This is a genomic window from Micromonospora sp. NPDC047557, from assembly GCF_043205095.1.
Taxonomy (GTDB): domain Bacteria; phylum Actinomycetota; class Actinomycetes; order Mycobacteriales; family Micromonosporaceae; genus Micromonospora.
The window spans coordinates 55551-166234 of the sequence record NZ_JBIDDK010000007.1; the positions used below are offsets into that span (position 1 = coordinate 55551).

At 72.5% G+C, this 110684-nt stretch carries 114 protein-coding genes, 1 pseudogene and 1 riboswitch (2 of these 116 cut by a window edge); of the genes and pseudogenes, 60 read left to right on the plus strand and 55 right to left on the minus strand.

The annotated features are described in order from the left end of the window. Positions 1-1483, plus strand: the 3' portion of a protein-coding gene (gene groL, locus ACGGAQ_RS18170) for a chaperonin GroEL (RefSeq protein WP_393050559.1). Its footprint begins 140 nt before the window's first position; only the last 1483 of its 1623 coding nucleotides appear in the window; its start codon lies beyond the left edge, outside the window; it ends in the stop codon at positions 1481-1483. Between the two features lie 58 nt (positions 1484-1541). Here the strand turns inward: groL and ACGGAQ_RS18175 are convergent, their stop codons facing one another. The 3 genes from ACGGAQ_RS18175 to ACGGAQ_RS18185 all read right to left on the minus strand — a co-directional run bounded on the left by ACGGAQ_RS18175 (position 1542) and on the right by ACGGAQ_RS18185 (position 5479). Continuing rightward, positions 1542-1787, minus strand: a complete 246-nt coding sequence (locus tag ACGGAQ_RS18175; RefSeq protein ID WP_393050561.1) for a hypothetical protein — start codon at positions 1785-1787, stop codon at positions 1542-1544. 77 nt (positions 1788-1864) lie between these two features. Next, complete coding sequence (locus ACGGAQ_RS18180; protein WP_393050563.1) at positions 1865-2800, minus strand: GNAT family N-acetyltransferase; 936 nt, start codon at positions 2798-2800, stop codon at positions 1865-1867. Between the two features lie 39 nt (positions 2801-2839). Beyond that, on the minus strand, positions 2840-5479 hold the full coding sequence (locus ACGGAQ_RS18185; RefSeq protein WP_393050566.1) for a S8 family serine peptidase: 2640 nt from the start codon (positions 5477-5479) through the stop codon (positions 2840-2842). A gap of 189 nt (positions 5480-5668) precedes the next feature. Between ACGGAQ_RS18185 and ACGGAQ_RS18190 the strand changes: the two genes are divergently transcribed. After that, complete coding sequence (locus ACGGAQ_RS18190; RefSeq protein WP_393051110.1) at positions 5669-7483, plus strand: glycerol-3-phosphate dehydrogenase/oxidase; 1815 nt, start codon at positions 5669-5671, stop codon at positions 7481-7483. 89 nt (positions 7484-7572) lie between these two features. Further along, complete coding sequence (locus ACGGAQ_RS18195) at positions 7573-8109, plus strand: hypothetical protein (protein WP_393050569.1); 537 nt, start codon at positions 7573-7575, stop codon at positions 8107-8109. A 9-nt stretch (positions 8110-8118) separates the two neighbouring features. Here the strand turns inward: ACGGAQ_RS18195 and ACGGAQ_RS18200 are convergent, their stop codons facing one another. Beyond that, positions 8119-9519, minus strand: a complete 1401-nt coding sequence (locus ACGGAQ_RS18200; RefSeq protein ID WP_393050572.1) for an FAD-binding oxidoreductase — start codon at positions 9517-9519, stop codon at positions 8119-8121. Between the two features lie 56 nt (positions 9520-9575). Between ACGGAQ_RS18200 and ACGGAQ_RS18205 the strand changes: the two genes are divergently transcribed. Beyond that, positions 9576-9860, plus strand: a complete 285-nt coding sequence (locus ACGGAQ_RS18205; protein ID WP_393050575.1) for a DUF4031 domain-containing protein — start codon at positions 9576-9578, stop codon at positions 9858-9860. On the opposite strand, the gene ACGGAQ_RS18210 is transcribed toward ACGGAQ_RS18205, so the two are convergent. Next, entirely contained in the window at positions 9832-10488 is a 657-nt protein-coding gene (locus ACGGAQ_RS18210; protein ID WP_393050578.1) for a metal-dependent phosphohydrolase, read from the minus strand. The two genes, ACGGAQ_RS18205 and ACGGAQ_RS18210, sit on opposite strands and share 29 nt — an antisense overlap. A 105-nt stretch (positions 10489-10593) precedes the next feature. Here ACGGAQ_RS18210 and ACGGAQ_RS18215 point away from each other — a divergent pair, with 105 nt between their 5' ends. Further along, entirely contained in the window at positions 10594-11829 is a 1236-nt protein-coding gene (locus ACGGAQ_RS18215; protein WP_393050581.1) for an aromatic acid exporter family protein, read from the plus strand. Between the two features lie 9 nt (positions 11830-11838). Here ACGGAQ_RS18215 and ACGGAQ_RS18220 read toward each other — a convergent pair whose 3' ends face one another. Continuing rightward, on the minus strand, positions 11839-13107 hold the full coding sequence (locus ACGGAQ_RS18220; RefSeq protein WP_393050584.1) for an aminotransferase class V-fold PLP-dependent enzyme: 1269 nt from the start codon (positions 13105-13107) through the stop codon (positions 11839-11841). A 46-nt stretch (positions 13108-13153) separates the two neighbouring features. Continuing rightward, positions 13154-13274: riboswitch (SAM riboswitch) on the minus strand. A gap of 23 nt (positions 13275-13297) precedes the next feature. On the opposite strand from ACGGAQ_RS18220, the gene ACGGAQ_RS18225 reads away from it, so the two are divergent. After that, complete coding sequence (locus ACGGAQ_RS18225; protein ID WP_393050586.1) at positions 13298-14779, plus strand: PrsW family intramembrane metalloprotease; 1482 nt, start codon at positions 13298-13300, stop codon at positions 14777-14779. A 16-nt stretch (positions 14780-14795) separates the two neighbouring features. On the opposite strand, the gene ACGGAQ_RS18230 is transcribed toward ACGGAQ_RS18225, so the two are convergent. Together ACGGAQ_RS18230 and ACGGAQ_RS18235 are read right to left on the minus strand one after the other, a co-directional pair. Then, positions 14796-14963 (minus strand): hypothetical protein, encoded by a 168-nt coding sequence (locus ACGGAQ_RS18230; RefSeq protein ID WP_354861473.1) that lies wholly within the window; start codon positions 14961-14963, stop codon positions 14796-14798. Positions 14964-15055: 92 nt separating this feature from the next. Then, positions 15056-15394, minus strand: coding sequence for a co-chaperone GroES (locus tag ACGGAQ_RS18235; RefSeq protein ID WP_354861475.1), 339 nt, complete (start codon positions 15392-15394; stop codon positions 15056-15058). A gap of 15 nt (positions 15395-15409) precedes the next feature. On the opposite strand from ACGGAQ_RS18235, the gene ACGGAQ_RS18240 reads away from it, so the two are divergent. Continuing rightward, positions 15410-16852, plus strand: a complete 1443-nt coding sequence (locus ACGGAQ_RS18240) for an AI-2E family transporter (RefSeq protein ID WP_393050590.1) — start codon at positions 15410-15412, stop codon at positions 16850-16852. Between the two features lie 4 nt (positions 16853-16856). Here ACGGAQ_RS18240 and ACGGAQ_RS18245 read toward each other — a convergent pair whose 3' ends face one another. Then, positions 16857-19061, minus strand: coding sequence for an ATP-dependent DNA helicase (locus tag ACGGAQ_RS18245; protein WP_393050592.1), 2205 nt, complete (start codon positions 19059-19061; stop codon positions 16857-16859). 100 nt (positions 19062-19161) lie between these two features. Here ACGGAQ_RS18245 and ACGGAQ_RS18250 point away from each other — a divergent pair, with 100 nt between their 5' ends. Then, entirely contained in the window at positions 19162-19668 is a 507-nt protein-coding gene (locus ACGGAQ_RS18250) for a DUF402 domain-containing protein (protein WP_393050595.1), read from the plus strand. 12 nt (positions 19669-19680) lie between these two features. On the opposite strand, the gene sigJ is transcribed toward ACGGAQ_RS18250, so the two are convergent. Beyond that, positions 19681-20646, minus strand: a complete 966-nt coding sequence (gene sigJ / locus ACGGAQ_RS18255; RefSeq protein WP_393050598.1) for an RNA polymerase sigma factor SigJ — start codon at positions 20644-20646, stop codon at positions 19681-19683. A 198-nt stretch (positions 20647-20844) separates the two neighbouring features. Here sigJ and ACGGAQ_RS18260 point away from each other — a divergent pair, with 198 nt between their 5' ends. The 3 genes from ACGGAQ_RS18260 to ACGGAQ_RS18270 all read left to right on the plus strand — a co-directional run bounded on the left by ACGGAQ_RS18260 (position 20845) and on the right by ACGGAQ_RS18270 (position 23561). Further along, on the plus strand, positions 20845-21795 hold the full coding sequence (locus tag ACGGAQ_RS18260) for a PPK2 family polyphosphate kinase (RefSeq protein WP_393050601.1): 951 nt from the start codon (positions 20845-20847) through the stop codon (positions 21793-21795). 127 nt (positions 21796-21922) lie between these two features. After that, positions 21923-22549 carry a DUF47 domain-containing protein gene (locus ACGGAQ_RS18265; RefSeq protein WP_007465788.1) on the plus strand — a complete coding sequence of 209 codons (627 nt, stop codon included), beginning with the start codon at positions 21923-21925 and terminating at the stop codon, positions 22547-22549. 4 nt (positions 22550-22553) lie between these two features. Further along, positions 22554-23561 carry an anion permease gene (locus tag ACGGAQ_RS18270; protein WP_393050605.1) on the plus strand — a complete coding sequence of 336 codons (1008 nt, stop codon included), beginning with the start codon at positions 22554-22556 and terminating at the stop codon, positions 23559-23561. Between the two features lie 51 nt (positions 23562-23612). On the opposite strand, the gene ACGGAQ_RS18275 is transcribed toward ACGGAQ_RS18270, so the two are convergent. Next, positions 23613-24581: a Gfo/Idh/MocA family protein gene (locus tag ACGGAQ_RS18275; protein ID WP_393050608.1), complete on the minus strand. Its 969-nt coding sequence runs from the start codon at positions 24579-24581 to the stop codon at positions 23613-23615. 173 nt (positions 24582-24754) lie between these two features. Here ACGGAQ_RS18275 and ACGGAQ_RS18280 point away from each other — a divergent pair, with 173 nt between their 5' ends. Then, entirely contained in the window at positions 24755-25588 is an 834-nt protein-coding gene (locus ACGGAQ_RS18280; RefSeq protein WP_393050611.1) for an NUDIX hydrolase, read from the plus strand. Between the two features lie 52 nt (positions 25589-25640). Here the strand turns inward: ACGGAQ_RS18280 and ACGGAQ_RS18285 are convergent, their stop codons facing one another. The 10 genes from ACGGAQ_RS18285 to ACGGAQ_RS18330 form a co-directional block, all read right to left on the minus strand. Then, positions 25641-27170, minus strand: a complete 1530-nt coding sequence (locus ACGGAQ_RS18285) for a tannase/feruloyl esterase family alpha/beta hydrolase (RefSeq protein ID WP_393050614.1) — start codon at positions 27168-27170, stop codon at positions 25641-25643. A gap of 74 nt (positions 27171-27244) precedes the next feature. Further along, positions 27245-27922 (minus strand): response regulator, encoded by a 678-nt coding sequence (locus ACGGAQ_RS18290; protein ID WP_393050617.1) that lies wholly within the window; start codon positions 27920-27922, stop codon positions 27245-27247. Continuing rightward, entirely contained in the window at positions 27919-29022 is a 1104-nt protein-coding gene (locus ACGGAQ_RS18295) for a sensor histidine kinase (RefSeq protein WP_393050620.1), read from the minus strand. Before ACGGAQ_RS18295 ends, ACGGAQ_RS18290 begins: the two co-directional genes overlap by 4 nt. A gap of 105 nt (positions 29023-29127) precedes the next feature. After that, positions 29128-29904 carry a phosphate ABC transporter ATP-binding protein PstB gene (gene pstB, locus ACGGAQ_RS18300; protein ID WP_088987405.1) on the minus strand — a complete coding sequence of 259 codons (777 nt, stop codon included), beginning with the start codon at positions 29902-29904 and terminating at the stop codon, positions 29128-29130. 17 nt (positions 29905-29921) lie between these two features. Next, positions 29922-31010 carry a phosphate ABC transporter permease PstA gene (pstA, locus tag ACGGAQ_RS18305; protein ID WP_393050622.1) on the minus strand — a complete coding sequence of 363 codons (1089 nt, stop codon included), beginning with the start codon at positions 31008-31010 and terminating at the stop codon, positions 29922-29924. After that, a complete protein-coding gene (gene pstC / locus ACGGAQ_RS18310) occupies positions 31007-32101 on the minus strand; it encodes a phosphate ABC transporter permease subunit PstC (RefSeq protein WP_393050624.1) in 1095 nt (364 codons plus the stop codon). The genes pstA and pstC overlap by 4 nt, the downstream gene beginning before the upstream one ends. Before the next feature lie 39 nt (positions 32102-32140). Continuing rightward, positions 32141-33247 carry a phosphate ABC transporter substrate-binding protein PstS gene (gene pstS / locus ACGGAQ_RS18315; protein ID WP_393050627.1) on the minus strand — a complete coding sequence of 369 codons (1107 nt, stop codon included), beginning with the start codon at positions 33245-33247 and terminating at the stop codon, positions 32141-32143. Positions 33248-33538: 291 nt separating this feature from the next. Further along, positions 33539-34465, minus strand: a complete 927-nt coding sequence (mshD, locus tag ACGGAQ_RS18320; protein WP_393050630.1) for a mycothiol synthase — start codon at positions 34463-34465, stop codon at positions 33539-33541. A gap of 63 nt (positions 34466-34528) precedes the next feature. After that, on the minus strand, positions 34529-35410 hold the full coding sequence (locus tag ACGGAQ_RS18325; RefSeq protein ID WP_393050633.1) for a polysaccharide deacetylase family protein: 882 nt from the start codon (positions 35408-35410) through the stop codon (positions 34529-34531). A gap of 150 nt (positions 35411-35560) precedes the next feature. After that, positions 35561-36280 (minus strand): response regulator transcription factor, encoded by a 720-nt coding sequence (locus ACGGAQ_RS18330; RefSeq protein ID WP_179781168.1) that lies wholly within the window; start codon positions 36278-36280, stop codon positions 35561-35563. A gap of 241 nt (positions 36281-36521) precedes the next feature. Here ACGGAQ_RS18330 and ACGGAQ_RS18335 point away from each other — a divergent pair, with 241 nt between their 5' ends. The 5 genes from ACGGAQ_RS18335 to ACGGAQ_RS18355 all read left to right on the plus strand — a co-directional run bounded on the left by ACGGAQ_RS18335 (position 36522) and on the right by ACGGAQ_RS18355 (position 40050). Then, entirely contained in the window at positions 36522-37577 is a 1056-nt protein-coding gene (locus ACGGAQ_RS18335; RefSeq protein ID WP_393050635.1) for a hypothetical protein, read from the plus strand. Between the two features lie 105 nt (positions 37578-37682). Continuing rightward, complete coding sequence (locus tag ACGGAQ_RS18340) at positions 37683-38471, plus strand: DUF2993 domain-containing protein (RefSeq protein WP_393050637.1); 789 nt, start codon at positions 37683-37685, stop codon at positions 38469-38471. Positions 38472-38587: 116 nt separating this feature from the next. Further along, a complete protein-coding gene (locus ACGGAQ_RS18345) occupies positions 38588-38665 on the plus strand; it encodes an Ms5788A family Cys-rich leader peptide (protein ID WP_310503780.1) in 78 nt (25 codons plus the stop codon). A gap of 209 nt (positions 38666-38874) precedes the next feature. Then, positions 38875-39723 carry a sulfurtransferase gene (locus ACGGAQ_RS18350; RefSeq protein WP_355135609.1) on the plus strand — a complete coding sequence of 283 codons (849 nt, stop codon included), beginning with the start codon at positions 38875-38877 and terminating at the stop codon, positions 39721-39723. Positions 39724-39729: 6 nt separating this feature from the next. Next, positions 39730-40050: a DUF1416 domain-containing protein gene (locus ACGGAQ_RS18355; protein ID WP_393050640.1), complete on the plus strand. Its 321-nt coding sequence runs from the start codon at positions 39730-39732 to the stop codon at positions 40048-40050. 112 nt (positions 40051-40162) lie between these two features. On the opposite strand, the gene ACGGAQ_RS18360 is transcribed toward ACGGAQ_RS18355, so the two are convergent. Further along, a complete protein-coding gene (locus ACGGAQ_RS18360) occupies positions 40163-44548 on the minus strand; it encodes a S8 family serine peptidase (protein WP_393050642.1) in 4386 nt (1461 codons plus the stop codon). A gap of 232 nt (positions 44549-44780) precedes the next feature. Here ACGGAQ_RS18360 and ACGGAQ_RS18365 point away from each other — a divergent pair, with 232 nt between their 5' ends. Together ACGGAQ_RS18365 and ACGGAQ_RS18370 are read left to right on the plus strand one after the other, a co-directional pair. Continuing rightward, entirely contained in the window at positions 44781-45311 is a 531-nt protein-coding gene (locus tag ACGGAQ_RS18365) for a winged helix-turn-helix domain-containing protein (RefSeq protein ID WP_393050644.1), read from the plus strand. 70 nt (positions 45312-45381) lie between these two features. Next, on the plus strand, positions 45382-46242 hold the full coding sequence (locus tag ACGGAQ_RS18370) for a hypothetical protein (RefSeq protein WP_393050646.1): 861 nt from the start codon (positions 45382-45384) through the stop codon (positions 46240-46242). A gap of 19 nt (positions 46243-46261) precedes the next feature. Here ACGGAQ_RS18370 and ACGGAQ_RS18375 read toward each other — a convergent pair whose 3' ends face one another. From ACGGAQ_RS18375 to ACGGAQ_RS18385, 3 genes are all read right to left on the minus strand, one after another. Then, positions 46262-48316, minus strand: a complete 2055-nt coding sequence (locus ACGGAQ_RS18375; protein ID WP_393050649.1) for a glycogen debranching N-terminal domain-containing protein — start codon at positions 48314-48316, stop codon at positions 46262-46264. Beyond that, a complete protein-coding gene (locus ACGGAQ_RS18380; protein ID WP_393050652.1) occupies positions 48313-48693 on the minus strand; it encodes an SCP2 sterol-binding domain-containing protein in 381 nt (126 codons plus the stop codon). The genes ACGGAQ_RS18375 and ACGGAQ_RS18380 overlap by 4 nt, the downstream gene beginning before the upstream one ends. 82 nt (positions 48694-48775) lie before the next feature. Next, positions 48776-49150 carry a DsrE family protein gene (locus ACGGAQ_RS18385; protein WP_354859829.1) on the minus strand — a complete coding sequence of 125 codons (375 nt, stop codon included), beginning with the start codon at positions 49148-49150 and terminating at the stop codon, positions 48776-48778. A 12-nt stretch (positions 49151-49162) separates the two neighbouring features. Between ACGGAQ_RS18385 and mtfM the strand changes: the two genes are divergently transcribed. Further along, positions 49163-49267: a small membrane protein MtfM gene (gene mtfM, locus ACGGAQ_RS18390; protein ID WP_305076120.1), complete on the plus strand. Its 105-nt coding sequence runs from the start codon at positions 49163-49165 to the stop codon at positions 49265-49267. Positions 49268-49322: 55 nt separating this feature from the next. Next, positions 49323-49913 (plus strand): FABP family protein, encoded by a 591-nt coding sequence (locus ACGGAQ_RS18395; protein ID WP_393050656.1) that lies wholly within the window; start codon positions 49323-49325, stop codon positions 49911-49913. 4 nt (positions 49914-49917) lie between these two features. Here ACGGAQ_RS18395 and ACGGAQ_RS18400 read toward each other — a convergent pair whose 3' ends face one another. After that, a complete protein-coding gene (locus ACGGAQ_RS18400) occupies positions 49918-50796 on the minus strand; it encodes an aminotransferase class IV (protein ID WP_393050659.1) in 879 nt (292 codons plus the stop codon). 68 nt (positions 50797-50864) lie between these two features. On the opposite strand from ACGGAQ_RS18400, the gene ACGGAQ_RS18405 reads away from it, so the two are divergent. The 4 genes from ACGGAQ_RS18405 to ACGGAQ_RS18420 all read left to right on the plus strand — a co-directional run bounded on the left by ACGGAQ_RS18405 (position 50865) and on the right by ACGGAQ_RS18420 (position 54307). Then, positions 50865-51293, plus strand: coding sequence for a Fur family transcriptional regulator (locus ACGGAQ_RS18405; RefSeq protein WP_393050662.1), 429 nt, complete (start codon positions 50865-50867; stop codon positions 51291-51293). Continuing rightward, positions 51290-52402 carry a YgfZ/GcvT domain-containing protein gene (locus tag ACGGAQ_RS18410; RefSeq protein WP_393050664.1) on the plus strand — a complete coding sequence of 371 codons (1113 nt, stop codon included), beginning with the start codon at positions 51290-51292 and terminating at the stop codon, positions 52400-52402. The genes ACGGAQ_RS18405 and ACGGAQ_RS18410 overlap by 4 nt, the downstream gene beginning before the upstream one ends. A gap of 23 nt (positions 52403-52425) precedes the next feature. Continuing rightward, positions 52426-53253, plus strand: a complete 828-nt coding sequence (locus ACGGAQ_RS18415) for a 3-keto-5-aminohexanoate cleavage protein (RefSeq protein ID WP_393050667.1) — start codon at positions 52426-52428, stop codon at positions 53251-53253. Between the two features lie 94 nt (positions 53254-53347). Continuing rightward, positions 53348-54307 (plus strand): asparaginase, encoded by a 960-nt coding sequence (locus tag ACGGAQ_RS18420; protein WP_393050669.1) that lies wholly within the window; start codon positions 53348-53350, stop codon positions 54305-54307. Between the two features lie 110 nt (positions 54308-54417). Here the strand turns inward: ACGGAQ_RS18420 and ACGGAQ_RS18425 are convergent, their stop codons facing one another. Further along, positions 54418-55215: an alpha/beta fold hydrolase gene (locus ACGGAQ_RS18425; RefSeq protein ID WP_393050672.1), complete on the minus strand. Its 798-nt coding sequence runs from the start codon at positions 55213-55215 to the stop codon at positions 54418-54420. 112 nt (positions 55216-55327) lie between these two features. On the opposite strand from ACGGAQ_RS18425, the gene ACGGAQ_RS18430 reads away from it, so the two are divergent. From ACGGAQ_RS18430 to ACGGAQ_RS18455, 6 genes are all read left to right on the plus strand, one after another. Next, positions 55328-56017, plus strand: a complete 690-nt coding sequence (locus tag ACGGAQ_RS18430; protein ID WP_393050675.1) for a helix-turn-helix domain-containing protein — start codon at positions 55328-55330, stop codon at positions 56015-56017. Then, positions 56014-56721: a hypothetical protein gene (locus ACGGAQ_RS18435; RefSeq protein WP_393050678.1), complete on the plus strand. Its 708-nt coding sequence runs from the start codon at positions 56014-56016 to the stop codon at positions 56719-56721. The genes ACGGAQ_RS18430 and ACGGAQ_RS18435 overlap by 4 nt, the downstream gene beginning before the upstream one ends. Before the next feature lie 71 nt (positions 56722-56792). After that, positions 56793-57107 carry a DUF2516 family protein gene (locus ACGGAQ_RS18440; RefSeq protein WP_234582317.1) on the plus strand — a complete coding sequence of 105 codons (315 nt, stop codon included), beginning with the start codon at positions 56793-56795 and terminating at the stop codon, positions 57105-57107. Then, positions 57104-57991, plus strand: coding sequence for an alpha/beta fold hydrolase (locus tag ACGGAQ_RS18445; RefSeq protein ID WP_393050680.1), 888 nt, complete (start codon positions 57104-57106; stop codon positions 57989-57991). The genes ACGGAQ_RS18440 and ACGGAQ_RS18445 overlap by 4 nt, the downstream gene beginning before the upstream one ends. A gap of 11 nt (positions 57992-58002) precedes the next feature. Beyond that, positions 58003-58740 carry an alanyl-tRNA editing protein gene (locus ACGGAQ_RS18450; RefSeq protein ID WP_355135601.1) on the plus strand — a complete coding sequence of 246 codons (738 nt, stop codon included), beginning with the start codon at positions 58003-58005 and terminating at the stop codon, positions 58738-58740. Positions 58741-58786: 46 nt separating this feature from the next. After that, entirely contained in the window at positions 58787-59701 is a 915-nt protein-coding gene (locus ACGGAQ_RS18455) for an SDR family oxidoreductase (protein ID WP_393050683.1), read from the plus strand. Between the two features lie 52 nt (positions 59702-59753). Here the strand turns inward: ACGGAQ_RS18455 and ACGGAQ_RS18460 are convergent, their stop codons facing one another. After that, positions 59754-60737 carry a helix-turn-helix transcriptional regulator gene (locus ACGGAQ_RS18460; protein ID WP_393050685.1) on the minus strand — a complete coding sequence of 328 codons (984 nt, stop codon included), beginning with the start codon at positions 60735-60737 and terminating at the stop codon, positions 59754-59756. Positions 60738-60805: 68 nt separating this feature from the next. Between ACGGAQ_RS18460 and ACGGAQ_RS18465 the strand changes: the two genes are divergently transcribed. Together ACGGAQ_RS18465 and ACGGAQ_RS18470 are read left to right on the plus strand one after the other, a co-directional pair. Further along, the gene (locus ACGGAQ_RS18465) at positions 60806-61597 is read left to right on the plus strand and encodes an EI24 domain-containing protein (RefSeq protein WP_393050687.1); all 792 of its coding nucleotides are present in this window, start codon (positions 60806-60808) and stop codon (positions 61595-61597) included. 1 nt (position 61598) lies between these two features. Further along, positions 61599-62114: an O-acetyl-ADP-ribose deacetylase gene (locus ACGGAQ_RS18470; RefSeq protein ID WP_393050689.1), complete on the plus strand. Its 516-nt coding sequence runs from the start codon at positions 61599-61601 to the stop codon at positions 62112-62114. A 194-nt stretch (positions 62115-62308) separates the two neighbouring features. Here ACGGAQ_RS18470 and ACGGAQ_RS18475 read toward each other — a convergent pair whose 3' ends face one another. From ACGGAQ_RS18475 to ACGGAQ_RS18490, 4 genes and pseudogenes are all read right to left on the minus strand, one after another. Beyond that, positions 62309-62455, minus strand: a complete 147-nt coding sequence (locus ACGGAQ_RS18475; protein WP_393050691.1) for a hypothetical protein — start codon at positions 62453-62455, stop codon at positions 62309-62311. Positions 62456-62713: 258 nt separating this feature from the next. Further along, positions 62714-62852: pseudogene (locus tag ACGGAQ_RS18480) on the minus strand (XRE family transcriptional regulator); the annotation flags it as partial. Between the two features lie 119 nt (positions 62853-62971). Next, complete coding sequence (locus ACGGAQ_RS18485; RefSeq protein WP_393051113.1) at positions 62972-63160, minus strand: DUF397 domain-containing protein; 189 nt, start codon at positions 63158-63160, stop codon at positions 62972-62974. Continuing rightward, on the minus strand, positions 63157-63903 hold the full coding sequence (locus tag ACGGAQ_RS18490; RefSeq protein WP_393050693.1) for a DUF5753 domain-containing protein: 747 nt from the start codon (positions 63901-63903) through the stop codon (positions 63157-63159). Before ACGGAQ_RS18490 ends, ACGGAQ_RS18485 begins: the two co-directional genes overlap by 4 nt. A 196-nt stretch (positions 63904-64099) precedes the next feature. On the opposite strand from ACGGAQ_RS18490, the gene ACGGAQ_RS18495 reads away from it, so the two are divergent. Together ACGGAQ_RS18495 and ACGGAQ_RS18500 are read left to right on the plus strand one after the other, a co-directional pair. Next, positions 64100-64354, plus strand: a complete 255-nt coding sequence (locus ACGGAQ_RS18495) for a hypothetical protein (protein ID WP_393050696.1) — start codon at positions 64100-64102, stop codon at positions 64352-64354. Positions 64355-64488: 134 nt separating this feature from the next. Then, positions 64489-64617, plus strand: coding sequence for a hypothetical protein (locus tag ACGGAQ_RS18500; RefSeq protein WP_393050699.1), 129 nt, complete (start codon positions 64489-64491; stop codon positions 64615-64617). Here the strand turns inward: ACGGAQ_RS18500 and ACGGAQ_RS18505 are convergent, their stop codons facing one another. The 8 genes from ACGGAQ_RS18505 to ACGGAQ_RS18540 all read right to left on the minus strand — a co-directional run bounded on the left by ACGGAQ_RS18505 (position 64618) and on the right by ACGGAQ_RS18540 (position 72632). Further along, positions 64618-65514: a GNAT family N-acetyltransferase gene (locus tag ACGGAQ_RS18505; RefSeq protein ID WP_393050702.1), complete on the minus strand. Its 897-nt coding sequence runs from the start codon at positions 65512-65514 to the stop codon at positions 64618-64620. A 1-nt stretch (position 65515) separates the two neighbouring features. Beyond that, on the minus strand, positions 65516-65929 hold the full coding sequence (locus tag ACGGAQ_RS18510; RefSeq protein WP_393050705.1) for a RidA family protein: 414 nt from the start codon (positions 65927-65929) through the stop codon (positions 65516-65518). Between the two features lie 152 nt (positions 65930-66081). Next, a complete protein-coding gene (locus ACGGAQ_RS18515; protein WP_393050707.1) occupies positions 66082-67089 on the minus strand; it encodes a LacI family DNA-binding transcriptional regulator in 1008 nt (335 codons plus the stop codon). 19 nt (positions 67090-67108) lie between these two features. After that, positions 67109-68488 carry a GH1 family beta-glucosidase gene (locus ACGGAQ_RS18520; RefSeq protein WP_393050709.1) on the minus strand — a complete coding sequence of 460 codons (1380 nt, stop codon included), beginning with the start codon at positions 68486-68488 and terminating at the stop codon, positions 67109-67111. Continuing rightward, positions 68485-69318 carry a carbohydrate ABC transporter permease gene (locus tag ACGGAQ_RS18525; RefSeq protein WP_393050712.1) on the minus strand — a complete coding sequence of 278 codons (834 nt, stop codon included), beginning with the start codon at positions 69316-69318 and terminating at the stop codon, positions 68485-68487. Before ACGGAQ_RS18525 ends, ACGGAQ_RS18520 begins: the two co-directional genes overlap by 4 nt. Continuing rightward, entirely contained in the window at positions 69315-70313 is a 999-nt protein-coding gene (locus tag ACGGAQ_RS18530) for a carbohydrate ABC transporter permease (RefSeq protein ID WP_393050715.1), read from the minus strand. The genes ACGGAQ_RS18525 and ACGGAQ_RS18530 overlap by 4 nt, the downstream gene beginning before the upstream one ends. Positions 70314-70382: 69 nt before the next feature. After that, entirely contained in the window at positions 70383-71690 is a 1308-nt protein-coding gene (locus ACGGAQ_RS18535; protein WP_393050718.1) for an ABC transporter substrate-binding protein, read from the minus strand. Positions 71691-71873: 183 nt separating this feature from the next. Beyond that, complete coding sequence (locus ACGGAQ_RS18540) at positions 71874-72632, minus strand: maleylpyruvate isomerase family mycothiol-dependent enzyme (protein ID WP_393050720.1); 759 nt, start codon at positions 72630-72632, stop codon at positions 71874-71876. A 69-nt stretch (positions 72633-72701) separates the two neighbouring features. Here ACGGAQ_RS18540 and ACGGAQ_RS18545 point away from each other — a divergent pair, with 69 nt between their 5' ends. Beyond that, positions 72702-73784, plus strand: a complete 1083-nt coding sequence (locus ACGGAQ_RS18545) for a UDP-N-acetylmuramate dehydrogenase (protein ID WP_393050722.1) — start codon at positions 72702-72704, stop codon at positions 73782-73784. A gap of 11 nt (positions 73785-73795) precedes the next feature. Here ACGGAQ_RS18545 and ACGGAQ_RS18550 read toward each other — a convergent pair whose 3' ends face one another. Next, positions 73796-74584 carry a class I SAM-dependent methyltransferase gene (locus tag ACGGAQ_RS18550; RefSeq protein WP_393050725.1) on the minus strand — a complete coding sequence of 263 codons (789 nt, stop codon included), beginning with the start codon at positions 74582-74584 and terminating at the stop codon, positions 73796-73798. 16 nt (positions 74585-74600) lie between these two features. Next, complete coding sequence (locus ACGGAQ_RS18555; protein WP_393050728.1) at positions 74601-75365, minus strand: SDR family oxidoreductase; 765 nt, start codon at positions 75363-75365, stop codon at positions 74601-74603. Positions 75366-75572: 207 nt separating this feature from the next. On the opposite strand from ACGGAQ_RS18555, the gene mshA reads away from it, so the two are divergent. The 3 genes from mshA to ACGGAQ_RS18570 all read left to right on the plus strand — a co-directional run bounded on the left by mshA (position 75573) and on the right by ACGGAQ_RS18570 (position 78998). Beyond that, positions 75573-76937, plus strand: coding sequence for a D-inositol-3-phosphate glycosyltransferase (mshA, locus tag ACGGAQ_RS18560; RefSeq protein WP_393050731.1), 1365 nt, complete (start codon positions 75573-75575; stop codon positions 76935-76937). A 133-nt stretch (positions 76938-77070) separates the two neighbouring features. Then, complete coding sequence (locus ACGGAQ_RS18565) at positions 77071-77580, plus strand: YbjN domain-containing protein (RefSeq protein WP_354854549.1); 510 nt, start codon at positions 77071-77073, stop codon at positions 77578-77580. A 467-nt stretch (positions 77581-78047) separates the two neighbouring features. Next, a complete protein-coding gene (locus tag ACGGAQ_RS18570) occupies positions 78048-78998 on the plus strand; it encodes a hypothetical protein (RefSeq protein WP_393050735.1) in 951 nt (316 codons plus the stop codon). Between the two features lie 370 nt (positions 78999-79368). Here ACGGAQ_RS18570 and ACGGAQ_RS18575 read toward each other — a convergent pair whose 3' ends face one another. Then, a complete protein-coding gene (locus ACGGAQ_RS18575) occupies positions 79369-80658 on the minus strand; it encodes an MFS transporter (RefSeq protein ID WP_393050738.1) in 1290 nt (429 codons plus the stop codon). Positions 80659-80775: 117 nt separating this feature from the next. Beyond that, a complete protein-coding gene (locus ACGGAQ_RS18580) occupies positions 80776-82059 on the minus strand; it encodes an MDR family MFS transporter (RefSeq protein ID WP_393050741.1) in 1284 nt (427 codons plus the stop codon). A gap of 153 nt (positions 82060-82212) precedes the next feature. On the opposite strand from ACGGAQ_RS18580, the gene ACGGAQ_RS18585 reads away from it, so the two are divergent. Beyond that, positions 82213-82980, plus strand: a complete 768-nt coding sequence (locus tag ACGGAQ_RS18585; RefSeq protein ID WP_393050744.1) for a phosphoglyceromutase — start codon at positions 82213-82215, stop codon at positions 82978-82980. Between the two features lie 49 nt (positions 82981-83029). On the opposite strand, the gene phoU is transcribed toward ACGGAQ_RS18585, so the two are convergent. Next, entirely contained in the window at positions 83030-83683 is a 654-nt protein-coding gene (phoU, locus tag ACGGAQ_RS18590; protein ID WP_393050747.1) for a phosphate signaling complex protein PhoU, read from the minus strand. A 224-nt stretch (positions 83684-83907) separates the two neighbouring features. Between phoU and ACGGAQ_RS18595 the strand changes: the two genes are divergently transcribed. Both ACGGAQ_RS18595 and ACGGAQ_RS18600 read left to right on the plus strand, forming a co-directional pair. After that, entirely contained in the window at positions 83908-85167 is a 1260-nt protein-coding gene (locus ACGGAQ_RS18595) for a sensor histidine kinase (protein ID WP_393051116.1), read from the plus strand. 23 nt (positions 85168-85190) lie between these two features. After that, positions 85191-85874, plus strand: coding sequence for a response regulator transcription factor (locus tag ACGGAQ_RS18600; RefSeq protein WP_039906992.1), 684 nt, complete (start codon positions 85191-85193; stop codon positions 85872-85874). A gap of 61 nt (positions 85875-85935) precedes the next feature. Here the strand turns inward: ACGGAQ_RS18600 and ACGGAQ_RS18605 are convergent, their stop codons facing one another. After that, positions 85936-86589 (minus strand): NADPH-dependent F420 reductase, encoded by a 654-nt coding sequence (locus ACGGAQ_RS18605; protein ID WP_393050751.1) that lies wholly within the window; start codon positions 86587-86589, stop codon positions 85936-85938. Positions 86590-87001: 412 nt separating this feature from the next. Between ACGGAQ_RS18605 and ACGGAQ_RS18610 the strand changes: the two genes are divergently transcribed. Further along, positions 87002-87580: a TetR/AcrR family transcriptional regulator gene (locus ACGGAQ_RS18610; protein WP_354854535.1), complete on the plus strand. Its 579-nt coding sequence runs from the start codon at positions 87002-87004 to the stop codon at positions 87578-87580. An 85-nt stretch (positions 87581-87665) separates the two neighbouring features. On the opposite strand, the gene ACGGAQ_RS18615 is transcribed toward ACGGAQ_RS18610, so the two are convergent. Then, entirely contained in the window at positions 87666-88463 is a 798-nt protein-coding gene (locus ACGGAQ_RS18615) for a hypothetical protein (protein ID WP_393051119.1), read from the minus strand. Between the two features lie 80 nt (positions 88464-88543). Here ACGGAQ_RS18615 and ACGGAQ_RS18620 point away from each other — a divergent pair, with 80 nt between their 5' ends. Both ACGGAQ_RS18620 and ACGGAQ_RS18625 read left to right on the plus strand, forming a co-directional pair. Then, positions 88544-89488, plus strand: a complete 945-nt coding sequence (locus ACGGAQ_RS18620; protein ID WP_393050754.1) for a Ppx/GppA phosphatase family protein — start codon at positions 88544-88546, stop codon at positions 89486-89488. Positions 89489-89564: 76 nt separating this feature from the next. After that, positions 89565-90371 (plus strand): sugar phosphate isomerase/epimerase family protein, encoded by an 807-nt coding sequence (locus tag ACGGAQ_RS18625; RefSeq protein WP_393050757.1) that lies wholly within the window; start codon positions 89565-89567, stop codon positions 90369-90371. A gap of 18 nt (positions 90372-90389) precedes the next feature. Here ACGGAQ_RS18625 and ACGGAQ_RS18630 read toward each other — a convergent pair whose 3' ends face one another. Genes ACGGAQ_RS18630 through ACGGAQ_RS18640 form a run of 3 tightly spaced genes read right to left on the minus strand, consistent with a single transcriptional unit; the run spans position 90390 to position 92521 of the window. Continuing rightward, positions 90390-90977 (minus strand): CGNR zinc finger domain-containing protein, encoded by a 588-nt coding sequence (locus ACGGAQ_RS18630; protein ID WP_234582354.1) that lies wholly within the window; start codon positions 90975-90977, stop codon positions 90390-90392. Between the two features lie 19 nt (positions 90978-90996). After that, the gene (locus ACGGAQ_RS18635) at positions 90997-92163 is read right to left on the minus strand and encodes a glutathionylspermidine synthase family protein (RefSeq protein WP_393050760.1); all 1167 of its coding nucleotides are present in this window, start codon (positions 92161-92163) and stop codon (positions 90997-90999) included. Position 92164: 1 nt separating this feature from the next. Further along, entirely contained in the window at positions 92165-92521 is a 357-nt protein-coding gene (locus tag ACGGAQ_RS18640) for a hypothetical protein (RefSeq protein WP_393050763.1), read from the minus strand. Between ACGGAQ_RS18640 and ACGGAQ_RS18645 the strand changes: the two genes are divergently transcribed. The 12 genes from ACGGAQ_RS18645 (at position 92520) to ACGGAQ_RS18700 (ending at position 103344) form a co-directional block, all read left to right on the plus strand. Next, positions 92520-93440, plus strand: coding sequence for a proline dehydrogenase family protein (locus ACGGAQ_RS18645; protein ID WP_393050765.1), 921 nt, complete (start codon positions 92520-92522; stop codon positions 93438-93440). The genes ACGGAQ_RS18640 and ACGGAQ_RS18645 overlap by 2 nt on opposite strands. 42 nt (positions 93441-93482) lie before the next feature. Continuing rightward, positions 93483-94283, plus strand: a complete 801-nt coding sequence (locus ACGGAQ_RS18650) for an alpha/beta fold hydrolase (protein ID WP_393050768.1) — start codon at positions 93483-93485, stop codon at positions 94281-94283. Continuing rightward, positions 94276-94851 (plus strand): TetR/AcrR family transcriptional regulator, encoded by a 576-nt coding sequence (locus ACGGAQ_RS18655; RefSeq protein ID WP_393050771.1) that lies wholly within the window; start codon positions 94276-94278, stop codon positions 94849-94851. The genes ACGGAQ_RS18650 and ACGGAQ_RS18655 overlap by 8 nt, the downstream gene beginning before the upstream one ends. 62 nt (positions 94852-94913) lie before the next feature. After that, positions 94914-96203: a hypothetical protein gene (locus ACGGAQ_RS18660; protein ID WP_393050774.1), complete on the plus strand. Its 1290-nt coding sequence runs from the start codon at positions 94914-94916 to the stop codon at positions 96201-96203. Positions 96204-96278: 75 nt separating this feature from the next. Beyond that, a complete protein-coding gene (locus ACGGAQ_RS18665) occupies positions 96279-96614 on the plus strand; it encodes a hypothetical protein (RefSeq protein WP_393050777.1) in 336 nt (111 codons plus the stop codon). A gap of 174 nt (positions 96615-96788) precedes the next feature. Further along, positions 96789-98171, plus strand: a complete 1383-nt coding sequence (locus ACGGAQ_RS18670; RefSeq protein WP_393050780.1) for an efflux RND transporter periplasmic adaptor subunit — start codon at positions 96789-96791, stop codon at positions 98169-98171. Beyond that, complete coding sequence (locus ACGGAQ_RS18675; RefSeq protein WP_393050783.1) at positions 98168-99040, plus strand: ABC transporter ATP-binding protein; 873 nt, start codon at positions 98168-98170, stop codon at positions 99038-99040. The genes ACGGAQ_RS18670 and ACGGAQ_RS18675 overlap by 4 nt, the downstream gene beginning before the upstream one ends. Beyond that, on the plus strand, positions 99037-100221 hold the full coding sequence (locus ACGGAQ_RS18680; RefSeq protein WP_354854513.1) for an ABC transporter permease: 1185 nt from the start codon (positions 99037-99039) through the stop codon (positions 100219-100221). Before ACGGAQ_RS18675 ends, ACGGAQ_RS18680 begins: the two co-directional genes overlap by 4 nt. A gap of 200 nt (positions 100222-100421) precedes the next feature. Continuing rightward, positions 100422-100631, plus strand: a complete 210-nt coding sequence (locus tag ACGGAQ_RS18685) for a helix-turn-helix domain-containing protein (RefSeq protein WP_007465625.1) — start codon at positions 100422-100424, stop codon at positions 100629-100631. Positions 100632-100845: 214 nt separating this feature from the next. Beyond that, on the plus strand, positions 100846-100947 hold the full coding sequence (locus ACGGAQ_RS18690; protein WP_007465623.1) for a 30S ribosomal protein bS22: 102 nt from the start codon (positions 100846-100848) through the stop codon (positions 100945-100947). Between the two features lie 122 nt (positions 100948-101069). Further along, the gene (locus ACGGAQ_RS18695) at positions 101070-102146 is read left to right on the plus strand and encodes an NAD-dependent epimerase/dehydratase family protein (RefSeq protein WP_393050786.1); all 1077 of its coding nucleotides are present in this window, start codon (positions 101070-101072) and stop codon (positions 102144-102146) included. Positions 102147-102486: 340 nt separating this feature from the next. Beyond that, positions 102487-103344, plus strand: coding sequence for a lysophospholipid acyltransferase family protein (locus ACGGAQ_RS18700; protein ID WP_393051122.1), 858 nt, complete (start codon positions 102487-102489; stop codon positions 103342-103344). Between the two features lies 1 nt (position 103345). Here ACGGAQ_RS18700 and ACGGAQ_RS18705 read toward each other — a convergent pair whose 3' ends face one another. The 3 genes from ACGGAQ_RS18705 to ACGGAQ_RS18715 all read right to left on the minus strand — a co-directional run bounded on the left by ACGGAQ_RS18705 (position 103346) and on the right by ACGGAQ_RS18715 (position 106479). Continuing rightward, positions 103346-104221, minus strand: coding sequence for an HAD family hydrolase (locus tag ACGGAQ_RS18705; protein WP_393050789.1), 876 nt, complete (start codon positions 104219-104221; stop codon positions 103346-103348). A 135-nt stretch (positions 104222-104356) separates the two neighbouring features. Beyond that, a complete protein-coding gene (locus tag ACGGAQ_RS18710; RefSeq protein ID WP_393050792.1) occupies positions 104357-105244 on the minus strand; it encodes a DUF5667 domain-containing protein in 888 nt (295 codons plus the stop codon). A gap of 281 nt (positions 105245-105525) precedes the next feature. Continuing rightward, entirely contained in the window at positions 105526-106479 is a 954-nt protein-coding gene (locus tag ACGGAQ_RS18715; RefSeq protein WP_393050795.1) for an ECF subfamily RNA polymerase sigma factor, BldN family, read from the minus strand. A 574-nt stretch (positions 106480-107053) separates the two neighbouring features. Between ACGGAQ_RS18715 and ACGGAQ_RS18720 the strand changes: the two genes are divergently transcribed. The 3 genes from ACGGAQ_RS18720 to ACGGAQ_RS18730 are packed head-to-tail and all read left to right on the plus strand — an operon-like array spanning position 107054 to position 109591. After that, positions 107054-108661, plus strand: coding sequence for an AMP-binding protein (locus ACGGAQ_RS18720; protein ID WP_393050797.1), 1608 nt, complete (start codon positions 107054-107056; stop codon positions 108659-108661). After that, positions 108651-108905, plus strand: a complete 255-nt coding sequence (locus ACGGAQ_RS18725) for a glutaredoxin family protein (RefSeq protein ID WP_393050800.1) — start codon at positions 108651-108653, stop codon at positions 108903-108905. The genes ACGGAQ_RS18720 and ACGGAQ_RS18725 overlap by 11 nt, the downstream gene beginning before the upstream one ends. Before the next feature lie 20 nt (positions 108906-108925). After that, on the plus strand, positions 108926-109591 hold the full coding sequence (locus tag ACGGAQ_RS18730) for an HAD family hydrolase (protein WP_393050803.1): 666 nt from the start codon (positions 108926-108928) through the stop codon (positions 109589-109591). Here ACGGAQ_RS18730 and ACGGAQ_RS18735 read toward each other — a convergent pair. Beyond that, complete coding sequence (locus tag ACGGAQ_RS18735; RefSeq protein ID WP_354854500.1) at positions 109572-110225, minus strand: response regulator transcription factor; 654 nt, start codon at positions 110223-110225, stop codon at positions 109572-109574. The genes ACGGAQ_RS18730 and ACGGAQ_RS18735 overlap by 20 nt on opposite strands. Before the next feature lie 40 nt (positions 110226-110265). Beyond that, positions 110266-110684, minus strand: the final stretch of a protein-coding gene (locus ACGGAQ_RS18740; RefSeq protein ID WP_393050806.1) for a sensor histidine kinase. 877 nt of this gene lie beyond the right edge of the window; 419 of the gene's 1296 nt are visible here — the last part of the coding sequence; the start codon falls outside the window, past its right edge; the stop codon is at positions 110266-110268.

Sequence of the window (110684 nt, forward strand, 5' to 3'; positions counted from 1 at the left end):
CATCACCAACGATGGTGTGAGCATCGCCAAGGAGATCGAGCTCGAGGACCCGTACGAGAAGATCGGCGCTGAGCTGGTCAAGGAGGTCGCCAAGAAGACCGACGACGTTGCCGGTGACGGCACGACGACGGCGACCGTCCTGGCCCAGGCCCTGGTTCGCGAAGGCCTGCGCAACGTGGCCGCCGGCGCCAACCCGATGGCCCTGAAGCGGGGCATCGAGGCCGCGGTCGCGAGCGTCTCGGAGGAGCTGTCCAAGCTCGCCAAGGACGTCGAGACCAAGGAGCAGATCGCCTCCACCGCCTCCATCTCCGCTGGCGACAGCACCGTCGGCGAGATCATCGCCGAGGCGATGGACAAGGTCGGCAAGGAAGGCGTCATCACCGTCGAGGAGAGCAACACCTTCGGGCTGGAGCTGGAGCTCACCGAGGGTATGCGCTTCGACAAGGGCTACATCTCGGCCTACTTCATGACCGACCCGGAGCGCATGGAGGCCGTCTTCGACGACCCCTACCTCCTGATCGTCAACAGCAAGATCTCGTCGGTCAAGGACCTGCTCCCGATCCTGGAGAAGGTCATGCAGTCGGGCAAGCCGCTGCTGATCATCGCCGAGGACATCGAGGGCGAGGCCCTGGCCACCCTGGTCGTCAACAAGGTCCGGGGCACCTTCAAGTCGGTCGCCGTCAAGGCGCCGGGCTTCGGTGACCGCCGCAAGGCCATGCTCGCCGACATCGCCATCCTCACCGGTGGCCAGGTCATCAGCGAGGAGGTCGGCCTCAAGCTGGACGCCGTCGGCGTCGACATGCTGGGCCGTGCCCGCAAGGTCGTGGTGACCAAGGACGAGACCACGATCGTCGACGGTGCCGGTGACGCCGAGCAGATCCAGGGCCGGGTCAACCAGATCCGGGCCGAGATCGACAAGAGCGACTCCGACTACGACCGCGAGAAGCTGCAGGAGCGGCTGGCCAAGCTGGCCGGTGGCGTTGCGGTGATCAAGGTCGGCGCGGCCACCGAGGTCGAGCTCAAGGAGCGCAAGCACCGCATCGAGGACGCCGTTCGCAACGCGAAGGCCGCCGTCGAGGAGGGCATCGTCCCGGGTGGTGGCGTCGCGCTGGTGCAGGCCGGCAAGACCGCCTTCGACAAGCTGGATCTGGTCGGCGACGAGGCGACCGGTGCCAACATCGTCAAGGTGGCGCTGGACGCCCCGCTGCGGCAGATCGCCGTCAACGCCGGCCTCGAGGGCGGCGTCGTGGTGGAGAAGGTCCGTAACCTCGAAGCGGGTCACGGCCTCAACGCCGCCAACGGCGAGTACGTCGACCTGCTGGCCGCGGGCATCATCGACCCGGCCAAGGTGACGCGCTCGGCGCTGCAGAACGCCGCTTCCATCGCGGCGCTCTTCCTCACCACCGAGGCCGTCGTCGCGGACAAGCCGGAGAAGACCCCGGCTGCCCCGGCTGGCCCGGGTGGCGGGGACATGGACTTCTGAGTCCAGTTCCGACACACCGAACGGGGCGGGCCGCTGACGCGGTCCGCCCCGTTCGTCGTCAGGTGGGCAGCGGGCGCTGGTTGCGGCGCTTCTGCGTCCGGTCGTACGGCGGGAGCAGTTGGATCGGCGCGTCCACCATCTCCTGCGGTTCCTCGGTCAGCCGCTCGCCGTTGGTGGTCATTTCGGCCAGTTGCTCGGCGTCGCCGTAGTCGAGCCGGTCGAACGGGAGTTGGCCGGGCAGTTCGCCGACCGGTTTCCAGGTGATCGGCGGGCCGTCCTCGGTCTGGTCGTCATCCGTGGTCATGGCTGCCTCCTCTACCGAAACGGTAGGGGGCGTCGATGGGTAATGCGGGCGAATGGACTCATGTCCCATTTGCCCTCTCACGTCACCGGTAGGGTCCGCCGGTACAGGAAGAAGACCCGCTCGATCCGGGCGCCGGCGCTGCCGGAGTAGAACGGCACCGGCCCCACCCAGCCGATCTGCGCCCGTTCCACCCCCGCCGCACACTGGTCGCGCAGGCAGCGTCGCAGCAGCACCCCACCGATGCCCGAACCCTCGGCGGCGGGCGCGGTGCCCATCGGCCCGAACCAGCTCGGCCGGGACGACCCGTAGGCGGCGAAGCCCAGCACCTCGCCGGCCCCCTCCGCCAGGTGGCAGCCGGCTCCCGCGCGGCCCACCGACCCGGCCAGCTCGCCGTCCCAGGTGCCACCGAACGTGGACCGGGCGAACGCGGCCAGCGCCGGCAGGTCCGCGGGCTCCGCCCGGCGTACCGTGATGCCCTGCCCAGCCAGCCGTTGCTCTGCGGCCTCCGTGGACCGCAGGGCCGGTGACTCGTCGTACGACAGGTCCGCGGTCATGTTCCAGGCGGTCCGGTCCTGGTGGTAGCCGAGCGCCAGGGCGGCGCACACGGCTGGCGTGTACCGCACGTCGATGCCCGGCCAGGCGTAGTACGGCGGGTTCCCGGCCAGCAGCACCTCGGTGACGCCGCGCTCGGCGAGTGCCTGCTCGGCGCGCGACAGCAGCGTGCGGCCCACCCCCTGGCGGCGCTGGCCGGGGAGCACCGCGACCAGGTCCACGTGCCCGATGCCCACCTCGGTCGGCGACACCGAGCAGAGCAGCACCCCGACCAGGTCGTTCCCCCGGTACGCGCCCAGCCCGACCACGGCACGGTCGGCAGCGGCCCGGGTCCACAGCACGTCCACGATGGCGGCCGCCTCGGCGGCGTCCTCGGGCAGGTCGAGCGCCTGCGCGCAGAACCCCGCCACGGTGGGTGCGAGATCGAGGGTCAGCTCGGTGATGGTGATCTCGGCGTCCATGGTCGCCGACCCTAGATCACCCGTCGCCTCCCGCCCTGCTCACCCCCGGGCGGCGCGAACGGCGGCGTACGCGTCGACCTGGCCGGCGCCGGTGACGTTCGCCGGGCCGCCGCAGGCGTCGGTGGGGTTGTCGGAACGGTACGTCGGCTCGGCCGGCGTCGCGGTGTCCCGCAGGATCTGCCGGGTCCTGGTCAGGTCCCCGACCAGCGCCGGGTTCGCCGACCACATGAGCGCGACAACTCCCGCCACCTGCGGGGTCGCCATCGACGTGCCGTCCAGCGCCGCGTACCCGCCGCCGGGCATGGCCGACACCACGCCCACCCCGGGCGCCAGCACGTCCGGTTTGCCCAGGCCGCCCGGCACCGGCCCGCGTGAGGAGAACTCGGCCACCCGCCGCTGCGCGTCCACCGCGCCCACGGTCAGCACGTTCGCGTACGGAGCGGGCGGGTCGTCGATCGACGCGCACCACGGACCCGTATTGCCGGCCGCGGCGACCACGAAGATCCCGGCGGCGTCGAGCGCCGTGGTGGCCGGGAACAGCGCCTGCCGGTCGCAGCCCTCGATCGCCGGGCAGCCCCACGAGTTGGTCAGCACCTGCGGGGCGCGCTCCGGCCGACCGTCGGTGAACGGATCCCCGCCGGGCGGGAAGGGCGCCAACATGAACTGGAGGCAGTCCAGGTAGTGCCCCGGGCTGCCCAGGTTGCGGTCCAGGTTGACGCAGCCCACCCACTGCGCGTCCGGCGCCACCCCGATGCCGTCCCGGCCGACCGCGCTGCCCACCGTGTGGGTGCCGTGCCCGCCCTGGTCGTTCGGCGTCCGGGTGCCGTCCCACGGGTCGTACCAGGAGTCGTCGCCGCCACGGAACCCGGCCCGCAGCGCCGGATGGCCGCCGTCCACACCGGAGTCGGAGCTGCCGACCACGATTCCCCTGCCGGTCACCCCGAGCTGCGACCAGACGCGGTCCGCGCCGAGCTGGCGGATGTTCCACTCCGGGCCGGTCGGCGCCGGCGCGGTGCCCCGGGTCTGTCCCGCCGGGGCCGGCAGCGGCCGCAGGCGCTGGCTGACCAGCACCCGAGCCACCTCGGGTCGCCGCGCGAGCCAGGCCCGTACGGCCGGGCCGCCGTCCACCTCGACCGCGTTGACCAGGTAGTACGGCACCGGGTCGAGTCGTAGCCGCTCCGCCGTGCGGCGCAGGTCGACCTGGCTGCGATCGGCGGTGGTCACCAACCGCCGGTAGACCTCCGCCGCCCGGGCGTCCCGTCCGGCCTGCCCGGGGGCGCCGGCCGGGATGCCGCTCAGGTCGGCCTGCTCGCGCAGCACCACCAGCAGTCGCTCCCCGTACAGGCCGGGTTGGCCGGGCCCGACGTCGACGACACCCACGGTCACCAGCAGGACCACCGCCGCCAGCGCGGCGACCCGGCGACTCGGGGTGCGTGCCGTCGGCCGGGCCAGCAGTACCGCGTACCCGATGGCGACCAGGACCGCGACGGCGAGGCTGGCGCCGGCGGCGGCCGCCACCCAGAACGGGACGTCCCGGGTGCCGATCAGCAACAGGGTGATCTCTTCCGGGTCGGTGAAGGCCAGCGGGCCGAGCGCGGCCAGGCCCACCAGCCAGCCGGTCGCGGCCCGGCCGGCGCGTGCGGCGTCGGCCGGATCGGCGGTGGGCCGCCAGGTCGCGGCCGGGTCGGCGGTGGGCCGCTGGGCCGCGGCCTGGTCGGCGGTCGGTCTCCAGGCCGCGGCATACAGCGCGGCCAGCGCGAAGCCCGTCGGCGGCAGGGTCAGCAGGGCGGGCAACTGCGCGCCGGACTGGCCCGTCCCGGCCGCGAGCAGCAGCAGCGCCACCCCGGCGACCAGGCCACCGACCAGCACCAGCCGGGCCGGCCGGGGCGGCCGGCCGACCGCGAACCGGGACCAGAAGGTGGCGTCCAACAGCGTCGCGGCCAGCACCCCGAGCGCGGCCGCCGCCACCAGCGCGAGCGCTGTCTCCAGGAGCCCGCCGAGCGCGCCCAGCCAGGCCCACGGCAGCAGCAGCGCCAACCCGGCGGCGACCGCGAGCAGCGGCACCGGCCCGGGTCGGCGCGATCCACGCTGCCCCCCGACCGGCTTCGAGTCCCCGACGGTCGACGGTGCGGCGCCGACGCTCGACTCCGGGCCTCCGGCGGCCTGAGCGGGGGCGGCGTCGCCGTTCGGCGCCGCGCCGCCGGTGCGGTCGCCGGCCCTCGACGCGGTGGCGTCGGGAGCGGCGCCGACGTCCGAGCCGGACGATCGTCGCGCCGACCAGGCCACGGTGAGCGCGCTGAGGGATGCGGCGGCGGCCAGCGCGGCGAGGTACGCCTCGTGGTGCACGGGCGGCACGATGCGCAGCAGCGTGAGCACGCCGAGGATGAGCGCGGCGGCCAACCACACCCGCCCGGTGGCCCGAACCGTGGCCGAGCGGGGCAGCACGGCCAGCAGCAGGGCGGGCGTGCCCACCAGCACGACGGTGACCAGGCCGAGCACCGGCCAGAGCCAACCCAGCCGGTCCCGTCCGAAGCCGAGCAGCACCTGATCGGTGAGCCAGCCACCGGCCTGGGTGGCCACCGTGACCGCGACGATCCAGCAGCCGACGACCACGGCCGCGACCACCGGCCACGGGGAGCTGCGGTCGCCGAGCCCGGGATGCGCAGGTTGACCATGCATCCGGAAACCCTACGACCACCCCGAGCAGTCTCGAATCGAAGGACGGCGCAGATCTTGGACAGTTTCCGTTAGCCGCTGACGGAAACTGTCCAAGGTCTGCGGGCGGTCGAGGGGAAACGGAGGCGCGGCGGGGCGGCACATGTCGACGGCTGGCACGGCGGTTACGGTGGATGGGTGCGTGACCCCAACATCTCCCGATCCGTCGCCGGTCAGCTCTCGCCGGTCCGCCGTACGGCCGACCTGCGCCGACTCCGCGCCGAGCGCTTCGACGTGCTGGTCATCGGGGGCGGGGTGACCGGTGCGGGCGCCGCCCTGGACGCGGCGTCCCGAGGCCTGAAGGTGGCCCTGGTCGAGGCGCGCGATTTCGCCTCGGGCACGTCGAGCCGATCCAGCAAGCTCATCCACGGTGGGCTGCGCTACCTGGAGCAGTTGGAGTTCCACCTGGTCCACGAGGCGCTGACCGAGCGGGGCCTGCTGGCGACCCGGCTCGCGCCGCACCTGGTCCGCCCGGTGCCGTTCCTGGTGCCGCTGCCGGCCGGCCGGGGCCTGCGGGACCTGCCCGCCCGGATCTTCCGCCGCTCCTACTACGGCGCGGGCGTGGCCACGTACGACGCCTTCGCCGGTCTCTTCGGTGGTGGCCGGGGCATGCCGCTGCACCGGCACCTGACCCGGGAGGGAGCCCGGCGGATCTTCCCGAGCCTGCGGGCCGACGCGCTGGCCGGGGCGATCCGCTACTACGACGGGCAGGTCGACGACGCCCGGCTGGTCGTCACCCTGGCCCGCACCGCGGCGAGCCTCGGCGCCACCGTGGTCAGCAGCACCCGTGCCGTCGGGCTGATCCGCCAGGCCCGGGAGGTCACCGGCGTACGGGTCCGTGACCTGGAGGCGCCAGCCGGGTCCCCGGACGCCGAGTTCGAGGTGCAGGCCCGCACGGTCATCGCCGCCACCGGTGTGTGGAGCGACGACATGTCCCGGATGCTCAACGACGTGGGTCTGCGGCCCGGCGTCCGGGTGCGCGCCTCGAAGGGGGTGCACCTGGTGGTGCCCCGCTCGGCGATCACCGGCGAGACGGGGCTCATCCTGCGGACGGCACGGTCGGTGCTCTTCGTCATCCCGTGGGGCGGGCATTGGATCATCGGCACGACGGACACCGACTGGCGACTGGACAGATCCCACCCGGCCGCCTCGGCAAGCGACATCGACTATCTGTTGGAGCAGGTCAACACCGTGCTGGACCGGCCGTTGACCACCGCCGACATCGAGGGCGTCTACGCCGGGCTGCGGCCGTTGCTGGCCGGTGAAGCCGACTCCACGTCGAAGCTCTCCCGCGAGCACGCCGTGTTCGAGCCGATGCTCGGGCTGCTGCTGGTCGCCGGCGGCAAGTACACGACGTACCGGGTGATGGCGTCCGACGTGGTCGACCGAGCCGTACGCCGGTTGGGTGGCGCCCGCGCGTCGCGTACCGCCGATCTGCCGCTGCTCGGCGCGGACGGCTACCCGGCGATGTGGCGCGACCGGGCCGACCTGGCCCGCCGGCACGGCGTGCCGGTGGGCGTGCTGGAGCACCTGCTGGAGCGGTACGGCACCCTCACGCTCGACCTGCTGGCGCTGATCGACGCCGATCCGCTGCTGGCGTCCCCGCTGGCCGGTGCCCCGGAATACCTGGCGGCGGAGGTCGCCTACGCGGCGCGGGCCGAGGGCGCGCTGCACCTGGAGGACGTGCTGACGCGGCGTACCCGGATCTCCTTCGAGACCAGCCACCGCGGCCTGGAGTCGGCCGAGCACACCGCCGAGCTGATGGGCGCGGTGCTCGGGTGGGACGCGGCGAGGAGCGCCCGCGAGGTCGAGCACTACCGCGCGCGGGTGGAGGCGGAGCGGCAGTCCCAACTGATGCCGGACGACGCCGGGGCGGACGCGGCCCGACTCGGCGTACCTGACGTACGGGGTTACGCGGCGGATCGGGGTGACGACGACCAGGCCGAGCTGCGCCCCACGTCGCGATGACCGAAATGTAACGTTACCGAGTGGTAACTATCGATACCGGCCCGGATGGTGGTTTCGAACGCTACCTACGGTGGGGTAGGTTTCCGCGCGTGCTGTACCGCGCGCGCCCCCGTCTCCTCACCCCCCTGCTTGCCGTGGTGCTCGCCGTCGCCCTGGCCGGATGTTCGCTGTTCGACCGCGATGACGCCGAGACGCCGGTCGCCCAACCGCCGGCCGGCACGGCGGCAGGTGTGCCGGCACCCGAGATCCCGACGACGGTCGCCGCTGGCCAGGTCAGCCTGATCCAACGGCTCGGCGCCGACGCCCCGCTGCGCACGTTGAGCGTCGAGCGGGACGGCTCGTGGCAGTGCCTCGACTGTGCCGGCGACGGGGTCACCTCCCGGGGCAGGCTGGCCGCGGAGCAGACCGAACGCCTTCAGGTGCTGCTCGCCGACCCCCGGCTCGCCGAGGAGACCGACCAGGTCCGGCGATACCGGACCACCTGTATCGACGCGCTGACGTCCAGCCTGCTCACCTCGTCTGGGCTGATCACCTCGCAGGACTGCCCGGGTGAGGAACGCCCGGCGGTGGCGGGGGAGATCCTGTTGCTGCTCACCCAGGCGACGCCCGCCGAAGTCAAGGGCTGAAGCAGCCCCTCAGAGCACCTTGCCCGGGTTGAGCAGGCCGGCCGGGTCCAGCGCCGCCTTGATGGCCTGGTGCACCCGGACGCCGACCGGACCGATCTCGGCCGCCAGCCAGTCCCGCTTGAGCAGCCCCACCCCGTGCTCGCCGGTGCAGGTGCCGCCCAGGTCGAGGCCGAGCCGCATGATCTCGTCGAACGCCCGCCGGCCCCGCTCGACGCTCGCCGGGTCGGCCCGGTCGACGACGATGTTCGGGTGCATGTTGCCGTCCCCGGCGTGCCCCACCACACCGATCGGCACCTCGCAGTCCGCCGCGATCCGGGCCACCCCGTCCAGCAGCGCGGCGAGCGCGCCCCGTGGCACCGCCACGTCGTCGATCACCAGGCCACCGCTGCCGCCCGGGTGGGTGTCGGCGGCGAACTTCTCCATCGCCGGGTGGGCGAGGCGGCGAGCCTGCAACAACGCCGCCGCCTCCACCGCGTCGGTGGCCGCGTAGACCTCCTCGGCGCCGGCCGCCTCGCACACCTGCGCCAGGGCCGCCAGGTCGTCGCCCGCCCGGCTGCCGGTGTCGGCGGCGGCCAGCAACAGGGCCTGCGCGTCGGTCCGCAACCCCATCGGCTGGTACGCCTGGATCGCCCGCAGGTGGGTCTGATCCAGCAGTTCGAGCAGGCTGGGCGTGAGGCCCCGCGCGGCGATCTGGGCCACCGCCGTGCCGGCCGCCGCCGTGGAGCCGAAGACCGCCACCAGGGTCAGCGAGTCGGCCGGGGCCGGCCGCAGCGCCACGGTCACCTCGGTGATCACGCCGAGGGTGCCCTCCGAGCCGACGAAGAGCCGCGTCAGGTCGTAGCCGGCCACCCCCTTGGCGGTACGCCGCCCGGTGCGCAGCACCTCGCCGGAGGCGAGCACCACCTCCAGGCCGAGCACGTACTCGGTGGTCACGCCGTACTTCACGCAGCACATGCCGCCGGCGTTGGTGGCCACGTTGCCGCCGATCGTGGACGACTCCCAGGAGCCGGGGTCCGGCGGGTACCAGAGACCCTGCTTGGCGACCGCCGCGGCGAGCGCGGCGTTGACCACGCCGGGCTGGACCACCGCGATACGGCCCACCGGGTCGATCTCCCGGATCTCGTCCATCGCGACGGTGCTGATCACCACCGCGCCGTCCACCGCGTTCGCCGCGCCGGCCAGCCCGGTCCGCGCGCCCTGCGGCACCACCGGTACGCCGTGCCGGGCCGCCGCCCGAATCACCGCCACCACCTGTTCGGTGCTGCGCGGGCGGGTCACCACGAGGGGGACGCCGGCGGCGCAGAGGTCGGCCTCGTCGCGCTGGTGCAGGCGTAGCAGGTCCGGGTCGGTGAGTACGGCGTTCTCGCCCAGGGCGGCGCGCAGGTCGTCGAGGAGTCCGGTGGGGGCCATGCCGCCGAGGCTAGGTCGCCGACCACCGATCATCAACGCGGGCTAGCTTGGGCACCATGCTCTACCTGGACCGGCCGGCCTGGCCGTGGCGCGGTCGACTCTGGTCGCACCTGATCAGCGACGTCTCCTACGCCGAGTTGCACGCCTTCGCCGAGGCGCTGGGCGCACCCCGGCGCGGCTTCGACCGGGACCACTATGACATCCCGGCCGACCGGTTCGCGGCGGCGGTGTGGCTCGGGGCCCGGGTGGTGCCGAGCCGGGAACTCGTGCGGTTGCTGCGCGACGCCGGACTGCGTCGCCCGAAGCACCTCATCACGCCGGGATCGCCGGCGGCCCGGTGAGTGCGGCCAGCTCACGGCGCAGGTTGTCGCGGGCCGGCTGCTCCCACCGGTCGGCGAGCGGCGGCAGCCGGAACAGCGCGGGCAGCGCCAGCAGCCCGGTGAGCACGGTGGCCCGTCCAGCCCGGAAGGCCGACTCGGGAACGTGCGCGTACTCCCGCCTGATCGCCGCCGCGTAGCGGTCGTAGGTGGCCGGCGGCCCGGCCAGCACGGCGAGGTCCGCGTCGCAGAGCAGGGCACCGTTCCGGTCGTCGGGTGCCACGGCGTGCCCGGCGGTGAGCAGGACCAGCCGGCGCACCTCGGCCACCGCGGGCGCCGGCACCCCGAGCCCGGTGAGCAGGTCCCCGGCCAGCGTGGCGCTGTCCCGTTCGTTGGTGTCGCCCAGGGCTCGCGGGTCGTAGATCGCGTCGTGGCACCAGGCGGCCAACCGGACCAGGTCGGGCCGCTCAGCCAGCGCGGCGTGCCGGTCCACCACGTCGAGGACGACGCTCAGGTGCGCCACCGTGTGGTAGTGCCGGTGCGGCTCCCGCCACCGGGCGAGCAGCTCCTCCCCGGTCCGGGTGGAGCGCTCGTCGGGTCTCGCCCCGGCGTCGCGGGCCGCCGCCCGCCACCGGTCCAGCAGATCGGCCACCGCCCGAGTCTGCCGCATCCGCGCGCCGCACGCGGGCGGGAGGATTCAGGGGGCCTGCCACGGGTAGTCGCGCCCATGGCGGTGGCCCGGGACAGAAGACCTCCGATGGTGCGGCGTACCCCGCTGCGCGAGGGCCTGGTGGACGTCGACGGTGCGCGCATCGCCGAGGCCACCGAGCAACTGCGGCACCGCGGCCGGGCGACCCTGCACGACCGGCTGCACCGGGTGCGGATGGCGGGTGGGCTGGCCGTCCAGGCCGGGTTGGCGGCCGGTCTGGCGTACCTCATCTCGCACAAGGTGCTCGGCAATCCGCAACCGGTCTTCGCACCGATCTCCGCGGTCGGCACGCTTGCCGCGTCGGTCGGGCAACGGTTCCGCCGGACCGTCGAGCTGATCGTCGGGGTGGGTGTCGGGGTGTTCGTCGGCGACCTCCTGATCTACTTCCTCGGCACCGGCGCGTGGCAGCTCGGCCTGGTGGTCACGGTGGCGATCCTGCTCACCATCTTCGCCGGGGCGAGCGTGGCCATCGTCATCCAGGCGGCGGCCACTGCGGTGCTGATCGTGACGTTGAGCCCGTCCACCCAGAACCTGGAGATCCCGCGCTTCATCGACGCGTTTCTCGGCGGCGGCATCGCGTTGCTGGTGACGGCGGTCCTGTTGCCGCTGAACCCGCTCCGGGTGATCAACCGGGCCGCCCGCCCGGCGTTGGACCTGCTCGCCGCCCAGCTCGACGCCACCGCCGACGGGCTGCGCCACCGGGACCGGGCCGGCATCCAGCGGGCGCTGGAGCAGCTGCGCAACAACAAGGACGAGCTGGCCACCCTGGGCGAGGCGATCGAGGGCGCGAAGGAGACGGCCACCCTGTCGCCGGCCCGCTGGCACCGCCGCGGCGAGCTCACCCACTACGCGGAGGCGGCCGACCCGATCGACCGCGCGATGCGCAACTCCGGCACGCTGATCCGCCGGTCCGTCACCCTGATCGAGGACGACGAGCCGGTGCCCGACCCGATGCCGGACGCGATCGGCCACCTCGCCGAGTCGGTCCGGCTGCTCAAGCACGAGTTCGCGGTGGGCGAGGAGCCGCGCAAGGCGCGGGAGCGGTCACTGCGGGCGGTCAGCGAGGCCGGCCGGGCGTACGGGGCGGGAGTCGGCTTCTCCGGCAGTGTCGTGATCGCCCAGATCCGGACCACGGCGAGTGACCTGCTGGTGGCCTCGGGTGTCGAGCAGGAGGAGGCGAACCGGTGCATCCGGACGGCCTTCGGGGAGCAGGAACGGCCGCCCGGCGAACCGGCCGAGCCGGGCGAGGCACCGAAGCCACCCACCGCCCCGCCCGTCGGCTGAGCGCTGGGCTCAGCCCAGCTCGGCGAGCGCGGCGAGCAGCCAGTCGACCTGGGCGGCGGTGCTGCCCAGACCGATGCTGGCGCGCAACGCGGTCGGCGGAAGATCCCGCCGGCCGGTACGCCCGGCGGCCTCGCCGAGCAGCCGCCGGGCCAGCGGATGGGCGCAGAACAGCCCATCCCGTACGCCGATCCGGTGCTCGGCGGCCAGCCGGGCGGCCACCGCGGCGGAGTCCCAGCCGGCGACCACGAACGAGACGATGCCGACCCGGGGCGCGTCGGGGCCGAACGTACGCAACTCCACCACGTGCGGCAGGGCGGCGAGGCCGGTGCGCAGCCGGGCCAGCAGCGCCTGCTCACGGGCGGCCAGCGCGACCCGGTCGGCGTCGGCCAGCGCCGCGCACACCGCCGCCAGCGCCACCGCTCCCAGCAGATTCGGGGTGCCGCCCTCGTGACGGGCCGGGCCGTTCGCCCAGGTCACATCGTGGGTGGCCGGCCCGACGTGGCTGGTGGCACCGCCACCGGCCAGGTACGGCGCGGCGGCGTCCAGCCAGTCCGCCCGGCCGATGAGCACACCCGCGCCGAACGGGGCGTACAGCTTGTGGCCGGAGACGGCCAGGTAGTCCACGTCGAGCGTGTGCAGGTCGACCGGGGCGTGCGGCGCGAGCTGTGCGGCGTCGAGGACGATCCGGGCGTTGTGCCGGTGGGCCACCCGGGCCAGCTCGGCGACGGGCCACAGCTCCCCGGTCACGTTGCTCGCCCCGGTGACGGCGACCAGCACCGGCAGCGCGGGGTTGCTGTCGCGGCGCAGCTCGGTGAGGGCGGCGGCGAGAGCGCGTACCGCCCCGGCCGGGTCGGCGGGCACCGACAGGCGCACCGAGCCGCGGGGCCAGGGCAGCAGGTTGGCGTGGTGCTCGCCCGCGAAGGTGACGACTGTCGTGCCGGCGGGCAGCGCCCGGGCCAGCAGGTTGAGGGCGTCGGTGGTGTTCCGAGTGAAGATCACGTGGTCGTCGTCGCGGGCGCCGAAGAAGTCGCCGACCGTCTGCCGGGCCCGCTCGTAGGCCAGCGTGCAGCGCCGCGACAGCGCTCCCGCGCCGCGGTGCACGCTGGCGTACCAGGGAAGCAGTTCGGTCACCGCGTCGGCCGCGGCACGCGCGCACGGCGCGGTGGCCGCGTAGTCGAGGTTGATCTCGCCGGGTACGCCGAGCACGTCGAGCGGCGCCAACGGGCTGGGCGCGACGGTGGGCAGGGCGGGCAGCGAGGGTACGAGGGTGACGGACACGCCGGAACCTCCGGGGTCAGGGACCCCGGGTGCGGTGTCGGGACGGGGTCCGCGCTTGCCCAGCACGCCGATCGGGCTGGGCCCGGTCATCACCCGGGGCACCCCACCGCGAACTCGACGAGGGTTGCCGGCCAGCAAGCCGGGGCTTGACGCTGGCGCTCGTGACCTGCCGGCAGCATAGCGGCTGTGGATGCGACCGGACCAGCCGGCGGGGGATGGCTACGCTGACCGCATGGCCGACACCCCGCCCGGTGCACCCCTGCCGTCGTCGCCGCCCACGCCCGCCGATCCGGCGGTCGTGGCGGCGCCCCGGATGCCGCCGCGCCGACTGGTCTGGCTGCGGTACCTGGTGCTGGCCGGGGTGGTGCTGCTCATCGCGGCGTGCGCGGTCTTCATGGTCATCACCCTCGGCCAGTCGCTGGGCCTCGACGCGCTGCTCATCGGGGTGGTCGCCGCGATCCTGCCGGTGCCGGTGCTTGTCGCCTGCTTCCTCTGGCTGGACCGGTACGAGCCGGAACCGCTGAAATATCTGATCTTCTGCTTCGCCTGGGGCGCGTTCGTCTCCACCGCCGCCTCCCTCAACGTGAACGAGTTCGCCGCCGGGCGGTTCGCCGACTGGGGGCTGCCGGAGGCTCTGACCGGCGTGCTGGTGGCGCCGTTCATCGAGGAGCTGACCAAGGCCCTCGGTCCGATCCTGCTGCTGGTGTTCCGGCGTCGGGAGTGGTCCGGCATCACCGACGGCCTGGTCTACTGCGGGCTCTCCGCGGTCGGCTTCGCGATGGTGGAGAACATCCTCTACCTGGGCGGGTACGGCTATGCGGCCGGCGCCGACCGGTACGGTCCGGCGACCGGCACCCAGCAGGTGATCGCCATCTTCATCGTGCGGATCCTCCTGTTCGGGTTCGCCCATCCGCTCTTCACCTCGATGACCGGTGTGGGGCTCGGTATCGCCTCGCGCACGGCCGACCGGCGGGTCCGCGTGCTCGCCCCCATCGCCGGCCTGCTGCTGGCGATGATGCTGCACGGCACGTGGAACCTGCTGCCGACGTTGACCCAGGCCACCGGCGAAGCGGTGATCATGCTGTACGGCTTCCTGGGCCTGATGGTGCCGGTGTTCTTCGGCACGGTCGGGCTGGCCGTGTGGCTGCGCGCCTGGGAGGGGCGGCTCACCGAGCGGACCCTGCCCGACTACGTGCGCGCCGGCTGGCTGAGCCCGCCCGAGGTGGCCGCCCTGAGCAGCCTGGGCCGTCGGCACGCGGCCCGCCGCTGGGCACGCCGGGTCGCCGGCGACGCCGGGGTGCGGGCGATGCGCGGGTACCAGCTCGCCGCGACGCGGCTGGCCCTGCTGCGCGACGGGACTCTTCGTGGTCTGGACCGTAAGCCCGCCGACCGGGAGCGGGCGGTCGCCGAGGAACGGCAACTGCTGGAGGCGATCACCGCGCACCGGTCGTTCTTCGTGGGGCGTGACCCGCAGGCGCCGGTGGGTGTCTGGGACGGCAGCCGCTACCACCTGCGCTTCCCGGACGGTACGCAGCGGCCGGTGGAAGCGCCCGACGAGCCGGTCGTGCCGATCCCGGTGGTGCTCGCCCCGCCGCCGCCCCCCATGGGCTACGCGCCGCCCGGCTGGCACGGCCTGCGCCCCCCGGCGCCGTGGCCGCCCGGTCACCCCTGACAGGCGCTGGCGGGGGTCAGGTCATCAGGGTGGTGAGGAAGTCACCGAGCCCCTGCGCCATCGCCATCAGCGCGGCTCCGATCCCCTTGAACATCTGCGCGGCCCCGTCCGGCCGGAACGCCATGAAGTAGATCAGGAACGCGACGCTGCCCCAGGCCAGCAGTTTCTTCACGAATACCGGCATCGTCCCTCCCCAGGGCCAACGGTCGCCGGCTGGCTTCCCGCGCCACGGGCTGGCAAACGGCGCGGTGGCGCCCGCTGGCCGGGGGAGGTGCGTCAGAGATAGAGGCCGGTGGAGTCGTTCTCGACCCGCTCGGCGGCCACGGCGTGCACGTCGCGCTCCCGCAGCAGCACGTACCCGCGGCCGTGCAGCTCGACCTCGGAACGCTCGTCCGGGTCGAAGAGCACCCGGTCGCCGGAGACGATGGCGCGGACGTTCGGCCCCACGCCGACGGCGGTGGCCCACGCGAGGCGCTTGCCGACCGCGGCGGTAGCCGGGATGACGATGCCAGCGGTGGAACGGCGCTCGCCCTCGCTGCCGTCCATGCGTACCAGCACGCGGTCGTGCAGCAGGCGGATCGGCAGGCCGGAGTCGAAATCCTGGTCGGCGGTCACGGGGCAGACGCTACCGTGTCGCGGGGGACCGGCCGCCGGTGGTTACGTCCCTGGCCGTCCGGGCATTGTGTGGCGGAAACTGCCCTACGGTGTGGGGAACGGACGTATGCTGTCCGACCTGTCGCCGTGGGCGGACGACTCTTCTGCCAGGAGGTGCGCTTGAGCCGCTTCGAGCGGGTACGCGGGCGGCTGCGCCGCGCCTACCGGTCAGAACAGGAGTCGGTTCGCGCGGCTCAGGAGACGCCGAGCGACGCGCCGGAGACGGCCGGGGTGGCCTCGCCGGCCGTTCCCGGGCCCGCCGCCCCGTCGAAGGCCACGGTCGTCGGCGCGGAGCCTGGCGTGGACCTGCACAGCTCGACGTCCAGCCGGGACGACGCCGACGTGCCGCACGGGCTGCGAATCGCCGCCGCCTGGTGTTGGCGGCTGATCGTGATCGGCGTGGTGGCGTGGGCGCTGCTCCGGATCGTCGGCACGGTCCGGATCGTGATCATCCCGCTGGCCATCGCGTTGCTGCTCTCGGCGTTGCTCGCGCCGGCCGTCGGTTGGCTGCTGCGGGCCCGGTTGCCCCGTTCGCTGGCGACGGCCGTGGTGCTGGTCGGCGGTCTGGCGGGCGTTATCGGCACGCTGACCCTGGTGGTGAACGAGTTCATCCAGGGCGTACCGGAGCTGAGTGAGAAGTCCTCGCAGGGCGTCCGGCAGATCCAGAACTGGCTGAAGACCGGCCCGTTGCACCTGTCCGACACGCAGCTCGACCGCTACATCGACGAGGCGCAGGGCTGGATCAACGACAACACCTCGAAGTTCACCAGCGGCGCGCTGAGCACCGCGGCGACGCTGGCGGAGGTGCTGACCGGCACGCTGCTGGTGCTGTTCGCGACGTTCTTCTTCCTGCGTGACGGCAACAAAATCTGGCGTTTCCTCGTCCGGCTGCTGCCGGTGGCCGCCCGGTGGAAGGTCGACGACGCCGGCCGCGCCGCCTGGCAGACCCTCGTCGCGTACGTCCGCGCGACCGTGCTGGTCGCCTTCATCGACGCGGTCGGCATTGGCATCTTCCTGGTCATCTTCGACGTGCCGTTCGCCTTCCCGCTGGCGGCTCTGGTGTTCCTCGGCGCGTTCATCCCGATCGTCGGCGCGGCGCTCTCCGGTGGGGTGGCGGTGCTGGTGGCGCTTGTCGACAGCGGGCCGGTCACCGCGCTGATCATCCTGGGTGCGGTGATCGGTGTGCAGCAGGTGGAGGGGCACGTGCTCCAGCCCCTCATCATGGGCCGGGCGGTGGCCATCCACCCGCTCGCGGTGATCATCGGGATCGCGGCCGGCGTGGTGCTCGCGGGCATCACCGGCGCGCTGGTCTCGGTGCCGCTGATCGCGGTGCTGAACACCGCCGTACGCCGACTGGCCGCCCGCACGGTCCCGGACACCCCACCCGACGCCGTGGTCGTCGCCGCGCAGGCCCCCTGACGGGTCAGGTGGTGGCGAGGCGCTGCAGGGCGCCGCGGGCTACCTCGGGGCGGGTCGTGTACCAGAACGGGGGCAGCGAGCGGCGCAGGAACGGCCCGTAGCCCCGCGCCGTCTCCAGGCGCGAATCGAGCACCGCGACGACCCCCTTGTCGCCGGTGGCCCGGATCAGTCGGCCCACTCCCTGCGCCAACCGGACCGCCGCGATCGGCACGCTGACCGCGGCGAAGCCGGAGCCGCCGCCCGCGTCCACGGCAGCGGCGCGGGCCGCCGCGAGCGGTTCGTCGGGCCGTGGGAAGGGCAGCCGGTCGATCACCACGAGCTGGCAGGCGTCGCCCGGCACGTCCACCCCCTGCCAGAGCGACATCACCCCGAACAGGCAGCTGGACCGCTCCTCGCGGAAACGGCGGACCAGCAGCGGCAGCGCCTCCTCGCCCTGCAACAACACCGGCAGGTCGGTCCGCGCGCGCAGCAGCTCCGCCGCCTGCGTCGCGGCCCGCCGCGAGGAGAACAACCCGAGAGTACGACCACCGAGCGCCTCGACGAGCCCGAGCAGCTCCTCCCCGGCCGCGTCGGGCAGCCCGGACACGCTGGGCCGGGGCAGGTGCGCGGCGACGTACAGGATGCCCTGCCGGGCGTAGTCGAACGGCGAACCCACGTCCAGCGAGCGCCAACCCGGCCCCTCGGTCGCCGGCACGACGGACCCCGGGTTGGTGTCGCCCGCGAGCCGACGGCCGGGCGCCTCGGCGACCGGACGGCCCGGGGCGGTGCGGGCGGCCTGCGCGGCAGCTGCCGGGGACGGCGGTGCGGGTGGCGGCGCGTCCAGGCCGAGGGCGCGGGCCACCGTGTCGAACCGGCCGCCGAGCGCCAGGGTGGCCGAGGTGGCCACGACGGTGCGTTCGTCGTACAGGTGGGTGGCGAGGGTGCCGGCCACCGACAGGGGTGCGACCACCAGGGCCCGTCGGCTACCGCTGTCGTTCTTCTCCACCCAGGCCACGTCGTGGTCGGCCTCTTCGAGGAGCCGCTGGGCGGTGGTGGAGAGGTCGTCCAGCGCGGCCTTGGCCTGCTGCTTGCGGACCGGGTCGGGATCATCTGACTTGATCTCGCCGATCGCGTCCAGGGCGGAGCGGGTGGCCGCGTCGAGCAGCGTGCACGCCTCCCGCAGCGGCGTCGGCAGACCGGCGGTGAGTCGACCGGCCGGGGCCTCGGCCAGCCCGACGGCGAGGGCGTCACCGGCGGCGGTGAGCGCGTCGGCGGTCTCCGGCCGCAGCAGCGTACGGGCCCGCCGGGTGGTCCGGTCGATCAGCTCCGGCACCAGCTCGGCCTGGGCGGCCGAGGAGACCCGGTCGGCCAGCTCGTGTGCCTCGTCGACGATGAGCAGCTTGTGCGGCGGGACGATGTGCCGGTCGGCCAGCATGTCGACCGCCAGGAGGCTGTGGTTGGTCACCACGATGTCGGCCTCGCGGGCGCGGGCCCGGGACGCCTCGGCGAAGCACTCCGCGCCGAACGGGCAGCGGGCCGCGCCGACGCACTCCCGCGACGGCATCGAGACCAGCCGCCAGGCCTGGTCGTCGACGCCCGGGTCCAGTTCGTCGCGGTCGCCGGTGTCGGTCTTCTCGGCCCAGTCGCGCAGCCGCTCGATCTGCTTGCCCAGCCGGCCCGCCTCGCCGAGCCACTTCGTGCCGCCGCCGGGGCGGGAGGCCGGGGCGTCGAAGAGGGCGTCCTCCGGCTCGTCCTCGGTGGAGTTGTCCAGCCGGGCCAGGCAGAGGTAGTGGTGCCGGCCCTTGAGCACCGCGAACGTGGGCCGGCGGCCGAGCAGCGGCTCGACGGCGTCGGCCAGCCGGGGCAGGTCGTGGTCGACGAGCTGGGACTGCAACGCCAGGGTGGCCGTGGAGACCACCACCGGACCGTCCACCGTGAGAGCCGGCGCGAGGTACGCAAGCGACTTGCCGGTGCCGGTGCCCGCCTGCACGAGCAGGTGCTCGCCGCTTGTCACGCACTCTTCGATGGCGGTCGTCATCTGTTGCTGGCCGGGCCGCGCCGTGCCGCCGGGGACCGCGCCGACCGCCGCCGCGAGCAGCTCCGTGCCGCTGGGCCGGGCACCCCGCCGCCGGCTTCCACCGCGGGCCGACGGGGAGGCGGAACCGGTGGCGGTGCGGGGCGGGGTCACCGTGCGACGGTACCCGCCGCCGCCGACACCGACCGCGCCCATCCGCCCGCGTGGCGCGGACCACCCATCGACCCCACTGGTCCACCCCGTCCGGTTACGGGCGTGCTACGACGCGTGGGCAGTATCGGTTAGGGTGCGAATCATGCCGAGCGACGTGGTCCGAGTGATCTACCGCAAGTACGACGGCAGCGCGCACCGTGACTACCCGGCCCGTCGCCTCGCCGAGGACGACCTCGGCGTCTGGCTCGGCGTCCCGTTCGGCACCGAGTCGGTCTACCACGGCCGACCGTCGGTGGAGAAGATCCCCTTCGTCCTGCTGGTGCCGCACCACGCCTGGTGGACGTGCATGTTCAACCCGCCGCCGCGGACCAGCGAGGTCTACTGCGACATCGCCACCCCGGCCCGCTGGGAGTCCGACGACACCGTCCACCTGATCGACCTCGACCTGGATGTGGTCCGGCGGCGGGCCACCGGCCTGGTGGAACTGCTCGACGAGGACGAGTTCGCCGAGCACCGGGCCCGTTTCGGCTACCCGCAGGACGTGGTGGTCGAGGCCGAGGCGGCGGCCCAGTGGCTGTACGGCGCCCTCGGCGACGGCACCGAGCCGTTCGCGACGTCGTACCGCAAGTGGCTGGCGCTGGTGGTCTGAGCCGGCGCGAGCTCACCAACGCGGCGGCCACCGGTCGTCGTCGCCCAGCGGCGGCAGGTCGGCCAGCTTCTCCGGGTTGAGCTGGTTGAAGATGCCGGTGATCCGGCCGCCGTCGACCGAGAACGCGGTGACCAGCCGGATCGGTCGCCCGTCGCTGTGCGCCGTCTCCACCTGCAGGCCCAGGACGCCGTCGACAAGCACCGGACGGGCCCGCATCCGTCGCGTGTAGCGCCCGGTCCGGCCGAACAGGCCGAGCGTGAAGCGGCCCACCGTGTCCGCGCCGACCACCGGCCGGCGGGCCGTCGGGAAGTGCCCGCCCGAGTCGCCGATCAGGACCACGTCCGGCGCGAGCACCCGCAGCAGCGGATCCAGCTCGCCGGACTCGGTGGCCGCCACGAACGCCGCGAGGACGCGCCGCTGCTCGGCCGGGTCGGCGGTGTGCCGGGGCGCGTCCGGTGCGGCGACGGCCCTGCGGGCCCGGGAGGCGAGCTGCCGGGCGGCCACCTCGCTGGTGCCGAGGACGTCCGCCACCCGGGCGAACGGCACCGCGAACACGTCGTGCAGCACGAACGCGAGCCGCTGCTCGGGCGCGAGCCGTTCCAGCAGCACCCGCAGCGCCGTGCCGACCTGATCGGTGCGGACCGCGCGTTCGGCGGGGTCGGGGGCGTACCCACCGCTGGCTTCGCCGCCGCCCAGCGGGCTCACGACCGGTTCCGGGAGCCACTGCCCGGGGTACGCCTCGCGGCGGACCCGCGCCGAGCGCAGCACGTCCAGGCAGATCCGGGCGCAGGTGGTGGTCAACCACGCGGAGAGATCGCGGATCTCGGCGCGGGCGGCCGGATGGGCGAGCGCCCCGGCGTAACGCAGCCAGGTCTCCTGCACCGCGTCCTCGGCCTCGCTGCGGCTGCCCAGCATCCGGTGGGCCACCGCGAGCAGCCGGCTCCGCTCGGCCTCGAACTCCGTCGCCAGATCCCGCACGACCCACCACCCTCCCCCGAGCGCCACGTGCCCTGGCGCACATCCTCCAACCAACCGGACGCGCCAGCGGCCCCGGACGTGACGGTGGGCCGGGCGGGCCCTGGGTGGGCCTTGGTGGGCCGGTCGGCCCGGGCTGGGCCTCGGTGGGCCGGTGGGCCTCGGCGGGCGGATGGCCGGCGGGTGGGCGATGATCCGAGGATGAGCGAAACCCGGCAAGGACAGAGCGAGCGGGTCGTGGCGCCGGACGGCGGGTCCGTGCGGGACCTGTTGCGGGTCACCGCGCCGGTGGATCTCGCCGCCATCGATCCCCGGTCCACGCCCGGCCTGCCGCCGACGGAGGTGATCGGCGAACACCGCAAGACCTGGGCCCGTGCGCAGGTGGAGCTGGTCGGCGAGGAGCTGGGCCGGCAGCAGGAGATGCTCTTCGCGATGGCCAAGGCCGGCTCGGAGCACCCGGCGCGCCGGGTGCTGCTGGTGCTCCAGGCGATGGACTGCGGTGGCAAGGACGGCACGATCAAGCGGGTGGCCGGCGCGATGAACCCCCTCGGCCTGCACATCCGGTCGTTCGGTCCGCCGACCCCGCAGGAGCTGCGGCACGACTTTCTGTGGCGGATCCGCCGGGAGCTGCCGCCGCCCGGGTACGTGGGGATGTTCAACCGCTCACACTACGAGGACGTGTTGATCGCCCGGGTCGGGTCATTGGTGCCGGAGGCGATCTGGCGGGCCCGCTACGACCAGATCAACTCCTTCGAGCGGGAGCTGGTCGACGACGGGGTGACCGTCGTGAAGGTGATGCTGCACATCTCGTACGCCGAGCAGGGCGAGCGGCTGCTGGAACGGCTCACGGATCCGCACAAGCACTGGAAGTACAACCCGTCGGACGTCGACTCCCGGGCGCAGTGGGACGACTACCAGGCCGCGTACGCCGAGGCGCTGAGCCGGTGCGGCACGGAGGCCGCGCCGTGGTTCGTGGTGCCGGCGGACCGCAAGTGGTATCGGGACTGGGCCGTGGCGCACCTGCTCCGGGAGACGTTCGACACGCTCGATCTGGGGTATCCGCCTGCCGATTTCGACGTGGCGCGCGAGCGTGAGCGGTTGGCTGCTGGGGGAGCGGGGACGGTTGGGACGGCCGAGATGAACAGCAGGTGAACGAGCGGTGAATGTGGCCTGGCCAGGGGTGGGCCGGCGAAATTGCGGTTCTGGCGTTTCCTAGCATTCACCGAGCGGACGCCTACGGACGCCGCCACCCTTCCACCGACGCGACGAGGTCTGTGCTGTGAAGTTTTCCTTCCGCCCCACCGAGGGCGCCTTCTACGAGCTCTTCACCAGGGCCGCGCAGAACCTGGTCCGGGGCACCGCGCTGTTGAACGAGCTGGCTCTGCCCGGTGTCGACGTGCAGTCGGTCAGCGAGCGGCTGACCGAGGTCGAGCACGACAGCGACCAGATCACGCACGATCTGTACAAGAAGATCAACTCGACCTTCATCACGCCGTTCGACCGGGAGGACATCTACCGGCTCGGCTCGCTGCTCGACGACGTGATGGACCACCTGGAGGCGGTCGGCGACCTGCTGTACCTGTACGGGCTGACCGAGCTGCCGGCGCTGCCCCGGGAGCTGCACGAGATGGTCAACGTGCTCGACCAGCAGGCCAAGCTGACCGCCGAGGCGATGCCCCGGCTGCAGTCGATGAAGGATCTCGAGGACTACTGGATCGAGTGCAACCGGCTGGAGAACGAGGGCGACCGGATCAACCGGCAGCTGCTCGTCCGCCTCTTCTCGGGTGAGTACGACGCGTTGACGGTGCTGAAGATGAAGGAGGTCGCCGACGAGCTGGAGGCCGCCTGCGACGCCTTCGAGCACGTGGCCAACACGGTCGAGACCATCGCGGTCAAGGAGTCCTGAGCCGGTGACTCCCGAACTCATCGCCGTCCTGGCGGTGATCGCGGTGGCCCTGGCGTTCGACTACACCAACGGCTTCCACGACGCTGCCAACGCGATCGCGACAAGCGTCTCCACCCGGGCGCTGACACCCCGGATCGCCCTCGGCCTCGCCGCGGTCGGCAACTTCGTCGGCGCCCACTTCGGCGCCGGGGTCGCCAAGACCGTCGGCGACGGCCTGGTCACCCTCCCTACGGGGGTGAGCAGCCTCGGGGTGGTCTTCGCCGGGGTGCTCGGCGCCATCGCCTGGAACCTGATCACCTGGTACTTCGGCCTGCCGTCGTCGTCCTCGCACGCGCTCTTCGGCGGCCTGGTCGGCGCGACCCTGTTGTCCGCCGGCGGCATCGTGCAGTGGGGCAACATCGGCGAGAAGGTCATCCTGCCGATGGTGCTGTCGCCGATCGTCGGCCTCACCCTCGGCTACCTGCTGATGCTGGCCATCCTCTGGCTGTTCCGCAAGGGGCAGCCGGGCAAGCTCAACCGGGGCTTCCGCTGGGCGCAGACCGTCTCCGCGGCCGCCATGTCGGTCGGCCACGGTATGCAGGACGCCGCCAAGACGATGGGCATCGTGGTGCTGGCGCTCTACACCGGCGGTTTCCAGGAGAGCAAGACGCACATCCCGGGTTGGGTGTTCTGGACGTCGGCCACCATGCTGGCGCTCGGCACGTACGCCGGTGGTTGGCGGATCATCCGGACCCTCGGCCGCAAGATCATCGACCTTGGGCCTCCGGAGGGCTTCGCCGCCGAGACGGTGGCCAGCGCGGTGCTCTACTTCAACGCCCTGGTGTTGAAGGCGCCGATCTCCACGACCCACACGATCACCTCGGCGATCATGGGTGTGGGCGCGACCAAGCGCCTCTCCGCGGTTCGCTGGAACGTCGCAGGCAACATCGTGATCGCCTGGATCATCACGTTCCCGGCGGCAGCGCTTATCGCCTGCGTCGCCTACCTGCTGGTCCGGCCGCTGTTCGGCTGACCGGACCAGGCACGTGAACGGCCCCGGTCATCGCGACCGGGGCCGAACGTGTCACTCGTAGCGGACGCCGATCTGCTCACGCACCGTGTCCAGCAGGGTCATCACCTCAAGCGTCGTGGTGTGCGGCACCAACGGGCTCTCGGTCAGCCCGGCGGCCAGGCAGCGCTGCACCTCGATCGCCTCGTACTGGTAGCCGTTGCCGGCCTCCTCGGCGGAGATCGTCTCGGGCGCGAAGCCGTCCCGGTGCAGGGTCAGCGAACCCGGCCGGAAGAACGGCTCCGGCAGGTCGATGCGGCCCGTGCTGCCGGTGATCGAGGCGGCCAACGAGCTCGCCCCGACCATGCCGCAGCTCAGCGTGGCCACCGCCCCGCTGTCGTACCCGAAGACGATGCCGGTGTTCTCGTCGGTCCCCTCCGGGCCCAGGTGCGCCCAGGAGCGGATGTGCTGCGGCACGCCGAGCAGCAGGTGCGCCAGGCTGATCGGGTAGATCCCCAGGTCGAGCAGCGCGCCCCCGCCCAGCGCCGGGTTGCGCATCCGGTGCTCCGGCGGGAACGGCCCGGCCACCCCGAAGTCGGCCCGGACATTGCGTACCGTGCCGATGGCACCCTCGGCGATCAGCTGGACCGCGCGAAGGATGAGCGGGTTCGTCCTCATCCACATGGCCTCCATCAGGAAGACCCCGGCGGCGCGGGCCGTGTCCACCAGCTCGGTGCTGGTGGCCAGGTCGAGGGTGAACGGCTTCTCCAGCAGCACCGCCCGGCCGGCGGTCAGGCAGGTCAGCGCCGCCTCGTGGTGCGCCGCGTGCGGGGTCGCCACGTAGATCACGTCGACCTCCGGATCGGCGGCCAGCTCCACCCAGGAGCCGTACGCGCGCTTCGCGCCGTACGTGTCGGCGAACCGCTGCGCGCTGTCGGCGGAGCGGGAGCCGACCGCGACCAGTTCGGCGTCCGGCACCAGCCGGAGGTCTTCGGCGAAACGGCTGGCGATGTGGCCGGTGGCCAGGATGCCCCAACGAGTCATGCCGGCACGCTAGCCGAGCCGGGTGAACCGCCCGCTGCCCGGCCGCCGCCCAGCTCATCCGTCGAGACCTCGGTGCTCCTCACCGCGACGACATACCTCGCAGGCCGCGGTCGAGCGGAGCCCACCGGCGCACGCCGGCCGGTGGCGGCGGGTCGGGGAACTAGGCTCGCGGCATGACGATCGACAGTGACGGCTTCGCCGCGCCCGCCGCCCTGGTCGAGCACGCCCGTCGGTTCCAGGCCGAGGGCGGCACCCCGGCGACGCCGCGGGTCGCGGCCACCGTGCTGCTGCTGCGTCCGACCGACACCGACTTCGAGGTGTACGTCATCCGCCGCGTCGCCGCGATGACCTTCGGCGGGATGTACGCCTTCCCCGGCGGCGGGGTGGACCGCTCCGACTCGGCGGCGCACGTGGACTGGGCCGGCCCGACGCCGACCGAGTGGGCGGACCGGCTCGGCGTGGCCCCGGACGCCGCCCAGGCGATCGTCTGTGCCGCCGCCCGGGAGGTCTTCGAGGAGGCCGGCGTGCTGCTCGCCGGCCCGGATCCGGCGACGGTGGTGGGTGACGTCAGCGGCGACGACTGGGAGGCGGCCCGGCAGGACCTGGAGGGGCGTCGGCTGGGCTTCGCGGCTCTGCTCGCCGACCGTCACCTCACGCTGCGGTCGGATCTGCTGCTGCCGTGGAGCCGCTGGATCACCCCGGAGTTCGAACCGCGCCGCTTCGACACGTACTTCTTCGTCGCTCTGTTGCCGGCGGGGCAGCGGACCCGCGACGTCTCCGGCGAGGCCGACCACACCCTCTGGATCCGCCCGGCGGACGCGCTGGCCCGCGCGGAGGCGGGCGAGCTGACCATGCTGCCGCCGACCCTGGTCACGCTGGCCCAGGTGGCGGCGGCCGGCGACCTGGCCGGGGTGGCGCGAGCGGCGGCCGACCGGGACGCCGCCACGCCCATCACCCCGCGCCTGGACCTGCCGGCCGACGGCGAGCCCCGCTTCGTGCTCGGCTGACCCCAGCCGGCGGCCCGCCGTATCCCTGCGGGTACGGCGGACCGGCGGCCCGTCAGTAGTGCCCGACGTAGCGGTAGTTGGCGTTGAGGCTGCCCGGGGCGGCGTGTGCCGGCGCCAGCGCGTCGAACGGCGCCACCGTGAGGAAGCGGACGAACTGCTGGTCCGGCTCCGCATTGGGTGCGTAGGTGAGGACGTCGATGTCACCCGGAGCGACGTCGCGCTCGACCCAGTCCATCAGCGGCTGAAGGAACTCCGGGATGCCGACCTCCGACGGATGCTCGGTCGGCTCCGGCCCGAACAGGCAGTGGTAGCCGGCCGGCACCATGTACAGCCGCGTGAACGCCTCGCTGCCGCCGCGGCGCTGCACGGCCGCGTAGTAGTCGACAGTCGAGAACGGGGGGACGGACGGGTCCGCCCAGCCGTGGTAGAGGATCAGCTTGCCGCCCTGATCGCGGAACTCGGACAGGTCCGCGTCGGTGGCGTTGTAGATGGCGTCCCCCAGCACGTTCAGCCGGTCGAACGTGGCCCGGGTGAACCGCACGTCGTTCAGCTGGAAGTCGGCCGGTGGATTCTGCGGGTACGCGAGGTACTTCAGGTAGTTGAGGGCGATCCTCCCGGTGTTGCCGTCCACCGGGGAGCCGGAGCGCACCACGAACTCGTCGATCCAGCCCAGTTCCGATCCGTACGGCATGCCTCCGGGGTAGAGGCCGTTCGGGCCCCGGTAGAACGCCACAACGGCCGCCACCTGGGCGGGCGTGAGGCAGTCGGGCCGGTCCGTGCCACCCGGGCAGCGCAGCGACGACGGCTGGAAATCGCACTGCCGCGGATCCTCGATGACCGAGCCGCACTTCTGCACAACCGCCTCGTGCAGCGCGGGAATCTTCTCCGGACCGAGGATCTGCCGGCCCGACGCGTCGGTGTTGCGCAGCACCACCCAGGCGTTGAGCAGCGCCAGCGGCGCCAGGTTGTGTACCGGTGCGCCGGCCAGGATGCCGTCGAAGTCGGACGGGAACCGCTGCGCCAGCATCAGCCCCTGCCGGCCGCCGGTCGAGCAGCCGTCGAAGTACCGGTACGTCGGCCCGTGCCCGTAGTACGCGACCATCACCGCGTCCGCCACCCGCCGCAGCCGGTGCTCGGACAGCAGCCCGAACTCCAGTCGCGCCCGAGGGTCGGCGCCCCAGGTCGCCGGCTCGCTGGTCTGCGGGTCGCCGGTGTGCCCGGTGTCGTCGGAGGCCAGCACCAGCCTGCCGTCGCGCGCGGCCGCGCACTGGAACCCGAAGAGCGGGAGGGTCAGGTCGGGCACCGTGCCGCACAGCCCGCTACAGCCCTGCTGCACGTACTGCCCCGTCCATCCGGAGACGGGGAGCTTGACGGTGAACCGTGTCTGCGGCCGGATCACCCCCTGCACCATGCAGAATTCCTGGCCCTCGGCGTTGGTGTCGCGCTCCGCCGACGTCACCGACACCTGCGGGATCCGCGCCCCGGCCAACCCCGCGCACCGGTCGGTGGGCGGGTCGGTGGCGGTTCCCGGCGTGACGATCAGGGGTACGGCGGTCAGCAGCGCCAGAACAGTTCGGATCATGCTTCCCTCCTCTTTGGAGGGAGATTAGGCAGTTCGGCGTGCCTTTCGGATCGGTCCCGGGACGGGACTCACGGTCATCCCCGGGGCGGAGCGGTGCCCGGCCGGACCAGGCCGCACTCGTAGGCGAGCACGGCCGCCTGCACCCGGTCGCGCAGACCGAGCTTGAGCAGAATCGCCGACAGGTGGGTCTTGACGGTGGCCCGGCTGAGGACCAGGCGCTCCGCGATCTCGTCGTTGGAGAGCGCCCGCGCGACAAGCGTGAGCACCTCGATCTCACGCGCGCTGAGCGCGTCGAGCGCCGGCGGGGGAGTGCCGCCGGGTAGTTCGCTGGCGAACCGGTCGAGCAGCCGCCGGGTGACGGTCGGTGCGAGCAGCGCCTCACCGCGCGCCACCACCCGTACCGCCGCGGCCAGCTCGTCGGGGCGGATGTCCTTGAGCAGGAAGCCGCTGGCACCGGCCCGCAGCGCCGCGAACACCGGCTCGTCCAGGTCGAACGTGGTCAGCATGATGATCCTCGCCGCCTGGCCGGCGGCGACCAGCCGGCGGGTCGCCTCGATGCCGTCCAGCCGGGGCATCCGTACGTCCATCAGGATCACGTCCGGTCGCAGGCGCCCGGCCAGCGCCACGGCCTCCAGGCCGTCGCCCGCCTCGCCGACCACCGCGAGGTCCTCGCGGCTCTCGATGATCATCGCGAACCCGGCCCGCACGAGGGCCTGGTCGTCGGCGATCAACACCCGGATGGCCGCCGTCATGCCGAGGTGAGCGGCAGGTCCGCCCGTACCCGAAAGCCGCCGCCCGGCACCGGCCCGGCGTCCAGCGTCCCGCCCAGCAGCCGGGCCCGTTCCTGCATCCCCACGATCCCCCGGTGCGCGGAACGGTCGACCCGGCCGCTCGGACGGGCCGGGCCGTCGTCGCGGATCTCCAGCCGTACCGACCGGGGCGAGCACCGCACCGTCACCCGGGCCAGGGTTGCCTGGCTGTGCCGCAGCGTGTTGGTCAGCGACTCCTGCACGATCCGGTACGACGAGAGGTCCACCGCCGCCGGCAACGGTGACAGGGCCGGTTCCCGGTCCAGCTCGACGGTCAGCCCGGTGGCCCCCAGCGACGCGGCAAGCGTGTCCAGTTGCGCCAGACCGGGCTGCGGGGTGGCCGAGCCGGGCTCGGTGTCGGCGCTCATCGTCTGCAACAGCACCCGCAGCTCGGACAGGGTGGACCGGGCCGCCAGATCGATCGAGGTGAGCGCCGCGCGGGCCAGGTCGGGTCGACGGTCGAAGACGTCCTGCGCGGCACCGGCCTGCACGACGATCACCGACACCGTGTGGACCAGCACGTCGTGCAGCTCGCGGGCGATCCGTTCGCGTTCCTGGGTGACGATGCGGCGCTCGGAGTCCTGCCGGCGCAGCGCGCGGGTCCGGCCCAGCTCACCGAGGGTCCAGCCGAGCGCCGGGCCGGCGATCGCGAGCAGCACGTTGCGCCAGTCGCCGTGCGCCAGCTTCCAGGGCGTCCCGGCCAGCAGCAGGCCGAGCACCCACAGCGACCGCGACGGGGGCCTCCGCCGCGCGTACCCGGCGAGCACCGCGGCGACCTGACCGAGCCAACCGATGGCCGGGCTGAGCGACTCGATGCCGATCCCGGCGAGGACGGCCACCGCCATCGCGGCCTCCGGGTGGCGGCGCAGCACCGCGATGGTGCCGGCCTGCACCGCCGCCAGTGCGATGGCGACGGCGTACCCGAGCGCGTGGTGTGGCCCGTTCGGCGTGACCAGGATCAGCGCCGCGAGCACGACGAACAGGCCGACGGCGACCCGCAGGTCGGGCCGGCATCCGCGCAGGAGCCTGCCGGGTGAGCGCACCCGGTGATCGTAGGCAGCTCACGGATCGACGGTCATCGGCCGCGGGAACGACGAAGCGGTCCGTCCGGAGACGGACCGCCTACGTCGCGGAGGGAAGAGGGAGGCTCAGCCGAAGCGGCCGGTGATGTAGTCCTCGGTCTTCTTGACGCTCGGGTTGCTGAAGATCTTCTGGGTGTTGTCGTACTCGATGAGACGGCCCGGGTCGCCGGTCTTCTCGATGGAGAAGAAGGCGGTCCGGTCCGACACGCGGGCGGCCTGCTGCATGTTGTGCGTCACGATGATGATCGTGAACTTGTCCTTGAGCTGGAACATCAGGTCCTCGATGGCCAGCGTGGAGATCGGGTCCAGGGCCGAGCAGGGCTCGTCCATCAACACGACCTGCGGCTCGACCGCGATGGTCCGGGCGATGCAGAGCCGCTGCTGCTGACCGCCGGACAGGCCGGCGCCGGGCTTGCCCAGCCGGTCCTTGACCTCGTCCCACAGGTTCGCCGAGCGCAGGGCCTTCTCGGCCGCCTCGTCCAGGATCGACTTCTTGCGGACGCCGTTGAGCTTCAGCCCGGCCACCACGTTCTCGAAGATGCTCATGGTGGGGAACGGGTTCGGCCGCTGGAAGACCATGCCGATGGTGCGCCGGACCGCGGTGACGTCCACGTCCCGGTGGTAGATGTCCTGGTCGTCGATGGTCAGGCTGCCCTCGACCCGGGCCCCCGGCAGCACCTCGTGCATCCGGTTGATCGACCGCAGGAAGGTCGACTTGCCGCAGCCGGACGGCCCGATGAGAGCGGTGACCGTCTTCGGCTCGACCGTCAGGTTGATGTTCTCGATCGCCTTGAACCCGCCGTAGTAGGCGGTGACGTTCGAGGCGGAGACGCGCTTGGCCATGGTGGTACCTCCGGGGTTCATCGGCTGAGCCTGTTGCGACGGGCCAGCAGTTTCGCCGCGATCGTCAGGATGAGCACGAGGGCGACCAGGGTGAGTGCCGCGGTCCACGCCCGTGCCGGCGCGTACTTCGACGCGTCACCGGCCTGCTGGTAGACGAAGAGGGACAGCGACGACTGGTTGTTCTCGAAGGGGTTGGTGTTGATCGCGGCGCCGCCGCCGGCGACCAGGAGCACCGGCGCGGTCTCGCCGGCCGCGCGGGCGATGGCGAGCATGACGCCGGTGACGATGCCGGGCAGCGCCGTCGGCACCACCACCCGCAGGATGGTCTTCCACTTGGGAATGCCGAGCGCGTACGCGCCCTCGCGCAGCGGCGGCGGGACGAGGCGGAGCATCTCCTCGGTGGACCGGACGATGGTGGGCAGCATGAGCACGCTCAGCGCGAGCGCGGCGGCGAAGCCGGAGAAGCTCGGCCGGCCGTCGTTGAACCACGGCGACACGACCAGCACCCAGAACGCCAGCACGAAGAGGCCGGAGACGATCGACGGGATGCCGGTCATCACGTCCACGAAGAACCGGATCGCGAAGGCGAACTTGCCCCGCCCGTACTCGACGACGTAGATCGCGCAGAGAACGCCGAGCGGGACGGTGATCAGGGTGGCGATCCCGACCTGCTCCAGCGTGCCGACGATCGCGTGGTACGCGCCGCCGTTCGGGTCCCGGGCCCCGATGTTGTTCATCGAGGTCTGGAAGAAGGTGCCGTCCAGCCGCTCGGTGCCCTTGCTCAGCAGCGTCCAGACGACCGAGACGAGCGGCAGCACCGCCAGCACGAACGCGGAGTGGATCAGCGCGCTCCAGGTGCGGTTACGGGCCGACCGACGGCCCTCGACCGCGTTGGCCGCGGCGAAGAGCCCGACCAGATAGAGGATCGCGCCGAGGACGACGACGAGGACCGGGCCGCCGATGCCGGTGCCGTAGACGAGCGCGGCGGAGAGCGCCAGGGCCGCCACGGCGACGGCCGGTGCGGCGTACCGGGGCAGCCGCCGGGCCCGCAGCGAGGCCGGCTGGGCCGGCGGGCGGGTGCGGTGGGAGGTGACGGTTGTGGTCATGCGGCCGACTCCGTGAACTCCCGGCGGCGGTAGATGATCGCCCGCGCCGTGATGTTGACGATCAGCGTGATGGTGAACAGCACCAGGCCGGACGCGATGAGCGCGCCACGGCCGGTCTCGTTCGCCTCGCCGAACGCGTTGGCGATGTTGGCGGCGATGGTGTTGCCGCCGTTCTGGATCAGGTTGAACGAGATGCCGAAGGTGATGCCGAGGGTCAGCGCCAGGGCGATGGTCTCGCCGAGCGCCCGACCCAGACCGAGCATCACCGCGGCGATGATGCCGGGGCGACCGTAGGGGAGCACCGCGGTGCGGAGCATCTCCCAGCGGGTGGCGCCCAGCGCGAGGGCGGCCTCCTCGTTCGCGGTCGGCGTCTGGAGGAACACCTCGCGGGAGAGCGAGGTGATGATCGGCAACACCATGATCGCGAGGACCAGGGCACCCAGCATGATCGAGGCACCGAACGGGCCGTCACCGCCGAAGAGCGGGATCCAGCCGACGTGCTCGTTCAGCCAGACCGAGAAGTCCCGGACCGGGTTGCTGAAGACGTCCCGCCCCCAGAGGCCGAAGACCACGCTCGGCACGGCGGCCAGCAGGTCGACCAGGAAGCCGAGCGCGGTGCCCAGCCGGCGCGGCGCGTAGTGCGAGAGGTAGAGCGCGATGCCCAACGCCACCGGCACCGCGATCAGCAGCGCCAGCGCGGAGCTGAGCACCGTACCGAAGGCGAGCGTGCCGATGCCGAACTTGGGCTGCGGCTCGTTGGGGGACCAGCCCTCGTAGGTCCAGAAGTTCTCGGTGTTGGCGCGCAGGGCCGGCACCGCCTTGGCGATCAGGAAGATCGCGATGGCGGCGATGATGACCAGAACGGCGGTGCCGGCGGCCAGTGTGAGACCGCGGAAGGCCCGCTCGGCGCCGAACTTGCGGCTGTGCGGCAACGCGCCGCCGCCGCCGCCCAGCCCGGTGCCGCCCGGGGAACGGGTGCTGACTGGTGCCTCGGCCACACGCGCCGAGGCACCGGCGGGCCACTCGTGACTCTGGGTCACGCGCGTCCCGCCGGTGCCGGCGTCGGCCGAGCGGTGAGGGGTTTCACCCATCTGCTCGCTCGATTCGGTTGCGGAGGTGGTGGGGTCGGGTCAGGAGAGGTTCTTGACCGCGGTCTCGACCTTGGTGCGGACCGTCTCCGGCAGCGGGGCGTAGCCGAGGTCGGTCAGCGAGTTCTGGCCCTCGGCGCTGGCGGCGTAACCCAGCAGACCCTTGACCAGCTTGAGCTTGTCGGCCGCGAGGCCCTTGCTGCAGACGATCTCGTACGTCGCCAGGACGATCGGGTAGGCCCCGGCCTCCTTGGTGTTGTAGTCGATCGACAGCTTGAGGTCGTCGCCCTGGCCATCGATCTTGGCGCCGGCGATGGTCTTGCCAGCGGCCTCGGCGGTCAGCGCGGCGAACTCGCCGTTGCCGTTGCCGATCTTGGCCATCTTCAGGCCGGCGTTCTCGGCGAACGACCACTCCATGTAGCCGATGGAGCCGTCGGCGCCCTTGACCCGGCTGGCCACGCCGTCCGAGCCCTTGGCGCCGGTGCCGCCCGGGGCCTTCCAGGCCTTGGCGTTGCCCAGCGTCCAGTCCGCCTCGGAGGTCTTCGAGAGGAACTTGGTGAAGTTGTCGGTGGTGCCCGACTCGTCCGAGCGGTGGACGGTCTGAATGGCGGTCGCCGGGAGCTTGGCGTCCGGGTTGTCGGCCTTGATCGCCGCGTCGTCCCACTTGGTGACCTTGCCGGCGAAGATCTTCGCCAGGGTGGCCGGCTTGAGCTGGAGGTTGTCCACGCCGCTCACGTTGTAGGCGACGGCCACCGGGCCGATCACCATCGGCAGGTGGATGGCCTTGCCGCCGGCGCACTTGGCGTCGGCCTGCGGCTGCTCCTCCGGCTTGAGCGCGGAGTCGGTGCCGGCGAAGTCGGCGGTGCCGGCGATGAACGCCTGGATGCCAGCGCCCGAGCCGGAAGCCTCGTAGTTGATCGTGGTGCCGGTGCACTTCTGCTGGTACGCCTTGATCCACTCGGCCATGGCGTTCTTCTGTGCCGACGAGCCCTGGGCGTTGACCGTGCCGGTACCGCAGTCGACCGCGGCGGCGGAGCCCGAGGCGCTGGCGCCGGAAGTGGGCTCGTTGTTGTCCGAGCCGCATGCACTGAGGCCGAGCGTCGCGGCAAGAGCGAGGCAGGCAATAGTGCCGTACCGCTGGAGCTTCACCTGAGGGGTTTCCCTTCGCGTCTGACTTGGTGCCCCGATGCCGGGGCCCGAGGACCGGCACTGACCGGCTGACACGAAAGTTAGAAGTGCCAGGTAGCCGGTTCGCCGGTCGCAAGTGAACGCAAGGTGAACACGTACGGCCCCCGAGGTGACCGCTTGCTGAGGGTGAGTTGTCCGTTAAGTGAACTCGGGCACACCTGTCGGAAGTATGGGTATATTTCCGGTTCGGCGTTATCCCGCCGATGCTCGGTCGTTACCCGCCGGTGACTCGGTCGGGGCGACGGCTGGCGGTCAGCCCAGGTGGTAGTTGATGTGTGCGGACCAGCGGGCGAAACCCAACCGCTCGTACAGGGCGACCGCCCCGGTGTTCGAGTCGTCCACGAAGAGCATCACCCGGTCGAGGCCGCGCTTGTCCCGCAGGTACGCGAGCCCCGCGGTCGTCAGCGCCCGACCGAGCCCGCCACCGTGCGCGGTCGGCTCCACGCCGAGCACGTACACCTCGCCGATGCGGGCCGACCCGGGCCGTTCGTGCACCTTCGTCCAGTGAAAGGCCAGCAGCCGGCCGGTCGAGGTCTCCTCGGCGAGCAGGAAGCCGGCCGGGTCGAACCACGGCTCGGCGAGGCGGACCCGCAGGTCGTCCGAGGTCCACCGCCCCTGCTCGGGATGCTCGGCGAAGGCCCGCGCGTTCAGGGCCAGCCAGGCCGCGTCGTCGGCCCCCGGCCGGAACGCGCGCAGCGCCACCCCGTCGGGCAGACGCGGCTCGCCCAGCGGGGCGGCCAACGGCCGGCGGAGCTGCCAGAGCACGCGCGCCCGGGTGAACCCGAGGTCCACGGCGAGCGCCGCCGCCGACGGGTGATCGCCGTGCGCCCACGCCCGCAGCGGCCCGGTGGCCGAGGCGAGCACGCCCCGGGCCAGCGCCCGACCGGTGCCCCGCCGCCGGTACGCGGGGTGCACCACCAGCTCCACCCCGATCCCGTCCACCGGGTCGGTGGTGTCCAGGTGGGCGTACCCGGTGAGGGTGCCGTCGTCGGCCCGGGCCAGCAGGTGCACGGCCGGCGCCTCCGGATCGCGCAGGCGGAGCAGGACGTGCTCGTCGAGCGGGTCCGCGCCGTCGGTGTCGCCCGCCGTACGCGCCAGGGCCAGCACGTCGGCGATCTCCGTCGGGGCCAGTCGGTCGGTCCGGGTCACCTGGTCGCTGGTCGGCTCCGCGCTGCTCATTGGGTCACCGTAGCCGCTGCGTCTCGGGCGCCCCCGGCTGTCGCCCGAGGAGGGGGTCGTGGCTCACGTCGGGTCGGTGGGCAGTGCCTCCAGCTCGTATCGCGCGCCGAGTTGGGGCAGGATCCGGCGCAGCGCGTCGACCGTGCCCTGCCGGTCGCCTCCGGCATCGTGCATGAGGACCACCGCACCGGGTTCCACCTGCGCGAGCACGGTCGCGGCGATCTTGCTGGCGCCGGGCGCCTGCCAGTCCGACGGGTCCACCGACCAGTGCAGCGGGGTCATGCCGAGCTGCTGGGACACCGACACCACGGGGTACGTCCAGGCGCCGCCGGGTTGGCGGTACCAGACGATCGGGGCGTCCGGGACCGCCGCCCGGATCGCCTCGTTGGTGCGTACCAGGTCGGCGCGGATCTGGTTGGCGGATTTGTTGCCCAGGGTGACGTCGTGGTGCCAGGAGTGGTTGCACAGGGTGTGGCCGTCGGCGACGATCGCCTGGATGAGGTCGGGATGATCCTGGGCGTTCTCGCCCACCACGCAGAACGTGGCCTTGACGTCGTACTCGCGCAGGATCGCGAGGACCTGCGGGGTGTAGCGCGGGTCCGGCCCGTCGTCGAAGGTCAGCGCGAGTCGGGCGTTGCCGGTGTCCGTGTGGGCGCCGAACAGGTTGTCGTCGCTGGCGTTCTGCCCCGAGCCGTCCTGGCCGGCCTCGGTCGCGCCGGCGCTCTGGCCCGCGGTAGGGATGCCGGTCGGGGTGCCGGTCGAGGACCTTTCGGGAGTCTGGTCGGCGTAGTGCGGCCCGTCGCCCTCGGTGGTGACACCGGTGGCGTGCCGCTGGGTCTGGTCGGGGACGAGACTGCGGCCCAGCACGTACGCCGAGCCGAGCAGGGCGGCCACCACAGCCGTCACGATCACTGCCGCGCGCGCGGTCGAGCTGACCCGCGTCACGGCTTCCGCCCGGCCGGCCGGACGCGCCGGCCCCTCGCCCCCATGCTAACTGCCCGCACCGTCGCCCCCTTTTCCGACAAACCCGGCAGTCAGAATAGGACTGGCGAGCCGCGCAAAAGGGGCATATAGGAAATCGCTCCGGGCTGAGGGTCAGACGGGCAGCGGCGCGTGCTCCGCCTCGGGCAGGGAACGCGACGGCGGGACGACGAACTTGTAACCCACCTGGCGGACCGTGCCGATCATCGACTCGTACTCCGAGCCGAGCTTGGCGCGCAGCCGCCGGACGTGCACGTCCACCGTCCGGGTGCCGCCGAAGTAGTCGTAGCCCCAGACCTCGCGCAACAGCTGATCGCGGGTGAACACCCGGCCCGGGTGCTGGGCCAGGAACTTCAGCAGCTCGAACTCCTTGTAGGTGAGGTCGAGCGGGCGGCCCTTCAGCTTGGCGGCGTACGTGTCGGGGTCGATGGTCAGCTCGCCGGCCCGGATCGAGCCGCCGGCGCCGGCGGTCGCGTTGCTCAGTCGGCCGACCGCGAGCCGCAGTCGAGCCTCGACCTCGGCAGGACCGGCCGACGCGAGGATCACGTCGTCGACGCCCCAGTCCGCGTTCAGCGCGATCAGACCGGCCTCGGTCACCACCGCGACCAGCGGCACCCCGAGCCCGGTGGCGTGCAGCATCCGACAGGTCGCTCGGGCCTCGCTCAGCTCCGACCGGGCGTCCACCAGCACCGCGTCGGGGCTGGGCCCGGCAACCAGGGTGCGGACGTCGCGCGGCGCGGTGCGAACCGAGTGTGGCAGCAGGTCGAGCGCCGGCAGCACAGCCGACGGTTCCCCTGCGCGCGCGGTCACCAGCAGCAGGATCTCCACGATCACCTCCGTCCCGGCGGCGCAACGCCGCACGCGACCAGACACACTCGTGGCAGAGTGCGCTGAGAAATAGCGTGGTCCCGGCGTCGCTGACGGGCGGGTAACGCGTTGAGCGTAACCGATCGCCTCGGCCGCGCCTTCGAGTCATTTCCCGTTTGTCTAGCTTGCCCCTGATCGCGGCGCAGGTTTTAACGTTGCGGAAACCCGTGACCGTCGCGACGGGCAGCCGATCTGGCACGATCGGGGCGTGTTTCCCTCCACCTCGCCCGACGCCGGCCGCGAATCGTGGTCCGACGGTCCCCGCCCGGGTCCGGCCGCTCCGACCCGTGGCCATCCGCCCGCGCCGCGCACCGGACCGGCCGTCGCCGACGGCGAACGCCGTGAACGGGGTGGGCCGCGCCGGGCCCGTCGTGCCGGGGAACCAGCCCGTCGTTCCGAGGACGAGGTCGACGAGCCGGAAGAGGAGCCCGTCGCTCCGGTCGAGGTGCACCGCCCGCTGGCCTTGACCATCGCCGGCTTCGCCGCGCTGCTCGGGGTGGGTCTGGTGCTTGGCGCGCAGACGTCCGGGCCGGGTCACCGCCTGCCGTTCGCCTTCATCGTCTTCGGCGTCCAACTGCTGTTCGTGCTCGCCTGGACGATGGCCATGCGCCCACCCGCGCTGCTGCTGGTCGGTGGGATCAGCGCGGCGGTCGCCGCGGCCGCCGACATCGCCGCCGTCCAGAGCGACGTCGCCGGTCTGGCGCCGCTGGGCTACCTGGCCGTCGGCGGCTTCCTCGCCGCCGTGCTCGGCCAACTGGTCCGCCGCGTCGACCGGGTCCGGGTCACCGATTCACTCGGCGCCACACTGCTCATCGTGGTCGGGGTCGTGGCCTTCGGCACCCTGATCGTGCTCAGCCGCATCCCGGCCGGCACCCAGGCGATCACGGTCTGCCTGACCGCGAGCGGGGTCGCGCTGACCATCGCCCGGCTCACCGACGCCGTGCTGCCGTGGCCCCGGCTGGCCCCGCAGGTGCCCCGGGGCGCGGCCGGCGTCGTCGCCGGCGCGATGGTGGGCACGCTGGGCAGCGCGATCCTCGGCAGCTATCTGGTGGCTCCCTTCACGCCGACCCGGGCCGCGGTGATCGGCCTGGTCGCTGCCGTCACCGCCGTCCTCTCCGATCTCGCCGTGGGGTACGCGGAGGCGGGTCGCCTGATGGCGGGCGAACCGCCCACCATGTGGGTCGCCCGGCACATGCAGGGTCCGCTCGGCGGATTCGCCCTGGCCGCACCGGCGGCGTACGCCATGTGCATGCTGTTCCTCTGAGCCCACGGTTGAGGCCGGTGTCGGTCGGGTACCTACGGGTGCGCCGCGCTGCGGCACCGGTTCGGACGTCCCGCCGCATCGCGGCGGGCGGAGACAGGAGGCGGCGTGGCCCAGGAGTATCCGGCTGACGAGACCCGGCCCCGACGGCGCGGTCGCAAGCTGCTCATCGGCCTGGTCGTCCTGCTCCTGGTGGTGGCGGGTCTGCTGGTGGTCGCCGACCGCGTGGCGGTCGGCGTGGCCGAGCGGCTCATCGCCGAGCGGGTCAGCCAGGAGGTCAGCAAGCAGGGGGCGCAGTCGGCCAAGCCCGACGTCGAGGTCGCCGGGACGCCGTTCCTCACCCAGGTGCTGGACGGGCGGTACGAGCGGATCTCCATCACGCTGCGGGACGTGCAGGCGTCGGTCGAGGGTGACGCCGTACGGCTGCCGGTGCTGGACGTGGACGCCCGCAACGTGCGGGCCTCACTCGACACGCTGCGGACCGGGCAGGGCGACGTCGTCGCCGACACGGTCAACGGCACGGGCACGATCAGCTACGAGAGCCTCGCCGCGCTGCTGAACCGACCCGGGCTCACCCTCGGCGAGCAGGGCGGCAAGCTCGCCGTCACCGCCCCGGTCGACATCCTCGGCCAGAAGTTCACGGTCAGCGGCACCGCGGACGTCACCGTCGCCAAGAACGGCGCCGTCGCCCTGCGCTTCAGCAAACTGGACGCCGCCGGCCTGCCGAACCTGCCGCTGGCCCGCACGATCCTGAGCAGGTACGCCGAGGGCATCTCCGTCGACGTGCCGCTGCCCGACCTGCCGTTCCAGCTCGTGGTCCGGGAGGTCCGGCCGTTGCCCGAAGGGCTGGCGGTCACCGCCGACGCGAAGAACGTACCGATCAACTCCGCCAGCTGAGCGGCGCGTCAATCGTCCGGGCCGCTGGGACGCCTCATCGGCCCCGCAGCCCGGACGATCCCGGATGGTGGTCGGTCCAGTGGCAGCGCCGTCACTGCCTGGTAGGCTCCGTGCTCATGGGGACCCACCTCACCAAACGGCGCGCGGTCGACCTGTGCCGCGTGGCCACCTGCCTGTGTCGCCCTGTCATCTGACGGCGGGGCTGTTTTTGGCCGCCTGACGGCGGCCACCGGCACGCAGGGTCCTCGACCCTTTCCGGTGATCCCACCGAACGCCCGGCAGCGGCGCCGTCGCACGAACCCGTGATCCCGTCCTTCCGCTGGGTCCCGCGCGCGGTGCGACAGTTCAACCCATCGATATTCGCGCGTTGGCTCACCATCCATCCTCACCAGGGAGTGATTCGATGAGTCGCGACACCGCACTCGTCTCGGTCGAATGGGCCGAGAAGAACCTTGACGCCCCGGGCGTCGTCTTCGTCGAGGTCGACGAGGACACCTCGGCCTACGAGACCGGCCACATCGCCGGCGCCATCAAGATCGACTGGAGGACCGACCTCCAAGACCCGGTCCGCCGGGACTTCGTCAACAAGACCCAGTTCGAGGCGCTGCTGTCCGAGCGGGGCATCAGCAACGACGACACCGTGATCCTGTACGGCGGCAACAACAACTGGTTCGCGGCGTACGCCTACTGGTACTTCAAGCTCTACGGCCACCGCGACGTGAAGCTGCTCGACGGCGGTCGCAAGAAGTGGGAGCTGGACGCCCGTCCGCTGGTCACCGAGACGGCGGCCCGCCCGGCGACCCAGTACGTCGCGCAGGAGCCGGACACCTCCATCCGGGCCTTCCGCGACGAGGTCGTCGCCGCGATCGGCACCAAGAACCTGGTCGACGTGCGCAGCCCCGACGAGTTCGCCGGCCGGCTGCTCGCCCCCGCGCACCTGCCGCAGGAGCAGGCGCAGCGGGCCGGTCACATCCCGACCGCGATCAGCGTCCCGTGGTCCAAGGCGGCCAACGAGGACGGCACCTTCCGGTCCGACGACGAGCTGCGCAGGATCTACGGCGACGCGGGGCTGGACGACGGCAAGGAGACCATCGCGTACTGCCGGATCGGTGAGCGTTCCTCGCACACCTGGTTCGTGCTGCAGGAGCTGCTCGGCCACCGCAACGTGAAGAACTACGACGGTTCCTGGACCGAGTACGGCTCGCTCGTCGGCGTGCCGGTCGCGCTCGGCGATGAGCCCGGGGAGGCCTGATCCGCCATGACTGCTCCCACCGCTGCGGGTTGCGCCGCACCCGACCAGGCCGCGCCGCTGCCGACGAGCCTGGACCTGGAGAAGGAAACCGTCATCACCGGCATCGTCCGCTCGGCGGCGGACGAGGCCGTGCCGGGCGCGTACGTCCGGCTGCTCGACTCGACCGGTGAGTTCACCGCCGAGGTGGTCACCTCGGCGGCCGGCCAGTTCCGGTTCTTCGCCGCGCCCGGTTCCTGGACGCTGCGGGCGCTGTCCCGGCACGGCAACGGCGACGCCGCCGTCACCGCCGGCCGGGGCATCAACGAGGTCACCGTCACCGTCGCCTGACCCACTGCTCTGATCGATCGGGGCCGGTCACCCTCCTGGGTGGCCGGCCCCGGTCGTCGTCAGCGCGGGTGGCCGGCGGCCTACAGGTCGCCGGCCATCCACGCGTGTCGGGTCAGATGCCGGTGGCTTTCGTGCAGGACGAGGCTGGATCGAGGGTGAAGTCGAGCGTGTCGACGATGCCCGCCTCGATCCGCGTGCGCTGCGTCTGCGGCACCCAGGCGTCCTTGGCGACGATCACCTCGTAGCGGCCCTTCGGCAGCCACCAGACGTACCGGCCCTGAGCGTTCGCGGTCAGGGTGTAGCCGGTCGTCGTGCCCACCCGGTTCACCCGGACCGTCGCCGCGACCCCGACGGTGGCCCCGGCGCAGGTGACGCCGGTGACGGTGCCCTGGATCCTGCCCCAGCTCGCCGGCGGCGACACGCTCATCCGCACCGGCACCGCGGAGACACGGTACGGCGTGTCGGATGCGACGCCCAGCTCGCCGGAGTAGGTGCCCGGCTGGTCCACGCCGGCCGCGACCGTGGCGCTCATTCTGACGGTGACCGTTCGGGAGGCGCCCGGGGCCAGCGTGAAGGCGCCCGGTGTCGTGGCGAGCCAGGGGAGGTCCGCCTCCCCCTCGCACAGGTCCAGGCCGCTCAGCCGCTCACTCTCGGCGGAGCCCACGAAGGACGACGGCGAACCACCGATCTTGTACGCGCCACAGGCGGCGGCGCCCCGGTACCGGCCGAACTGGACGTTGGGCAGGTCGCGCCAACTGCCGGCCACCGGGTCGTACGCGATGGTCCGGTTGGTCACGGTGGTCGACGCGGCCGTGACCCCGCCGGCCAGGACCAGGAGGTCACCGGCCGCCGTGTACTGGGAACCCCAGAGGTCCACCGGCAGGTTCGGCAGCGGGCGCCACGCGTCCGCCGCCGGGTCGTAGCGGTAGGCGTCGGTGTACGCGGTGCCGCCGGTGCCGCCGGCACAGTAGATCGCGCCGCCGATCCCGCCGCAGGAGAGCCAGGAGACCGGGTGCGGGTAGGCCGCGCCGGTGTGTAACGCGCCGGTCGCCGGGTCGAAGACGACGAGCCGGTCCGAGTCGGTGCAGTCGTTGTCCAGGCAGCCCCCGACCAGGTAGACCTTGCCACCGGTCACCGCGGCACCGGCCGCCGCCGCCGGGAACGGGTTGGTCGCCCCGGCCACCGTGCTCCACCTCTGGGTGGCCGGGTCGAACACGTCCACCGAGGCGACCGTGTTGTCGTCGGCGCCCCAGCCACCGAGGACGTACAACTTGCCGCCGACGGCCGCCGCGACCGGCTTGGCCCGGGCGGTCGGCAGGTCGGGCAGCGCGGTCCAGGCGTCCGTGTCGGGGTCGTAGCGCCAGGCCTTGCGTTCCAGGCCGCTGCCGCCGCCACCGCCGACGGAGTAGACCGTGCCGTCGAGGGTGGCCGCCGCGTTGTCGTAGACGCCGGCAGGCAGGTCGGCGATGCCGGTCCACGCGTCCTGCGCCCGTGGCGCCGCCTCGGCCCCGGTCCCCGCCCCGCCGTACGCGGTGCCCGTGCGGGCCTTGCTGATCCCCTTCATCCGCTGCTCCCGCAGCGGCGCACCGGCCCTGGACAGCAGGTCGAACCGTCCGCTGCGCTCCACCAGGTTGACGGCGGCCGGCGCGCTGCCGGTGTTGCGGACCGTCAGCTTCGTGGTCCGGGTGCTGGCGTACGGCTGGTACGACTGGACGCTTGTCGGTGTGACCGTGAGCCTGCCGGCGGCCAGCGCGACGTCCAGCCGCCGGGCGTCGTCGGCGGCCACCGTCGCCGTCGTCGTGGTCGCCTGGTACGGAGTGCGGCTGGCCGTGAACCGGTGCGCCCCGGTCAGCCCGGAGAAGAGCCAGTAGAAGCCGTCCGGCAGGGTCGGGTCGTCCGCTGTCGACGCCGACGTCCCGCGGTCCGCCGGCCGGTCGGCGCTGACCACCGTTACCCCGTTGAGCGGCGTGCCGGTGTTGCGGTCGGTGGTCACGCCGAGCACCAGACCGCCGGCGGCCGGCACGCAGTCGCGGTTGACCAGCTGCACGTCGTCCACCTGCCACCACCACGCGAAGGTGCCGTGGAAGCGGAACCGGACCTGCACGGCGGGGGCCCCGGCCGCCGGATCCAGGGGCACCTCCTCGAGCAGTGGTCCACGCCGGCTGCTGGTCTGGTGCCAGACCGTGGTCCAGTTGGCACCGCCGTCGGTGGAGACGTCCACGTCGGCGGCGTCGGTGACGCCGACCGCCCGCCAGTCGCTGTGGAACCGCAGCACCGGCGCGGGTGTGGAGCGCAGGTCGACGGTCGGGGTAACCAGGTCCGTGTCCTGGGTTTTGCCGGAGCCGAGACGGTCGCTGTCGGCGATGGCGAAGGCGCCGCTGCCGCCGGTGAGGTTGCCCCGCTCGCCGGCGTCGGTGAAGGTCCAGCCGCCGTCCTCGGTGCGGTTGCGGACCGACCAGCCGTCCGGCTCGGCGGCGCCGTCGAAGCTCTCGGCCAGCAGCGGCGTGCCGAAGCTGCCGGTGTAACCGGCCGCCGTGCAGGCGGTCTCGACCGGTACGGCGATGTCGGCCGTGACCGGCCCGGCACCGGTGACCACGTCCCGGGTGGCCGTGCGGTAACCGGGGTAGCGGGCGGTGACGGTGAGCCGGTACGTGGTGTCGCCCGGCACGGTGAACGAGTACCTCCCGGTGGTCGGGTCGGTGAACACCGGTCCGCCGGGACGGCCGGCGACCTCGACCCGGGCGTAGAGCGGCCAGCCGTGCCCCGAGCCGTCGGTGACCCGGCCGCTCACGGTGACCGACGGGTTCGCCGCCAGGGCGAAGTCCTCGGTGACCGTGCCGCCCTCGGTGACGGTGACGGTGGCCGTCCGCCCGGCGTACCCGTAGGCGCTGACGGTGACCGTGGCCTCGCCGGCCGGCAGGGTGAGCGCGTACCGGCCGTCCGCGCCGGTGGAGGCGCTGCGGGTGCCGTCGCCGACGGTCGCGCCGACGATCGGGTCGCCGTCACCGGCGGCGGTGACCGTGCCGGTGATCCGCCCGAAGGCGCCGCGCGGGGCGGCCTGCACCGCCGCGTACGCGTCCAGCCGGCCCTCGCCGAAGACGTTGTTGTCGGCGGCGGTGCCCCCGCAGGCGGTGGCGTCGACGTCGCGGGCGGTCCGGTCCAGCAACTCCTCGGTGGCGGTGATGTCACCCTTGAGGATCGGTGCCGCCGACCAGAGCAGCGCGACCGTGCCGGAGACGTGCGGCGCGGCCATCGAGGTGCCGTCGAAGGCCGCGTAGGAGTTGCCTGGGACGCTGGAACGCACGTCGCTGCCCGGAGCGGCGACGTTCGGCTTGTACGACCGCGCGTCGGTGCCGTCGCCCCGGCCGGAGAAGTCGGAGATCGCGTCGTGCACGTCGTACGAGCCGACCGCGTACGCGTTGGCGTTGTCTCCGGGTGAGCCGGCGCTGCCGCAGTCCGGGCCGTCGTTGCCCGCCGAGAAGACTCCGAAGATGCCGGCCGCCCGCCAGGCCGCGATGGTCTGCTGGAACCATGGGTCGCCGCCGGCGCCGCCCCAGGAGTTGTTGACCACGTCGGGGCGCAGGTCGGGGCGGGGGTTCTGTCCGTTCAGGTCGGTCGGGGCCAGCACCCACTGGCCGGCCGCGAGCAACGAGGAGTCGGTGCAGGAGTCCGTCTCGCAGCCCTTCGCGGTAATCCACTTCGCGCCGGGGGCGACGCCGATCTGGTTGCCGGCGTGGTCGTCGCCGACCATCGTGCCCATGGTGTGCGTGCCGTGGTCGGAGTTGTCGCAGGGCGCGGCGCTCGGGCACCCGCCGGCCGGGTCGTACCAGTTGTGGTTGTGGTCGAAGGCGCCACCGCCGAGGTTGCCGCGGTACGCACCCACCAGTGCCGGGTGGTCGTACTGGACGCCGCTGTCGATGTTGGCGACCACCACGCCCTCGCCACGGTCGCCGAGCTCGCTCCACACCCGCGGGGCGTTGATGTTGGTGAGTCCCCACTCGGCGCCGTTGGGGGCGACGCGGCTGCCGGTGGCCGGTGCCGGCCGGAGCAGGGGGTAGCTGCGGCTGGGTTCGATCCGGGCCACCTCGGGTCGCTTGGCGATCTGGTCGAGCAGCGCGCGGTCGCCGGTCACGCGCACCGCGTTGGCGATCCAGTACGTGGTGTACGGCGCCTTGCGGGTGGTGAGCAGCGAGCGCAGACCCTTCTGGGTGCGCCGGGCGGTGGCCGTGAGCAGCCGGTGCACCTCGCGCGCCCGATCGTCCGGGTCACGCAGCTTCGCCGTCCGCACCAGCGGTGCGGTGTCCCGCAGGTAGACCAGGAAGCTGGCGCTGCCCGTCGTGCCGAGCTGGCGGAGCAGACGCTGGTCCACGCGGGCCGGTGTCGGCGCGGGCGCGGCCTGGGCGGCCACCGCGGGCTGCGCGGTGAAGGCCAGCAGGGCGGCGCAGCACGCCACGGCCGTCCGCCACAGCGCGGACCTCAGGGTTGATGGTCGGAGCACTTTTCCTCCCCACGTTGGGTCCCGATGGGTTCGGGACGAGCGCGCACCGCCGGGACGGCCGCGCAGCGGGTGGGTGGAGTGGGCGGCGCCCCCACGTCCGCTGACAGTCACGCTCTGGCGTGTTCGGACGGTGCTCAGTGAATAACGCCGGTCAGTACCTGGTCAGTGACGTGGCGTCATTCCGACCGTGGATGGGGTCCCGAAATACATCGGCATACGTCACTATCGTCGGATGGTGATCGCGGGTGGTGCGGGCGGAGTCGGCGTGCCCGGTACAGAGGCCCCGATCGTCGTCTGCGTCAGTGCGGACGCCTCGGTGCGCGAGCGGGTGCTGCGGCAGCTCGACGGGATCGGGCCGGTCGTGACCTGCGCCGACCTGGCCCAGCTGCGGGCGATGCTGTTCCCACCGTCGGGCGGCTCGACACCGGCCACCCCGCCGGCCCCGCCGCAGGGGCGGGTCAGCTGGGGTGAGCTGGTCGTCGACCGGGCCGGGCACCTGGTCACCTGGCGCGGCGATCCACTCCCGCTCACCCGTACCGAACGGGAGCTGCTCGCGCGGCTCGTCGGTCCGCCGCTGGTGGTGTGGAGCTACGAGCAGCTCTTCGCCGCGGTCTGGGCCGGCGCGTACCTCGGCGACACGGCGATCCTGCACACCGCGATCAAGCGGCTCCGGCGCAAGCTGCACGGGCTGTCGGGCGGGCCGCGGGTGCACACCGTGCGCGGGGTCGGCTACCGGCTCGATCCGCCGCCCCGGCCGACCTGACCCTCGGCCGCCGCCCCGGCTGCCGACCGCTGCCTCCGGTGCGGCGGACCGCCCGTGACACCATGGCCGGGTGAGCGGTGCTGTCCAGACGGGTTGGGCCCCGTCGAGCGATCCCGCCGCGCCGGCACCTGCCCGGCGTGGGCGGCGTTGGCTGCTGGTCGCGGCCGTGCTGTGGGCCGTGCTGCTGGCCGGGCTCGCCTGGATGTCGGTCCGCGACGACCCGCCGACGGTGCGCGAACAGCGCTCCCTCGACGAGGCCGCCCCGGTGGTCGACCGGGCGGTCGGTGAGTTGGCCCGGGCCGCCGGCACGGCCGCGCTGCTGGAGCTGGGCCCGGTGCGGGTCAACGCCGGCTGCCGAGTCACCCCGTTCTCCGACGGCGCGGCGCTGCGCCGCGAGGTCGGCGTGCTCGCGCCCGCCGGCACCGAGCGCGCCGTGCTGACCGGCATCGCCGACCGGCTGCCGTCCACCTGGCGGGCCGGAGTCGGCCCCGGCCTGGACGGCCCCGAACTGCACGCCGACGCCGGGGACTTCGTCGCCGTCGAGGGACGACCGACCGGGGACGGCCGGCTCCGGTTGACCGTCGACACCGGCTGCCGGCCGCTGGGCGCCGGCTACGACCCGAAGCCGGCCACCGGCGCCGGCCCGGAGGCCACGGCCCTGATGGCTGCCCTGACCGCGCTCGACCGTCCGGCCGACGCCGCGCCGGACCTGGTCACCGCGCCGTGCCCCGGCGGCGCCGTGGCCCGTACCGCACGGTCCGCCGCCGGGCCCGGCCCGGCCGCCGCCGGCGCGCTCGCCCCGCTGGCCGCCGGCACCCCACTGCTGGACAACCCCCCGCTGTACGCGTACCGCACCGGCGACGTCACCGTGCTTGCCGAACTCGGCCCGGACACCGCACGGGTGGCCGCCACCGTCGGCTGCCCCGCCTGAGCCGGACGTCGGGCCCGGGTCAGCCGCCCGTCTGCTGATCCTGCGGGCCTCGGCTGCGACCCAACGCGTCCACGCGACCCCAGCGGCCGGGAATGTCCAGCAGCTCCACCCGGCCCATGCCCGGTGGCACAGCCGGATCGATGATCAGGTGTTCGCCCTGCGGTTCCAGCCCCAGCATGACCCGCAGCAACAGCAGCGGGGTGCCGCTCGACCAGGCCTGCGGGCTGCACGCGGTCGGGTACTCCACCGGGTAGCCGGTGCGGCTGCGGGCGTAGCCGGCGAACGCCTCCGGCAGCCGCCCGTCGAAGTAGCGGGACGCCGCGAGCATCGAGTCGCAGATCAGCCCGGCCTCCTCCCGGTAGCCGTACCGGCCCAGGCCCCAGGCGATGATCGAGTTGTCGAACGGCCACACGGTGCCCACGTGGTAGCCGATCGGGTTGTACCCACCCTCGCCCTCGGCGAGGGTCCGCACCCCCCAGCCTGAGAAGAGCCGCGGCCCGAGCAGGTGGTCGACCACCTTGCGGGCCCGGGACTCGTCCACGATCCCGCTCCACAGCAGGTGCCCGATGTTCGAGGTGAGCGCGTCCACCTGCCGGCCGTCGGCGTCCAGGGCGAGCGCGTAGTACTCCCGGTCGGCGATCCAGAAGTCGTGGTTGAACCGCTGCTTGAGCGCCGCCGCCTCCCGCTCCAGCCGGTCGGCGTACGCCGGGTCGTTCCAGACCTTCCGGGCCAGCCGGGCGGCCCGGATCTTCGCGTCGTACGCGTAGCCCTGCAACTCGCAGGTGGCCCGGGGAAAGCCCGGCAGCCGGCCGTCGGCGTACGAGATGGCGTCCCAGGAGTCCTTCCAGCACTGGTTCTGCAGCCCGGACTCCGGGTTGCGGGTCCGGTACCAGACGTAGCCGGTGCCGAGCAGGTCGCCGTACGTGTCGATCCACTCCAGGGCCGCCCGGATGTGCGGCTCCAGCCGCTTGACCAGCGCGGTGTCGCCGGTCCAGCGCTCGTACTCGTCGATCAGGATGACGAACAGCGGGGTCGAGTCGGCCGACCCGTAGTACGGCGAGTGCGGCTGCTCCTCGAAGCCGGCGGTCTCGCCGTACCGCAGCTCGTGCAGGATCTTGCCGGGCTCCTCGTCCCGGAAGTCGTCCACCCGGTGCCCCTGGAGACCGGCCAGCATGAGGATGGTCGGCGGGATCAGCTCCGGCAGGAACGGCAGCACCTGCAACGAGGTGATGATGCTGTCCCGACCGAACAGGGTCATGAACCACGGCAGCCCGGCGGCGATCAGCCGTACGCCCAGGGCGATCGACTCGTAGCGCAGCGCGCTCAGGTCGTTGAGGCTGCGCCGGTACGCCCCGGCCAGCGGCTCGCAGTCACAGCCGAGCTTCGGCGCCCGGTCGATCAGCTCCTGCTGCTCGGCGCGGATGGCGTCCCCGCTGCGGCTGCCCGCGTACGGCAGGGTGGCCCGGATGTCCTCGCCCCGGGCTCCGTAGACGACTGTGGAGACGTGCAGCCGGGTGGTCCACTCGCTGTTGCTGTCGATCCGGACCCGGAAGGTCATCCCGGAGTTGTCGACCTGCGCCGGCACCGTGGAGCGGATCACGGTCTCCCGGTGGAACGCCTCCCGCCGGTACGTCAACCGCAGCTCGTTGTCAGTCGCCGCGACCGTCGTCCGCCCCACCTTCTCCCGGGCGTGCTTGATCTCGAACAGGTCGGCGAAGTCGCTGCCCATCTCGATCCGGACGGTGAACTCACCCTCCTCGCCGGAGTGGTTGAGCACGGTCAGCTCCTCGTCGAAGCTGCCCCCGATCTCTCTGCTGCGGATCATCGACCACTTGGCGTCCAGGTAGTGGGTGGGTTCGCCGGGAGCGAGGAAGAACGTCGTCCGGTACGACTGGCTGTCGTCGATCGAGAGGGCGTGCAGCCGCTCGCCGTTGAGGGTGAGCACCCAACTGGACAGGAAACGCGTGTCGAAGGAGAACAACCCGGTCGGGAAGGCGAAGGACGGCTCGATGTCTCCGCGTCGGTCGCTGACCAGGAAGGTGTTGCCGTCCAGGATGCTGACGAGATCGTTCACGTCCGCCGCCCGACTGCCTCCCGGGCCACCTCGCGCGGGTCGCGGGTGCCCGGCGGGTTCGGGAAGAAGCGGCGGAAGGCCAGGAAGAGCACCACGTCACCGCTGAAGGTGCTCTCGTTGCGCAGTACCGCCGCGAGCGCCTGGGCCTCGCCGCTGATCAGCCTGTCGAACAGGGCCGAGCTGCCGTACCAGATGGCGTCGGCCGGGCCCCGCTGGCGGCTGATCTCTACCGCTCCCGGCCGCATCCGGACCAGCCAGTGTTCGGTCTGGCGATCGGTGCCGAGATCGATCTGCAGGGTCCCCGTGGCCAGGCCGCCCAGGATCGCGGGGGCACGCGTCGGCAGCGATTCGAAGAACCTCTCCGTCGCCTCGGTCACAGTCGAATCGTAGGCAGCTGTCCGAGATGTCGGGTCGGTATCGGGACTCCGCGCATACCGTCGCCCGGAGGTGTGCAGGTGGTCAGTAGACCAGCGCCTGCGTGCCCTCGGCCAACGCCTCCTCGACGAAGACCGCGGCGCCCGCGATCCGCACACCGGGCAGTACGTCGTCCGGGCCGATCTCCCGCCGGGCCGCGCACTGGGTGCAGGCGGTCACCCGACCACTGGTCAGGATGACGTGCAGCAGCTCGGCCAGCGGCGCGGAGTGCGGTAGCTCGAACTCCTGGGCGCGGCCGGGCAACGCGAACCAGGTCGACTCCCCGGTCAGCCAGAGCGACACGTCCACGCCGGCCGCGACCGCCGTGGCGGCGACCGTGAACGCCTGCGCGCACCGCTCCGGGGCGTCCGCCCCAGCGGTGACCTTGACGACGAGAGAGCGGGCCATGAGGCCCAGCATAGGATGGTCACGATGGTTACCGAGATCGGGTTCGTCAGCCTGCTGGTCGCCGGCCTGGGCGGGCTCGCCGGCGGCCTGGTCTACCTGGCAGTAAAAATTTCGAGGGGACGTTGGTGAGCGCGAGGAGTGAGCCGGGTCTGCGAGCCCCGCAGTCGCGAACGAAGGTGGCACGGTGAGCGACGAGAACCCGCTGCAGCCGCCGTGGCTGAACGCGCCGCCGGTCGAGGAGTACCCGTTCGAGGAGAGTCACGACCTGCGGGTCGGCCCGAAGCTGCACCCGGCGCTGGACGGGCTGCTGCCGTACATCGGTCTGTGGCGCGGCCGGGGCAAGGGTGGCTTCCCCACCATCGAGGACTTCGACTACGCGCAGGAGATCCGGATCAGCCACGACGGCCGGCCGTTCCTGCACTACGAGTCGCGCGCCTGGATCCTCGACGAGCAGAGCAGGCCCGTCCGCCCGGCCGGGCGTGAGGTCGGCTGGTGGCGACCGGTGCTGGTGGACGGTCGGGCAACCGACGAGCTGGAGGCCCTGCTCACGACCCCCACCGGGGTGATGGAGCTGCACCTCGGCAAGCGCACCGGCACCCAGGTCGAGTTCGCGACCGACGCGGTGGTCCGGACGGCGACCGCCAAGGAGGTCACCGGCGGGCACCGGCTCTTCGGCATCGTCGAGGGCGCGCTGCTCTACGCCCAGGAGATGGCGGCGATGGGTCAACCACTCAGCCCGCACCTCTCGGCCCGGCTCGTCCGGGTCGGCGGCTGACGCTTCAGTCGACGGAGAAGCCCAGCAGCGCTTGCAGGGCGGGGGTGCGCGGGCAACGGTCCCGGCGCACCCCGTCCAGCGTGTGGACCTCGGTGAGCCCGCGCACCGACGAGGCGAACCACACCCCGTCGGCGTCCTGCAGCTCGGCCGGGGTGACCATCCGTTCGGCGGCGCTCAGGCCCAGCTCGCCGGCGTGGGCGAGCAGCCAGGCGACGGTCGTGCCGGGCAGGATGCCGGTGGTGGCGGCCGGCACCGTGCGAAGCGTGTCGCCGGTGAGCCACACCACGTTGGCCGTGGGCCCCTCCAGGGCGTACCCGTCGGAGGAGACCCAGAGCACGTCGTCCACCCCGTTGGCGCGGGCCCAGCGGCGGGCGGCGCTGTTGACCGCGTACGAGGTGGACTTGATCCCGGTGGGCAGCCAGGTCAACTCGGCGCGGGCGGTGGCGGGCACCCCCAGCGGCAGGTGCGCGACGCTGATCCCGTCCCGTCGCGCCACCCGCGCCGCCGCCGGCACCTCGCTCAGCGTGGCGTAGACCGTCGGTGCGCCGGCCTCCGGGCCCCGGGTGCAGACCAGCCGCAAGGCCCCCTCGACCCGCGCCGGCCAGCCCGCGCAGATCTTGTCGAGCAGGTCGGTCAGCGTGGCGGCGTCCGGCAGGGCCAGCTCGATGGCGGCGGCCGACGCGGCCAGCCGGGCCAGGTGCTCGTCGCGCAGCCACGGCCGGCCCTGGCGCAGATGCATGGTCTCGAAGAGCCCGTCGCCGTGCAGGACGCCACGGTCGTCGCCGCGTACCACCGGCTCGGCGGCCGGGACCGGGCCGTGCCCGAGCACGGCGATCCGCGCGGTCGGGCCGACCGGAACCTGCCCGGTGAAGGACGTCGCCATGAGGGTCGAGGGTAGCGATGGGCGTCGCGCGGCGGAGGCAGCCACGGCCGCCGAACTATGATCGGACGGTGTCCGAATCCTCCCTCGCGGAAATGCTCCGGGCCCGTGGGCTGCGGCTGACGGCCCAGCGGCAGCTCGTCCTCCAGGCGGTGCTCGATCTGGGCCACGCCACACCGGAGCAGGTGCACACCGCCGTCCGGGAGGTCGCCGCCGGCGTCAACATCACCACCATCTACCGCACGCTGGAGCTGCTGGAACGGCTCGGCCTGGTGACCCACACCCACCTCTCGCACGGTTCGCCGACCTACCACGCGGCGGGTGAGCACCAACACGTCCACCTGGTCTGCCGGGAGTGCGGCGCGATCGACGAGATCGATCCGGAGCTGCTCCGCCCGCTCGCCGAGCAGTTGGCCGCGCAGCGGGGTTTCCGGGTGGATATCGGGCACGTGTCACTCTTCGGCGTCTGCGACCGCTGCGAGAACGGGGATCACACATGATCGACATTGCGGGCGCGGTGGCCGTCGAGAGCATCGACGAGGCCAGCCGTGACCAGCCGGACCCGGCGCACGTCGCGGTCGGGGTGCGGGGGGTGGCCGCGCACTACGGCGATCCGCTGCGCGAACAGCGCGTCCTGGACACCGAGGTCGGCCTGGTCGACCGGTCGCACCGGGGGATCATCGCGGTGCCCGGCGAGGAGCGGGCCGGCTGGCTGCACACGATCACCTCGCAGCACCTGAGCACGCTGGCCGCCGGTGAGGGCACCGAGTTGCTGGTGCTCTCGCCGCACGGGCACATCGAGCAGCACGCCCTGGTCGCCGAGGACGGCGAGACCACCTGGTTGGACACCGAGCCGGGGGCGACCGACGGTCTGCTGGCGTACCTGGAGAAGATGCGGTTCTTCAGCAGGGTCGACCCCCGCGACGCCACCGCCGAGCGGGCGCTGCTGTCGCTGGTCGGGCCGGCGGCGCCGGAGGCCCTGGGCACGCTCGGTGTGACCGGGCTGGCCGCGCCGGACCTGGTGCCGGTGCCGGGTCCGAAGTTCGCCGCCGGGGCCGTGCCGCCCCGAGCGGGCATCCGGTACGACGTCCGACCGCTGCCGATCGGCGGGTGGGCGCGTCGCGGCCTGCTCGGGGTGGACCTGCTGGTGCCCCGCTCGGCGATGGAGCAGGTGGTCGCCGAGCTGCGTGGCGCGGGCGTGCCGGTCGCCGGCCTCTGGGCGTACGAGGCGATCCGGGTCGCCGCCCGGCAGCCCCGGGTCGGGGTGGACACCGACCACCGGACCATCCCGGCCGAGGTGGACCTCATCGGCCCGGCGGTGCACCTGGACAAGGGCTGCTACCGGGGTCAGGAGACGGTGGCCCGCGTACACAACATGGGTCGGCCGCCGCGCCGCCTGGTGCTGCTGCACCTGGACGGGGTGACCACCGACCAGCCGCCGACCGCCGGTACGCCGGTCACCCTCGACGGCCGGGCGGTGGGCTTCGTGGGCACCGCCGTGCTGCACCACGAACTGGGTCAGGTCGCTCTCGCCGTCCTGAAGCGGAACGTCCCGGACGACGCCGCGCTGATGATCGGCGAGACCGCGGCGGCGATCGACCCGTCCTGACCGTGGCGTCTAGGATCGCCGGCATGACGACAGGGACGTTGATCACGGTGGCCCCGACGGGCGCGGAGTCGGCCAAGGCGGAGGTGCCGGCGCTGCCGGTGACCCTGGACGAGCTGCTGCTCACCGCCAAGGAGTGCGAGGCGCTCGGCGCCGCCGTGATCCACGTCCACATCCGCGACGACGAGGCGCGGCCCACCCTCGACCCGGCCCGACTGGCCGAGACGGTGGCGGCACTGCGGGAGAGCACCGACCTGATCGTGCAGCTCTCCTCCGGCGGCGCGGTGACCGACCCGGAGGCGTCCCGGCTCGCCGTGCTCGACGCGGGTCCGGACATGGCCTCCTGCACCATGGGCACGGTCAACTTCGGCGACGACGTCTTCCTCAACCGCTGGGAGTTCATCGTCGACCTGCACACCCGGATGCAGGAGCGCGGCATCGTGCCGGAGTACGAGATCTTCGACCTCGGCCACCTGTCCGCGTTGCAGCGGCTGCTCGGCAAGTACGGCCTGCCGGCGGGCGGTCACGTGCACGTCGACTTCGTGATGGGGGTGCCGGGCGGCATGCCGGGCACCACCGAGACGCTTGTCGCCGCCCACCGGATGCTGGCGGACCTGCCCGCGGGCACCACCTTCTCGGCCACCGGCGTCGGCCGCAGCACGATCCCGGTGCTGCTGGCCTCGCTGTCGACCGGCGGGCACCTGCGGGTCGGCATGGAGGACACGGTGACGTACGCCAAGGGTCGGCCGGTCGAGTCCAACATGCAGTTGGTCGCCCGCGCGGTCGGCTTCGCCCAACTCGCCCAGCGACCGCCGCTGACCACCACCGAGGCCCGCGCGCTGCTCGGGCTGTAAGGCCGGACACCTCCCGCGCCCCTGTCACCCGGGCGGTGGACCACCTGGTCACCCCGCCGACGGACAGCCTCGGCCCCTCGGTACCGTCCAGCACGTGGGAAAGACGTACGAGGGCGGCGTGCCGCTCGCCGAGGTGGTCCGGTCCGGGTTCGTGGAGGGCGCGCACCGCGGCTCGGTGGTGGTGCTGGACGCCGCCGGGGTGCCGCTGGCGACCGCCGGGGACGTGACCGCGCCGATCTTCCCGCGCTCGGCAAGCAAGCCGATGCAGGCGATCGGGATGCTCCGCGCCGGCCTGACGCTTACCGATCCGGCCGACCTGGCGTTGGTCTCGGCCAGTCACGCGGGGGAGGACTTCCACCTGGCCCGGGTCGGCGCGCTCCTCGACCGGGCCGGGCTGGACGCTTCGGCGCTGCACTGCCCGCCCGACCTGCCCGTCGGGGCGGCGGCCCGGGAGGCGGTGCTGCGGGCCGGGGGCGGGCCGAGCCGGGTGCAGATGAACTGCTCCGGCAAGCACAGCGGGATGCTGCTGACCTGCGAGGCCGCCGGATGGCCGCGGGACGGCTACTGGCGGCCGGAGCACCCGTTGCAGCAGGGGTTGCGGGCCGCCATCGAGGAGTTCACCGGCGAGCAGGCGGCGGCGGTGGGGGTGGACGGCTGCGGTGCCCCGGTGCTGGCGGTGTCGCTGACCGGCCTGGCCGGGGCGTACCTCCGGCTGGTCGACGCCGAGCCGGGCTCGACGCCGCGCACGGTGGCCGACGCGATGCGGGCGTACCCGGAGATCGTCGGTGGCACCCAGGCCGACGACACCCGGCTGATGCGCGGTGTCCCGGGCCTGCTGGCCAAGGTCGGCGCCGAGGGCGTGTTCGCGGTGGGGCTGCCGGGCGTCGGCGCGGTGGCTCTGAAGATCGACGATGGGGCCGACCGGGCCCGGATGCCGGTGCTGGTCTCCGCGCTGCGCCGGCTCGGTGTGGACGCGCCGGTGCTGGCCGAGTACGCCGAGATACCCCTCTTCGGCGGCGGCGTCCCAGTCGGGGCGGTCCGCCCGCTCTGGTGAGGCCCCCGCGCCCCAGCCGTTGATCATGAAGTTATTGCCACTCGCGTCGGCGTGTCGTGGCAATAACTTCATGATCAACGGGGTAAGTCGGGGCGTCGGGCGTGCGGTGCTTACGTCAGGAAGTCCAGGAGGGCGGCGTTGACCGGCTCCGGACGCTCCAGCGGCAACAGGTGTGCGGCGTCCGGCACATCTGGCAGCCGTACCGCGCCGGGGACCTCGGCGGCGATCCGGTCGGCGAGGCGGCTGATGTCCGGCACGTCGGCGGCGCCGGCGGTGACCAGGACGGGCACCCGCAGCTCGCTGAGGCGGCCGATCGCCGGAGGCGTCAGCTCGCCCACCTCCACCGCGCCGAGCGCGAGCTCGGCGGCCAGGGCGCGCTGGTCCATCTCCGTCGCGAACGCCAGCAGTTCGGGGTCGACGTCGGCCGGCTGGCGGCCGGGCCCGACCACCCAGAACCGCACCTCGCCGGCCGCCCCGGCGACGAAGTCGTCCGGGTCGACCTCGCCGACCAGGTCGTCCCAGAGGTCGTTGGCCTCGTCGGACCACTCGTTGCCGGAGAGCGCCGTGTCGAAGAGAGCCAGCGCGCTCACCCGGTCCGGATGTGCGAGCGCGGTGTCGACGGCGACCGATCCACCGAAGGAGCAGCCGACCAGCGCGGCCCGGGGCAGGTCGAGGGCGTCCAGCAGGCCGGCCACGTCGTCGTGGTGCGCGAACGGCGTCGGGGGCAGCTCCGAGTCTCCGTACCCGCGCAGGTCCGGGACGATCACCCGGTGCCGGGCGGCGAGCGCGGGCACGACGCCCCGCCACATCCGCCGGTCCGCGATGCCGGCGTGCAGAAGCACGACTGGCGAACCGCTGCCGACCTCGTCGTACGCGAGAAGTGCTCCGTTGACTGTGATCTTGTGCACCAACGGACCGTACGGATCCGGCGAGCGGCGCGCAAACGTGACGCTGAGACCTTGCTAACTTTGGCAAGCATTTCGCTTGCAGGAGCTAGCAGACGGCATTAGCGTCGGGTCCATGGCCACACCCAAGGACCTTCCCGACGTCGGCGGGTTCATCCGCGATCTGCGGCGCAACGCCAAGATCTCGCTGCGCCAGCTCGCCGAGCAGGCGGGGGTCAGCAACCCGTACCTCAGCCAGATCGAGCGTGGGCTGCGCAAGCCCAGCGCCGAAGTGCTCCAGCAACTGGCCAGCGCGCTGCGGGTCTCGACCCCGGCGATGTACCTGCGGGCCGGGCTGCTCGACGACAAGGAGGGCCACGGCGTGCTCGCCGCCATCGCGGTGGACCCCGACCTCACGATGGCCCAGAAGCAGTCGCTCAGCCAGATCTACGAGACGTTCCGCCGGGAGAACGCCCGGCTCGCCGAGGCCCAGGCCGCCGCCGAGAGCCCGGCCGCCGAGGGCCCGGCCAGCGCAAGCCCGGACGTCGCCGGCACCACCGGAATGACCGGGGCGACCATCGCGACCGACGTCGCCGACGAGCCGGCCGACGTGGCCAACCTGGCCGCCACCGGCCCCACCACCGCCGGCGGCACCCCGACCGAGGCCGTGCTCGAGTCGGTCGCCGTCACCGAGGCGGGCACCGCCCCCGCCCCGGGCAGCAGCACCAGCACCCCCGAGAAGAGCAGCACCAGCACCCCCGAGAAGAAGGCCGCCGGACCGGCGGTCCGCAAGGCCGCCGAGGCGGCCGAGGAGGAGACGTCATGACCGAGCCGAAGACCAACCGCATCCCCGCCCCGATCTACGCCGCCGCCGGCGCGGCCGAGCTGGCCCTCGAGCAGTTGCGCAAGCTGCCCGCGGCCGTCGGTCTCCACGGCACCCGGGTCGTCGCCGACCTGGGCGGCCGGGCCGTGCTGACCGGTTTCGAGCTGCGCCAGAAGGCCACCGAGACGCTGCGTACCGCCAACGAGACCGCCGAGACCCTGCGCGGTCGCGCGCAGGCCGAGCTGGACCTGGCCAAGCTCCGCGAGGCGGCCGACCTGACCAAGCTCCGCGAGGCGGCCGACCTGACCAAGCTCCGCGAGGTCGCCGACATCGACAAGTTGCGGACCGCCGCGACCCGCAACGCCGCCGTGGTGATCGCCGGTGCCCAGGCCGCGCAGGAGCGGGCGTACGCCGCGTACGGCGCGCTGGTGGCCCGTGGTGAGCGGGTCGTCGGCGCCGGTGTGCTGGAGGCCGCCGAGACGGTCAACGCCGACATCGAGGCCACCCAGGCCGCGCCGGCTGCCACCGCCCCGGCTGCGACCCCGGCCCCGGCCGAGGTGCCGAGCCCGGCCGAGGTGGCCGAGATCGCCGAGGCCAAGCCGGCCGCCGTCAAGAAGGCCGCCCGGGCGAAGGCCGCGAAGCCGGCCGAGACCCCGTCGGCCAAGCTGCCCCGGGCCGCCAAGCGGACCCGCCCGGCAGCCGAGTAGTTCGTCCTGTCGGCGATCCCGACGGCGTCCTTGACGGACGTAGTCGGGGTCGCCGACATAAACTTGCCGGCATGGCCACCGCCGCGCCGATCTTCGCGTTCGAAGTCCGTTACGTGATCGAGCTGATCCTGCTCGTCTTCGCGTTGATCATCCAGGGTGTCGCGTTGGTGCATGCCATCACGCAGCGCTCCGACGCCTTCTCCGCCATCGGGACGCTGCCCAAGGGCGGCTGGATCGCCATCCTGGCGGTCTGCCTCGTGCTGATCCTGCTCAGCCGCGGTCCGATCAGCCTCTTCGGACTGATCGGCATCGCCGCCGCGCTCATCTATCTGCTCGACGTCCGGGTCGGTCTCCGCGACCTCAGTGACGGCAAAGGGTTCTGGTGAGAGGTTTTCGCTGGCCGCCTCCGCCCGACAGCGGCCCCCGCACCTGGGGCCCGGGTCCGGGCGGACCGCGTACCGGCCGGCCCGCTCTGCCGGAGCCGGAGACGGAGCTGGTCGCCACGCCGCACGGCGTGCAGTTGGAGCGCCTGGTCACCGGCGTCGGTGACCCGGTCACCGTGTTCGCGCACGGGCTGGGCAACGGGATCGCCACCACACGTCCGTTCGGCAGCGGGGTGGCCGGTCGTCGGCTGTTCTTCCAGTTCCGGGGGCACGGTCGCTCCGAGGCGCCGGCCGGCCCGTGGACCTACCTCGATCTGGCCCGCGATCTGCGGGCCATCGCGGATCTGGGCGGCGCCAGCCGGGCGTTCGGGGCGAGCCTCGGCGCGGGCGCACTGTGCCGCCTGCTGGTCGAGAGCCCGGAGCGCTTCGAGAAACTGGTGTTCTTCCTGCCGGCGGTCCTCGACCAGCCGCGCGGCCCGGTCGCCCGGGACCGCATCACCGCCCTGTTGGAGGCCGTCGAGAGCGGCGAGGCCTCGGCGGTCGCCGACGTCGTCGCGCTGGAGCTGCCGGCGGCGGTCCGCAACACGCCGGCCGGCTGGGCGTACCTGCGGCAGCGGCTCGACCAGCTGCTCCGCGACGGTCTGGCCGACGGCCTGGCCACGCTTGCGGAGCAGGCGCCGCTGAAAGACGCGGCCGCCCTGGCGGCGGTCACCGCGCCGGCCCTGGTGATCGGCTGCGGGGGCGACGACCTGCACCCGGTGGAGGTCGCCGAGCAGCTCGCCGCCGCGCTGCCCCAGGCCACATTGCACGTGTACGACCGGCCGGGGGTGCTCTGGACGGAACGCGCCGACCTGCGGGAGCGGATCTCCGGCTTCCTCAACGGGTAGCGTGGCCTGTCATGGGCGTCACACAGCATGGCCGGACGCACCGGCTGGATCTCGCCGACCCGACCCTTCGTGAGTGGACCTGCACGGTCCTGCACGCCGACCCGGAGCAGGGCATCGTCCTGGACCGCTCGGCGTTCTACCCGGGCGGCGGCGGCCAACCGCCGGATCACGGCGTGCTGCTCTGGCAGGGCGTGCAGACCCGGATCGTCGGCACCCGCAAGGGCGATGACCCCTACCTGATCCCCGCCGAGGGTGACCCGCTGCCGCCGGTCGGCACCGAGGTCGTCGGCGCGGTGGAGGACGAGCGCCGCACCCGTCTGATGCGTACCCACTCCGGCCTGCACGTGCTCTGCGGTGTGGTGTTCCGCGACTTCGGCGCGCTCGTCACCGGCAACTCGATGGAGCCGGGCGAGGCCCGGATGGACTTCAACCTCCCCGAGGTTCCGCCGGACTTCAAGAGCCGCATCGAGGAGCTGGTCAACGCCGAGGTGGCCGCCGACCGCGCGGTCGCCACCCGGGTGCTGCCGCGCACCGAGGCGCTGGCCCTTCCGGACATCATCCGTACCCAGTCCAACCTCATCCCGCCGGACGAGCAGGAGGTACGGATCGTCGACATCGTCGGACTGGACGTCCAAGCCGACGGCGGCACCCATGTCGCGTCCACCGCCCAGATCGGCAAGGTGCAGGTGGTCAAGGTGGAGAGCAAGGGCCGGGCCAACCGCCGGGTCCGCGTCCGGTTGGTGGACTGACAAATTCGGACGGCGGCTGTCAGGTATCGCTGGCAGCCTCGCAGGCATGACACAACCGCTCGCAGGAAAGATCGCGCTCGTCGCTGGTGCCACGCGGGGCGCCGGTCGTCAGATCGCGGTCCAGTTGGGTGCCGCCGGTGCCACCGTGTACGCCACCGGTCGCAGCAGCCGCGCCGGCCGTTCGGAGATGGGCCGACCGGAGACCATCGAGGAGACCGCCGAGCTGGTCACCGCGGCCGGCGGCACCGGCATCGCCGTGCGGGTGGACCACCTGGTGCCCGAACAGGTCCGCGACCTGGTCGCTCGGATCGACGCCGAGCAGGGCCGACTCGACGTGCTGGTCAACGACATCTGGGGCGGCGACCCCCTGGTGACCTGGGACAAGCCGGTCTGGGAGCAGCCGCTGGAGGCGGGTTTCCGCACCCTGCGGTTGGCCGTCGACACGCACATCATCACCAGCCACTTCGCCCTGCCGCTGCTGATCCGTCAGCCCGGTGGCCTGGTCGTGGAGATCGGCGACGGCACCAAGGCGTACAACGACGAGAACTACCGCCTCTCGGTCTTCTACGACCTGGCCAAGGTCTCGGTCAACCGGCTCGCCTTCACGCAGGCGCACGAGCTGAAGCCGCACGGCGGCACGGCGGTCGCGCTCACCCCCGGCTGGCTCCGCTCCGAAGCGATGCTGGAGCACTTCGGCGTCACCGAGGAGAACTGGCGCGACGGCGCCGCCACCGACCCGCACTTCCTCATCTCCGAGACCCCGGCCTTCGTCGGCCGCGCGGTGGCCGCACTCGCCGCCGACGAGGACAAGGCCCGCTGGAACGGCCAGTCCGTCGACGCGGGCACGCTGTCGAAGGTGTACGGCTTCACCGACGTCGACGGCAGCCAGCCGGAGGCCATCCGGTACATCACCGAGGTGGTCGGCGCGGGCAAGCCGGCCGACGTCACCGGCTACCGCTGACCCGCTGACAGGTCACCGGCGGGCCGCTGACCTGTCGGCCCGCGGACCGGTGTCACGGCACGGCCGGGCCGTCGTAGCGCGCGGCGGCCCGGCGTGCCGCGTCCGCCATCCGTGCGCGCAGCTCCGGCGGGTCGAGCGCCTCCACCTCCGGGCCCAGCGCCAGCAACTGGGCGTACGCGACGCCGACCGACTCGACGGGCAGCCGCGCCACCACCCAGCCCTGCTCGTCGGGCTCGCCCACGGAGGCGACCACCTCGTCGTACACGTGAGGGGCATCGACCAGGTGTCGGAGCTGGCGCAGGCCGGCGGGGCTGAGCCGGACGGTCACCTCGGCCCGCAGCATGGTCCGCAGGAATTCCCCGGCCTGCTCCCGCCAGTGCCCGGCCAGGTCGAAGCCCTCGTTCCGCTCGAAGTGCTCCTCGCCCACCTCGACCCCGGTCACCCGGTCCACCCGGTAGGTGCGGACATCCTCGCCGACCCGGCCGACCAGATACCAGACGCCGCTCTTGAGCACCAGGCCGTACGGCTGGACTCGGCGGGTCACCTCCTTCTCGCCGCGTCGGTAGCGCAGATCCACCACCCGGTCGCTCCAGACCGCCCGCGCCAGCTCGGCCAACCACTGTGGTGCCGGCGTCTCCCGGAACCAGCCCGGCACGTCCAGGTGGAACCGCTGCCCGGTACGGGCCGGCGCGTCGCGCAGGGCGGGTGGCAGCGCGGCGAGCACCTTCAGCTCGGCGGACGCGACCGCGTCGGCGAGCCCCATCTCACCGGCGGGCCCGGGTAGCCCAGCGAGGAAGAGCGCCTCCGCCTCGTCCCGGGTCAGACCGGTCAGCCGGGTGCGGTAGCCGCCGAGCAGGCGGTAACCGCCGGCCCGACCCCGGTCGGCGTAGACCGGCACGCCCGCCGCGGAGAGCGCCAGGACGTCCCGGTAGACGGTCCGCTCGGAAATCTCCAGCTCCCGCGCCAGCTCGCCCGCCGTCATCGATCCGCGCGCCTGCAACAGCAGCAGCAACGAGATCAGTCGGGACGCGCGCACCCGCCCATCCTGCCTCGTGCCGCTCGCCGTCCGGCGAATTCGATCACCTGTCGTTAGGCTGCTCGATCGTGGACGTCAGCAGAATCGCCAGCCCGGTGACCGGGGTCGTCGGACGCTTCCTCCTCGGGGTCAGGCTGCTCCTGCGCGGGCTGGGCATGTACGTCCGCAGCCCGAAGCTCATGCTGCTCGGTCTGGTGCCGGCGCTGATCTCCGGCGCGCTCTTCGTGGTCGCGATTGCCACCCTCGTGTACTTCGTGGACGACCTCGCCGCCCTGGTCACCCCGTTTGCCGACGACTGGTCGAGCACCGGCCGCAGCCTGGTCCGGGTGATCGCCGGGCTGGCCTTCCTCGGGCTCGGTGGCCTGCTCGCGGTAGTCAGCTTCACCGCGGTCACCCTGGTCATCGGTGACCCGTTCTACGAAAAGATCTCCGAGAAGGTGGAGGAGCGGCTCGGCGGCACCCCGGACGCCGTGGACGTGCCGTTCTGGTCGTCGCTGCGCCGCAGCCTCGCCGACTCCGTACGCCTGGTGGCCCTTACGGCGCTTGTCGGCATCCCGCTCTTTCTCGCCGGTTTCATCCCGGTCGTCGGCCAGACGGTCGTGCCGGTGATCGGGGCGGCGGTGGGCGGCTGGTTTCTCGCCGTCGAGCTGGTCGGAGCGCCGTTCTACCGACGCGGCATGCGGTTGCCGCAACGCCGGACGATCCTCAAGGCGGACCGGCCCATGGCGCTCGGCTTCGGGGTGGCGGTCTTCCTGTGCTTGCTCATTCCGCTGGGCGCGGTGCTGATCATGCCGGCCGCCGTGGCCGGCGCGACCCTGCTGGCCCGCCGGTCGTTGGGCCAGTCGATCGAGGAGAGCTGACATGGAGATCACCCTGGTCGAGGGGGACATCACCGCCCAGCGGGTGGATGCCATCGTCAACGCCGCGAACTCGTCCCTGCTCGGCGGCGGCGGGGTCGACGGTGCCATCCACCGACGCGGCGGGCCAGCCATCCTGGCCGAGTGCCGGGCGCTGCGGGCGTCCCGGTACGGCAGAGGGCTTCCCACCGGGCAGGCGGTGGCGACCACCGCAGGGAACCTGCCGGCCCGCTGGGTCATTCACACGGTCGGCCCGGTCTGGTCGTCCACCGAGGACCGCTCGGCGCTGCTGCGCGACTGTTACGCCAACAGCCTGCGCGTCGCAGACGAGTTGGGCGCGACGACTGTGGCGTTCCCGCTGATCTCCGCCGGCATCTACGGCTGGCCGGTCGACGACGCCGTCCGTCAGGCGCTGTCGGTGCTCCGCGCGGCCACGCCCGCAACGGTCACGGAGGCCCGCCTGGTGCTCTTCGGGTCGGACACGCACGCCACGGCCCGCGAGGTCTTCGAGGCGGCGTAGACCCCGCGCGCGGCTCTCGGCTTGATCACTTGATGCTGACCAGTTCGAGATCGCTTCTGGCAACTGGTCACCATCAAGTGATCACCGCGGATCCAGCCGGTCAGGTCGGTCCGGGTGCAGATCTCGGACAGTTTCCGTTAGCTCCTCACGGAAACACCGGTCCGATCCGCGTCGCCGCGACCAAGGGTCCGTAGTCATTGGGCTAGCAAGGCGATAAGCGTTGTCAATGCGCCAAGCAAGGCGGCGAGGCCGCCGAGTACGGCCGGAGCCGTCCGGAGGTATTCGAGGATCAGGCCGTGCCGGTCGCGCGGCGCGCTGCTGGTCTGCTCTTCCGTCGTCACGGCGAGAACGGTACGGCGGGCGGAGGTTAGCGTCCTGCCGTCGCCTTAGCGCTGTAGCTCGCTCTGCGGCATGTGCCTCAGCGCCGGCGATTCACCGCTCCTTACCGAGACGGACCCGCGCCCACCGTCGCCCTTGTTCGTGCTTGCCGTTTGGGTGAACGCCACTCATCCGAATGCTGTGCACAGTTTTCGCATTCGGGCATCACTAGCGCTGTGGCGTGCCGGCGTGTCGTCAGGCCCGCTCGCCCATGAGCAGCATCAGGGCGAGGTCTGGGCCCGCCGCTCGGCTGGCAGGGCTTTCCAGGCCCGGCAGGGCATAGGCGACGCCGCCGGCCCGATCGCCCGCGTTCGCCATCGTCAGGCCCCGGTGAAGCTCAATATGTGTTTGCGAAGTGGGGAAGGCTCGTCGACTTCGAGGAACTGGTGAGCATCAACTGATCACGTTGGGGTGGTCGCCGCTGACGGGCATAGCGAAAGACCCCCGGGTTCACCCGAGGGTCTTCGTGAGGTGGTGGCTCAGAGGGCGGCGGTCTTCACCCTGTCGACGAAGCCCTGCCAGGTGTGACGGTCGAAACGGAGGGTGCCGCCATCGCGGTCCTTTGAGTCGCGAACCGCGACGACACCCGGAAGGTTGTCGGCGACCTCGACACAGTCGCCGCCGTTAGAGCTGCTTCGGGTGCTGGTACGCCACTTGGCGCCGGTCAGGTCAGCCATGTTCGTGCCTTCAGAAAGTCGATGGTGTGGCGGCGTGGAAGAGCCACTGATCGCAGCGTATCCCAGATGGCCCAGAGCGGGGCTGTCTCGTTGGTCAGCCGGCCGGATGCCTGATCGTCGAGGTACCCGACGTCGCCATCCTCGGTGGTGGCAATGACGAACGGTCCGGCTTGTCCGGGGTGCATGCCCGCGTCAAGCGGCAACACATGAAGGAAGGTGTTGGACCGCTGCGCCATTTCGATCAGATGGTCCAGTTGGCGGTGCATGATGTCGGGCTCCCCGCGGCGCAACGCGCATTCGTCGATGACCGCGATGTAGAGCGGGGGCTTACGTCTGTTGAGGACCGCCGCCTGTCGGCGGAGGCGTGTCTCCACGTAACCCTCAACCTCGTCCGCGTCCAACAACCCGCTGCTGAGGACTAGTGATGCGTACTCCGGTGTCTGTAGCAGACCGGGAATCACAGACACCTGAAAGGCGCGGAGTGCGGTCGCTTGGAGCTCTGTCTCGACCCACGGCCGTAGCCACGCCGGCTCACGGCGCTTCAAAACGTCCGGCCAAATGTCCTCCACATCAAGCCCCAGGGCGCCCGCCGCTGCCGCTCGATGGCGGGGGTGGGGCACTCTGCCCGGCGTAACCCACCGTGCGACCGTCTTCGGGTCTACTCCCACCTGCTCGGCAAGACTCTCAACGGTCTCACCCGAGTTCGCCAGCGCAGCGCGTAGCGCCTGATTCATGGTCGCCTCCTACTGGACGTCCCCCACGTCTATGGAACGTATATCTACGGGGTGTAGCCGTCCAGCTCCCATCGGCAGTGTGTCGGGTGAGCGGCATTGCTGGTGGAGGTGTAGCCCGGCGGCGGTGTCAGCCCGGGGCCGTTCCGTCGGCGAGCACTCAGGGGCGGCCCCTCCCAGACCAGCCGAGGGGGGAAACGTGCCCGCACCACCAGGACCGACATTCCGGGCCGGCGACCTGCTACGTCTGTCGGCCACCGCGAGCGTGCAGTTTTTGCGCCCGATCACCGTGCGGGTCACCCGCGAGTTGGAGTGCGACACGTACGACGGGTGGGTGTGGCTCGACGCGTACGAGTTGGGCGCGCGCGGTGACGCGATTGCCCGGCGTGAGCTCTACGTGCGGCGCGAAGGCGTGCAGGTGTTGAACACCCGGCTGCCCACATGCGCCCGATGAGTCCGCGACCGCGCCCGCATCACGCCGGCCTGCCGCACTGGCGCTGTACCCGCTGCGGCGCCCATTGGCCGTGTTCGGCCGCGAGGCTGTCGCTGCTGGCCCGTTGGCGTGGCGATCGGGTCGGGATGCTGCTCATGTTGACGACGCTTGCGCGGGAGGCGTTCGCCGACGCGCTGAAGCTCGGCTTGCGGCCGGACCCCGCGGTGTACGTCGCGCGGTTCCTGGAGTGGACGCGCCCGCGCAGCGACAACCGAGCTGACTGATCAGGTCAGGTCGGCCAGGCAGGCCCAGAGGGTCGCCACCGGGCGGTAGCCCAACCGGGCGTTGATCGCCAGCATCGGCGCGTTCGACTCGTCGTTCGAGGTGTACGCGATCCGTACGCCGGCCTCGGCGGCCCGGTGCAGCGCCGCCGTCTTGGCCAGTCGGGCGAGCCCTCGACCCCGGTACGCCGGGACGGTGCAGGTGTAGTCCGACCACATCCGCTCACCGTCCCGCTTGACCAGGCTGAACGCGGCCACGTCCCCGTCGACCTCGGCGGCGGTGCTGGCGGTCTTGTCCAGGCCGACGTTGTCCCATACGTCGTACCGCCAGCTCTCGAAGGTGACCGCGTCGACGGGTACGTCGCCGGGTTCGTCGACGGCCGCGGCGACGTCGGCCTCGTAGAGCAGGTGCGGGTCCAGCTCGGCGATCGGCCGCAGTCGTACGCCCGGGGGCGGCTCGGGCAGCGCGGGCGGCGGGGTCAGGTCCACCGCCGAGTAGCGCACCTCGCGGCTGGGCGTGAAACCGTGCCGGCGGGCGAAGGGCAGCGAGTCCGCTGCGGCCATGGTGCGTACGCGGCGGACTCCGAGGGGGCGGAGGTGATCGGTCGCGGCGGTCAACAGCGCCGTCCCGATTCCCCTGCGGCGGTGCTCCGGGTGCACGTGCAGCATGCTGACGTCGCCGAAGCCCTGCACCGACGTCGAGGTGTTGGGCTCGGCGGACGTCCAGCCGACCACCTGGCCGTCGACCTCGGCCACGAACGCGGTCCAGCCGTCGACCGGCGGCGGTTCGGCGATCATCGCGCGGGTCGACTCGACCCCACGCACCAGGTACGGGTGAACGATCGCCCGCAGTGCCACCACGCCCGGGGCGTCGTCCGGCTGCGCCACACGGATGCGCATGTCAGGCCCCCGTCCGTACGGCGGCGACGGCCTCGACCTCGACGAGCTGGTCGGTGTAGCCGAGCACGGCCACCCCGAGCAGGGTGCTGGGCGGATCGTGGTCGCCGAAGAAGTCCCGTACCACCTCCCAGACGGTCACCAGGTCGGCCTGCTGCGACGACGCCACGTACACCGTGGTCTTGACGACGTCGGTGGGGGTGGCACCGGCCGCCGCGAGGGCGGTCTTCAGGTTCGCCATCACCTGCCGGGCCTGCGCGGCGTGGTCGCCTGGCGCGACGGTGCGTCCCTCGGCGTCCAGGGGGCACGCGCCGGCGGTGAAGACCAGGCGGGCGGGCGGCTCGACGGTGCCGGCGTACGCGTATTCGGCGACGTCGGAGAGAGCGGGTACGTGCAGCAGCGCGACAGGATCCGGCATGCCGGCGAGGCTAACGACGAACCCCCACCGAAGCGACGGATTAACGACGGGCCAGGCAGCAACTTCAGGGTTGTTGCTGCCTTCCGACGCCGGGAAGCAGCAACAACACCGAAGTTGCGCGGATCTTGAAGGCGGATCCCAAAAGTGGCGGGTCAGGCCGACGCGCGGACGATCAGCTCGGTATCGAGCATGACGGCCGGTTCGATGGTCTCGCCTGCCGCCAGCCGGAGCAGTTGCCGGGTCATCCGCCGGCCGAGTTCCACGATCGGCTGTCGGACGGTGGTCAGCGGCGGTTCGGTGTAGGCGGCGGTTTCGATGTCGTCGAAGCCGATCACCGCGACGTCCTCCGGCACCCGCCGGCCGGCCGCGCGCAGTGTGCGCAGCGCGGCGTGTGCCATCAGGTCGGAGGCGGCGAACACCCCGTCCAGGTCGGGATGGTCGTTGAGCAGTTGGTGCATCGCCGCCGCGCCGGACTCCCGGGTGAAGTCGCCGACGGCGACCAGCTCGGGCAGCCCGGCGGCGGCGACCGCCTCCCGGTAGCCGATCAGCCGCTCGATGCCGGCGACCATGTCCTGCGGGCCGGCGATGGTGGCGATCCGCCGCCGACCGCCGTCGATCATGTGTCGGACGGCGGCGGTGACCCCGCCGACGTGGTCCACGTCGACGTACGGCACGGGTACGTCGCCGAGCGGCCGGCCGCTGACCACCACGGGGATGCCGAGCCGGGCCAGCGTGCCGGGCAGCGGATCGGCGCCGTGCAGCGAGGCGAAGAGCACCCCGTCCACGTGGCGACCGGTGGTGTACCGCTCGACCCGCTGGTGCCCGGCCGGTGAGCCGGCCAGCATCAGCACCAGTTGCTTGTCGGCGGCCTCCAACTCCTGACTGACGCCCCGAATGATGCCGGGGAAGACCTGGTCGTCGGAGAAGACCCGGGTGGCCGCCTCCGGCATGACCAGGGCGATCGAGTCGGTCCGCTGGGTGACCAGGCTGCGGGCGGCCAGGTTGGGCACGTACCCCAGCTCGGCGACCGCCCGGTTGACGGCCTCCCGGATGGGTTCGGCGACGGTGGTGGAGCCGTTGACGACCCGGGAGACGGTGGCCCGGGACACACCGGCCCGTGCCGCCACCGCCTCGAGCGTCGGCCGCTGCGCCGTGGTCATCGCGACTTCCCCCCGCTCGTCACAGCCCGTTCCGGGAGATCACCTCCTGGTACCACCGGGCGCTGCCCTTCGGTGTGCGCCGCTGGGTCAGGTAGTCGACGTGCACGATCCCGAACCGCTTGCGGTAACCCTCCGCCCACTCGAAGTTGTCCAGGAATGACCATACGAGATAACCGCGCAGGTCCACGCCCCGGGAGATCGCCTCGTGCGCCGCCCGCAGGTGCCCGTCGAGGTAGGCGATCCGGTCGTTGTCGATCACCTGTCCCGGCCCGGCGGGCAAGTCGCTGCCCGCCTTGTCGGGGAACGCCGCGCCGTTCTCGGTGATCAGCAGCGGCACACCGGGGTAGTCGGCCGCGATCCGCTCCAGCAGCCGGGTCAGCCCGGACGGCTCGATCATCCAGCCCATGTCGGTGAGCGGCCCGGCCGGCGGCAGGAAGTGCACCGCGCCCTCGGTGCCCGGGTAGGCGCCGTTGCCGTCGCCGTCGGGACGGCCGGCGACGTAGGTGGGCGCGTAGTAGTTGATGCCGAGCAGGTCGATCGGGGCGGCGATCAGCTTCTCGTCGCCGTCGCGGATGAACGTCGGCTCGACGATGCGGGCCACGTGCTCGCGTACGTCGTCGGGATAGCCGCCGGCCAGCAGCGGGTCGAGGAAGATCCGGTTGTGCAGGCCGTCGACCAGGCGGACGGCGGCGGCGTCGGCCGCGCTCTGCGGGTCCGCCGGCCGTACATCTGCCGGGTTGAGGGTGATGCCGACGCTGCGCGCGCCGGCCGCCCGCAGCGCCCGCGCCGCCAGGCCGTGCCCGAGCAGCAGATGGTGTACGGCGGTGAAGGCCGCCGCGGCGTCCTGCTCGCCCGGCGCGTGCACCCCGTTGCCGTAACCGAGGTAGGCCGAGCACCACGGCTCGTTGAGGGTGGTCCAGGTGTCGATCCGGTCGCCGAGGCGGGCGTACACGGCGCTGGCGTACGTGGCGAAGTGCTCGGCGGTCTCCCGGTTGGTCCAGCCGCCCCGGTCGCCCAGGCTCTGCGGCAGGTCCCAGTGGTAGAGGGTGACGATCGGGTCGATGCCCCGGTCGAGCAGTGTGTCGGTGAGCCGGTCGTAGAAGTCCAGCCCGCGCGGGTTGACCGGGCCGCTGCCGTCGGGCTGGATCCGGGGCCAGGCGACCGAGAACCGGTACGCCCGCAGGCCCAGCTCGGCCATCAGCGCCACGTCGTCGGCGTACCGGTGGTAGTGGTCGCAGGCGACGTCGCCGGTGTGGCCCTGGTACACCTTGCCTGGCGTACGGCAGAAGGTGTCCCAGATGGACGGGCCCCGACCGTCGTCGCGGGCCGCGCCCTCGATCTGGTACGCGGCGGTGGCCGCACCCCAGAGGAAGTGCTCGGGAAACCGGAGTTCATTCACGCCTTGACCGCACCTTCCATGATCCCGCCGATGATCTGGCGGCCGAACAGCACGAAGACCAGCAGCAGGGGGAGCGTCGCGATGGCCGTCCCGGTGAACACCTGCGACATGTCCTGGTAATACCCGTCGGACAGCGCTCGCAGGGAGAGCTGAACGGTCGGGTTCGCCGGGTCGTTCAGCACAGCGTACGGCCACAGGAAGTCGTTCCACGTGGTCATGAACGTGAGCAGGCCGAGCACGGCGGCGGCCGGGCGCAGCGCCGGCAGCACCACGTGCCACCAGATCCGCGCGGTGCCGCAGCCGTCCATCCGGGCGGCCTCGATGAGCTCGTCGCTGATGGCCTGGCCGGCGTACTGCCGCATCATGAACACGCCGAAGCCGGTGACCAGCACCGGGACGATCACCGCGGGCAGCCTGTCGTTCCACTGCAACTTGGTCATGAGCAGATAGAGCGGGATCACGCCGAGCTGCGTCGGCACCATCATGGTCGCGATGATCACCAACAGCAGGGCGTTGCGGCCCCGGAACCTCAGTTTGGCGAAGGCGAACCCGGCCAGGCTGGAGAAGAACACCACGGAGACGGTCACCGTGGTCGCGACGATCGCCGAGTTGATCAGGCCGGTCAGGAAGTACGCGTCGGTGTTGTCGAACAGCCGGGCGATGTTGGCGCCTAGATTGCCGCCGGGGGTGACCGGGGGTGGCAGTTGGCCCATCGCGTCGTTGCTGCGGCTGGCGACGACGAACATCCACCAGATCGGGAAGATCGACAGGACGGCGGCGAACACCAGGGCCAGGTAGGTGAGCGGGCTGGCCCGCCAGAGCCGGCTCATCGGGTGGGTCCCTTCCGGGCGCTGGGACGCGCTCCGCCGCCGAGTCGGCGCAGGATCAGCACGTTGACCGCTGCCACGATCGCGATGAGCGCGAACAGCAGCCAGGCCACGGCTGAGCCGTACCCGAAGTTGTAGTGCGGCGCGAAGGCGTTCTCGAACATGTACATGGTCAGGGTCTGCGACTCGCGCAGCGGTCCGCCGCGGATCGGGTTGGTGCCGGAGTTGAACATCCGGGGCTCGGTGAAGAGTTGCAGGCCGCCGATGGTGGCGATGATGGTGCAGAAGATGATCGTCGGTTTGAGCAGTGGCACGGTGACCGACCAGAACTGCCGGGCCCGGCTGGCGCCGTCGATCGCCGCCGCCTCGTACAGGTCGCGGGGGATGGCCTGCATCGCGGCCAGGAGGATCAGCGCGTTGTAGCCGGTCCACCGCCAGTCGACCATGGCGGAGATGGCCACCCAGGAGGCGACCCGGTTGGACTTCCACTCGATCGCGTCCATCCCGACCAGGTCGAGCAGCCAGTTGATCATGCCGAACTCGCGGCCGAAGAGCACCCCGAAGACGATCGCCACGGCGGCGGTGGAGGTGACGTTGGGGACGAGCACCGCCATCCGCCAGCCGGTGCGGGCCCGCAGCCCTCGGTTCAGGAGGTTGGCCAGCCAGAGCGCGGCGAGCAGTTGCGGCACCGTGGAGATGACGAAGATGCCCAGCGTGTTGACCAGCGCGTGCCAGAAGTCGACATCGGCCAGCAGCCGGGTGTAGTTCTCCGCGCCGACGAACGGGTGGTCGCTGCCGAGCAGATCCCAGTCGTGCAGCGACACCCAGAAGGTGTACGCCAGCGGGTAGGCCCCGAAGACGCCGAAGATCAGGAAGAACGGGGCGATGTAGAGGTACGGCGAGAAGCGGGTGTCGAACCGGCTGAGCCGACCCGAGGATTGGCGGTGGTTACCGGTTGCCGGTGTGACAGGCGGACGGGCGTCGAGCTGGACGGCCATGCCCGAGAACTCCTTTCGTCGCGCGGGCGGGACCCCGGCTCCCGAGGCCCGCCCGCACGCTCGCTCGGGCTACTTGGCGGCGGCCTTCTTGGCGTTGTTCACCGCGTCCGTCCAGCCCTGGGCAGGGTTACGCTGGCCCAGCTCCACGGTCCGTACGGCGTTCTCCACCTCGGTGCGGACGGCCTGGTTCTTCGGGCCCATGTAGACCGGCTTGAGGCTCTTCGCGCCGCTGCCGAAGATCGAGCCGACGGGCGCCCCGGAGAAGTACGCGTTGGTCGCGCCGGTGATCGCCGGGTCGTCGAGGGCCTGCGGCGAGGAGGGCAGCGGACCCTTGGCCTTGAACGCGCCGATCTGGCCCTTGGCGCTGGTCAGGAACTTCGCCAGCTCGATCGCCTCGGCCTGGTGCTTGCTCTGCTTCGGCACGGCGAGGTGCGACCCGCCCCAGTTGCCGCCGTTGCCGGGCACCCGGGCGATGTCCCACTTTCCCGTGGCGGCCGGGCCGGAGTTCTGCTCGATGACACCGGTCATCCAGGCGGGGCAGGCGATGGTGGCGAACTTCGACTGCTTGAAGGCGGAGACCCACTCCTCGGACCAGGAGCCGTACTTGCCGGAGAGGCCCGAGTCGATGATGTCCATGGTGGTGTCCCAGGCCTGCCGCACGGCCGGGTTGCTGTCGACGACCAGCTTCTCGCTGGTGTCGTAGTAGCTGTAGCCGGAGGTGTTGCCGGCGGTCTGGAGCAGGATCGTGTTGAAGGTGTTGGTGGCCGCGTCGAGGAAGGACGCCCCGGTTTTGGCCGCGGTGAACTTCTCGCCGGTCGCGATGTAGTCCTGCCAGGTGGGCCAGAGCTTCGACACCTCGTCCCGCTCGGTGGGCAGGCCGGCCTTTTCGAAGAGGTCCTTGCGGTAGCACATGGCGATGCCGCCGACGTCGGTGCCGAGCCCGATGAGCTGCTTGCCGTCGGCGGTCAGGCCGGCGTTCCACTTCCATTCGAGGAAGTTGCCCTTGAGGTCGGCGGCGCCGTGGTCCAGCAGGTTGACGAAGTTGCCGGGGTTGGCCTTGTACTCGACCAGCAGGCCCTCCTCGATGGCCACGACGTCGCCGGCGCCACGGCCGGCGGCGAGCCACTGGGTCAGCTTCGGCGAGTACTCGTCGAGGTTGCCGCCGGTGCCCCGTTCGACGATCTTCACGTCGGGGTGCGCGGCCATGTACTCCTGGTAGAGCTGGTCGTAGCCGAACTGGCCGAAGACATCGACGGTCAGCGTTATCGGCCCGTCCGCCTCGGCGTCGTCACCGCCGCCGCAGCCAGCGGTGACGAGCAGGGCGGTCGTGGCGGCGAGGGCCACCGCGGCGAGGCGGCGGCGCGGAAAGACAGCCATCGGATATGGACCTCTCTCAAGGTGGTCAGGTGGTGGCAGAAGGCCAAGAGAGCGCTCTCACGTCAGGGTGGTGGGTTCCCCGGGCAGTGTCAAGAGAGCGCTCTCACGAATCTGTCCATCGATACGCGACGAGGGCGCCACCCCTGCCGGAGTGACGCCCTCGTCGCGGGTCTGGCCCTGGAATCAGCCGGTACGCAGGCCGTCGAGCAGCGTGCGGTCACCCGTGACGTCGAGGGTCTCGAAGCTCACCCGCCCCCAGAGTGCCAGCAGCAGATCGCTCGCGGTGCCGCTGACCTGCGCGCGGGCGTGGTGATCGTCGTGGTCGAAGATGGTCGCCGTGTCGAGCAGCGCCACCCCCTCGCCGCGCAGCCGCAGATACCACTGCTGTTCCGCGTCCGTCGCCGCGAGCTGCACCACCCCGTGCCAGTCGCCCTTGACCTGCCGCCTGCCAGCCGGCAACCAGGTGTCCAGCACCTCGCTCACCCCGTCGGCGGCGAGCTTGGCCTCGACCGGCTCACCGGCGGCGATGGCGAGCTGGGCGTCCCAGCGGTGCACCGCCGTCTCGTGCGCCATCCGGCGCGGCCAGAAGCCGGCCTTCTTCGGCTGCGGTGCCCAGTTCCACGCCGGCGCTTCCGGGTCGAGGCCGTCGAAGAGGGTCATCAGCTGGTCGTACCCCTGCTGCCAGAGCTGGAGCGCGCTCAGGCCCGAGGGTGCCACGGACGCGTCCCGGCGGGCCGGCACCTCCGTCTGCCCCGATCCGGCGAACGAATAAACCCAGTGGTAGATGCCCGCGAGGTGCAGGGTGAGATCATTGACTGTCCAGCCCGGACAGGACAGCACGGGTGTCTCCGGCGGCGCCTCGGCAACCGCCGCGGCGAACGCCGGGCCCTCGGCCCGCAGCGCCCCAATCCAGAAGTCCTTGCTGCCCTGCAGTCTGCTCATCGCCATCCTCCCGGGGGTGCCGGGCCACCAGTAGGTGCCACGGCTGCCCATCAGCCTAAGGTGAAAGACGTGTCAGACGCCTACGCCCAGCCGACAACCGAAGCCGATCGTGCCATCCCGGGTCCCCTGGCCGGCTACACCACGCTACGGATGGGCGGGCCGGCCAGGCGGATCGTGGCCGCGACCAGCGCCGACGAGATCATCCGGGCGGTCCAGGTCACGGACGAGCCGATCCTGATCCTGGCCGGCGGCAGCAACGTGGTGATCGGCGACGCCGGCTTCCCCGGCACGGTCGTGCTGGTGCGCTCCCGTGGCCTGCGGGTCCTCACCGAGGACGCCGAATCGGTCACCGTACGCGTCGAGGCCGGCGAACCGTGGGACGACCTGGTCGCCGCGACGATCGGCAACGGCTGGGCCGGCCTGGAGTGCCTCTCCGGCATCCCCGGCTCGACCGGCGCCACCCCGATCCAGAACGTCGGCGCGTACGGCCAGGAGGTCGCCGAGACGATCACCGGCGTCGAGGTGTACGACCGGCTCGACGGCACCCGTCGGATCATCCCCGCGGCAGAATGCGGCTTCGCGTACCGGGGCAGCATCTTCAAGTACCAGGACCGCTGGGTGGTGCTCTCGGTCGACTTCCGGCTCACCCGCTCGCCCCTGTCCGGCCCGGTGCGCTACGCCGAGCTGGCCCGGGCGCTCGGGGTCGAGGTGGGCGAGCGGGTGCCGCTGGCCGACGCGCGGGCGACGGTGCTGCGGCTGCGCGCCGGCAAGGGCATGGTGCTCGACGCCGCCGATCCGGACACCCGCTCGGTCGGCTCCTTCTTCACCAACCCGGTGCTCGACCGGGCGACGTACGAGCTGCTCCGGGAGCGTGCCGCCGACCTGGGCGAGCCCCCGTCCTGGCCGGGGGCGGACGGCCTGGTCAAGGTGAGCGCGGCCTGGCTGATCGACAAGGCCGGCTTCACCAAGGGCCACCCCGGCCCGGACGGCGTGGCCATCTCCAGCAAGCACACCCTCGCCCTCACCAACCGCAGCGGCACGGCCAGCACCAGCGACCTGCTCACCCTCGCCGGCACCATCCGTGACACCGTGCACGCCCGCCTCGGCGTGACCCTGCACCCCGAACCAGTCCTGATCAACTGCGCCCTCTGACCCCACCCCGCTCAGGGGAGGTGCCAGGAGAGGGTCAGCTCGCCGTGCCGCCAGCGGTGCGGGCCGTCACGTACGGGCCAGCCGTCGTCCCGCAGCCTGCCCACGGCCCGCAGCCAGCGCTGCCGTGGACCGAAGGTGGCGTAGGGGGCTGCGGCCTGCCAGGCGTCGTCCAGGGCCCGGATCAGGTCGTGCACCGGCTCACCCGGGACGTTGCGGTGGATCAGCGCCTTGGGCAGCCGCTCGGCCAACTCGGCGGGACTGCCCAGCGTGGTGAGCTTCGCGGCCAGGGTCAGCGTCTGCGGGCCGTCCGCGTCGACCAGCAGCCAGCTCGCCAGCCGGCCCAGCTCGTCGCAGGTGCCCTCGACGAGAGCCCCACCCGGAGCGAGCGCGGCGGTCATCGTGCGCCAGGCGTCGGGCACCTCGCGCTCGTCGTACTGGCGCAGGACGTTGAACGCGCGGACCAGCACCGGCCGGAGCCCGGCCAACTCGAAGCCACCCCGGGCGAAGATCAGGCCGGGCGGGTCGGCGGCCGGCGTCGCGGCGGCCACCCGCGCCGGGTCGATCTCCAGCCCGACCAGGCGTACGTCCCGACGAACCCCCGCGGCCAGCCGGGCCCGCAACTCCACGGCCGTCACCGGGGTGGCGCCGTACCCGAGGTCCACCACCAGCGGATCGGCCGCCGCCCGCAGCCGGTCGGCGCAGGTCGCGACGATCCAGTTGTCCACCCGGCGCAGCCGGTTCGGGTTGGTGGTGCCCCGCGTGACCACGCCGAGCGGTCGGCGTCGTGGAGCCCCGCTCATCGGTCCTGTCCCCGGCTCAGGAGACCCGGTGCACCTTGTGCTGCGCCGCCTGCGCCCGTGGCCGGACCACCAGCCGGTCGATGTTGACGTGCTCGGGGCGGGTGGCGCACCAGGCGATGCAGTCGGCGACGTCCTCGGCGACCAGCGGCCCCGGCACCCCGGCGTAGACGGCGGCCGCCCGTTCGGCGTCGCCCTCGAAGCGGACCAGCCCGAACTCGTCGGTCTTCACCATTCCGGGGTCGATCTCGATGACCCGCAGCGGCCGGCCGCACAGCTCCAGGCGGAGCGTGCCGGCGATGGCGGTCTGCGCGTGCTTCGCCGCGGTGTAGCCGCCGCCGCCCTCGTACACGGTCAGGCCGGCGGTGGAGGAGACCACCACGATGGTGCCGGAACCGGACGCCTCCAGCGCCGGCAGCAGCGCCTGGGTGACCCGCAGGGTGCCGAGCACGTTCACGTCGTACATCCACTGCCAGTCGGCGACCGAGCCGGACTCCACCGGGTCCAGGCCGCGCGCTCCGCCGGCGTTGTTCACCAGGAGGGTGACCGGCCCGGGCGCCTGGGCGGCGGCCTCGGCCAACCCGGCCACCGACTCGTCCGAGGTGACGTCGCAGGTCACCGCGGTGGCCTGCCCGCCGGCGGCGGTGATCTCGGCGACCAGGTCGGCGAGCCGTTCGGCGCGGCGGGCGGCGGCGAGCACGTGGAAACCCTCGGCGGCCAGCCGGCGGGCGGTGGCCGCTCCGATCCCGCTGGAAGCTCCGGTGACGATGGCGACAGAGGTCATCCGGTCATTGTCGCCCCGGTCCTCCGAAGCCCCGCGATCGGGCGCGGGGCTTCGCCGCGCGGGCCGACGGTCGATGAGGTCCGTCACCCCGGCCGGCCGCGCCGACGCATTTCCGTAGCCCGATGGGGAAGATGACATCCGGCGTACAGGTTGACCGAGAAGCGCCGGTCGTGCGAGACGGCATTAACCGTGATTGAAGGAGCGGACGTGGCGGAACTGCACACCGGTGTCGGTCGTCAGCGAGGTGCCCGACCGTGGCCCCGGCCCCGCCGCATCGCCACCCTGTCGGTGCACACCTCCCCGCTGCACCAGCCGGGCACCGGCGACGCCGGCGGGATGAACGTCTACATCCTGGAGGTCGCCCGGCGGCTCGCCGAGGCCGACGTCGAGGTGGAGATCTTCACCCGGGCCACCTCGGGTGACCTCCCCCCGGTGGTCGAGATGGCCCCCGGCGTGCAGGTCCGGCACATCACCTCCGGGCCGCTGGAAGGGCTGACCAAGGAGGAGCTGCCCGGCCAGCTCTGCGCCTTCACCGCCGGGGTGCTGCGCGCCGAAGCGTCCCGCCCACCCGGGCACTACGACCTGATCCACTCCCACTACTGGCTCTCCGGCCAGGTCGGCTGGCTGGCCAAGGAGCGCTGGGGAGTGCCGCTGGTGCACACCGCGCACACCCTGGCGAAGGTCAAGAACGCCCAACTCGCCGCCGACGACCGGCCGGAACCGAAGGCTCGGGTGATCGGCGAGGAGCAGGTCGTCGCCGAGGCCGACCAGCTGGTCGCCAACACCCGGGTGGAGGCCCGCGACCTCGTCGAGCGGTACGACGCCGCCCCCGACCAGGTCTCCGTCGTGCAGCCGGGCGTCGACCTGGACCGGTTCCGGCCCGCGCCGGGCGACCGGTTCGTGGCCGCCCGCGCCGCCCGCCGCCGGCTGGGGCTGCCGGTCGACGGGTACGTGGTGGCCTTCGTCGGTCGGATCCAACCACTCAAGGCGCCGGACGTGCTCATCCGCGCGATCGCCGCCCTGCGTGAGCGTGATCCGGCCCTGGCCGACGAGGTGACCGTGGTGATCTGCGGCGGGCCCAGCGGCAGTGGGCTGGACCGGCCGACCGCCCTGATCGAGCTGGCCGCGACGCTCGGCGTCGCCGACCGGGTCCGTTTCCTGCCGCCGCGTACCGGCGACGACCTGCCGGCCCTGTACCAGGCCGCCGATCTGGTCGCGGTGCCGTCGCACAACGAATCCTTCGGGCTCGTCGCCCTGGAGGCGCAGGCCTGCGGTACGCCGGTGCTGGCCGCCGCCGTCGGTGGTCTGGTCACCGCCGTGCGAGACCAGGCCAGTGGGGTGCTCATCGACGGGCACGACCCGGTGGACTGGGCCCGCGCCCTGGGCCGCCTGCTGCCGGACCGTGCCCTGCGGGCCAGGCTGTCCCGCGGCGCCGCCCAGCACGCCCGACACTTCTCCTGGGACCGCACCGTCACGGGCCTGCTCGACGTCTACGGCGAGGCGATCGCCGCGCGCCGGGCCCGCCTCGCCGCCGACCTGGCCGGAGGCCCCGCCCTCTCCTGCTCCTGGTGACCGGGGACAGATCGGGCCGATGCTGACCCGGTGCGGATCGTGCGGGTGGTGACCGCACGCCGATCGTGCTGGTGAAGGCCGCGGGCTGGTCGTCATCCGGTGCGTGGGCCGGGGCGGTCGTAGAGTGGGTCCGGTGAGCCCGAAGAGCGATCTTGCGACCCTGATCGAGTCGGTGTGTGCCGAACGTGACCTGGCCTGGGAGTCGACGGGTCCCGGCTCGTACGCGATCACCCTGCCGGGCACCCACAAGCTCAAGACGATCTGCAACCTGATCGTCGGTGAGCACGCGCTGCGGATCGAGGCGTTCGTCATGCGCCAGCCCGACGAGCGGCGCGAGGAGCTGTGGGCCTGGCTGCTGCAGCGCAACGCCCGGATGTACGGGGTGTCCTTCTCGACCGACGCGGTAGGTGACGTGTACCTGACCGGGCGGGTCAACCCGGCCGGTGTGGACGCCGACGAGCTGGACCGGCTGCTCGGTTCGGTGCTGACCTACTCGGACGAGTCCTTCGACACCATGCTGGAGATCGGTTTCGGCAGCTCGATCCGCCGTGAGTACGAGTGGCGGGTCAAGCGCGGCGAGTCGACCGCGAACCTGGCCGCCTTCGCCCACCTCTTCGAGCCGTCCGGCCCCGGCCCCGCCTGACAACTGGGCCGAGGTGGTGGGACGCCTCCTTTGCTCTGCTTCAACCGACGCAACACTTACGGGCTCCGAGCGTTGCCTGGGTGTAAGCAGAGCAAAGGACGTGTGGGGTAGGGGTGCGCCCGGCTCAATCCCTACCGTCACAGCGGGCGGCGACGCACGGAGGGTTCGGACTGCCCTTGCTGGGTATGCCGCACCGCGCGGTGCGGCAGAGGGACCCCCGCGCGCCGAGGACGGAGTGTCGAGGAGCGGAGCGTCCCATGGCTCAGCGGAACAGCTCAGGTCGCGGCGGGACTGCGACCAGGACCAAACGGCAGGCCGGCAACCAGAGCCCGGCTACTCCCGGGATCTCCGAGTCGGAGATCTCCCGAATGCGGGTGGACGACATCCGCGGGCAGTTGCGCAAACGCGGGGTCTCTGGGATCTCCGCGTTGCGCAAGCCTGACCTGGTGAAACAGTTGGTGCGTTCGATGCGTTCGGAGGCCGGTGGGGCTGGACGGCGCAGCACCGGACCGGCTGGTCGGGCCGCCGGCACCAGGGCGTCGGCCGGTCGGGCCGCCGCGACGAAGAAGTCGGCGTCGAGGGCGGCACCGAGTCGCGCAAAGGCGACGCCCGCGAACAAGAGCGCTCCCGCGAAGCGGGCCGCCGCGAAGAAGACGACAGCGGCGAAGAAGACGACAGCGGCGAAGCGGACCACCGCCGCCAAGCGGACCACCGCCGCGAGCAGGTCGACCGCGGCGAAGCGGACGACCACCGCACGGACGTCGACGGCGGCCCGTAAGACGGCCGCGGCGAAGAAGACGACAGCGGCCAGGTCGACCGCCGCTCGCCGGACGTCGACGACCGCGCGTGCCGCGCCAGCGCGAAAGGCGCCCGCGAAGAAGGCGCCCGCGAAGAAGGCGCCGTCGCGACCGGCTGCCAAGCGGGCCACGGCGAAGGCCGCGCCGGCGAAGCGGGCGGCTCCCGCCAAGCGAGCCACGGCGAAGCGGGCGACGCCGGCCAAGCGGGCCACGGCGAGCCGGCCGGCGGCTGGTGGCACGACGGCCGGTGGGGTCCGGACCGGACGGGGCAGCGGACGGTCGGTTCGCAGCTCGCAGGTGATCTCGTCGACGGCGGACCGGCCGGAGCGGCCGGGACGGAGCCTGATCACCGCGAATCACGAGGTGATCCAGCGTTGGGCGCGGGAGCGTGGCGCGAAGCCGGCGACCATCGCGGGCACCGAGCGGGACGGTCGGGCCGGAGTGTTGACCTTCAACATCCCCGGATACCGGGAAAGCAGCCGGATTCGTGAGATCCCCTGGGATGAGTGGTTTCACACGTTTGATCTGCGCCGGCTCAACCTGATCTATCAGGAGCAGATGCGTGACGGCCGGCAGAGCAACTTCTTCCGGACCGAGTCACCCGATCGTGAGGACGGCTGAGGTGTTTACGGGAATGCCCGACGGGTACCCGGCTGTTGCCACAGACCGAGGCCCGAGCTGGGGATACTCGTCAGTTGTGACCGGCGAGACAGCCCATCTGGGTTGAATCCAGAATCCGGCCGAACTAGCTTTATTGCACCGCGCCACGCTTGGAAACGTTCGGGGGAGCGGCGGATCGATCAGATCCGCGCACCAGGCGAGGTGCGAGGGGACGGGTGGATTAACCGTTGGGGGACGGTGCCCACCTGTTTGGACCGGCGGCGCGAGCGGGCGATGCTTACGGGGGTGAGTGTTGCCCGCCGCCGCCGGCCCCACCGGCGAGCGCCCACCATGACCTTCGGGACATGGTGGGCGCTTTGCCGTCGTACGGTCAGCCCGTCTGGACGCGGTCCCCGCGCGGCGCCGGCTCCCGGTCGACGGCCCGGCGCAACGCGTCGACGTGCCGCTCACGGGGCGGCCCGGCCAGCAGGTGCCCGAGCGCGGCCAGCAGGCCCAGCCCGCCCACGATCAGCCAGTGCCGGTCACCGAGGTGTTGCAGGCTCACCCCGCCCAGAGTGGGTGCGACGAACGCCGCAGCCGGGAACGTCAGGTAGAAGACCGACTGGTACCGGGCGCGCAGTTGCGGCGGTGCCAGATCCGCGTTGATCTGCGCGTTGGGCGGCGCGGCGAGCATCGAGCCGACCGTCCAGACCACCGCCGCACCGAGGTAGACGCCCAGGTGGTCGGCGACGGCGAGCACGCCGAAGCCGACCGCCAGCAGGGCCGTGGAGATGGCCAGCACGACGTCCTTGCGGTGCCGGTCGATCAGCCGGGGCACGAACAGTTGCCCCAGCACGATCAGCGCGCCCCCGAGTGCCACCACCGTCCCGTACGCGGACGGTCCCAGACCGTCGGCGCGCATCGCCAGCGGCATGATCGTCGAGGTCTGCAGGGTGAGGACGGCCAGCACGAAGGTGAGCCCGACGAAGATCAGGAAGTTCCGGTCGGTGAGCGCGGTGTGCAGCCCCTGTCGACGGGAGCGGTCGGCCCCCGGCTGGCCGGCGGGCGGGAGGGGTGCGGTCGGGCCGGCCCGTCGCAGCGTCTCCGGCACCTTCCAGGCGATGACGGCGGCGGCGGTCAGCGTGGCGCCGGCGTCGACCAGGAACAGCGCGGTGAAGCTCGCCTCGGCCAGCACGCCGGCGAGCAGCGACGCGACGGCCATGCCCAGGTTGAACGCCCAGAACTGGAGGTTGAACGCGCGTGAGCGGCGCTGCGCGGGCACCACGTCGACGATCGCCGCCACGAAGGCGGGGCTGGGCATCGAGTGCACCACGCCGACCAGCGCGGAAAGCGCCGCGATCAGCAGCAGGGGGCGGCTGAAGGCCAGCGCCACCATCAGGACGGCGGTGGCCAGGTGGGCGGCGAGCAGGGTTGCCCGGCGACCCCACCGGTCGGCCATCACCCCGCCGAGCAGCGCGCCGGCCGCCCCGCCAGCCCCGTACGCCCCGACCACGGTGCCGGCCACCGATTCGCTGGCTCCCCGGGCGTCGGTGAGGTAGAGCGACAGGAAGAGCATGGCGAACGCGCCGGCGCGGTTGATCAGCAAACCCGCCCAGAGGTACCAGAAGGTGGCGGGTAGGCCGCCCGCGGTGTCGTGCCACCAGCGCCGCAGGGCGTGCATCCGACCTCCCGACAGTTCGGTTTCTTAACCGTTTCTCCTGGACGGTAGGAAGTCGGGCCGGGTTGCGCCAGTCGGGTTCCTGATCATGAGCCGTTCGTCTCAGCGGTCACACCGGGCTCAGGCTGCCGCCTCGGCGGGCTGCGACGCCGTAGCGCGGGTGCCGACCGGTGCGGACGCGTCGGCGGCGTGGCGCAGCGCGACGGCACGCCGCTCCCGGGCCGGACCGGACGCGAGGTGGGCCACCGCCGTCAGTACGCCGATCACGGCGCAGCCGAACCAGAGCGCCGCATTGCCGACGTGCTCCCGCACCAGGCCGCCGAGGATCGGCGCGCTCGCCCCGGCGATCTGCCAGGAGAGCCCGAAGACACCCTGGTAGCGACCGCGCAGCTCGGCCGGGGAGAGTTCGGCGATCAGCGTGGAGTTGGACGGCGAGTTCAGCATCTCGCCGACCGTCCAGATCAGCACCGTCAGCCCGTAGAACCAGGCGCTGCCGGCGAACGCGGTAAGCCCGAACCCGACGCCCATCACCACGGCGGCGAGGGCGAGCACCTGCGAGCGGTTCCGACCCCGGATCAGTCGGGGCACGAAGAGCTGGCCGACGACGATGAGCAGGCCGTTGAGCGCGATCACCGAACCGTAGGTGGCCGGGCTCAGGCCGGAGTCACCCATGGCGATCGGCAGCATCGAGATGTGCTGGAGGAAGACCATCGCGGCGAACAGGTTCAGAGCCACGAAGCCGAGGTAGATCCGGTCGCTGAGGATGGTGCGCAGGGCGCCGCGCGGGGCCGTGGTCGCCGCGACGGTGAATCCGCCGTGCCGGGTCTCCGGCACCCGGGCGAAGATGATCAACGCGGTGATCAGCATCGTGCCCGCGTCGACCACGAACAGCAGCAGGTAGTCGGCCTGCGCGGCGAGACCGGCGAGGATGGCGGCGCAGGCGAAGCCCAGGTTGATCGCCCAGTAGTTGAGCGAGAACGCGCGCAGCCGGTCCTTGGCCGGCACCACGTCGATCATCATGGCCCCGAACGCCGGCCGGGCCGCCTCGGCGAACATGCCGAGCAGCAGCGCACCCAGCGCCACCGCCCAGAGGTCACGGGCCAGGCCGAGGGCGAGCATCATGGCCGCCGCGCCGACATGCGCGGTGAGCAGCGTCGGCCGGCGGCCCCACCGATCGGCCAGGGTGCCGCCGGCGGTGGTGCCGACCGCGCCGCCGACACCCCAGAGGCCGAGCACCAGGCCGGCCTGGGAGGGGGAGAAGCCCCGTTCCTGGGTCAGGTAGATGGCGAGGAAGACGAGCACGAACGAGCCGAGTCGGTTGATCAGAGTGCCCGACCACAGGTACCAGAAGGTGGCCGGCAGCCCGCCGGTGGTGTCCCGGAACCAGCTCCGCATCGTCCGCACGTAGTGCCCCCGCTTGCAAGTAATGACCGATGTGACTACAGCGCCTTACAACCCTAGTAGCGATCGGATTCACAGGTCATCCGCTTTATCACGTGGTGGTCGTCACGACGGGTGCCCGCGTGTCCGGTGCGGGGTTGAGGCAGGATGATCCGCATGACTGCGAGCGAGGGGCCCACCGTCGGGACGCTGGTCCTGCTGCGGCACGGCGAGAGTGACTGGAACGCCAAGAACCTCTTCACCGGCTGGGTGGACGTCGACCTGACCGAGAAGGGCGAGGGCGAGGCGCGGCGCGGCGGCGAGCTGCTGCGCGAGCACAGCCTGCTGCCGGACGTCGTCCACACCAGCGTGATGCGCCGGGCGATCCGCACCGCCGAGTTGGCGCTGAACGCCGCCGACCGGCACTGGATCGCGGTGCGCCGGTCGTGGCGGCTCAACGAGCGGCACTACGGCGCCCTACAGGGCAAGGACAAGAAGCAGACCCTCGACGAGTACGGCGAGCAGCAGTTCATGCTCTGGCGCCGGTCGTACGACACCCCGCCGCCGCCGATTGCGGACGACGACGAGTGGTCGCAGGTGGGCGACCCGCGCTACGCGCTGCTGCCGACCGAGCTGATGCCGCGTACCGAGTGCCTCAAGGACGTCGTCGAGCGGATGCTGCCCTACTGGTACGACTCGATCGTGCCGGACATCCTGGCCGGCCGGACGGTGCTGGTGGCCGCGCACGGCAACTCGCTGCGTGCCCTGGTGAAGCACCTCGACCAGATCTCCGACGAGGCGATCGCCAAGCTGAACATCCCGACCGGCATTCCGCTGCGCTACGACCTCGACCCGCAGCTGCGCCCGCTCACCCTGGGCGGCACCTACCTCGACCCGACGGCGGCGAAGGCAGCCGCCGCCGCGGTCGCCAACCAGGGCCGCTGAGAGCAGAGAAAGGGGCCTCCGCGACGCGGGGGCCCCTTTCTGGCATGTGTCAGTTGCCGGTTGGCGTGCTCTCCCCGGTGATCAGGTAGATCACGTGCTCGCCGGCGTTGACCGCGTGGTCGGCGAAGCGCTCGTAGAAGCGGCCCAGCAGGGTGGCGTCGATGGCGGTCTCCACCCCGTACGGCCAGTCGTCGCCGAGCAGCACCGAGAACAGGCTCTTGTGCAGCTCGTCCATGGCGTCGTCGTCCCGGTCCAACTCGCCGGCCAGGTCGACGTCGGGCTTGGCCAGCACCGAACCGATCTTCGCCGCCATCCGGTCGGCGATGTCGGACATCTCAGTGAAGATCGTCCGCAGCTCGGCCGGTACGGCGGGCGAGGGGTGCCGGCGCAGCGCCGTCTTCGCCACGTGGTCGGCCAGGTCACCCATTCGCTCCAGGTCGGCGGCCACGTGCAGCGCGGTGATCATGGCACGCAGGTCGGAGGCGACCGGCGCCTGCCGGGCGAGCAGGTCACACACCCGCTCCTCGACATGCCGGTAGAGGTCGTCGATCTCGGCGTCCCGCTCGATGACCGTCTCGGCGGCCTGCCGGTCGGCGGTGAGCAGGGCCCGGGTGGCCTGGCGCATGGCAGCGCGGACGCCCTCCGCCATGTCCACCAGCAGTTGGCTGACGATCTGGAGGTCGGCCCGGAACTCGTCGCGCATCATCACGTCCTGTGGTCGGTCGCCGCCGACGGGTGCCGGCGCAGGGGTTGAGCAGGTGCGACGCCAACGGTAGGGCGCGTGGACGGATCCCGGATGAACCTCGGTGAACGACGCCAGACGTGGGGGTGAACACTTCCGGAAGTGCGGGTGGTTCGTCCCGTTCTGTGTGGTAGCCAGGTTAACAATGACCCTACGATCGCCGGGTGGAGTGGGCGGTGACGGTCGTGGTGGCCGTGGCGTTGGCGGCCGGACTGGTCGTCGGCCTTCTGCTGCCCCGGTTCCTGCCGGCGCGCGGCCGCTCCACGTCGACGGGCAGCGCGAGCTCCCGCTGGAGCAGGGGGAGGCCCGCGATAGCCGACGAGCAGCAGGCCGGGCTCGGCCGCCGGACGATCGATTCGCTCCGGGCCGGTGTCGTGGTACTGGACAACGACGACGTCCCCGTGCTGATCAATCCGGCCGCCCGCGCGATGGGTCTGCTGCGTACCGGCAGCACCCCGGGCTCGATCGCCGCGCACCCGTTGATCCGTACGCTCGCAGGCCAGGTGCGGCGCACCGGCGTGCGGCGCGAGATCGAGCTGGACCTGCCGCGGGGTCGCGACAGCGCGGGGGAGAACCCGCTGGGCGTGCACCTGCGGGCCATGGGTCTCGGGAACGGCTTCATCGCCGTGGAGGCGGTCGACGTGACCGAGTCGCACCGGCTGACCCGGGTCCGACGTGACTTCGTGGCGAACGTGAGCCACGAGCTCAAGACACCGATCGGCGCGCTCCAACTGCTCGCCGAGGCGCTGCTGGACGCCACCGAGCCGGCCGACGCCGCGGTGCCCGACCTCTCCGAGGACCTGGTCGCCGCCCGCCGGTTCGCCGAACGGATCCAGCACGAGTCGACCCGGCTGGGCCGGCTGGTGCAGGAGTTGCTGGAGCTGACCCGGCTCCAGGGCGCCGAGCCGCAGCCGCCACCGGAGCCCGTCGCGCTCGACTGGGTGATCGCCGAGGTGGTCGACCGCACCCGCACCACGGCCGCCGCCCGGGGGGTCGAGGTGACGGTCGACGGCGAGCGGGGTCTCACGGCGTACGGCAGCGACAGTCAGCTCGCCACGGCGGTGGCGAACCTGGTGGAGAACGCCATCAACTACTCGGGCGAGGACACCACGGTGCGGGTCACCCTGCGCGGTAACGGCGAACATGTCGAGGTCGCGGTCGCTGACCAGGGCATCGGCATCGCCCCGACGGACGTGGACCGGATCTTCGAGCGGTTCTACCGGGCCGACCAGGCCCGCTCGCGCTCCACCGGTGGCACCGGGCTCGGCCTGGCCATCGTGAAACACATCGCGAGCAACCATGGCGGTCGGGTGGAGGTGTCGAGCACTCTTGGGGGTGGATCGACGTTCACCCTACGGTTGCCCGCCAGCCCACCGGACGACCTGCTGGCGACACTGCCGCCGGTTGGGATCGAGGCCGGTCCGGCCGAGCTTCGGCAGGTCTGACAGCAATGGAAAGGAAATCCCCGTTGAGCCGCGTTCTGGTGGTCGAGGACGAGGAGTCGTTCTCCGACGCCCTGTCGTACATGCTCCGTAAGGAGGGCTTCGAGGTCTCGGTCGCCGCGACCGGCACCGACGCCCTCACCGAGTTCGACCGAACCGGCGCCGACATCGTGCTGCTCGACCTGATGTTGCCCGAGATGTCGGGGACCGAGGTGTGCCGGCAGCTCCGGCAGCGCTCGGCCGTGCCGATCATCATGGTCACCGCGCGGGACAGCGAGATCGACAAGGTGGTCGGCCTGGAGATCGGCGCCGACGACTACGTCACCAAGCCGTACTCTCCCCGGGAACTGGTCGCGCGGATCCGCGCGGTGCTGCGCCGGCAGAGCCCGGAGGTGGCCGAGGCGGGCGCCCCGACGCTGGCCGCCGGCCCGGTCCGGATGGACATCGAGCGGCACGTGGTGACCGTCGAGGGTGGGGCCGTGCAGCTGCCGCTCAAGGAGTTCGAGCTGCTGGAGCTGCTGCTGCGCAACGCGGGCCGGGTGCTGACCCGCGGTCAGCTCATCGACCGGGTCTGGGGCGCCGACTACGTCGGCGACACCAAGACGCTGGACGTGCACGTCAAGCGGCTGCGCTCCAAGATCGAGCCGGAGCCGTCGGCGCCGCGCTTCATCGTCACGGTGCGGGGCCTGGGGTACAAGTTCGAGCCGTGATCGGCCGACCCGAAGGGGGCCCACGCTCGGCGTGGGCCCCCTTCGGGCTGTCCGGGTCCGCTCAGCGGACGACCTTGATGTTGAAGGTGGCGGTGTCGAGCCGGCCGTAGAGCCGCAACCAGAGCGGCATCAGCATCTCGGTGCCCCGGGCGGTGGAGAGGTCACCGAGGTCGATCACGTCGGTGTGCCCGAAGCTGACGAGCAGCCCGGTGACGATCCGCTTGGCCTCCGCGTCGTCGCCGGAGACGAACACGGTGTGCGCGCCGTCGGCGAGCTGGCGCGGGCGCACCATCAGCTCGGCGGTCAGCGTGTTGAGAGACTTGACCACCCTGGCCTGCGGGAACTCCCGCTGGATCTGCTCGGCGAGGGAGTCGGTGTCCGGCACCGTCAGGGTGGGTGGGAAGCCTGCGCTGAAGTCGAGCGGGTTGGCGATGTCGAGCAGGACCTTGCCGGCCAGATTCGCCGCGCCCGCCGCCGTGAGCGCCGGCAGGGACCCGGTGCCACTGGTGGCGTTGACCACCAGTTCGGCGTCGGCTGCTGCCACGGCCAGGGTCTCCAGGCCGACCCCGGGGTGCTCGGCGGCCCAGGCGGCGAACGCCCCGGCCCGGGTCGCCGCGACGTCCCGGGTGCCGATGACGACCTGGTGGCCCAGCTCCGCCGCGCGAGCGCCGATGGTCCTGCCGACCGAGCCGGTGCCGAGAACTGCGATGTGCATGTCGATCGATCCTCCACTCGGGGCGCGGTGGCGTCGCGCCGATTCCCGGTAGGCTAACAGACAGGTCTGTCTATCGCTGCCCACGGGAAGGCGGCAGGGCACGTGTCCCTCGTAGCGTGTCGAGCTGCCCCAGAAATGGGGCGGCGGCCGGGGCGGGCAAGGTGCGGTGCCACTGGCTCAGCCTGCGGTGCCAGTGGCTCAGCCCGAGCGACTCAGCCCGAGCGACTCAGCCCGAGCGACTCAGCCTCAGCGACTCAGCCTCAGCGGCTCAGCCCCAGCGACTCAGCCCCATATCTGGGGCAGCTCGACAGGAGTAGGAGACACCATCAGCGCTCGCGACGGGGACGACGCGCGGCAGCAGACGGAGCTGTCTGTAGAATCGGCCCGCCACCAGCACGTCGAGGGAGTGCCGATGCCTGCCCACCGCACGCCGGCCGGCTCGGCCCGGGACCGGATCCTGGAGACCGCGTTCCGGCTCTTCTACGCCCACGGCCCGCGCGGCGTCGGGGTGGACACGGTCATCGCCGAGTCGGGCGTGGCCAAGGCGACGCTCTACAAGCACTTCCCGCGTAAGGACGACCTGGTGCTGGCGTACCTCGACCGGGTCGACCAGGCGTGGTTCGGTGCGCTGCGCGCCGCCGCCCGGGACGCCGGCGACGAGCCGCGCGACCAGTTGGTCGGGATGTTCGACGCGCTCGCCGGCGCCTGCCGGCGGGACGGCTACCACGGTTGCGCGTTCATCAACACGGCCGCCGAGTCACCGGCCGGCGGCCCGGTGCACGCCCGGACGGTCGAGCACAAGACCGTGGTCCGGGCCTGGGTGACGGAGCTGGCCCGGCAGGCCGGCGCGGCCGACCCGGAGTTGCTCGCCCGGCAGCTCACCCTGCTGCTCGACGGCGGGCTCGCCAGCGGCGTGCTGGACGGCGATCCGGTGATCGCCGACGCGGCCCGGCGCAGCGCCCGCACGCTCGTCGATGCGGCGTTGCGCTGACGAGGCGCTCCGCTCAGAACAGCTTGCGCAGCGCCGCCGCGATGTCGGCCACCTCGGTCAGACGGCTCTCCGCCACGCTGATCGGTTAGAGATTGTCGGCGGGGTGCGGGGCGACCAGGCCCTGCTGCACCCGGGCCGCGCACAGCTCGGCCAGCCGCTCGTACGCGGCGGCGCCGATCAGCGCGGTCAGCTCGGGCCCGTACGACAGGTACATCGGCTCGGCGCCCACGTGGGCGTCCGTCGAGGACGTGCACCACCAGTCCAGATCGTGCCCGCCGGCGCCCCAGCCGCGCCGGTCGAACTCGGACAGCGTGGAGACGAGCACCTTGGAGTTGTCGGGTCGCTTGACCCAGTCCTGGTCCCGCCGGATCGGCAGTTGCCAGCAGACGTCCGGCTTGTATTCCAGCGGGTGCACCCCGTCGCGCAGCGCCTGGGCGTGCAGCGCGCAACCGCCGCCGCCGGTGAAGTCGGCGTCGTTGAGGAAGACGCACGGCTCGTCGGGCCCTCGGGTGGCGGTGCGGCGGGCCGGGTTCTTGCCGTCGATCGTGTCCTCGTCGGTCCAGTTCTTGAAACCGCGCCGGAAGTGCTGCCAGGTCGACGGGGTGAGCCGTTTGACGGCGCTGCGGACACGCTTCTCGTCGTCCGAGTCGGTGAAGAACGCCCCGTGCGAGCAGCAGCCGTCGGCGGACCGGCCGGCGATGATGCCGTGGCAACCCCGACCGAAGATGCAGGTCCAGCGGGAGAGCAGCCAGGTCAGGTCGGCCCGGATCAGGTGGGTCTCGTCCGCCGGGTCGGCGAACTCGATCCACTCCCGGGGAAAGTCCAGCGGCACCTCGCGGCTGCGCGGGTCGCCCGGATCGTCCACCAGCACGCGGAGCTCCATCGTCACTCGGACCAGCGTACGCGCGGTGACGTCCCAGGGCCGACGAGCCGCACGAACGTGTTGCACCTAGTGTCTTCACCATGCGACTGGGTGTCCTCGACGTCGGATCCAACACGGTGCACCTGCTGGTGGTCGACGCGCATCATGGCGCGCACCCCTGGCCCGCGCACTCGGAGAAGGTCGTCCTGCGTCTCGCTGAGCAGATTGGCCCGGACGGCGCGTTGACCGAGGCCGGCTCGGACAGCCTGGTCAAGGCGGTCGGCATGGCCAAGGCGGCGGCCGCCGGGCTGGAGGCAGACGACCTGATCGCGTTCGCCACGTCCGCCGTTCGTGACGCCACCAACGCGGCCGACGTGCTCGCCCGGGTCCGCGACGAGACCGGCGTACGCCTGGAGGTGCTCTCCGGCGCGGACGAGGCGCGGATGACCTTCCTGGCGGTGCGGCGCTGGTTCGGCTGGTCGGCGGGGCGCCTGCTGGTGCTCGACATCGGTGGCGGCTCCCTGGAGATCGCCGCGGGGATCGACGAGGACCCGGACGTCGCGATCTCGCTGCCGCTCGGCGCCGGCCGCCTGACCCGGGAGCGGCTGCGGGTCGACCCGGACAGCGCGACGCCGCCGTCCGCCGAGGCCGTCGACAAGCTGCGGGAGTACGTGGACGGCCGGCTGGACAAGGTGGTCGACCAGTTGACCGAGGTGGGCTGGGGTCGGGCGGTGGCCACCTCGAAGACGTTCCGCACCCTGGCGCGACTGGCCGGCGCGGCGCCGTCCGGGGCTGGGCTCTGGGCGCGGCGCAGCCTGACCCGTGAAGGTCTGCGGCAGGTCATCGGCTTCATCCGGCACATTCCGCCCACCCAGTTGGTGGAGCTGGAGGGGGTCAGCGCGGGCCGGGCCCACCAGCTGCTGGCCGGCGCGGTGGTTGCCGAGGCGGTGATGCGCAGGCTCGACCTGGACACGCTGGACATCTGCCCGTGGGCCCTGCGGGAGGGGGTCATCCTCCGCCGACTCGATCAACTCGAGCCGATCTGACCGGGGTGCCGGGTTACGAGTGGTTTGCCAGTGCTCGTCCTGATGGCCCCACGACAGCCAAGCTACGCTGGCTGATGTGACTTCCCGCGTTCCGGTGCTCCTGTCCAGCTCCTCGGTCTTCCCCGAGCCGACCGCGGCGGCGTTCCAACTGGCCGCGGCGCTCGGCTACGACGGCGTCGAGGTGATGGTCTGGACCGACGTGGTCAGCCAGGACGCGGGCGCGCTGCGCGGCCTGTCGGCGCACTACGGCGTCCCGGTGCTGTCGGTGCACGCGCCCTGCCTGCTGGTCACCCAGCGGGTGTGGAGCCCCGACCCGTGGGAGCGGCTGCGCAGGGCCGCCGAGCTGGCCGAGACGCTGGGAGCGCCGACGGTCGTGGTGCATCCGCCGTTCTCCTGGCAGCGGGACTACGCGCGCAACTTCGCCGAGGGGTTGGCCACGGTCGCGGACCGGTTCAACGGGCTGCGCTTCGCGGTGGAGAACATGTACCCGGTGCGGATGGCCGGCCGGCAGTTCGTCCCGTACGTCCCCGGGTGGGATCCCACCGACACCGGCTACCCGTCGTACACCCTGGATCTGTCGCACTGCGCGGCCTCGCACAGCGACCCCCTCGACATGGCCGACCGGATGGGCGCGGGCCTTGCCCACGTGCACCTCGGCGACGGCACCGGCGAGGGCCGCGACGAGCATCTGGTGCCCGGGCGCGGGACCCAGCCCTGCGGGGAGCTGCTCTCCTCGCTGGCGGCGCGGGGCTTCACCGGCGCGGTGGCCGTCGAGGTGGCGACCCGGGGCGCGAAGAGTCGCGCGGTGCGCGAGGCGGACCTGCGCGCCGCGCTGGAGTTCGCCCGCCAGCACCTGCCCGCCCAGTCACCTGTCGACGTCTGACCCCGGCGGGGCCCGGCGTCAGCTGACCGGGGTCAGCGACTCGGTGGTCGAGGTCGGCTGCGGGGCGACCGGCAGCTGCTCCCCGATGGCGGCCCGCTTGCGGGCCCGGTGTGCCGCCACGTGCGAGCGGGTGGCGCAGCGCTCGGAGCAGAACCGCCGGCAGCAGTTGGACGACGTGTCCAGGTAGACGTTGCCGCACCGCTCGTCGGCGCAGACCCCGAAGCGGGCGCTGCCGTACTCGCAGAGCCAGACCGACAGCCCCCAGACCGCGCCGGCCAGGTATTCGGCGCTGACCGACGCGCCCCGGCTGGTCACGTGCATGTGCCAGTCGCTGGAGTCGTGCCCGGAGATGCGCGGCTGGACCGGGAACGCCTCGAGCAGCGCGTTCAGCTCGGTCACCGCCTGGGCGTCGCGGCCCGAGGTGCCGTACTCGAAGACGTCGCGGAGCCGCTTCTGTGCCCGCCGGAAAATCGCGACGTCGCGGTCGGCGACCTCGTCGCGCATCCAGGCGTTGTCGTCGGGGAAGAGGGCCCGCAGGTCGTCGAGGTCGTCCAGGCGGGCGTTGACCAGGTCAACGCCGGTCCGGGCGTACGCGTCGAAGTTCACGCCCCCAACGGTAGACGACTCACGGGGTGCGCGGCGCGTCGATGTAGTGCGGGAGGAACCGCGCGTAGCCGTCGGTGATCAGACTCGCGCTCTCCCGCACCCCCACCCCGGCCGACTCGCCGTCGACGATCCAGCTGCCCAGCACCACCCGGTTGCCGGCGAACTGCGGCAGCGCCCGGAACTCCTGGTAGCACCAGCCCTCGTCGCCGTAGATTCCCGGGTTGGTGATCTCCTGCTCGGCGGTCACGATGCGTACCGAGCCGCCCTCCCGGCCGAGCAGCGGCTTGGCCACGTACTCGGGCATGCCGCGCGGCGAGTCGAGGTACGCCGGGAGCAGGTACTCGTGGTCGGGGTACAGCTCCCAGAGGATCGCGAGCAGCGCCTTGTTGGACAGCAGCAACTTCCACGCCGGTTCGATCCAGGTGGTCGGGGTGCCCGGGGCCAGCGCGGGCGGCCCGTACGGCTCGGCCAGCATCCACTCCCACGGGTAGAGCTTGAAGCAGGTGGTCACCGGTCGGTCGGCGGCGTCGACGAAGCGCCGGCCGTCCCAGCCGATCTCCTGGATGGGTTGCAGCTCGACGTCGAGGCCGGCCTGTCGGGCGGTCTCGGCGAGGTAGCCGGCGGTCATGTGGTCCTCGCCCGACTCCTCCTCGTTGGACCAGAGCACGTGCACCCGCGGGTCGTGCAGCCCGGCGCCGATCTTGGCCCAGGCGCCGACCAGCCGCTCGTGCAGGCTGTTCCACTGGTCCAGCTCGGGGTGGGTCTGCTCCAGCCAGTACCACTGGATGATGCTCGCCTCGACCAGCGCCGTCGGCGTGTCCGCGTTGTACTCCAGCATCTTCGGCGGCCAGGTGCCGTCGTACGCCAGGTCGAAGCGCCCGTAGAGGGTGGGTGGCGCCTCGCGCAGCGACCGGGCCACCGCGTCGGCCGCCCAGGCGGGGATGCCGAACTCGGCGTACCGGCGCTGCGCCACCACGTGCTCGGCGGCGGCCACCGACATCCGGTGCAGCTCCTCCGTGGCCTCCTCCAGCCGCAGCACCTCATCGAGGTCGAAGGCGTACGCGGCGGTCTCGTCCCAGTACGACATGATCCCGCCGTCGGGCAGCTCGGTGTCGACGTACACCAGCCCCTGCGCGCGGATGGTGGCGTCCCAGTCGGGTCGGGGCGGCACGGACTCGCGGCGCACGTCAGCCGCCGCAGGAGGCGAGGTGGGTGCCGAACCCGCCGCGCTCGGGCAGGGCGGCCGTCGTCGGCTCCCCGGCGGCGCGTCCCACGACCGGCGCGGGGACCCGCATCGCCAGCGCGACCGTGTCACCGCCGCCGACCGGCCCGAGGGCGCAGTCGTCATCGTCGTCGTCCGAGGTCATGTTGCAGCCGGAGAGGGCGAGCGCGAGAGCGGTGAGCGCGCCGAGCTGCACGGAGGCCGACCGGAGCCGGCGGCGGGGGCGTTGGTCCACGGCATCGTTGTAGTCGATCGACGCCAGCACCGCAGCCCCGGCCGCCCCTCGGCGGGGGTCCTGGCAGGGGCGATACGCTCGGCTCATGCTCCGTTCCGTCATCCTCGCCGCCTCCCGGTCATCCCAGGTCGAGCGGCTCGTCGCGACCGCCCCGTACACCCGGGACGTCGTTCGCCGGTTCGTCGCCGGCGCCGCCACCGACGACGCGTTGCGCGCGACCCGCGGGCTCGTCGACGACGGTCTGGCCGTCACCCTCGACCATCTGGGCGAGGACACCGTCACCCCCGAGCAGGCCACGGCCACCCGGGACGAGTATCTGAAGCTGCTGAAGATGCTCGCCGCCGCCGGGCTCACCCCGGCCGCCGAGGTGAGCGTGAAGCTCTCCGCGCTCGGCCAGATGTTCGACGAGCAGTTGGCGTACGACAACGTGCGGGCGATCTGCGCGGCCGCCGACGCCGCGGGCACCACTGTCACCCTGGACATGGAGGACCACACCACCACCGACTCGACGTTGGAGGTGCTGGCCAAGCTGCGCAAGGACTTCCCGTCGACAGGCGCGGTGCTCCAGGCGTACCTGCGCCGTACCGAGTCGGACTGCCGGGAGTTGTCCTCCGCCGGGTCGCGGGTGCGTCTGTGCAAGGGCGCGTACCGGGAGCCGGAGTCGGTGGCGTACCAGTCGGCCCGCGAGGTGGACAAGTCCTACGTCCGCTGCATGAACATCCTGATGTCCGGTGACGGTTACCCGATGCTGGCGACCCACGATCCGCGGATGATCGCGATCGGCGAGGACCGGGCCCGCTGGTTCGACCGGGGGCCGGAGCGCTTCGAGTTCCAGATGCTCTACGGCATCCGCCCCGAGGAGCAGGCCCGGCTGGCCGGCGAGGGCTACACGGTGCGCACCTACGTCCCGTACGGCGACGAGTGGTACGGCTACCTGATGCGTCGGCTCGCCGAGCGCCCGGCGAACCTGGTCTTCTTCGGCCGCGCCCTGATCTCGAAGAAGTAGTCACCGCTTGACGCGCTTGGCTAATTGGATTAGCTTAAAGCTATGACAGTTAGCCAGGTGCGGCGGGACGGCGGACACATCGCGTACGAGGTGCACGGCGACGGCCCGCTGGTCGTCCTCGCGCACGGCATGGGCGAGAACAGGGCGAGCTTCCGACACCTGGTGCCGCTGCTCGTGGCCGCCGGTCACCGGGTCGCCTCGGTCGACGTACGCGGGCACGGGGAGTCCAGCGTCGGCTGGCCCACGTACGCCCCGGCGGAGGTCGGCGCCGACCTGCTGGCCGTCGTCCGTGACCTCGACTCCGGGCCGGCCGTGCTGGTCGGCAGCTCGTCCGCCGCCGCGGCGGTGGTCTTCGCCGCGACCGACGCGCCCGAGCTGGTCTCCGGCATCGTGCAGATCGGCGCGTTCGTCGGTCAGCCGAAACTCAACCCGCTGCTGCGGGCGGCGATGGGAGCCGTGCTGCGCAGTCCCCGACTGTTCGGGATGTTCCACAACACGCTCTTCCCCGTGCACCGGCCGGCCGACGACGCGGCGTACCGCCGGTCGATGGTGGCCAACCTGCGCGAGCCCGGCCGGATGGCCGCGACCCGCGGCGTGATCGCGCCGGTCGAGCCGCACTGGACCGCCCGCGCGCCGCAGGTGCGCCAACCGGTGCTGGTGCTGATGGGCACCAAGGACCCGGACTTCCCCGACCCGGGCGCGGAGGCACGCGCGGCCCGCCGGCTCTTCCGCGTCGCCGAGGCCCGGATGATCGAGGAGGCCGGGCACTACCCGCACGCCGACCGGCCGCGGGCCACCGCCGACGAGCTGGTGGGTTTCCTGGCGGTGTGTGCCGGTGCCTAGGGCCGGGCTCAACCAGCAGACCGTGGTGCGGGAGGCCGCCCGGCTGGCCGACGAGGTCGGCTACCAGCAGCTCACCCTCGCCGCGCTCGCCAGCCGGCTCGGAGTCGCGCTGCCCAGCCTCTACAAGCACATCCGCGGGGCGGACGCGCTGAGCCAGAAGCTCGCCGCGCTGGCCACCGCCGAGCTGGCCACAGAGCTGACCACGGCGGCCGCCGGCCGCTCGGGTGGGGACGCGCTGCGGGCGATGGCGGACGCCTACCGCGCCTACGCCCACCGGCACCCCGGGCGCTACCCCGCCACCCAGCGGGTGCCCGACCCGTCCGACCCGGAACACGTCGAGGCGGGCGGACGCGCGGTCGGCGCCATATTCGCGGTGCTGCGCGGCTACGGGCTCACCGGCGACGACGCGGTGGACGCGACCCGGGCGCTGCGCAGCGCCCTGCACGGTTTCGTCGCCCTGGAGGCCGCCGGTGGCTTCGGCCTGCCGCGCGAGGTCGACCGCTCGTACCACCAGTTGGTCGCCGGCCTGGACGTGGCATTCCGCTCCTGGCCGGCTCGCGGAGCCTGAACCGGTCCGATCGGCCCGGGTCGGCCTCGCCCGATCCGGTCTTTGGTCGTACCCTTCGGCGGGTGACTGACGGGGTGCAGCAGCCAGCACCGCGGCGGCTCTGGCCGCTGTGGACCGTGCTCGTCGTGGTGGTCCTGCTGCTGGGCTGCGGCCTTCCGGCGGCGTTGGTCGTCGGTGCGGTACGCGAGGCCGGCGGCCGGGCCACGGTCAGCCGGGCCGGCGCCACCGCGACCGACGACCCGGCCACCGCCGTCGCCCGCGCCCTGTCCGACCGGATGACCGCGCAGCTCCAGCGGCAGTCCACGGCGCTGCTCGGCGGCGACCGGCCCGCCTTCCTCGCCGTCGCCGACCCCGCCGCGCATCCCGACCTGCGCCATCGCTTCGCCGCACTGCGCGCCCTGAAGGTGACCGTGTGGCGGGCCGAGCCGAGCGGCCTGCCCGTACCGGTCGTCGGCAGGGCGGGCGAGTGGCGGCTGTTGGTGCGCTTCCAGTACTGCTTCGTGGCGCCCGGCTGCCGACCGAGCCCGGTGCTGATCGGCACCCGCTGGCGGGAGAACGGCGACCAGCCCCGACTGGTCGCCCTGGAGGAGTCCAAGTCCGCCGAGACCGGCACCCGACCGTGGGAGATCAGCGAGCTGGCCGTGGCGGTCGGCGCGCGGACCATCGTCGCCACCACGCCGGCGCTGCGCGGCAAGCTGCCCGGCCTGCTGACCCAGGCGGAGGCGGCCGCCGCCGTCGCCGACACGTACGCGGTGACCGGCTCGCCTCCCGACCGCTACCGGATCTTCTACGCCGGTCGGACGGAGTGGCAGCGCTGGTACGGCGGCGGACGCCCACAGTGGACCGGCGGCTACGCGGTGACCGTGGGCGGCGGCCACCACGAGGTGGTGCTCAACGCCGACGGGCTGTCCAGCAGCGGAACCGACGACCTGCTCCGGCACGAGCTGACCCACGCCGCCTCGCTGCCGGAGCGCGGTTACCCGGGCAAGACGACCTGGTGGCTCGTCGAGGGGCTGGCCGAGTTCGCCGGCTCGGGCGGTCAGCCGGTCGACCGGTACGAGGGACTCGCGGAGGTGCGCAAGCTGGTCCGGGGCGGTTGGGACGGCCGACTGGAGGGCGTCACGCCCGCCGACGACGCGCCCGCCGAGCGGGTCGGCGGCAGCTACGGCGTCGGCTACCTCGCCGTCCGCCACCTCGTCGACCGGTTCGGGCCGGAGCGGCTGCTCGCCTTCTTCAAGGCCGTGGTGCACGAGCGCAAGACCCCCGACGCCGCCGCCGAGCAGGCGTTCGGCGAGCAGTGGTCGACGTTGCACGACGAGTGCGTGGCGTACGTCCGCGCGACCGCCGCCTGACCATCGCACCCGCGTCGCCGGTACCGATTCGCTGATCCGCGAGTGTGCTCGGGACCTACCGAAGGGATGTGGCGCATGCCCAACGCTGACGTTCTCCTTCACGAACTCCTGGACGAGGGGTTGGCTGACTGGGTCCCCCTGACCCGCATCACGGGCTCCGCCCGGGAGGCGGTGGCTGCTGACGGAGGCGACCATCGGGAGGTCGCGACCGCCCTCATCGCACGACTGATCGAGGAAGGGCTCATGGTCCCCGGCGACCTCGGCCACAGTGGGTTCCAGGCATGGCCAGGGGCGCGGCATGAGCTTGTGCGCAGGGTCGTCGCCCAGTGTCAGCAGCTGGACTGGGATCCGCTCGGCGATGGCTGCTGGTGGGCCAACACCGACAAGGGGGACAGGCTGGCGCGAGCCTGACGAGCCCTACCGCCGCGTCGCCTTCGCCGGCCCGGATACAACGAGATCTTGGACAGTTTCCGTCCTGCTCGAACGGTAACTGTCCAAGATCTCGGCGAGCGGGCGAAGCCGTGGCTGGTGCGGCGGCTTCGGGTGAGACGCGGTCGGCGCGACGGTGCGCCGTACGATCGATGGGTGCGCCGCCCCCAGTTGCCGCGGCCCGCAAGCGCCACGCGGCCCCGCCTGCTCATCGCCCTGACCGCCGTCGCCGTCCTCACCGCCACCACCGCCGCCTCCTGCGGCGACGACCAGCCGCCGGTCGCGCTCGCCTCGGCCGCCCGCAACCCGGTGAGCGAGGTGATCGATGCTCCGGCGACGGTGACCGCCCGGGCCGCCGCCACCCTGACCGCGCCCGCCGACGGCACCCTGGCCAGCCTGCGCGTCCAACCTGGACAGCGGGTGAAGCGTGGCCAGGTGCTCGCGGTGGTCGCATCCCCGTCGGCTCAGGCCCGGCTGCGCCAGGCGAAGGAGGCGCTCGACGCGGCCAAGCGCGCCGGCCGGGGTGTCTCCACCGGCAACCTGAGCAGCAGCCGGCGGGGCACCGACAAGGCCGCCGACGAGGCGTTCGACGCCGCCCGCGAGGCCGCCGAGAAGATCGCCGACCCGCAACTGCGCGACGCGCTGCTGACCCAGGTGACGTCCGCGCAGCGGCAGTACGCCGCCGCCGCGCGCAGCGCCGATCAGGCCGTCCGCGCGGTGCAGCGGGGGATCAGCGGGCTGAACTCCGCCGTCGGCTCGCTCTCCGCGGCGCAGCGGCTCCAGGCCCAGCAGGCGTACGACCTGGCGAAGGCGACAGTCGACGCCCTGACCCTGCGCGCCCCGGTCGCCGGGGTGGTGCAGCCCGGCGGCACCCGGGCCGGCAGCGGCGCCAACGCCGGCCTGGCCGGGCTGCTGGAGCAGGCCGGTGGGCCCGGACTCGACCCCTCCGCGCTGGCCCCCGCCCAGGGCGGGCCGCCGGCCGGGGTCGACGACGCCGTCGCGGTCGGCGGTCAGGTCACCGCCGGCACGCCGGTGCTGACCGTCGTGGACACCGGGCAGCTGGGGCTGCTCGCCGACGTGGACGAGACCGACGTGCTGCTGGTCAAGCCCGGCGTGACCGCCGCCGTCGAGCTGGACGCCGTCACCGGTGCCAGCTACGACGCCACGGTCCGCTCGGTCGACGTGCTCCCCACCAGCTCCGCGCAGGGCGGCGTCACCTATCGGGTACGCCTCACGTTGGGTCCCGGGAAGCTGGCCGAGGACGCCCCGGCCCCGACGCCCCGCCCCGGCATGAACGCGATCGTGCACCTGCGCGTACGCGAGGCCGCCGACGCGGTGACCGTCCCCGCCTCGGCGGTGTTCTCCGCCGACGGTCGGGACGCGGTCTGGGTGGTCCGCGACGGCAAGGCCGACCGGGCGCCGGTGACCGTGGGCGTCCAGGGGTCCGACCTGGTGCAGATCCTCAACGGCGTGCAGCCCGGCGACCGGATCGTGGTACGCGGCACCGACCAGGTGCGCGACGGCCAGGAGGTCCGGTGACCGACACCCCGCCGGCCATCGAGGCGGTGGACGTGTCGCGCACGTACCAGCTGGACGGGGTGTCGGTGGAGGCACTGCGCGGGGTGTCGCTGACCGTGCAGCCCGGTGACTACGTGGCGCTGGTGGGGCCGTCCGGCTCCGGCAAGTCCACGCTCATGCACCTGTTGGGCGGGCTCGACCGACCCACCGGTGGACGGTTGGTGATCGGCGGGCGGGACGTCAACGCCCTCTCCCCGCCGGAGATGGCCGCCCTGCGCAACGAGACGATCGGGTTCGTCTTCCAGGCGTTCCACCTGCTGCCGCGTACGTCGGCGGTGGAGAACGTGGCGTTGCCCCTGGTCTATCGGGGTGTGTCGGCCCGGCAGCGCCGGGAGCGGGCGGCGGCCATGCTGGGCCGGGTGGGTCTCGGGCACCGGCTGGACCATCGGCCCAACCAGATGTCCGGTGGTGAGCAGCAGCGCGTCGCCATCGCCCGTGCCCTGGTCACCGAGCCGACGGTGCTGCTGGCCGACGAGCCGACGGGCAACCTGGACAGTGTGACCGGCGCGGCGGTCCTGGAGCTGCTGGAGCGGTTGAACGCGGAGTCCGGGGTGGCGTTGGTGATGGTCACCCACGACCAGGAGGTGGCGGCTCGGGCCGCCCGCCGGATCACCATGCGCGACGGAGTGGTGGTGGCGGACAGCGCCACCGCGCCTCATGATCGACCGCTGTCCGTCGATCACGGTCGACCTGAGACACTGGTCCCCGCTCCCAGCGCGGAGCCCCGGTCCGTGTCCGGAAGCGGCCCGGGGCACCCGTCCGGTGGCTCTGGTGGCGCCGCCGGAGCCACCGGGCGCCTTCCGCACGATCCCGAGGGCGGTGCGGCGTGAGGGTCGCCGAGGCGTGGCGGGTCGCGCTGGACGCGCTTCGGGCCAACCGGCTGCGCAGCTCGCTCACCATGCTCGGCGTGATCATCGGGGTGGCCTCGGTGGTGCTGCTGGTCGCCATCGGCACCGGCACCAAGCAGAAGGTGGAGCAGCAGGTCGAAGGGCTCGGCTCCAACCTGCTGCTGGTCGTTCCCGGCAAGATCGAGGTGGGCACCGCGCCGGTCGTGTCGCCGTTGACGCTCAAGGACGTGGACGCGGTTTCTCGGGTCGTCGGTGATCCCGATCGGGTCGCGGTCACCGTCGCCTCCGGAGCGACCGCGCGGGCCGGCGCCCGCTCCGACTTCACCACCGTCCAGGGCGTGCTGGAGACCACCCCGACGGTGTTCACCCGGTCGCTGGCCCGGGGCCGCTACCTCACCGGCACGGACGTGGACACCAGCCGGCGGGTAGCTGTCCTCGGTGACTCGGTGGCCCGCGCGTTGTTTCCCGACCGAGATCCCCTGGGTCAGCAGGTGACCCTCGCCGGGGTGCGGTTCCGGGTCATCGGCGTCTTCGCGCCCCTTGGGCAGAGCCTCGGCGTCGACCGGGACGACGAGGTGCACGTGCCGGTCACCGCGGCGCAGCGCCTCTGGGGCACCCAGCGGGTCGACGGCATTGCGGTGAAGGCGCCCGATCGGGAGCGCATCGACGAGCTGGGTGAGCGCATCGTCGCCGAGCTGAACCGCCGCCACCCGGACACCGAGTTCAGCGCGGTCACGCAGCAGCAGATCCTCGGTGTGCTCGGCGACATCCTCGGTGTCCTCACCGGCGTGCTCGCCGCCATCGCCGGCATCTCGCTGCTCGTCGGCGGCGTCGGGGTCTCCAACATCATGCTGGTCAGCGTCCGGGAACGGACCCGGGAGATCGGGCTGCGCAAGGCCGTCGGCGCCCGGCCCCGGGACATCGGCGTGCAGTTCCTGCTGGAGGCGGTGCTGCTCACCACGATCGGCGGGTTGACCGGGATGGCGCTGGGCGTGGGCACCGCCCTGCTGGTGGACGCGTTGTCACCCATTCCGGCGGCGATCACCTGGTGGTCGTTGGCGCTGGCCTTCGGGGTGTCGGCGGCGGTGGGGATCGTCTTCGGGGTGGTACCCGCGCAGCGCGCCGGCCGCCTCGACCCGGTGGTGGCGCTGCGCGCCGAGTGAGCAACCGGACGGCGGACGCAGCCGGGGAGATAACGGCAGGCTGGAATGGGTGAACCGACGATCCAGGCATGATCAGTTGTACGAAGGGATCGCGCCGGTCACAGCCGCCCCGCTACCGTACTGGTAACACGCGCGTCGCCGCCCGGCCCGGAGCATCCGTCGGGTTGGCACGCGCCGGGCATGGGATGGGTCGGTGAGCCATGGCCGGGTCGCAGTCCGATGGACGGCTGTCGGAGGTCAAGTTCCTGACCGTCGCGGAGGTGGCGACGGTCATGCGGGTGTCAAAGATGACGGTCTATCGCCTCGTGCACAGCGGTGAGCTCACCGCTGTGCGGGTGGGGCGGTCGTTCCGGGTGCCCGAGCACGCGGTGCACGAATACCTGCGGGGCGCGTTTCAGGAAACCGCCTGAGCCACCGGTCCGCCGATCGAGTGCCACGTAGGCGGCATGGACGGGGGCGCGTTGGTCCTGCTGACGCTCTCCGGCTACCCTGGAGCCCGGCCGAGACCCCACCGGTGCGCCCTGCCGCCCAGACCGGTCCGGTCCGTTGTCCGCATGCGGTCGCCGTCGCCACCTGCGTGGTGTCATCCGGTCCGCCCCGCACGTTGTATCGAAAGGCTGTCGTATGGGCTCGGTGGTCAAGAAGCGCCGTAAGCGCATGGCTAAGAAGAAGCACCGCAAGCTGCTGCGCAAGACCCGCGTCCAGCGTCGCCGTCTCGGCAAGTGATCGTCGCCGGGCGCTACGCCCGGCATAAGGCCTCACTTGCCAAACTGTCGACCCCCGGAGGCTCAGGTGATCAGGCCGTGGTCGTCCCGGCTCGATCCCTCCTGTCGGCGTAGGTGCGTCAGATGACCCCCGGAAGCACTTCAGGTGCTCCGGGGGTCGTCGTCGTCACCGGGGTCGGTCGGTACCTGGGCGCGCACGTGGCGGCCCGGCTGGCCGCCGACCCCCGCATCGAGCGGGTCATCGGCGTGGATGCGCCGGAGCCGGGCGCCGAGTTCACCGATCTACTGGACCGGGTCGAGCGGATTCGCGTCGACCCGGGGTCGCTCGTCGGGCTCCTCGCCGACCTGGAGGTCGACGCGGTGGTGCACCTCGCGTTGGTCAGCGCCCCCGACCAGCAGCACGGCGGCCGGTCGGCCATGAAGGACCAGAACGTCATCGGCACCATGCAACTGCTCGCCGCCTGCCAACGAGCGCCCCGTCTGCGCAAGCTCGTGGTCCGGTCGTCGACCGCCGCGTACGGGGTGTCGTTCCGCGATCCGGCGGTGTTCACCGAGGAGACCGAGCCACGCGAGGTGCCGCGCGGCGGTTTCGGCCGCGACATCCTCGACGTCGAGGGGTACGTTCGCGGCTTTCGCCGCCGCCGGGCCGACGTGACCGCGACGGTGCTGCGTTTCGCTCCGTTCATCGGTTCGACCGCCGACACGACGTTGACGCGCTACTTCGCGCAGCCGTTCGTGCCGACCGTCTTCGGCCGCGATCCCCGGTTGCAGTTCCTGCACTTCGACGACGCGTTGGAAGTGCTGCACCGGTCGATCGTGGAGGATCACCCCGGCACCTACAACGTCGCCGGTCCGGGAGTGCTGTCGCTGTCCCAGGCGATCCGGCGGGCCGGTCGGGTGGCCGTGCCGGTGCTGGAGCCGGGTCTCTCAGGTGCCGCGGCGCTGGCCCGCACCATGGGGTTCGGCCGCTACGGCCTGGACCAGGTCGATCTTTTCGTGCACGGGCGGGTCGTCGACACCACGCGCCTTGAGCAGGAGTACGGCTTCACACCCCGCTCCACCGCCGCCGCGTTCGACGACTTCATCCGCGCCCACCACGGCGGGGTGGTGCTCAGCCGAGGACAGTTGGCCGCCGCCGAGCAGTTGGTCCTGGACGGCATCCGGCAGGTCCGTGCCGCGGTGCGGGAGCGGTCGTCATGAGCGCGCGGCGTGCGCCGGTTGGGCGAGCCCCGCGGTCGCGAACCGAGGTGCCGTCGTGACCGGGCCGACGCAGGGGCGCGAGCCGGCGGGCATGGGGCCGTTCGACGTACCGCCGGGGCCACCCGTGCCGGACGCGGAGCCGGCGCGGCGCAACGGCCACCGGCCGGCGAGCCGGCTCGCGCCGGCCGGGACGCCGGGCGGCGAGGTCGACACCGCGACCGACGAGCCGGCGATGACGGGCGGCGACCCGGCCGCCGACGAGGTCGACACGGCGACCGACGGGCCGGCGAGCGGGGGCGTCGCGCCCACCGCAGGCGGGGCGGGCGGCACCGGTCCGGCGGTGCCGGATCGGCCCGGCGACCAGTGGGACCGCCGGGTCGCGAACGGGCTGGCGTTCCTGCGCCGGCGGCTGGCCGGTGACTACGAGGTCGACGAGTTCGGGTTCGACCCGGACCTGACCGACGCGGTCTTCCACCCGCTGCTGCGGCTGCTCTATCGGGACTGGTTCCGGACCGAGGTCAGCGGGATCGAGCACGTCCCCGTCGACGGGCCCGCGCTGGTGGTCGGCAACCACTCGGGCACGGTGGCCCTGGACGCGCTGATCCTCTCGGCGGCGTTGCACGACAAGCACCCCGCTCACCGCTACCTGCGCCTGCTCGGCGCCGACCTGGTCTTCCGGATGCCGGTGGTGTCGGAGATCGCCCGCAAGACCGGCGGCACGGTGGCCTGCAACCCGGACGCCGAGCGGCTGCTCGGCGGTGGTGACCTGGTCGGTGTGTTCCCGGAGGGGTTCAAGGGCGTCGGCAAGCTCTACGCCGATCGGTACAAGCTGCAACGGTTCGGTCGGGGCGGCTTCGTCTCGGCGGCGCTGCGCACCGGCACGCCGATCGTTCCGGTCGCCATCGTCGGCGGCGAGGAGATCTACCCGATGCTCGCCGACATCAAGCCCCTGGCTCGGCTGCTCAAGCTTCCGTATTTCCCGGTCACGCCGACCTTCCCCTGGCTCGGGCCGCTGGGCATGGTGCCGTTGCCCAGCAAATGGCTGATCGAGTTCTGCCCGCCGATCCCCACCGCGCACCTGACCGACTCGGCGGACGACCCGCTGGTGGTCTTCAACCTCGCCGACCAGGTGCGGGAGACCATCCAGCAGACCCTGCACTCGCTGCTGGAACGGCGACCCGACCCCTTCGGCCCCTGAGTCAGCCGGCGCGGCGGCGGCGCTGCAACGCCAGGCCGGCGGTGACCGCGCCGGCGACCAGACCGGCTGCCGCCGTCGACGGTACGGCGATCTTGGCGGCCCGACGGCCGGTGCGGAAGTCCCGCACCTCCCAGCCGTGCTGCCGGGCCTGCCGCAGCAGGGTGCCGTCCGGGTTGACTGCCACCGCCCGGCCCACCGAGCAGAGCAGCGGCAGGTCGTTGGCCGAGTCGCTGTAGGCCGCGCAGCGGCTCAGGTCCAGCCCTTCCACGGCGGCGAGCTGGGTGACCGCCTCGGCCTTGGCCGGCCCGTGCATGAGGTCGCCCACCAACCGTCCGGTGTACGCCCCGGCCCGCACCTCGGCCACCGTGCCGATCGCGCCGGTCAGGCCAAGCCGGGTGGCGATCACGCGGCCGATCTCCACCGGGGCGGCGCTGACCAGCCACACGCGCTGACCGGCGTCCAGGTGGCGTTGGGCGAGCTGCCGGGTGCCGGCCCAGATCCGGGGTGCCATCAGCTCGTCGAAGATCTCCTCCGAGAGGCGTTCGACGTCGTCCACCCGCCATCCCTCGACGAAGGCGAGCGCGGCGTCCTTCGCCTGGGACATGTCCCCGGCGTGCTCGCGGGCGAGCAGCCGGAACCGGAGCTGCTGCCAGGCAAAGCGGGCCAGGTCGGCGGTCGTGAAGTAGTTCCGGGCGGCGAGCCCGCGGGCGAACCAGTAGATCGACGCGCCCTGCATCATCGTGTTGTCGACGTCGAAGAACGCCGCGGCGGCCGGGTCCGGTGCGGGTGGGGTCACCGGCGCCAGCGCGGTCTCCGCCCATCCGGCGGTGTGACCGTGGGCGTCGGTGCTGACCGTCACCTTACGGCTGCGTGCCACGCGACTCCCCTCCTGACCAGGTACGACGAATGCCTCCAGCGAGGGTAGCCGGAGCGCACGGTCGACCGGCCGGACCACAGGGAACTGTGGCCCGGCCGGTCAGACGTGCGGTATGGCGGTGCCGGGGCTGGCGGGTCAGCGCTCGCCGGGACAGGTGGTCGGGGTGGGCCCGAGCGCGTCGCTGCCGGTCGGCGCCGGCAGGCCGCAGGCGATCGCCGCGCGCACCGAGTCCGAGCGCTCACGGATGCTGTCCAGCAGGGCCAGCGACCTCCGGGTCCGTTCGCGGTCGGCCCGGCTGGCGCCGTCGAGCAGGTTGGTCACCGCCCGGCGCTGGCTGGCAACGAACGTGTTGACGGTGTCCAGGCTGGCCGGCTCGGCCCGCTGTACGGCGGCGGCGGTGAGCAGGCGAATACCCTGCCGGGTGTCGGCGTCCATGTCGTCGAGGACGGCGCTGTAGCCGATGCGGTCGCCGCGCAGTTCGGCGGCTTCGCCGAGCCTGGTCCGGGCGAAGTCCAGGAACAGTTGGCCGCGGCTGACGTCCGAGCTGGCCAGGGCGAGCTGGGCCCGCTCGGTGGAGCGCTTCATGCCGTACAGCGCGTCGCCGGGAACGGCGTTCTCGCTGGCGGCGGAGATCCCGGAGACGGCGATGGCGCCGGCGGCGATGCCGACAAGGATCGCGCCCCGGGCGCGGGCGCGTCGGGCGGTGACCGCGGGTAGCAGAGAGCCGCGGCTCGTGGCCGCGGCCCGCGGGGCAGCCGGCTCGGCCGTCGCCGGTGGGGTGCCCATCCCCTCGCGCTCGGCGGTGGCGAGCAGCATCGCTCGCAGGCCGGTGCGGAACTCGGGGTTCACCTCGGCCGTGGGGGGATCGACGCTGAGCCGCTGACCCACCGCGACGAGCGGGGCCAGTTGGCCGTCCACCCGGGACCGCACGTGGTGCCGCCGGCCGCCGTTGGCCTCGTCGAGAAGCTGCGCGAAGCGCTCGGCGCGCCGGCGGGAGAAGAGGATGTCGTCCACCGCAGGCACCTCCTCTCGCTGGTCACGGCCGGTCGGCCGCCATCGTTGCCAGCGACCGGGCGGCGGTGTGACACCACGGAGGTGAGGTGCCGTCCGGCGTGCCGGTCGGACCTCGGTGCCCCGGGCCTGCCGGGACAACCACCGGTCGCACCCGGAGAAACGCGGCGGACCGGGCACGGGTTACGGGCCTGGCGGGGCGGAAATCACAGAAAGTGATCGCCGTCACCGGGTGCGACAGGGCCTGAGCTGCCGAGACATTGATCGACGCCCGTCGGCCCCGCCGCCGAGAATCATGGCTGGAAGCCGTCGGGCAGAAGCCGTGCCAGCGCGCGAACGGCCCGGTACTGCAGGGCCTTGATGGCACCCTCGTTCTTGCCCATCGCGCGGGCGGTCTCGGCGACCGAGAAGCCCTGGAGGAACCGGAGCACGATGCACTCCTGCTGCTCCGGGTTGAGCTGCTTGACGGCGGTGAGCAGGGCGACGTTGGTGATGTGTTCGACCACCGCGGCTTCCGGGCTGCCCTCCGGGCCCCGGTCCTCGCGGTCGGCGTCGAGCACGTCGCCGGTGGTGACCTCCAGCCGGTAACGGCCGGACTTGAAGTGGTCCGCGACCAGGTTGCGGGCGATCGTCACCAGCCAGGCGCCGAGGTCGCGGCCCTGCCAGGTGAAGCTGCCGATCCGCTTGAGAGCGCGCAGGAACGTGTCCGAGGTGAGGTCCTCGGCGAGTTGGCGGTTGCCGACCCGGAAGTAGACGAACCGGAAGACGGTGTCGACGTACCGGTCGTAGATGAGGCCGAACGCCTCGGACTCGCCAGCCTGCGCCCGCTCGACAAGCGTCCAGACCTCGGTGGCCGGGTCGGACGGGTCCGGGCGGCTGGGGAAGCCGGTCGGGGTGGTTCCGGTGGCGGCCGGGACCGCCGGGATCACCGCCGTCTCGCCCGCCGTCGGATCGGTTGCCGCCGCCGGCGCGTCGCCGACCCGACGGCCCTGGATGGGCATGGTCGGTCGGGCCGGTGCGGCGACACGGCCGCCGGTCGGCATCGCGTTGCCACCCGGGACCGCCGGTCTCGGTGGTGGCTCGTTGGTGTGCGGGCGGTTGCGGGTCCGCTGGGCGGCGTTGTCGCCACGCATCGCGGCGTGCGGGTCGCTCAGCGGTGCGCGGGCCGCCGGTCGTTCGTTGACCGGGGAGCGGGTCGTCTGGCCAGTCAGGCCGATCGGGCGTTCCGCGTATCCGAAGGTGGTCACCGCGCGGCCCCCGTCCCGTTGGTGGCCGGCCGGGCTGGTTTACGGGTCGTCGGTGCGGACCGACCGGGCAACCGGTCGGGCAGGACGGTTCCGGGGTGTGCCGACGGGCGGCAGTTCCCCTTGAGGTGCTGGTCCAATGCGCTCACAGGCACGGGGGCCTCCTCGGGCTGAGGGGTGTCGACTCACGGCAAATGGGGTGAGCCGACCCGAGTGATAATAGGGCCAACGTCACCCGCGCGTGGCAAGTCCGTTACACAGGGCGGAAGTATTTCCCGCTGTGTCGCACCGGTGGCGGACCGGTTGTCCGTCGTGTGCGTTTGACTTTGGCCTGGGCCGGTGGTCCTGGGTGGATCCCCAGGTCGGGGGCAGTTTGGCCGATCGGCCGCGCCGTCCCGGCCGGCCGCCGCGTGGGCGTGGCCGAAGCGTCGGCCCGGCCTGCCACTCGTCCCATCGGCCGGACTCGATCGGAGCGTCGACGGCACGGTGACTGTCCCGTTGACGGGACGCCGGGCAACCTGGCGGCCCGACCGTCGGGCGTGGCCTGTCGACCGCCGCTGTGCCAGACTCGACCACCGTGCAGGACTTCTCGGCAGACCCCGCGCCGAACCTCGCCGACCGGGTCCATCGGGCGGCTCTCGACCACGGTGACCGGCCCGCGCTGTACTGGCGCGAGGGGCGCGTCACCTGGTCCGAACTGGACGCCGCCGTGACCGCCGCCGCGCACGGACTGGCCGCCGCGGTGCCACCCACCGACCCGGGTGGACCGCCGCCGCGGGTCGCGATCGGGCTGCACAACACCCCCGACTTCGTGATCGGCTGGCTCGGCGCACTGCGAGCCGGCCTGGTCGCGGTCCCGGTCAACCCCGGCTTCACCGCCCCGGAGCTGCGGCACGTACTGGCCGACTCCGGCGCGTCGGTGCTCATCGGCACCGAGCGGGTCCGCCGCCTGGTCGCCGAGGTGGCCGCCGACCTGCCCGCGCTCACCGCCGTGCACGACACGCCGCCGACCGCCGACGCGCCCGATCCGCGCCCCCGTCCGCGCCGAGGCGGCGATGACCTGGCCGTACTGCTCTATACGTCCGGCACCGAGGGCCGTCCGAAGGGCGCGATGCTTTCCCACCGTGCGCTGCTGGCCAACCACGAACAGGTCGCGGAGATCGAGCCGCCGGTCGTCGGGCCGACGGACACCGTTCTCCTGGCGTTGCCGCTGTTCCACGCGTACGGGCTCAACTCGGTGCTCGGCGCCGTCGTCCACCACGGCGCCACCGGCGTGCTGCTCGATGAGCCGGGGCCGACGGCGGGGCTCGCCGAGATCGCCCGGCACCGGGTCAGCGTGCTGGTCGGCGTACCGTCGATGTTCCTGGCCTGGGCCGACGCCGACGCGGTCCGCGCGGCGACCGGGTCGGTGCGCGTGGCGGTGTGCGGCGCGGCGCCGCTGGAGCCCGCGGTCGCGGCGCGCTTCACCGAGGTCACCGGTCATCAGGTGCACGTCGGGTACGGCCTCACCGAGACCGCGCCGGTGCTCACCTCCACCCTGGTCGGTCCGGTGGTCAAGGCCGGCTCGATCGGCCGGCCGCTGCCCGGGGTGGAGCTACGCCTGGTCGGCCCGACCGGGGAGGACCTGTGGCGCGACGGCGAGGCGGTCCCCGACGACGACCCGGACGAGCTGGACATCTCCGACGTCGCCCCGGGCACCGACCCGGGGCAGATCGTCGTTCGCGGGCGCAACCTCTTCGGCGGCTACTGGCCCGACGGGCGCGACGGCCCGGACGGGGACGGCTGGTGGGGCACCGGCGACATCGCGTACGCCGACGAGGACGGTGACCTCTTCCTGGTCGACCGGCTCGGGGAGTTGATCCTGGTCAACGGATTCAACGTGTATCCCCACGAGGTCGAGCTGGTGCTCGCCGGGCACCCCGGGGTGGTCGAGTCGGCGGTACTGGGTGTGCCGCACCCGCGGACCGGCGAGACTGTGCGGGCGTACGTGGTGCCGGTGCAGGGCCGACCGGTGACCAGCGAGGAGTTGCTCGCCCACTGCGCACGCAACCTGGCCCGGTTCAAGTGCCCGACCGCTGTCGAGTTCGTCGACGCCCTGCCGCACTCGGCGATCGGCAAGGTACGCAAGACCCAGCTCCGGTCGGCGACGCCGGCCGACCGCACGGAGGTAACCGATGGCCACTGACGCCCGACTCGCCCTGATCACCCGACCCGGCTGCCACCTGTGCGACGACGCCAAGGCGGCGCTCGACCGGGTGGTCGCGGTGACCGGCGACAAGTGGGTCGAGTGGGACGTCACAGGCGACGAGGGGCTGGAACGGGAGTACGGCGACCGTCTGCCGGTGGTGCTGCTCGACGGCAAGGAGCACGGCTACTGGCGGGTGGAGGAGGAGCGGCTGCTGCGGGACCTGACCACCCCACAGCTCTGAGCCGTGCCTATGGTGCTCTGATGACCCCTGCGCAACCCCACCTGGTCTGGGACTGGAACGGCACCCTGCTCAACGACCTCAGCCTGGTGGTGACCGCCACCAACGCCGCCTTCGCGAGCGTGGGCGGGCCGACGGTCACCCTCGACGAGCACCGGACGCGGTTCCGTCGGCCGATCGCCGACTACTACGCCGAGGTGCTCGGTCAGGCCGTCGACGACGACGCGTTCGGCCGCCTCGACCGGATCTTCCACGACGCGTACCGCAGCGGCCTGACGACCTGCGAGCTGGCTGCCGACGCGCAGTCCGCGATGGCCGCCTGGGAGGGCAGCCAGAGCCTGCTGTCCATGTGGTTCCACGAGGAGCTGGTGCCCACCGTGCACACCTACGGGCTGACCGGCCACTTCACCCGCGTCGACGGCCTGCGGGCCACGGTCGGCGGCGACCGCAAGGCCGAGTCGCTCCGGCGGCACCTGGCCGAGCTGGGCGTGGACGGCAGCGCGGTGGTGCTGATCGGCGACTCCATCGACGACGCGGACGCGGCCCTCGCGGTGGGCGGCCGGGCGGTGCTCTACACCGGCGGCTTCACCGACCCGGCCCGGCTGCGCGCCTCCGGCCACCCGGTCGCCGACACCCTCACCGACGCGGTGGCCCTGGCTGCGCAGGAGGTCAGTTCCGCAGGTAGGTGAGCACGGCCAGCACCCGCCGGTGCTGCTCGGTGTCCGGCGGGAGCGTGAGCTTGGTGAAGATGTTGCGCACGTGCTTCTCCACCGCGCCGTCGCTGACCACCAGGGCGCGGGCGATGGCCGTGTTCGACCGGCCCTCGGCCATCAGGGCGAGCACCTCCCGCTCGCGCGGGGTCAACTCGCGCAGCGGGTCGTCGCGGCGGCGTCGGGCGAAGAGCTGGCCGACCACGTCCGGGTCGAGCACCGTGCCGCCGCCGGCCACCCGACGCAGCGCGTCCAGGAACTCGTCGATCGCGGCCACCCGGTCCTTGAGCAGGTAGCCGATGCCACCGCCGGCGCCGCCGGTGGTGGCCAGCAGATCATCGGCGTACGAGACCTCGACGTACTGGGAGAGCACCAGGATCGGCGTACGCGGCACCAGCCGGCGTGCCTCCACCGCGGCCCGCAGCCCCTCGTCGGTGTGCGACGGCGGCATCCGGACGTCGACGATCGACACGTCCGGCCGGTGCTCCACCACCGCCTCGACCAGCGCGTCACCGTCCCCGACGGCGGCCACCACCTGGTGCCCGCTCTCGGTCAGCAGCCGCACCAGCCCCTCCCGGAGCAGGACGGCGTCGTCCGCGATCACGATGCGCATGGCTGTGGTGTCTACCACGTCCGGCCCGGCTCTCGTTGGTTCACAGCGGAAGCTCCGCACGGATCTCGGTGGGCCCGCCGCTCGGGCTCACCACGGCCAGCTCCCCGCCGGCCGCGCGGACCCGGTCGGCGATGCCGGCCAGCCCGTGGCCCTTGGCGAGGTGGGCGCCGCCCTGCCCGTCGTCGCCCACCCGCACCTGGAGCTGGGCCTCCTGGCGGGCCACGGCGACGACGGCCTCGGTGGCCCGACTGTGCTTGGCGATGTTGGTCAACGCCTCGGCCACCACGAAGTACGCGGTGTTCTCCACCGCCGGATCGAGCCGTCCGCCCGGCGTGCCGAGCTGCCGGTCCACCTTGAGCTCGATGGGGATGAGCCCGCGGCCGGCGAGCGCGGCCAGGGCGCTGGGCAGACCCCGGTCGACCAGGATCGGCGGGGCGATGCCCCGGGACAGCGCCCGCA

Bases quoted from the DNA above. Each gene is read 5' to 3' on its own strand.
- ACGGAQ_RS18175 (WP_393050561.1), bottom strand. From the start codon at position 1,787: ATGACCACGGATGACGACCAGACCGAGGACGGCCCGCCGATCACCTGG.
- ACGGAQ_RS18180 (WP_393050563.1), bottom strand. From the start codon at position 2,800: ATGGACGCCGAGATCACCATCACCGAGCTGACCCTCGATCTCGCACCC.
- ACGGAQ_RS18185 (WP_393050566.1), bottom strand. From the start codon at position 5,479: ATGCATGGTCAACCTGCGCATCCCGGGCTCGGCGACCGCAGCTCCCCG.
- ACGGAQ_RS18200 (WP_393050572.1), bottom strand. From the start codon at position 9,519: ATGGCCCCCACCGGACTCCTCGACGACCTGCGCGCCGCCCTGGGCGAG.
- ACGGAQ_RS18205 (WP_393050575.1), top strand. From the start codon at position 9,576: ATGCTCTACCTGGACCGGCCGGCCTGGCCGTGGCGCGGTCGACTCTGG.
- ACGGAQ_RS18215 (WP_393050581.1), top strand. From the start codon at position 10,594: ATGGTGCGGCGTACCCCGCTGCGCGAGGGCCTGGTGGACGTCGACGGT.
- ACGGAQ_RS18225 (WP_393050586.1), top strand. From the start codon at position 13,298: ATGCGACCGGACCAGCCGGCGGGGGATGGCTACGCTGACCGCATGGCC.
- ACGGAQ_RS18230 (WP_354861473.1), bottom strand. From the start codon at position 14,963: ATGCCGGTATTCGTGAAGAAACTGCTGGCCTGGGGCAGCGTCGCGTTC.
- ACGGAQ_RS18245 (WP_393050592.1), bottom strand. From the start codon at position 19,061: ATGGGCGCGGTCGGTGTCGGCGGCGGCGGGTACCGTCGCACGGTGACC.
- ACGGAQ_RS18250 (WP_393050595.1), top strand. From the start codon at position 19,162: ATGCCGAGCGACGTGGTCCGAGTGATCTACCGCAAGTACGACGGCAGC.
- ACGGAQ_RS18260 (WP_393050601.1), top strand. From the start codon at position 20,845: ATGAGCGAAACCCGGCAAGGACAGAGCGAGCGGGTCGTGGCGCCGGAC.
- ACGGAQ_RS18275 (WP_393050608.1), bottom strand. From the start codon at position 24,581: ATGACTCGTTGGGGCATCCTGGCCACCGGCCACATCGCCAGCCGTTTC.
- ACGGAQ_RS18280 (WP_393050611.1), top strand. From the start codon at position 24,755: ATGACGATCGACAGTGACGGCTTCGCCGCGCCCGCCGCCCTGGTCGAG.
- ACGGAQ_RS18285 (WP_393050614.1), bottom strand. From the start codon at position 27,170: ATGATCCGAACTGTTCTGGCGCTGCTGACCGCCGTACCCCTGATCGTC.
- ACGGAQ_RS18290 (WP_393050617.1), bottom strand. From the start codon at position 27,922: ATGACGGCGGCCATCCGGGTGTTGATCGCCGACGACCAGGCCCTCGTG.
- pstB (WP_088987405.1), bottom strand. From the start codon at position 29,904: ATGGCCAAGCGCGTCTCCGCCTCGAACGTCACCGCCTACTACGGCGGG.
- pstA (WP_393050622.1), bottom strand. From the start codon at position 31,010: ATGACCACAACCGTCACCTCCCACCGCACCCGCCCGCCGGCCCAGCCG.
- pstC (WP_393050624.1), bottom strand. From the start codon at position 32,101: ATGGGTGAAACCCCTCACCGCTCGGCCGACGCCGGCACCGGCGGGACG.
- mshD (WP_393050630.1), bottom strand. From the start codon at position 34,465: ATGAGCAGCGCGGAGCCGACCAGCGACCAGGTGACCCGGACCGACCGA.
- ACGGAQ_RS18345 (WP_310503780.1), top strand. From the start codon at position 38,588: ATGGGGACCCACCTCACCAAACGGCGCGCGGTCGACCTGTGCCGCGTG.
- ACGGAQ_RS18350 (WP_355135609.1), top strand. From the start codon at position 38,875: ATGAGTCGCGACACCGCACTCGTCTCGGTCGAATGGGCCGAGAAGAAC.
- ACGGAQ_RS18355 (WP_393050640.1), top strand. From the start codon at position 39,730: ATGACTGCTCCCACCGCTGCGGGTTGCGCCGCACCCGACCAGGCCGCG.
- ACGGAQ_RS18365 (WP_393050644.1), top strand. From the start codon at position 44,781: ATGGTGATCGCGGGTGGTGCGGGCGGAGTCGGCGTGCCCGGTACAGAG.
- ACGGAQ_RS18385 (WP_354859829.1), bottom strand. From the start codon at position 49,150: ATGCTGGGCCTCATGGCCCGCTCTCTCGTCGTCAAGGTCACCGCTGGG.
- mtfM (WP_305076120.1), top strand. From the start codon at position 49,163: ATGGTTACCGAGATCGGGTTCGTCAGCCTGCTGGTCGCCGGCCTGGGC.
- ACGGAQ_RS18400 (WP_393050659.1), bottom strand. From the start codon at position 50,796: ATGGCGACGTCCTTCACCGGGCAGGTTCCGGTCGGCCCGACCGCGCGG.
- ACGGAQ_RS18410 (WP_393050664.1), top strand. From the start codon at position 51,290: ATGATCGACATTGCGGGCGCGGTGGCCGTCGAGAGCATCGACGAGGCC.
- ACGGAQ_RS18415 (WP_393050667.1), top strand. From the start codon at position 52,426: ATGACGACAGGGACGTTGATCACGGTGGCCCCGACGGGCGCGGAGTCG.
- ACGGAQ_RS18430 (WP_393050675.1), top strand. From the start codon at position 55,328: ATGGCCACACCCAAGGACCTTCCCGACGTCGGCGGGTTCATCCGCGAT.
- ACGGAQ_RS18435 (WP_393050678.1), top strand. From the start codon at position 56,014: ATGACCGAGCCGAAGACCAACCGCATCCCCGCCCCGATCTACGCCGCC.
- ACGGAQ_RS18440 (WP_234582317.1), top strand. From the start codon at position 56,793: ATGGCCACCGCCGCGCCGATCTTCGCGTTCGAAGTCCGTTACGTGATC.
- ACGGAQ_RS18450 (WP_355135601.1), top strand. From the start codon at position 58,003: ATGGGCGTCACACAGCATGGCCGGACGCACCGGCTGGATCTCGCCGAC.
- ACGGAQ_RS18455 (WP_393050683.1), top strand. From the start codon at position 58,787: ATGACACAACCGCTCGCAGGAAAGATCGCGCTCGTCGCTGGTGCCACG.
- ACGGAQ_RS18470 (WP_393050689.1), top strand. From the start codon at position 61,599: ATGGAGATCACCCTGGTCGAGGGGGACATCACCGCCCAGCGGGTGGAT.
- ACGGAQ_RS18490 (WP_393050693.1), bottom strand. From the start codon at position 63,903: ATGAATCAGGCGCTACGCGCTGCGCTGGCGAACTCGGGTGAGACCGTT.
- ACGGAQ_RS18500 (WP_393050699.1), top strand. From the start codon at position 64,489: ATGTTGACGACGCTTGCGCGGGAGGCGTTCGCCGACGCGCTGAAGCTC.
- ACGGAQ_RS18505 (WP_393050702.1), bottom strand. From the start codon at position 65,514: ATGCGCATCCGTGTGGCGCAGCCGGACGACGCCCCGGGCGTGGTGGCA.
- ACGGAQ_RS18510 (WP_393050705.1), bottom strand. From the start codon at position 65,929: ATGCCGGATCCTGTCGCGCTGCTGCACGTACCCGCTCTCTCCGACGTC.
- ACGGAQ_RS18515 (WP_393050707.1), bottom strand. From the start codon at position 67,089: ATGACCACGGCGCAGCGGCCGACGCTCGAGGCGGTGGCGGCACGGGCC.
- ACGGAQ_RS18525 (WP_393050712.1), bottom strand. From the start codon at position 69,318: ATGAGCCGGCTCTGGCGGGCCAGCCCGCTCACCTACCTGGCCCTGGTG.
- ACGGAQ_RS18530 (WP_393050715.1), bottom strand. From the start codon at position 70,313: ATGGCCGTCCAGCTCGACGCCCGTCCGCCTGTCACACCGGCAACCGGT.
- ACGGAQ_RS18535 (WP_393050718.1), bottom strand. From the start codon at position 71,690: ATGGCTGTCTTTCCGCGCCGCCGCCTCGCCGCGGTGGCCCTCGCCGCC.
- ACGGAQ_RS18540 (WP_393050720.1), bottom strand. From the start codon at position 72,632: ATGAGCAGACTGCAGGGCAGCAAGGACTTCTGGATTGGGGCGCTGCGG.
- ACGGAQ_RS18550 (WP_393050725.1), bottom strand. From the start codon at position 74,584: ATGAGCGGGGCTCCACGACGCCGACCGCTCGGCGTGGTCACGCGGGGC.
- ACGGAQ_RS18555 (WP_393050728.1), bottom strand. From the start codon at position 75,365: ATGACCTCTGTCGCCATCGTCACCGGAGCTTCCAGCGGGATCGGAGCG.
- ACGGAQ_RS18570 (WP_393050735.1), top strand. From the start codon at position 78,048: ATGCGTTCGGAGGCCGGTGGGGCTGGACGGCGCAGCACCGGACCGGCT.
- ACGGAQ_RS18575 (WP_393050738.1), bottom strand. From the start codon at position 80,658: ATGCACGCCCTGCGGCGCTGGTGGCACGACACCGCGGGCGGCCTACCC.
- ACGGAQ_RS18585 (WP_393050744.1), top strand. From the start codon at position 82,213: ATGACTGCGAGCGAGGGGCCCACCGTCGGGACGCTGGTCCTGCTGCGG.
- phoU (WP_393050747.1), bottom strand. From the start codon at position 83,683: ATGCGCGACGAGTTCCGGGCCGACCTCCAGATCGTCAGCCAACTGCTG.
- ACGGAQ_RS18605 (WP_393050751.1), bottom strand. From the start codon at position 86,589: ATGCACATCGCAGTTCTCGGCACCGGCTCGGTCGGCAGGACCATCGGC.
- ACGGAQ_RS18610 (WP_354854535.1), top strand. From the start codon at position 87,002: ATGCCTGCCCACCGCACGCCGGCCGGCTCGGCCCGGGACCGGATCCTG.
- ACGGAQ_RS18615 (WP_393051119.1), bottom strand. From the start codon at position 88,463: ATGGAGCTCCGCGTGCTGGTGGACGATCCGGGCGACCCGCGCAGCCGC.
- ACGGAQ_RS18620 (WP_393050754.1), top strand. From the start codon at position 88,544: ATGCGACTGGGTGTCCTCGACGTCGGATCCAACACGGTGCACCTGCTG.
- ACGGAQ_RS18645 (WP_393050765.1), top strand. From the start codon at position 92,520: ATGCTCCGTTCCGTCATCCTCGCCGCCTCCCGGTCATCCCAGGTCGAG.
- ACGGAQ_RS18640 (WP_393050763.1), bottom strand. From the start codon at position 92,521: ATGAGCCGAGCGTATCGCCCCTGCCAGGACCCCCGCCGAGGGGCGGCC.
- ACGGAQ_RS18650 (WP_393050768.1), top strand. From the start codon at position 93,483: ATGACAGTTAGCCAGGTGCGGCGGGACGGCGGACACATCGCGTACGAG.
- ACGGAQ_RS18665 (WP_393050777.1), top strand. From the start codon at position 96,279: ATGCCCAACGCTGACGTTCTCCTTCACGAACTCCTGGACGAGGGGTTG.
- ACGGAQ_RS18685 (WP_007465625.1), top strand. From the start codon at position 100,422: ATGGCCGGGTCGCAGTCCGATGGACGGCTGTCGGAGGTCAAGTTCCTG.
- ACGGAQ_RS18690 (WP_007465623.1), top strand. From the start codon at position 100,846: ATGGGCTCGGTGGTCAAGAAGCGCCGTAAGCGCATGGCTAAGAAGAAG.
- ACGGAQ_RS18695 (WP_393050786.1), top strand. From the start codon at position 101,070: ATGACCCCCGGAAGCACTTCAGGTGCTCCGGGGGTCGTCGTCGTCACC.
- ACGGAQ_RS18725 (WP_393050800.1), top strand. From the start codon at position 108,651: ATGGCCACTGACGCCCGACTCGCCCTGATCACCCGACCCGGCTGCCAC.
- ACGGAQ_RS18730 (WP_393050803.1), top strand. From the start codon at position 108,926: ATGACCCCTGCGCAACCCCACCTGGTCTGGGACTGGAACGGCACCCTG.
- ACGGAQ_RS18735 (WP_354854500.1), bottom strand. From the start codon at position 110,225: ATGCGCATCGTGATCGCGGACGACGCCGTCCTGCTCCGGGAGGGGCTG.